An 83,999-nucleotide genomic window follows, 5' to 3' on the forward strand; every position below is an offset into this window, starting at 1 on the left:
CGGCGACGGTTGCCGCCGTGGGGGGCCACGATGCGTCCTGGGTGCGGGTCGGTTGTGGCTGGTCGCGCAGTTCCCCGCGCCCCGTAGGGGGCGCCCCCTTGCGGGGCTCCGCCCTCTACGGGGCGTCCCCGCCCAGTGTCTGGTTGATGTGGGCGGCCGTCTCGGCCAACCGGGCCCTGATCTCGGCCAGTTGGCCGGGGGTCACCCCGTGGTCCCGGGCCGTGTCGCGGATTTCGTCGCGGAACCGGTCCAGGAGGCGGTCCAGGTCTCGGGCGGGGTTCTTGGAGAAGGCGTCGTCGGCGGTGGCCCACTCGGGGGTGGGCGGGTGCTCGCGGGCCGGGCCCCGGGTCTGGCCGGCCAGTGAACCCAGCTCGCGGGCCAGGGCGTTGACGCCCTCGGCGAGGCCGGAGGGCCAGTCGCCCTTGCGGGTGTGCTCGCGGACCTGCTCCTGCACCCGCTCCTTGATGCGCAGCACCTCCTCGCGGGCGTGGTCCTGGGCCTCGCGGGCCTGGCGGCGGGCCCGCTGGGCGTCCTGGCGGGCGCGGCGGCTCTCCTCCTTGGCTCGGCGGGCCTGTTCCCGCCACTCTTCCTTGGCCCGGCGCCACTCCTCCCTGGCGCCGGCGAGGTAGTCGCCGGAGCGCTCGGCGGCGGTGGCCTCGCGGGCCTCGCGCATCGCCTCGCGCATCTCACGGCGCAGATCGCCGGCCGCGCCACGGACGTCCTCGCGGATGTCGGCGGCGAGGGCGGAGACGGAGTCCTGGATCTCCAGCTCCAGTTCGGCCAGTTCGCCCTGGCGGTCGGCCAGTTCGGCCCGGCCGGCCGGGGTGATGGAGTAGACCTTGCGGCCGCCCTCGGTGGTGTGGGTGACCAGGCCCTCGGCCTCCAGCTTGGCCAGCCGGGGGTAGACGGTGCCGGCGGAGGGCGCGTACAGCCCCTGGAAGCGCTCCTCCAGCTGCCGGATGATCTCGTAGCCGTGCCGGGGCGCCTCGTCGAGCAGCTTGAGCAGGTACAGCCGCAGCCGGCCGTGGGCGAAGACGGGGGGCATCAGAGAACCTTTCCTTCCACGGGGGCGTCGGCGGGCTCCTCGGGCGAGGGCGGCCGGCGCAGCAGGGCGACGGTGCCGGAGGCGGTGGTGGCCTTGAGCCGGCCGCCGCCGGTGCCCAGCCGCCCGGTGATCCGCTTGGCGCCCCACTGGCCGGTGACCCGCAGGTCCTCGAAGGCGCAGGAGGCCCCGCCGGTGGCGGTGCTGGCCTCCACCTCGGCGTCGACCGGGTGTGGCAGGCGGATGGCGATGTCGCCGGAGACGGTGGTCAGCTCCAGTGAGAGGTCACCGCCGGTGGCGGACAGGTCAACCAGGACGCTGCCGCTCACCGTCTTGGCCCGTACCGAGCCCCGGGTGCCCTCCACCAGGGTCAGATCGCCGGAGACCGAGGAGTAGCGGAGGTCGCCGCCGAGCGCCTGGGCCTCCAGGGCGCCGGAGACCGTCTCGGCGTGGACCGGGCCGGCCAGGCCGACCAGGGTGGTGTCACCGGAGACGCCGCGCAGCTCGGTGGGGGCGGTGATGCCGGAGACCACGGCGGCGGCGCCCACCGTGCCGACCTCGACCCGGGTGCCGCAGGGCACGGTGAGGGTGACCTCCACGGCGCGCTGCCAGCCCTTGCGGTCGAGCCACTTCAGGATGCTCTGCCAGGACAGGTCGTCGTAGCCGACCCGGAGCTGTCCGTCCAGCAACTGCACGGACAGCGGCGGGCCCTGCAGGTCGGACAGCTCCAGCCGGGCCGGGCCGCCGTCGGAGCCCACGACATTGACCGTGCCATTGACGACGCTCACATTGAGGGCGGTGACCGGCTCCTCGAAGGTGAGCCTCTGCGGTGTGGTGAGCGACCACTGCGACCGGTCGGACATACGGACCTCCTATATCGCGTCTTCCGCTAAACACGATATATCGCGGCTCCGGGAAGTCAAGGGGCCTTCGGTTGGCATAGCGTTGACGCATGTCCGCGACTGATCACATCCCGGCGGCCGGTCTGCTGCTGCTCTGCCGGGCCGCCCCCGACCGCGTCCGACCCGCCGCGCAACTGCTGCGCCGCCCGCTGCTGCTGGCCCCGGCGGGGGAGGAGTGGAGCGTGCTGGTGCCCGCGGACGAGTCCTGGCGCGAGGACGGCGCCCACCTGGCGGCGGTGGCCGCGGACTGGGCCAACGCCCTGACCGCCACCGAGAGCTGGCCCGCGGTGGGCCTGTGGTGGGACGCGGACGGGGCCGGATTCGTGGTGGCCACCGGCTTCCGGCGGACGGCCGGCTACACCTGGCTGGCGGACGGCACCCCGCTCGGTGAGGCGGAGGCGCTGCGCACGGTGCGGGTGCGGCTGGGGCTGGACCCGGTGCTGGACGCCCAGGCGCTGGAGGCGCTGACCCGGACCGACTCGGACGCCGACGCCCGTGCCCGGCTGCTGGGACTGGTGGCGGTGCTGGGCCGGGCCGGGCTCCGCCTGGGCCCGGGCCTGGGGCCCGGCGCCGGCGAGCAGGAGCTGTGCGCGGCCGCGGCCGCGCTGCCCATGGCGGAGGCGGTCCAGTGGCCGGGATGGCGCGGCGGGCTGGAGTCCGGGGTACGCGCCTGGATGCGCGGGCCCCGGGCCCGGATGGTGGGCGCGGCCGAGGTGGGCACCGGCCTGGCCCTGCTGGCCTGGGCGGGCGGCCGCCGGCGCGGATGGGCGGCGCTGGGAGCGGCGCTGGCCGTCGACGGCGCGCTCACCCTGGCCTATGAGCGGTGGCGGCGGGCCTCCTGACCGAAGGCCGGGCGCCTACTCCTCGTCGTCCTCGTCGTCCAGGCGGGCCAGCCAGGTCGCCAGGCGCTCCACCGGCACCTCGAAGTCGGGGTTGAGGTCGACGAAGGTACGCAGCTGCTCGGCCACCCAGCCCAGGGTGACCTCTTCCTCGCCGCGCCGGTTCTCCAGTTCTTCGATGCCTCGGTCGGTGAAGTACAACGCTCTCTCCGTCAGGGTTGCGGCCGGACAATCCCGTCAAGGATAGGCCGCCCCCGGCCCGGCGCCCCTGGCCGTCACCTCTCGCGCCCGTCAGGGCAGAGGACTAGCCTGCTGCCACATTGCGGATGACGGGGGTGGCACGTGTCCGACGGGATCACTCAGGTGCGGCTGGACGACGGCACGGTCGTCTGGGCGCGGATCAGCGAGGCGCACCAGCTGTCCGGGCCGGGGGAGGGCGGCTACCGGGACTCCAGCGCGGTCAGCCGGGTCGCCGACCTGGCGGGCGGGCTCTCCGATGTGGTGCACGGGGTGGTGGGCTCGCTGCGCGCGGGGCTGGCCGCCGCCCGGCCGCAGGAGGTGGAGGTCGAGTTCGGCATAGAACTGTCCGCCAAGGCGGGCAAGGTGATCAGTCTGCTCGCCGACGGCGAGGGCCGGGCCTCGATCAAGGTGAGGCTCACCTGGTCCGAGGCGTCCGAAAACGAACGCGCGGCTCCGGCGCCCGGACCGGACAACTCCGCTTCCCTCGGTGCCTCTTGAGCTCCCTGGAAGGCGCCGTCCGCCGGTCCGTGGTGCGCATCTGCGCGGCCGGGGGCGGAAAGGAGCGCGATGGCGACCGGTTCTGGGGCAGCGGCTTCTTCATAGCGCCCGGGCTGGTCCTGACCTGTGCCCATGTGGTGGGGGTGGGGGGTGGCGGCGTGCTGGACGGCGGCACGGCCCTCGACATCACCGACTGGCGGGAACGCACCACCGAGGGGCGGGTGGTGTTCGCCCTGCCCCGCGTCCCGGACCCGGACCGCCCGCCGTACCCCTGGCCGCTGCCGGATCTGGCCCTGGTGGAGGTGGCCGGCGCCCAGGACGCCGAGTGCCTCTGGCTCAGCGACCGTTCGGCCGTGGTCCCGGCGCCGGTCAGTCTGCACGGCTGGTCCCGGGAGCTCGGGGAACTGGCCCTGCGCTTCGGCACCGGCACCGCCTCCGGCGGCGACGGCGACAGCGCCATGCTGCTGCGCGGCGAGATACCGGTGGAGGGCTGCTCCGGCGGGCCGGTGCTGGACACCGGCCGGGGCGCGGTGATCGGCGTCAGCAAGGGGCGCGGCCAGGACACCGCCGGCCTGGCGGTGCCCGTCACCGCGCTCCGCCGGATGGCCAACGACCTGCCCGGACGCGCCCGGCTGCACGCCATCGTCCGCGCCCACGACCGCCACCACCTCCAGCGCTACCGCGCCTTCGGCGCCACCGCCACCTGGACCGGCCTGCAGCGCGGCCTGCGCCCGCACGGCCAGGGCTTCACCCCGGTGCTGCGCACCCAGCTCTTCGCCCAGCTCGCCGAGTTGCCGCCGCCCGGCACCCCGGGCGAGGTGATGGCCCTGGTCGACGAGGTCAAGAGCCGGGTCATCCAGGACCCCTACCAGCCGGGCGTGGAGCATGACCCGCGCAGCTGGCGGGAGGGCGTGGGGCTGCTGTACGACCTGCGGGACGGCGGCGCGGGCAGCAAGGAGGACACCCCGGGAGCGACGCGAGACCTGGAGGTGGAGGCGGTCCTGCTGTACGCGGCCCATGTGGCGGCGGCGGTCAGCGCGCTGGGCCGGGCCGAGGACGAGCGGGCGCTGCGCGAGCTGGGCGGCTGGCTGACCCTGAACGCCGAGACGCTGGAGCTGCCGGACGTCATCCGCCAGGACATCCGCCGGATCCTGTACGGGGGTTCGGCCGGCTTCCGGGACGAGCCGCCGGACGCGCCCCAGGGTGCCGCCGGGGCCCGGGACGGCGCGGTGGTGCTCGATCCCCGGCCGACCCCCCGGGTGGACCCGCCGCGGCGCCCGGTGCGCGCCCGGGCCGATGTGATCGTGGAGGTCGACCCGCTGCTCTACGGCGACCACTACCCCTGGCGGATCAAGCTGTTGCGCGAGGACGACCTGGTCACCCCGCTGTACGGCGATGAACGCGGGGAGACCCGGGGGCAGTTGTGGCAGGCCCTGCGCGAGCCGGTCGCCGATGCGCTGCGCAAGGGCGATGTGGGCCAGCATCTGGCCGCCCTGCAGATGATCCTGCCGCGTGAGCTCTTCGACGAGCCGCTGGACGCCTGGCGGCTCACCCCGCCCGGTGGCGAGGGCGGCCCCATCGACCCGCACACCGTGCCGCTGGGCCAGCGCCGGGTGGTCTATCTGCGGGACCGGCGGCGCCGGGACGAGCCCGCCATCCCGGAGTGGATCAGCCGCTGGAAGGGTGCCGAGCGCGGCGGGCTGACCGCGGTGCCGCTGCGCAAGGAGGTGCCCTGGTGCGGCCACGGCGGCGGCCGCCGGGAAAGCGGATACGCGGCCTACGCACGGCTGTCGGAGGTTCCGGACACCGCGGTGCCGGTCTACTGCGGGCCGGTCGCCAGCGGGGAGGGGGCGCAGGCGATGGAGGCGGCGCTCGCCGCGGGACACGCGGTGGTGATCTGGCGGCGGTGCGCCAGTGAGCACAGCGACTGCGCCGACTTCCATGAACGCGTGGGGGAGTTGCTGCATTCGGTGGGCCGGTCCGGGGAACTCCACCGTACGATAAGGAGTTTGCGGCGACGCTGTGCCGATCCGGAGGCGGACCAGGATGTGCTGTGGGCCCGGTCGATAGCGGTCCTGTTCGACTCGCCGGAGCGGCCGCCGCTGCCGGATGCGCTGCGCGCCCCCGGGACGGTGAGATGACGCCAACCATGTGTACGGCACGTCAACTTCCTTGCCGGCTTGGCGTCAAAGGATTATCAGGCACTCGGCAGGCCGGTCGCCGGGAGGTAACGTCATTCCGGGGACGGGAAATCCGCGGGGCGGCAGGGCGAGCGGCACGGCGGGCCTGTTGAGGGTCACACCAGCGACGGAGGAGCCCAGGGTGAACGATTGGCGGATCTACCGGGGAGCGGGCCTGCCGCACGACGGTATACGGCGCCTGCCGCCGCCCCCGCCCTGGCGGGACTTCGCCGCCTCGGGACCGGACCAGGGGGCGGCCGCCGACCCCAGCGCGGCGCGCCGGCTGGGGGTGCTGCGCCGGCTGGTGGAGAACCACCATCCGCGTCCCGAGGAGGTGGAGGCGGTCAACGCCGCGCTCTATCTGCGCCGTCCGCTGCTGGTGACCGGCAGTCCCGGAACCGGAAAGTCCACACTGGCCCACGCGGTCGCCCATGAGCTGGGCCTGGGGCGGGTGTTGCGCTGGCCCATCGTCAGCCGCAGCACCCTGCGCGACGGGCTCTACCACTATGACGCCATCGCCCGGCTGCAGGATGTGCAGCTGGAACGGGCCGGCGGCGACGCCGGAACCCCGGGGACCCGGCACTCCATCGGCTCGTACATCCGGCTGGGCCCGCTGGGCACCGCCCTGCTGCCGGTGGAACAGCCCAGGGTGCTGCTGGTGGACGAGCTGGACAAGAGCGATCTCGACCTGCCCAACGACCTGTTGAACGCCCTGGAGGAGGGCGAGTTCCAGCTGCCCGAGCTGGAGCGGATCGCCGACCGGGAGCCGGAGGTGGAGGTCGGCACCGACGACGGCGGCCGCGCCCTGATCCGTGGCGGCCGGGTGCGCTGCACCACCTTCCCGCTGATCCTGCTCACCTCCAACGGCGAACGGGACTTCCCCGCCGCCCTGTTGCGGCGCTGCATCCAGCTGGATCTCAAACCGCCCGGCGAGGAACAGCTGACCGCCATGGTCCGCGCCCATCTCGGGGACGACGCGGTCACCGGGGGCGAGGAGCTGATCCAGCGGTTCCTGGACCGCGAGCCCGGTGAGGTGATCGCCGCCGACCAGCTGCTCAACGCGCTCTTCCTCACCCAGCACGCGCCGCGCACCGAACCGGTCACCCGGGAGCGGCTGGCCGACATGCTGATGCAACCGCTGGACCGCCCGAGGTGATGAGGGATGACGGCGCCCCCCGAGCCGCGACTGCACCAGCTCATCGCCCGGCTGAGGGCGGCCGCTCTGGACCTCACCGCTGAACAGATCGCCGACGCGGTCTGGCTGGCCCGGTGGATGACCGCACGGGAGGAGCCCCGGTGCCCGGCCGGCCCCGGGCCGGCCGCGGCCGGCCCGGCGTCCGGCCCGCGGCAGCCGGAGCTCGCCACCGGCGCCCCGCCGGCCCCGTCGGCAGCCCCGGCGGCGCCCGCCGCCACCCGCCGGGCCGAGCGGACCGCCCCCGTCTCGCTCTATGCCGAGGGGCGCGCCGAGGCGCCCGCACGCCCCCGTGAGCGCCCCGAGGTGTTCCCCGTCCGGGTGCCCGCCGCCGGGGCGCTGCCCGGACTGCTCGGCCTGCAGCGGTCGCTGCGCCCGCTGCGCGGCTACCGCTCGCTGGCCGCGCCGCTGCCCGGCCCGCTGGACGAACAGGCCACCGCGGACCGGGGCGCGCGCACCGGCGTGCTGCAGCCGGTCTACCGCCCCGGCGCCCGGCAGGCTGCCGGCATGCAACTGCTGATGGACACCTCCTCGTCCATGGTCGTCTGGGAGCGGATGCTGGAGGAACTCCAGCAGACCTGCGCCCAGTTGGGCGTCTTCCGGGATGTCCAGGTGCGCTATCTGCACCGCGGCCCGGACGGCACCCCGCTGATCGGCACCACCGCCGCGCCCCGCGGCGAGCCGGAACTGGGGCTGCGCCCGGCCGATCAGTTCCGGGACCCCACCGGGCGCCGGCTCACCCTGGTCATCAGCGACTGCGTGGGGCCGCTGTGGCGCCAGGGACGGGCCCAGCGGCTGCTGCATCACTGGTCGCGCACCTCACCGGTGGCCATCGTCCAGCCCCTGCCGCCCCGGCTGTGGTCCCGTACCGCGCTGTCCGCCCAACCCGGGCTGCTGGTCCGCGACCCGCTGGCGGGCGGCCGCCTGGGCTTTGAACCGGACGGCTTCCGGCGCCCCGCCCGGCCGGGCGCGCTGCCGGTGCCGGTGCTGCTGCCGGTGCGCGAGGCGCTGGGCGCCTGGGCCCGGCTGCTGTCCGGTCCCGGCCGCAGCCAGGTCCGCGGGGCCGCCGCCTGGCTGCTGCCCGGCCACCCCGCGCTGCCCGAGCCGGCCGAGGACGGGGACGGGCGCGGCGCCGACGAACGGCTGCGCTCCTTCCGGGCCGGCGCCTCCTCGGGAGCGCTGCGGCTGGCCGTGCACCTGGCCGCGGTGCCGCTGACACTGCCGGTGATGCAGCTGGTCCAGCGGGCCATGCTGCCCGACACCGGCCCCATGGAGCTGGCCGAGGTGCTGCTGAGCGGCCTGCTGTGGCGGCTGCCGGACCACGGCGAGCAGCAGGGCACCGGACCCTGGTACGAATTCGCCGACGGGGTCCGGGAGTTGCTGCTCCAGTCGCTGGAGCAGGGCGAGGCCGCCCTGGTGCTCAAACACTGCTCGGACTATGTGGAGCGCCAGTTCGGCAAGAGCGCCCGCAACTTCTCCGCCCTGGCGGTCGCCCAGCTCACCGGAGAGGCGGCGGCCGGCGGCGAGTCCGGCACCCCGGAACCGGAGCTGTTCGCCCGGGTGCCCGCCCGGGTGGTCCGCTGGTACCGGCGGGTGCCCGCGGAGACCGGGCCGCTGGCCGAGGCCGAGGCGCTGCTGGCGCTCTGGCACGCCCAGGGCGACCCGGAGCTGCTGCACCGGGCCCGCGGCCTGGCCGAACCCGCCCTGGGGCAGGACGTGGACGCGGTACGGGCCCATCTGGTGCTCGGCAAGGTGCTGCGCGCGCTGGCCGGCACCGAGGACATCCGCCGGGAGCCCGCCGCCCGCCGGGAGACCCTTCAGCGGGCGGCCGCCGTGCTGGCCGAGGCACACCGGCGCACCGAGGCCGGCAGCCGGTGGCACACCGAGGCCGGGCTGGAGCTGGCCGCGGTCCGGCACGCCGCCTGGCAGACGGACGGCGAGGAGGAGCAACTGCACGAGGCCGAGCGGGTGCTGCGCGCACTGCCCCCCGGCAGCCGGCGCCACCTCCGGCTGGGCCGGGTGCTGCTGGACCTGGCCCGTACCGGCCCCGAACCGCCGGCGCGCGCCACCGAAGCCGCCGCCGAACTGCGGGCCGGCTGCGCCCTGCTGGACGCCGAGGACGCGCCGGCCGTGCGCCGCTGCGCGGCCCGGCTGGACCTGGCCCGGGCGCTGCGGCTGGCCGGCGCCCCCGCCCCGGAGGTGCTGGCCGCGCTGGCCCAGGCCGAGTCGGCCGCCGTGGACGACCCACAACGCCTGCACTGCCGCACCGAGTCGGCCCGTACCCATGCGGCCCGCCGGGACTGGCCCCCCGCCGACGCCGCCTACCAGGCCGCGGTCTCGCTCACCGGCCGGGACGACCCCCGGCGCAGCGAACTGCTCGCGGAGTGGGGCGAGTTGCTGCTGGGGCGGGCGGAGCACGGGGACGATGAGACGGTCTCCCGGGCCGAGGCGGTGCTGCGGGAGGCGTTCGCGGTGGTGCCCGGCCGCTCGCCGCTGCGCTCCGGGCTGCAACTGCTGCTGGGGCGGGCCCTGGTGCTACGCGCCGCCCGGCTGGGCTATCTGCCCGACCTCTATGAGAGCTGCCATCTGCTGGAGCAGGCCGCCCGGCGCGCCCCGGACGGCGCGGTGCGCGCCGAGGCCTGGCTGGCGCTGGGCACCGCCCGGCTGGCGCTGCGCGAGCACACGGCCGCGGTGCCGCTGGCCGACGCGGCTGCCGCGTTCGCCGCCGCGGCCGAGGAGGCCGGCCGTCAGTCGGCGGAGCCCGGCTCGGTGACCGCCGCCCGGGCCTGGCACCGCTATGGCCAGGCCCTGGAGCGGATGGGGCTGCACCGGCAGGCGCTGGCCGCCTACCGGGACGCCGCCCGGCAGTGGCGGGACCTGACGGCCCGGCTGGCCGAGGTCCCTTGGGACGAGGTGCAGGAGACCCGGGAGAGTGTGGCGCGGCTGTCCGGTGGTTGACCACAGCTGTTCCGAACGGGTTTCCGGATTACGGTGGTTGGGAAGAACCGAGCAACCGTGTCAGCCGCCCCCGGCGGACGGCGGCAGGGAGGGAGACGAGGGTGCCGAAGCAGAGGAACGCCGCTACGGCCGACCCGAAGGACAGCGCGCCCCCCGCGCCGCTGCCCGACCTCACCGGCGTCGGCCTGCGGAGTCTGCGCACAATGGCCGATCCGGAGCTGACGGCCGCGGTGGAGAGCGCGCTGCGGCACCCGGCGGAGTTCGGGGAGACCTGGTACTCCAGCGGGGGAACCGTGGGGAAGCGGATGCGCGCGGGGCGCGGGACCGGCAGGTGACGCGCGGAGAACCGGACAGCCGCCGGCCGGTATCCGGTCAGAGTTCCCGGGCGGCCGGACCGGCCCGGACGGTGCCCGCCGCCGCACTGGCCCGGCTGGCCCGTACCCGGTCCACCGCGGAGGACCGCACCCTGCTGCACAACGCCCTGCACAGCCGGCGGCTGGTCCTGCTCAAGTCCCTGCTCACCCGGCTGGAACGGCAGCCCCGGGCACTGGACGGGCGGGCGCGGCGGCGCTTCGAGGAGCACTGGCGGTTACTGGAGCGCGCCGAGGAACGCCATCCGCGCTCGGCGCGCGACACCCTGGACTACCCGGCCGTGGGCAACTGGCTGGCCAGCGCCCTGGCGGCGCCGGACGGCCCGGAGTTCACCCGGGCCGTGGAACACCTGGGCGCCACCGCCACCGCCGCCGCACTGCTCTCCGGCACCTCCTTCACCACCGAACTCGCCACCCCCGAGGGCCTGCTGGCGCTCCCCGGCATAGGGCTGGCGGAGACCGGCGCCCCCGTGGTCCGGCTCACCGCCCGCTCCCGCACCGCCCGGCTGACCACCGACGGGCACCGCACCGGCCCGGTCCTGCTGCGCACCGCCGGCCGGGTGGCCGGGGCGGGCAGCGGCTGGCACGCCCTGCGGCGGCTGCCCGGCTCGGACATCCTGCTGGACGACCTCGACCCCTACCGGGCGCCCGCCCAGGGCGTGGGCCGGGCCGCGCTGCCCGCCGCCGCCCGCACCCTGACCGGCCCCGAGCCCTGGACCCGCCGCTGGCGGGCGGCCCAGGCGCTGCTGCGGGCCACCGACCCGGAGCGGGCCAGGGAGACGGCGGAGCTGCTGCGCTGCCTGGTACCCCTGGCCACGGCGCCCGGCAGCACGGTCAGCGCCACCTTCCGGGCCGCCCCGGGCGCGGTGCTCACCACCCTGCCGGACAGCCCCACCGGCCTGGCCGAGGTGCTGGTCCATGAGACCCAGCACAGCAAACTGGCCGTGCTGCACGACCTGTTGCCGCTGCACCGGGCGAGCCCGCTGGCCGTCCACAAGGTCGCCTGGCGGCGTGACCCACGGCCCCTGGAAGGGGTGCTCCAGGGCTGCTACGCCCATCTGGCGCTGGCCGACTTCTGGGCCCGGGCGGCCGGCCGGGACGGGCTGTCGCCCGGGGCGCGGCAAACGGCCCGCGCACGCAGTGATTCCTACCGCCAACAGGTCGCGGAAGCCCTGCCCATCCTGCTTGAATCCAGTGAACTCACACCTGCCGGACGGGAGTTCACCACCGGCATGGCCCAGCTGCTGGCCGCCCTGGAGCGGACCGGACGGGTGGCCATGACCATCGGCGGTCCGTCATGGGACGGTGACGTACGGTAATCTTGCCGCCGCGTCGGACGGCCGGGCCGGACCCGGTCACACCGCGGTGCGAAGGAACGAGGGACGTGCATGAACACGCAGCGGCAACCGGCTTCCGCCGGTGCGCAGGATCAGGTCAGTGAGCTCTTCGTCGTCGTCTTCGCCGGCTACTACCGGCCCTGGGCCACCTGGATCCAGCACCGGCTGGAGAGCCATGGCCACCGGGTGGTGCTGCAGCGCTGGGACCCGCCCCGGGAGATCTCGCTGGAGAGCGCGCTCGGCGATCTGCTGCTGGCCAGGGGACGGATCCTGCTGGTGCTCAGTGACTGGTTCTTCGAACTCGGCCCGCGCCAGGAGGGCGAGTGGACCCAGGCGCTGCGCGGCATCGTGGCCGCCAACGCCGAGCGGTTCGCGGCGGTCAACCTCACCAACCGGGCGCTGCTGCCCGCCACCGCGGTGCTGGAGCCGGTGGACCTGTGGGGCATCGGCGGCCCGGAGGCCGAACGCCGGCTGCTGAGCCGGCTGGGGCTGCCGGAGGGCCCGCCCCGGCGCGAACTGCCCACCGGCTCCCGCTACCCCAACGACCCGCCGGCGGTCTGGGGCGAGGTCCCGCGCCGCAACCGCCGCTTCACCGGCCGCGATGAACTGCTCAACCGGCTCCAGCAGCAGCTCACCGAGGCCGAACAGGGCACCGCCACGGTCGCGTTGCTGGGCATGAGCGGCATCGGCAAGACCCAGATGGCCGCCGAGTACGCGCACCGCTTCAGCTCCGACTACGACATCGTCTGGTGGGTGAACTCCGACACCCGGGGCACCCAGCGCGAACGCTGGGCCGAACTCGCCCCGGAACTGGGCCTGTCGGTGGGTTCCGAGCCCGGTGAGCGCATCCGCGCGGTCCGCGAGGCGCTGCGCCGCGGCCGGCCCCATGGCCGCTGGCTGGTGATCTTCGACGGCTGGGACGACCTGGAGGGCGCCGAGGACCTGCTGCCCGCCGGCCCCGGCCATGTGCTGATCACCTCGCGCAACCGGGGCTGGGCCGACGCGGGAGCCACCGTGCTGGACATCCCCGGCTTCCTGCGCGCCGAGAGCACCGCCTATCTGATGCGCCGCGCGCCCCGGCTGGCCGCGGCGGAGGCGGACGAGGTGGCCGCCGAACTCGGCGACATCCCGCTGGCGTTGGTGCAGGCCGCCTCCTGGCTGGGGGAGTCGGACATGGAGGTCGCCGAGTACCTGCGCATGGTGCGCGACGGGGAGATGGCCCAGATGGTCAACCCCAGCGGCCTGGACGGGGTGCCCCGCTCCTCGCTGACCTCCTGGTCAATACTGATCAACCGGCTCCGTGAGTCCCAGTCGCACGCGGTGGAACTGCTCAGCCTGTGCACCGCCTTCGCGCCCGGCCGGATTCCCGTCGGCCTGGTCCGGCTGCTGCCGCCCGGCCAGCTGCCGGACCATCTCGGCTGGCTGGTCAGTGACTTGCCCAGCTGGAGCCGGGCCCTGGACACCCTGGTCAACTACTCGGTGTTCACCCGGCGCGATGTCCGCTCCACCGGCGATTCCACCATGGAGCCGGGCCCGGAGCAGGAGGCCGTGCATATGCACCGGCTGGTGCATGACATCGTCACCCGGCTCACCTCCCCCGAGGAGCGGCAGTCCCACCGCCGGATCGTCCGCCGGATGCTGGCCGCCGCCGACCCCGGCAACCCCCAGGACTCCAGGCTCTGGCCGCGCTACGCCGAACTGCTGCCGCACCTGGAGCCGTCCGGGGCGCTGGAGAGCCATGACTACCGGGTCCAGGAGACGGTGCTCAACCTGCTGCGCTACTGCCTGTACAGCGGGGAGTACCAGGTCGGTGCCGAACTCGGCGAGAAGATCCGCGAACAGTGGTCGGAGATCTTCCCGCCCGAGCACCCCAGGATGCTCGACCTCACCACCCAGCAGGGCAACATCCTGCGGGCGTACGGGCAGTTCCGGTCCGCCTATGAGCTGGACCGGGAGACCCTGGAGCGGCTGCGGGTCCTGCCGGAGGCCGACGCCGCCAGTCTGCTGATCGCCGCCGGATGCCTGGCCGCCGACCAGCGCTATCTGGGCCAGTACCCGGAGGCGCTGGAGCGGCAGCAGGAAGTGCTGGACACCGCACGGGAGTTGCTGGGCGCCGATGACTTCATCACCCTCCAGGCCCAGCACCATCTGGGAGTGGGGCTGCGGCTGCTGGGCCGCTACGCGGACGCCTATGACATCGACCTGAAGACCCTGCGCCGGCGGGAGACCCTGCTGCGCGCCCGCCACCCCGCCACCCTGATGTCCGGCATCGCCTGCGCCCGCGACCTGCGGCTGCTGGGCCGCTACGGGGACGCTCTGGCCCGCCAGGAGCTGGGCATGCGGCTGCACCTGCAGGTGCTCGGCCCACAGCACCCCAACACCCTCAGGGCCCGGCACAACCTGCTGCTGTGCGAACGCCGGGCCGGCGCCCACCAGGACCTGGGCGGGGCGATGGCCAGCCTGCTGGAACAGATGGAACAGGTCCATGGCCGCCGGCACTACGCCACCATCGGGCTGGTGGTGGACTACGGCAACTACGCCCGGGAGCATGGCGATCTGCGCCAGGCGCGGGACCTGATCGAGGAGGGCGAGAGCGTTTTCCGTACGCTGCTGGGCCCGGCGCATCCGGTCAGCACCGGGATGCTGGCCAACACCGGACTGGTGCTCCAGGCGGCCGGGGAGCGGGCCGACGCGCTCACCATGTTCGAATCCGCCTATGCGGGACTGACGGCCGCCCTGGGGCCGGACCACCCCTGGGCGCTGGGCTGTGCGCTCAACGCGGCCGCCGGACGGAACCTCAACGGACGGCTGGACAGCGCCAAGGAGCTCAGCCGGGACACCCTGCGCAGGGCCCGTCATGTGCTGGGCCAGGACCACCCCTTCACCCTGTCCTGTGAGGTGGCGCTGGCCGCCGACCTGCGGGCGCTGCGCGAGCACGAGGAGGCCGGCAAGGTCGAGGAGGACGCCCTGCAGCGGCTGGCCCGTACGCTGGGCGCCCAGCACCCGCACACCCAGTCGGCCCGCCAACGGGTGCGCCCCTACTGGGACTTCGAGCCCTATCTGGGCTGACCGCAGACGGCGGAAGGCCCGCACCGAATCGGTGCGGGCCTTCCGCCGGCCAAGGACCAAGCCCTTACGCGTCGAAGACCTCCGCGACGAGCTGAGCCTGCTCGGCCTGGTGCCGCTTCGCGGAACCCACCGCCGGCGAGGAGGAGTGCGGCCGGGAGATCCGGCGCAGCCGCTCCGCGGCCGGGACATCGGCGCCCACCGCCAGGTCCAGGTGGTCGATCAGGTTGAGCGCGATAAACGGCCAGGGACCCTGGTTCGCCGGCTCCTCCTGTGCCCAGAGGTACTTCTCCGCGTTGGCGAACTTGGCGATCTCCGCCTGGAGTTCGGCACCCGGCAGCGGGTAGAGCCGCTCCAGGCGGATCAGCGCGGTGTCCGTGATGCCGCGCTTCTTCCGCTCGGCGTCCAGGTCGTAGTAGATCTTGCCGGAGCAGAACACGACCTTGCGGACGTCCGCCGGGTTGACGGTCTCGTCACCGATGACCGGACGGAAGCCGCCCGAGGTGAACTCCTCCACCTTGGACGCCGCCGCCTTCAGACGCAGCATCGACTTCGGGGTGAAGACGATCAGCGGCTTGTGGTGCGGGTTGTGCACCTGCCAGCGCAGCAGGTGGAAGTAGTTCGACGGCAGCGTCGGCATGGCGACCGTCATGTTGTTCTGCGCGCACAGCTGGAGGAAGCGCTCGATGCGGGCCGAGGAGTGGTCCGGGCCCTGGCCCTCGTAGCCGTGCGGCAGCAGCAGGGTGACGCCGGAGGTCTGGCCCCACTTCTGCTCGGAGGAGGAGATGAACTCGTCCGTGATGCTCTGGGCACCGTTGACGAAGTCACCGAACTGGGCCTCCCACAGCACCAGAGCGTCCGGGCGGGCCAGCGAGTAGCCGTACTCGAAGCCCATCGCCGCGTACTCGCTGAGCAGCGAGTCATAGACGTTGTACCGCGCCTGGTCCTCGGAGAGGTACATCAGCGGGGTGTAGTCCTCGCCGGTCTCCCGGTCCACCAGCACCGCGTGGCGCTGGCCGAAGGTGCCGCGGCGGGAGTCCTGGCCGGCCAGCCGGACCGGGGTGCCCTCCATCAGCAGCGAACCGAAGGCCAGGGTCTCGCCCATGCCCCAGTCGATGGTGCCGTCCTCGATGCTGGCCGCGCGGCGCTGCAGCTGGGGCAGCAGACGCGGGTGCACCGTGACGGTGTCGGGGATGCTGACCTGGGACTCGGCGATCCGCTTGATGACCTCCTGGGAGACCGCGGTCTGCACCGGCACCGGGAACTCGGCCTGCGGGACCGGGACCTCGGCCGGAGCCTGGGCGGTGTCGGCCTCGCGGACCTCGATGAAGACCTTCTCCAGCTGGCCCTGGTAGTCCTGCAGCGCCTGCTCGGCCTCTTCCAGGGTGATGTCGCCCCGGCCGATGAGGGACTCGGTGTAGAGCTTGCGCACCGAGCGCTTCTTGTCGATCAGGTCGTACATCAGCGGCTGGGTGAAGCCCGGGTTGTCGGACTCGTTGTGGCCGCGGCGGCGGTAGCAGATCAGGTCGATGACCACGTCCTTGTTGAACGCCTGGCGGAACTCGAACGCCAGCCGCGCCACGCGGACCACGGCCTCCGGGTCGTCGCCGTTGACGTGGAAGATCGGGGCCTCGATCATCCGGGCCACGTCGGTGCAGTACATCGACGAGCGCGAGGACTCCGGCGGGGCGGTGAAGCCGACCTGGTTGTTGATGACGATGTGCACGGTGCCGCCGGTGCGGTAGCCGCGCAGCTGCGACATGTTGAGGGTCTCGGCCACCACGCCCTGGCCGGCGAAGGCCGCGTCACCGTGCAGCTGGATGGGCAGCACGGTGAAGTCGGTGCCGGCCTTGCCGATGATGTCCTGCTTGGCGCGGGCGATGCCCTCCACCACCGGGTCGACGGTCTCCAGGTGGGAAGGGTTGGCGGCCAGCGAGACCTTGATCTGCTCGCCGTCCAGGCCGGTGAAGACGCCCTCGGCACCCAGGTGGTACTTCACATCGCCGGAGCCGTGCATCGACTTCGGGTCGAGGTTGCCCTCGAACTCGCGGAAGATCTGGGCGTAGGACTTGCCGACGATGTTGGCCAGCACATTCAGCCGGCCGCGGTGGGCCATGCCGATGACGGCCTCGTCCAGACGGGCCTCGGCGGCCGCGTCCAGCACCGAGTCCAGCAGCGGGATGACGGACTCGCCGCCCTCCAGCGAGAAGCGCTTCTGGCCCACGTACTTGGTCTGCAGGAAGGTCTCGAACGCCTCGGCCGCGTTGAGCCGGCGCAGGATGCGCAGCTGCTCCTCGCGCTCCGGCTTGGCGTGCGGGCGCTCCACCCGGTCCTGGATCCACTTGCGCTGCTTGGGGTCCTGGATGTGCATGTACTCGATGCCGGTGGTGCGGCAGTACGAGTCGCGCAGCACGCCCAGGATGTCGCGCAGCTTCATCATGGACTTGCCGGCGAAGCCGCCGACCGCGAACTCCCGCTCCAGGTCCCACAGGGTGAGGCCGTGCTCGGTGATGTCCAGGTCGGGGTGCTTGCGCTGACGGTACTCCAGCGGGTCGGTGTCGGCCATGACATGGCCGCGCACCCGGTAGGAGTGGATCAGCTCGAAGACCCGGGCGGCCTTGGTGACATCGTCGTCGTGCGAGGCGTCGATGTCCCGCATCCAGCGCACCGGCTCGTAGGGGATGCGCAGGGCCTCGAAGATCTCGTCGTAGAAGCCGTTCTCGCCCAGCAGCAGCTGGTGCATGATGCGCAGGAACTCGCCGGAGGCGGCACCCTGGATCACCCGGTGGTCATAGGTCGAGGTCAGGGTCATGACCTTCGAGACACCCATCTTGTTCAGGGTGTCCTGGGAGGTGCCCTGGAACTCGGCCGGGTAGTCCATCGCGCCCACGCCGATGATCAGGCCCTGGCCGGGCATCAGACGCGGCACGGAGTGCACGGTGCCGATGCCGCCCGGGTTGGTCAGCGAGGCGGTGACGCCGGTGAAGTCGTCCATCGTCAGCTTGCCCACCCGGGCGCGCTTGACGATGTCCTCGTAGGCCTGCCAGAACTCGAAGAAGTTGAGGGTCTCGGCCTTCTTGATGGCCGCGACCACCAGCTGACGGTCACCGCTGGGCTTCACCAGGTCGATGGCCAGGCCCAGGTTGACGTGCTCCGGCTTGACCAGGGTGGGCTTGCCGTCCTTCTCCGTGAAGGAGTGGTTCATCGACGGCATCAGCTTCAGCGCCTGCACCATGGCGTAGCCGATCAGGTGCGTGAAGGAGACCTTGCCACCGCGGGCGCGCTTGAGGTGGTTGTTGATGACAATGCGCTGGTCGAACAGCAGCTTCACCGGGACCGCGCGGACCGAGGTGGCGGTCGGCAGCTCCAGGGAGGCGTTCATGTTCTTGGCGACCGCGGCGGACGGGCCGCGCAGCGTCACAAACTCCGGGCCGGCCGGGGCCTCGGCCGCCGGCTGGGCGGGGGCCTTGGGCCGGGCGGCCGGGGTGACCGGCTTCGCCGGTGCCGGTGCCGGAGCCGGGGCGGCAGCGGCGGGGGCCGGCTGGGCCTGCGCCACGGCGGGGGCCGGTGCGGCCGGCTGGGCGGCGGGCTGCGCGGGAGCCGGGGCGGCGGGTGCCGGTGCGGCAGCGGGCGGCGCGGCGGGGGCCGTGCCCGTTGCCGCGGCCTGCGGCGGATTCGCGCCCGGCTTGTAGTCGGCAAAGAAGTCCCACCAGGCTCGGTCGACCGAGTTCGGGTCCTGGAGGTACTGCTGGTAGATCTCGTCGACGAGCCACTCATTGGGACCGAACACGTCAGCAGGGCTCTTGCCCTGCCCGTCTTGGTCGGTCGAGATGCTCGATGAGTTCGGGGACTGTGGCGACACGGCGGCAACCGCCCTCTTCCGCTTCCTAAGGTGGTGGACAGCGGGAATAAAGGCTACGCCTGTCAGGGGCTCCGATGCAGGCCACCGGGGCCAGTCGTCGCCTAAGTCACACTCTCCACCGGGTTTCGTGGCATGACGGGACGGGAAACACACGGGGTTCTGCGCCTCCTGGCGGATTCCGGGTTCGCCGAAGCTCGCCCCACATCCCTCGGAATGTGTGCTTCCGCCATCGACCCTACGTCAACTCTGATCACGAAGGTCCTCCTGGAAGAGTGACCTTGATACGACAGCCACGCGGTGACTCGGCCACTCCTATGCTCCCCCCGTGCAGGTCGACCGCCCAGCGGGCGATCGCCAGCCCCAGGCCGGTGCCGCCGTCGCCGCCCGGCCCCTGGTGGTCCGCGCCGCCCCGGTTGAACCGCTCGAAGACCCGGTGCCGCTCCGCCTCCGGGATGCCCGGCCCCTCGTCCAGCACCTCCAGCGCCAGCGACCCGGCGCCCTCGGAGCCCTCGCCCCGGCGCGCCCGGATGGTGACCCGGCCGTGCGGCGGGCTGTGCCGCACCGCGTTCTCCACCAGGTTGGCCACCACCTGGTGCAGCCGCTCGGCGTCCGCGTGCGCGGTCAGCTCCGGCGGCTGGACGTCCAGATGCAGATGGACGTCCTTGCGGGCGCGCGCCGAGCGGCCGGTGCCGCAGACATTGCCGGCGATGCTGGCCTCCTTGAGCACCCCGGCCAGATACGGCCACACCTCGAAGCGGCGGGCGCGCAGCGGCACCACCCCGTTGTCCAGCCGGGACAGGTCCAGCAGCTGCTCCACCAGCCGCCCCAGCCGCTCGGTCTGCTGCAGGGCGGTGCGCATGGTCTCCGGATCGGCCGCCGAGACCCCGTCCACCACGTTCTCCAGCACCGCCCGCAGCCCCGCGATGGGGGTGCGCAGCTCATGGGAGACATTGGCGACCAGTTCCTTGCGGTGGGTGTCCACCGCCTCCAGGTCGGCGGCCATCCGGTTGAAGGCGGTGGCCAGCGCGCCGAACTCGTCCCGCCGCCCGTCGCTCACCCGGCGGGTGTAGTCGCCGTGCGCCATGGCCCGGGTGACCTCGGTCATCTCGTCCAGCGGCGCGGTCAGGCCATGCGCCACGAACTGGGTGATCAGCAGCGAGGCGATGATCGAGAAGATGGTGATCACCCGGAGCTCGGTGGCCGAGTGGACCGCCAGGAAGACCAGCAAGGTGGTGATCACCACCGAGCCGATCACCAGCGCGCCCAGCGCGGCCTTGACCGACCGGAACGGGTCCAGCGGCCGCAGCGCCTCCCAGGTCCGCGCCCACAGCCCCGGGCGCTCCGGCCGGTCGTCCCTCACGCCGCCGGGGTCTCCAGCGCGTACCCCACCCCGTGCACGGTGCGGATCCGCTCCGCGCCGATCTTGCGGCGCAGCGCCTTGATGTGGCTGTCCACGGTGCGGGTGCCGGAGGCGTCCGCCCAGTCCCACACCTCGGCCAGCAGCTGCTCCCGGGAGAGCACCGCGCGCGGTGTATTGGCCAGACAGACCAGCAGGTCGAACTCGGTGGGCGTCAGATGGACGTCCGTGCCGCGCACCCGCACCCGCCGCTGGGCGTGGTCGATCTCCAGCTCGCCGAGGCGCAGGATGCCGCTGCGCGGGGTGTGCGCGGCCAGCGTGGCCCGCTCCACCCGGCGCAGCAGTACGTGCACCCGGGCCGCCAGCTCCCGCATGGAGAACGGCTTGGTCATATAGTCGTCGGCGCCCACGCCCAGGCCGACCAGCATGTCCGTCTCGTCGTCCCGCGCGGTGAGCATCAGCACCGGCACCGGCCGCTGCGCCTGCACCCGCCGGCAGACCTCCAGTCCGTCATAGCCGGGCAGCATCACGTCCAGCACCAGCAGATCGGGCTGCCATGCCTCGGTGGTGTCCACGGCGGCCGGCCCGTCGCCGGCGGTCCGTACCTGAAAACCCTCGGCGCGCAGCCGTGCCGCGATGGCCTCGGCGATGGTCCGGTCGTCCTCGACGATCAGCACCCGCCGCTGTGCCCCGGCGGAGACCGCCGCGCCGCCCGGGCCGATGTGTGTCTGCTCCATGCGCCCGCCCCCAGCGTTTTTAGTGCCCGCGCGTTTCTGTGCCCGCCACCCTCCAGGTGTGGCAAGCAGGGTACGGGCAGGTGACGGGGGACGGCTACGCGGCGCGAAGCGCCAGGTGGACAACGTCCGGGACGCCTCGGGCAACGGCGATCTCTTCGGTGGTTACCTCGGCGAATCCGGCATTCCGGAGCGCTTTTTCGAACTTCTCGGACGGCTGTGCGGACCAGACGGCCAGTACTCCGCCGGGCGTCAGCCGCCGCCGGCAGGCGGCCAGCCCGGCGGGGGAGTACAGGCCCTCGTTGTTCTCGGTGACGGTCCAGCCGGGGCCGTTGTCGATGTCCAGGCAGAGCGCGTCAAAGCTCCGGTCACCCTGGCGCAGGAAGGCCACCAGGTCCGCCCGGACGATCTCGGTGCGCGGGTCGGCCAGCGCCCGGGCGGTGAAGACCCCCAGCGGGCCGGTGCGATGCCAGTCGATCACCGCCGGCTCGCGTTCGACCACGGTGATCCGGCCCCAGCGGGGCTCCTCGGCGGCCCTGGCCAGCGAGAAGCCCACCCCCAGGCCGCCGATCAGCACGGCCGGCGCCCGACGCTCCGGAGGCAGCGCGGCCAGCGCGGCGTCCACCAGCCGCCGCTCCGAGCGGCCGTCGGAGCTGTCCATCAGAAAGCACCCATTGGCGATGATCTCGTAGGTGCCCGGCCCCTCGCCCCGGTGGCGCAGCACCACCTCGCCATGCGGGCCGTCCCGGCGGTCCAGGGTGACGGGCGGGGTGACGGGATCGTGCGGGGCGTGGAAAGCGCTCATGCCGGGCCTCCGTCGGGTCTCGGGTCCAGAGTCGGGACGTCCACTGTCAGGACGACGACAAAGCCGTGCCCGATCCTCGCAAGGAGTTGATGTGCCCGGGGGCGGTGCACCTTAATGTTCATAGCGAGCGGCCGGTCCAGGTCGCCGGAAAGGGGCCTGGCCGAGTGACCGCGGTTGACCCCGCCGGGGCGATACGGCGCCGGGGCCGTCTGCTGCTCCGGCTGATACCCACCCCCCGGGCCACCCCGTTCACCTTCTGCTACGGGCTGGTACTGCTGGCCACCGCGCTCTACGCGGAACTGGGCGACGAGGCCACCGTCAACCGCCTGCTGCGCGACTCCAGCACCGACGCCGCGCACCTGGCCGACCGACCGGTGCTGGTGATGGTGGCCAGCGCGCTGTGGATAGCGGGCGGCCTGGTCTCCTTCTACGGCCTGGCCTTCGCCCCGGTGCTGGGCGCCCTGGAGCGCCGGGTCGGCGCGCTGCGCACCGCCGGGGTGTTCGTCCTCGGCCATGTGCTGGCCACCCTGGCCACCGAGCTGCCGGTGGCGGGCGCGGTGGCGGCGGGCAGGCTGCCGGCTGCCTCGCTGCACCGGCTGGACTACGGCATCAGCTTTGGCTTTATGTCCTGTCTGGGGGCGCTCGCCGGGCTGCTGTCACCGGCCTGGAAGTGGACCGTGCTGGGCGGCGCCGGGCTGCTGTGCGCCCAGGACCTGGTCGAGTACGCCGATCCGCTGGCCAGCTGGGGCCACCCGATAGCGCTGCTGATCGGGGTCGCCTGCCAGGTGCTGCTGCGCCACGAGGCCCGCCTGGCGCACCGTGCCGTCCCACTGCCACTCGCCGAGCCGGGGGCGGCCGGGCAGGGCGGTGCGTCCGGTGGCCCACAGCAGGGTGCGGCCGGGGTGCTCCCCGGGGTCCGTGCCGGGGAACAGCCGGCCGAGGGCGGGGGCGGCCAGGTCCGGTGGCGGAGTGAAGTCCAGGCCGAGCCCGGCGGCGATGTCATGGGTGTGGACCAGGGTCTCCACCACGCCCATGGCGGCGAAGCCGGGGCCGTCGGAGTGCCCCCAGGGGTGCCAGGCCCGGTCGGCGGGGCGGCTGCCGCGGACGGTCACGGCGAGCAGCGACGCCGCGATGCGGATGCCCTCCAGTCGCGTTGAGACGGGAGCCTGCTGGTCCAGCGAGGCGAACAGGGTGATGTAGCGGTCGCGCGGCTTGGCGGTGAGCAGTCCCGCATAGCCGACCAGGCCCAGGGCCAGGTGGTCCAGGGTGTGGTGGCAGGACCATTCCAGCCCTCCGGCGGGCCGGGACCAGTCGGCCCCGGCAACCCTTTCCAGCGCGCCGGTGGCCCGGTGCGCGGCCTCGGTGACCAGGCGGGCCCAGTCGTCGGTGTTCACGCCTGCTCCTCGGTGCTCAGGAACTCCACCAGGCGGGCCCAGCCGTCCTTGCCGTGGCCGGCCGCCACCGCCCGCCCGACCAGGTCCTGGAAGACGGCCGGCAGCCCGGAGTCGATGCCGCGGGCGGCGCCGGCGCTCACCAGGTGGCCGATCGCGGCCAGATGAACGTCCAGGGTGGCGTCGTCACCCGGGTACGCCCCGGCGTCCACCTGCGGGGCGTAGGCGGCGGCGAAGCCGCTGACGGCTCCCAGCCACCGGTTGGCCACCTCGGTGAAGGCCACCGCGCTGGTTCCGGCCCCGCCGTCGGCGCCCACCAGGGCGACGCCATGCAGCCAGCCGGTGAGCGCGGACCACATCACACCCAGCAGCGCGGTGTCGTAGAGCGAGGCCAGGCCGGCCTCGGGGCCCAGGTACAGCGGGTCGCCCAGGGCGGCCAGGGCGTCCCGGCCGGCCTCGAAGGCGGACCGCGGGCCGCTGTAGAGCAGCATGGCGGTGGGGTCGCCGATGCCCGGCGGGGTGGTCATGATTGCGCCGTCCAGGTAGCCAGCCCCGTGCCGCCCGGCCCAGGCCGCCATCTCCCGGGCCTCCTCCGGGGTGCCCGAGGTCAGGTTGACCAGGGTGCGGCCGGCCAGGTGCACGGCCACCGGGCCCAGCACCCGGTGGACGGTCTCATAGGTGGCCAGGCAGACCACCACCAGCTCACCGGCCCGCACCGCCTCGGCGGGGGTGGCGGCCGGCTCCGCGCCCCGTCCGGCCAGGGCCTCCGCCCTGCCGGGCGTCCGGTTCCAGACGGTGGTGCGGTGGCCGCCGGCCAGGAAGGCCCCGGCCAGGGCGCTGCCCATGGACCCCAGTCCCATCACGGTCACATTCATCGTCGTCGAACTCCTTGTGCGTCCCGGAAGTTGATCAAGCGAGGACCACGCTCGCAGCGCCCGGCGCCGCCCGACAGTGGCAGGACTGACGTACTGCGCAAAATTCCTGCCACTAGGCTGGGCGGTCATGAGCGCCGGTTCCGTGGCCGTGGTGGTGATCGACCAGGACGTCCCCTTCTGGGACCTGTATGAACTGGGGGTGGTCTGCACGGTCTTCGGCATCCCGCAGCCCGATCTGGCCGACCCCTGGTACGACCTGCGGCTGTGCACCGTGCGGCCGGAACAGCCGCCGCCGCCCGGCCCGCCGGGCTTCACCCTGCGCGCGCCCTGGGGTCTGGAGGGGCTGGAGGGGGCGGACACGGTGATCGTCCCCTCGGTGCCGGAGGCATGCGTGGACGGGGAACGCGAGCTGCCCGCCGAGCTGCTGGCGGCGCTGCGCGCGGCCGCCGACCGGGGCGCCCGGCTGGCTTCCCTGTGCGCCGGGGCGTTCGCGCTGGCCGCCGCCGGGCTGCTGGACGGCCGCCGGGCCACCGCGCACTGGATGCACACCGAGGCGCTGGCCCGCCGCCACCCCCGCGTCACGGTGGACGACTCCGTGCTCTATGTGGACGACGGCCAGGTGCTCACCAGTGCCGGGGTGACCGCGGGCCTGGACCTGTGCCTGCACCTGGTCCGCCGCGACCTGGGCGCCCATGTGGCCAACCAGCTGGCCCGCCGGCTGGTGGTCCCCGCCCACCGGCCGGGCGGCCAGGCGCAGTTTGTGGAGGTGGCCGTACCGGCCGCCGACGACCGGGGCCTGGCGCCGGTCCTGCAGTGGGCCACCGAGCGCCTGGACCGGCCGCTGACCGTGGACGAGCTGGCCGCCCGGGCCGGGATGAGCGCGCGCACCTTCCACCGCAGGGTGCAGGCCACCACCGGCACCACCCCGCTGCGCTGGCTGCTCGCCCAGCGCCTGGCCCGGGCCCAGAGCCTGCTGGAGACCACCGCCCTGCCGGTGGAGCGGATCGGCGAGCTGTGCGGCCTGGGCACCGCCGCCAACCTGCGGCGGCACTTCACCCTGCACTTCGGGGTCACCCCGACGGACTACCGCCGCTCGTTCCCGGGCCCCGTCTGATCGTCCACAACTGATCACCCACCCCTGATCGCCCGCATCTGATCGCTCACAGCGAACAACAGCCCGGGAACAACCGGGCTCTCTCCTGCATTGAGTCGGCATAGCTCAACTTGCCTGCCGAAGGGGAGATCATGGCTTCGACGTCCGCACCGCTCACCCTGCCTGTCCTGCCGCTCGACGACGAGGTCGTGCTGCCCGGCATGGTGGTCCCGCTGGACCTGTCCGACACCGAGGTCCGCGCCGCCGTCGAGGCCGCCCAGGCCGCCGCCCAGCGTGGGGCCAAGCCGCGGGTGCTGCTGGTGCCCCGGGTGGACGGCACCTACGCCGGGGTCGGCGCCCTGGGCAGCGTCGAGCAGGTCGGCCGGCTCTCCGACGGCGACCCGGGCGCGCTGATCCGCGGCCTGCGCCGGGTGCGCATCGGCGCCGGGACGACGGGCCCGGGCGCCGCGCTCTGGGTGGAGGGCACGGTGATCGAGGAGATCACCCCCGACCCGCTGCCCGGCGCGGTCACCGAGCTGATGAAGGAGTACAAGGCGCTGGCCACCAGCTGGCTGCGCAAGCGCGGCGCCTGGCAGGTGGTGGACCGGGTCCAGCAGATCGACGACCTCTCCCAGCTCGCCGACAACTCCGGCTACTCGCCCTTCCTGACCGTCGGCCAGCGGGTGGAGCTGCTGGAGACCGCCGACCCGGTGGCCCGGCTGAAGCTGGCCGTGAAGTGGCTGAGCGAGCACCTGGCCGAGCAGGATGTCGCCGAGTCCATCGCCAAGGACGTCCAGGAGGGCGTGGACAAGCAGCAGCGCGAGTTCCTGCTCCGCCGCCAGCTGGAGGCGGTCCGCAAGGAACTGGCCGAGCTCAACGGGGACCCGGAGAACGAGTCCGAGGACTACCGGGCCCGGGTGGAGGCCGCCGACCTGCCGGAGAAGGTCCGCGAGGCGGCCCTGAAGGAGGTCGAGAAGCTGGAGCGGGCCTCCGACCAGAGCCCCGAGGGCGGCTGGATCCGCACCTGGCTGGACACCGTCCTGGAACTGCCCTGGAACGAGCGCACCGAGGACTCCTACGACATCCCGGGCGCGCGGGCGGTGCTGGACGCGGACCACGCCGGGCTGGACGACGTCAAGGAACGGATCACCGAATACCTGGCGGTGCGCAAGCGGCGTGCCGACCGGGGCCTGGGGGTCGTCGACGGGCGGCGCGGGGGTGCGGTGCTCGCGCTCGTCGGCCCCCCAGGCGTGGGCAAGACCAGCCTGGGCGAATCCGTGGCCCGGGCCATGGGCCGTAAGTTCGTCCGGGTCGCCCTGGGCGGCGTCCGCGACGAGGCGGAGATCCGCGGCCACCGGCGCACCTATGTCGGCGCGCTCCCCGGCCGGATCGTGCGCGCCGTCAAGGAGGCCGGCTCCATGAACCCGGTGGTCCTGCTCGACGAGATCGACAAGGTGGGCTCCGACTTCCGCGGCGACCCGGCCGCGGCCCTGCTGGAGGTCCTGGACCCGGCCCAGAACCACACCTTCCGCGACCACTACCTGGAGGTCGAACTCGACCTGTCCGACGTGGTGTTCCTGGCCACCGCCAATGTCCTGGAGGCCATCCCGGAGGCGCTGCTGGACCGGATGGACCTGGTCCGGCTGGACGGCTACACCGAGGACGAGAAGGTCGTCATCACCCGCGACCATCTGCTGCCCCGCCAGCTGGAACGGGCCGGGCTGGACGGCGGCGAGGTTGCCGTCGAGGACGCCGCGCTGCGCAAGCTGGCCGGCGAGTACACCCGCGAGGCCGGGGTGCGCACCCTGGAGCGCCTGATCGCCCGGCTGCTGCGCAAGGTGACCGCCCAGCATGAACTTGGCGAGCGGGAGCTGCCGTTCACCATCGGGGTGGAGCAGCTGCGGCCGCTGATCGGCCGCCCGCACCACACCCCGGAGTCGGCCCAGGACCCGGCCGAGCGGCGCACCGCGGTGCCCGGTGTGGCCACCGGGCTGGCGGTCACCGGCGCCGGCGGCGATGTGCTGTTCGTGGAGGCCTCGCTGGCCGACCCGGAGACCGGCGGCGCCGGCCTGACCCTCACCGGCCAGCTCGGCGATGTCATGAAGGAGTCCGCCCAGATCGCGCTGTCCTTCCTTCGCTCGCACGGCGCCGAACTGGAGCTGCCGGTGGGCGACTTCAAGGAACGCGGCGTCCATCTGCACGTCCCCGCGGGCGCGGTGCCCAAGGACGGCCCCAGCGCCGGCATCACCATGACCACCGCGCTGGCCTCGCTGCTCTCCGGCCGCCAGGTTCGCCCGGAGGTCGCGATGACCGGTGAGGTCTCGCTCACCGGGCGGGTGCTGCCGATCGGCGGCGTCAAGCAGAAGCTGCTGGCCGCGCACCGCGCCGGAATCACCACCGTGATCATTCCCAAGCGCAATGAGCCGGACCTGGACGATGTCCCGGCCGAGGTGCTCCAGAAGCTGGAGGTCCACCCGGTCTCCGATGTCCGTCAGGTGCTGGAGCTGGCCCTCACCCCGGCCGCGGCGGAGGTCGTCATGGCCGCCTGAGCGCTCCGCTGCGGGTGGTCGTGCCCGGTCGCGCGGTTCCCCGCGCCCCCTACGGGCGGCTGAGGACCCGTGGCGAAGATCCGCCGGACAGTCCTTAGCCTGGGGGCATGCAGTTCTCGATCTTGGGTTCGGTGTCGGCGGGCGAGGCCGGGCGGCAGGTGCCGCTCGGCGGCTCGCGGGTACGCGCCCTGCTGGGGCTGCTCGCCCTGGAGCCCGGCCGCACCGTTCCGGTGGAGCGGCTGGTCGACGGGCTATGGGGGGACGAACCGCCCGCCAAACCGCGAAACGCGCTGGCCTCGCTGGTCAAACGGCTGCGCGCGGCTCTGGGCGACGCACGGCTGGTGGCCGGCGGGACCGTCGGCTACACGCTGGCGGTGGAGCCGGCGGCGGTGGACGCGGAGCGCTTCACCCGGCTCGCCGAGCGCGGCGCCGCCGCGGCCGCCGCCGGCGACCAGGAGGGCGCCACCGGGCTGCTGACCCAGGCGCTGGCGCTGTGGCAGGGCCCCGTCGCCCTGGCCGGCCTGGCCGAAACCGCGCCCTACGCGGCCCCGGCCGCCGCCCGGCTGACGGAACGCCGGCTGCGGGCGGTGGAGGACCTGGCCGCCGCCCACCTGGCCGCCGGGCGGTACGCCCAGGCCCTGGACGCGCTGGCGGCGGACCGTCAGGCGCACCCGCTGCGCGAGAGCCTGGCGGCCCTGGCCGTCCGGGCCCTGGCCGGCGCCGGCCGGCAGTCCGATGCGCTCGCCCAGTACGAGCAGACCCGCGGCCTGCTCGCCGATGAGCTCGGCATCGACCCGTCCCCGGACCTCGCCGCCGCCCAGCTGGCCGTGCTGCGCGGCGAACTCCCGCCGGCGGCGGCCGCGTCACCGGCACGGGAAGCGTCCGGGCCGGCAGACGTACCGGCGGACGTACCGGCGGACGTACCGGCGGGGGCGGCCGCCCCCGTACCACCGGCGGCGCTCGCCCCCGCCAACGCCATCCGCCTCCCCCTCACCGGCTTCATCGGCCGTGAGGACGAACTCGCCCGGCTGACCGGCATGCTGGACGAGGCCCGGCTGGTCTGTCTGGTCGGCCCCGGCGGGGCGGGAAAGACCCGGATCGCCCTGGAATGCGCGTCCCGGATACGGGAGTCGACCGTCCGGCTGGTGGAACTGGCCGCGGTCACCGACCCGTCCCAGGTGCCCTATGCCGTACTGGCCGCGCTGGACGTCCGGGACACCGTGCTGCAGCGCGACGAGAACCCGGCCGCCGACCCGCTGGACCGGCTGGCCACCGCGCTCGCCGGACGGCCGACGCTGCTGGTGCTGGACAACTGTGAGCAGGTGATCGAGGCGGCGGCCGAGCTGGCGGACCGGATCCTGGCCCGCTGCCCCGGTCTGCGGGTGCTGGCCACCAGCCGGGAACCGCTGGGCATCACCGGCGAACAGCTCTGCCCCGTACCGCCGTTGGGGCTGCCGCCGGCCGGGGCCGGCTGGCAGCACATTGCCGAGGCTCCCGCGGTGCGGCTGTTCGCCCAGCGTGCGGCCGCCGTGCGCCCCGGCTTCGCCGTGGACGAGGACAACGCGGCCGCCGTGGGCGCCCTCTGCGCCCGCCTGGACGGCATGCCGCTGGCCATCGAACTGGCCGCCGCCAAGGCCCGGATGCTCACCCCCGGTCAGATAGCCGACCGGCTGGACGACCGGTTCCGGCTGCTCACCGGAGGCAGCCGCACCGCCCTGCCCCGCCAGCAGACCCTGCGCGCCGTGGTCGCCTGGAGCTGGGACCTGATGACCGGGGAAGAGGCCCAAGCGGCCCGCCGCTTCTCGGTGTTCGCCGGCGCGGCCACCGTCGAGGACGCCGAGCGGGTGTGCGGCGAGGACGCCCTGGACGCCCTGTTCTCGCTGGCCGGCAAGTCCATCCTGACCGCCGACGGCGACGGCCGGCTGCGGATGCTGGAGACCATCCGCGCCTATGCCGCCGAGCGCCTGGACGAGGCGGGGGAGACCGCCGAATGGCGGCTGCGGCACGCCCGCCGGTTCACCGAACTGGCCGAGGAGGCCGAGCCCGAGCTGCGCACCCGGGCCCAACTGGCCTGGATCGGCCGCCTGGTGACCGAGCACGACAACTGCCTCACCGCGCTGCGCGCCGCTCTGGAACTCGGCGACACCACGCTGGCCCTGCGGCTGTGCGCCGCCCTGGGCTGGCTGTGGTGGCTGCGCGGCCAGCGCGCCGAGGCCGCCCGCTGGGCGGGCCTGGTCCTGACGGCGGCCGGCCCCACCCCGCCCGCGGGAGCCGTCCGCGCGCACGCCGGCTGTCTGCTCACCTCGCGGATCGGCGACTTCGCCCACCCCACCGACTTCACCGCCGCCGCCGGGTCCGGCGCCTGGCCGGTGGAGTTCGCCGCCGGCTTCGACGAGCTGGTGGCCGGGGCGGCCGCCGAGGGCCCGGTGCATCCACTGCTGCTGATCTCCGGCGCCTCCCTGACGGCCGTCGCCGGCCGGGGCGAGCGGGCCCTCCAACTCCTGGACGGCTACGCCGAGTCGGCCGACCCCTGGCTGGCCGCCGCCGCCCGCCTGGTGCGCGGCAGCCTGCGGATGCACGAGCGGCGGCCCGACCTGGCCGACCCCGATCTGGCGGCCGCCGCCGACGCCTTCCGCCGGCTCGGCGAACGCTGGGGCCTCAGCCAGGCGCTGATGCTGCTCATCCGGCACCGGGCGCTGCGCGGCGGCGGACTGGCCGCGGCCGGTGCGCTGATGACCGAGGCGGACGGCCTGATCGCCGACTGGCTGGGCGCGGACGAGATCGTGGCGACCCTGCTGCGCCACGCCTATCTGCGGCTGCGCGAGGACGATCTGGACGGCGCGGCGGCGGATGTGGCCCGGGCCGCCGGGGCCGCCCCGGGCGCCCGGGCGGACTCCGCGCTCCAGGTCCGGCTGGCCCGGGCCGCGGTGGACGCCCGCCGGGGGGACTTCGACGCCGCGCTGCCCGCCTTCGAAAGCGGCCTGGCCGAGTTGGAGGCCGGCGGTGCCACCGCCTACGACACCGCGTTCCACCGCATCAACCACGGCCGGGCGCTGAGCGCCCACGGCGACCACCGCGCCGCCGTGGACCGGTTCCGGGCCGCCCTGCGCGGCGTGGAGCAGGTGCCCTACACCCCGCTGCGGATCATGGCCCTGCTGGCCTTCGCGGGTACGGCGGTGGCCGCCGGGGAGAGTGAGACGGCGGCGGTGGTCTTCGGCGGCTGCGCCAGGGTTTTCGGGGTGGGCCAGGGTTCCCCGGATACCGTGCGCTCTCGGGAGCGGGCCCGCGCGGCGCTCGGTGAGGCGGCGTACGAGGCGGCGTTCGCGCGGGGCGGGGAGCTGGATTTGGCGGCGCTCCTGGAGTTCGTCGCGACGACCGCTCTCTGAGTTCCCCGTGTCCCTGAAGGGCCGCACCTGGCGCGTCTGCCGACGACCCCTGTCGTTTGGCCGCGGGCCGTGGGTGGCTGGTCGCGCAGTTCCCCGCGCCTCTGATGGGTACCCGGCGACGTAGTGGCGTCTGCCGACGGCCCCCGGCCGCTAGCGGGGCCCGAGCAGCAGGCGGGACGGGCGGGCGTCGTCGTGGTGGACGCGGTAGACCGCGGGGGCGTCCAGGGGCGGGGCATCCGTCCCGTAGCGCGGGCGGCCCAGGCCGGAGAGTTCCAGGCGGATGCGGTGGGCGGGGGCGAACTCCAGGCCGTCGACGGTCAGTTGGACGCGGAGTTCACGGGCGGCGGCCGGACCGGTGCACACGGCCTCCGCGGCGGCCAGGGCCGTCACCCGGCCGTCGGGGCGGACCGAGGTCAGGGCGACCAGGAGGCGTCCCTCCGCCACGGGGACTCTCAGGTGCAGCACGGCCTCGGCGCCGGCCGCCGGGACCGGGGCGGCCAGCGGCCCGGAGGTCCAGCACAGAACATCCTCGCGCAACTGGACGGGGCGGCGGTCGGCGCCGGGGGCCAGCGCCGGCACCGGGCTGTACGGGTCGTGGTACAGCACATCCGACGGCTGGCGGCCGGGACGGGTCGCGCTCAACCGCCCGTCCCCGGCGGCGCTCTGGGCGGCGCCGCCACTGCTCAGGTACCAGGTCTCAGTTCGCACGGGCACCCCTGCGGTAGGCCACCAGCGCGAAGGCGGCGGCGGCCACCAGCCAGCCGGCCAGCACCAGCGGGGCGGCGGCGTGCGGGGCCCGGCCGTGGGCCGCGTCCAGCGCCAGCTCCGCGTAGCGGTTGGCCGGAGTCAGCGTGGAGACATGCTGCAGCCAGCGCGGCAGCTTGTCGGCCGGCGCCCACAGGCCGCCCACCACCGACAGCAGCACATACCCGGCCACCGAGACCGCCTGGGCGAGCTGCGGGCGCAGCAGATAGCCGACGCCCAGCGCCAGCAGCGCCATCGGGGCCACCCCCAGCCACAGCACCAACACCGTCGCCGCCCACTGTGCGGGCGAGTGGTGCACCCCGTACCCCAGCGCACCGGTCAGCTGGACGGCCAGCACCGGCGGGATCGCGCCCAGCATCCCGGTCAGGGCGCGCATCCCCACCACCCGGGCCGGGTGCACCGGCATCAGCCGCAGCTGGCGCAGCCAGCCGCCGGCCCGGTCCTCGGCGATGCCGCTGCCGCTGTTGAGCACCGCGCCCATGGCGCCGAAGGCGGCCATGGTGACGGTGGCGAAGGACAGGGCCTTGGTGTCCTGGGCGCCCTTGGCGTTGTTCGCCAGGACCACATACATCACCAGCGGCGTGACCAGGGAGACCATCAGAAAGCTGACATTGCGCAGCAGTCGGGTCGTTTCCAGGCGCAGGTAGCCGACGGTCATGTCCATGTTGGGGTTCCTTCGGTATCGGTGGGGTGCGGGCGGAGCGGGTGCGGTCAGCGGCGGGTGAGGGCGACAAAGGCGTCCTCCAGCGCGGCGCCGGTCACCTCCAGATCGCGGACGGGGCCCAGCGCGGAGAGGGTGGCATCGGCGTCCGTGCTGTGCAGCCGGATCCGGCCGCCCTGCGCCTCGACGTCCGATACGCCGGGCAGCATGGCCAGTTGGGCGGGCGGGATGCCAAGGTCGGTGAAGCCGATGACGCGGCCGGCCGCCGCCTGCTTGAGCTCGGCGCTGGTGCCGTCGGCCACCGGGCGGCCGCGGTCGATCACCACCACCCGGTCGGCGTTGGCGTCCGCCTCCTCCAGGTAGTGGGTGGAGAAGACGATGGTCCGGCCCCGCGCGGCATACCGCCGCAGCGCCGCCCACAGCTCCCGGCGCGACTCCACGTCCAGCGCCGCGGTCGGCTCGTCCAGCACCAGCAGGTCGGGGTCCCCGGCCAGCGCCATGGCGAACCGCACCCGCTGCGCCTGGCCGCCGGAGAGCCGGTCCACCCGCTTGCGGACCAGCCCGCCCAGATCGGCGGCACGCAGGATCTCCGTCATCGGCAGCGGCCGGGGGTACGCGCGGCGGACAAAGCCGATCAGCTCGCCCACGGTGACCCGGGAGACCAGCCCGCCCTCCTGCATCATCGCGCTGACCCGCCCGGCCCGGACCGCCTCCGGCGCGGTGGTGCCGAACAGTTCGACCCGGCCGGCGTCCGGCTCCAGCAGGCCCAGCATCATCGCCACCGTGGTCGACTTGCCGGCCCCGTTGCGGCCGAGCAGGGCCACGATCTCGCCCTGCCGGATCGTCAGATCCAGACCGTCCACCGCCACGGTGGCGCCGCCCTGGTAGGTCTTGCGCAGTCCCGACAGCCGGACCGCCGCCGTCTGACCGATCTTCATCGTGCTGTTCCCTTGCCCTCGCCGGTGCTTGATGACCTCACTGTGGAGGGCGGCGATGGCAGGCCGATGGCGGTGCGATGGCAGCGGCGGTGGCAGCGCGATGGCAGGCGGTCCCACCGGACGGATCAGCGCACGGTACGCGCCAGAAACAGCCCCGTGGTCGTGGTCAGCCGGAGCCGCCCGCCATGCGCGTCCACCGCGTGCGCCACTTCGGCCAGCAGGGCGGTCCGGGTCGCCTCCGGAAGGCGCCGGTAGAACGACAGCGAGGTGAGCAGATCGACCGTTCCCCCGGTCGACCGCTCATGCTCGGTCACATATTGATGATGCGTCAGATCGGTGAAGCCCGGGTCGTTTCCCAGCTCCTCGCCCACCCAGCTGTCGGCGCCCATCACCGACTCCCTGGGCCGCCCGTCCAGAATGGAGTGCGGGGGCAGCTCGTCCAGATACCGCCGGTGCAGCGCGGTCACCTCGTCCCGCAGCGCGTCCTCCGCCAAGTACCAGTCGTTCCAGAACAGCGCGACGGCCCCGCCCGGCACCAGCGCCGCCCTGGCCAGCTCCCCGCGCACCGCCGGATCGACCCAGTGCCAGGCCTGCGCCGACAGCAGCAGCCCGAACCGGCGCTCCGCCGGCCGCGCCCAGCTCTCGAACTCGCCGTTGACGACCGTGACCCGGCCGAGCCCCGCGCATTTGCGCTCCAGCACGGCGGCCATCCGCGCATCCGGCTCCACGCAGGTCAGCGCCACCCCACGGGCCGCGAACGCCACCGTCGCCTTGCCCGTCCCGGCCCCGACCTCCAGCGCGTCCCGGCCCGCCGGTCCGGCGAACGCCAGGACATCATCGACGAGTTGCCCGGGATACCCCGGCCGGGCCGCCTCGTACTGGTCGGCCACCTCGCCGAAGACCTTGCGCCGTGCCCGGTCGGGCCGGCCCTGCTCGTCGCTCATGGGGCCACTTTAGAAGTCAAAGCGGAGTTCGGCCCCGGAAGTTGACGTACCTACCGCGTCAAGCCGCGTCCAGGCCGCTCCTGAGCCGGTCCAGTTCCGTCTCCCCGAGCTCGATCCCGAACTGCTCCGCCAGCACCCGCCCCAGCTCCGCCGGCTCGATCTTCCGCTGCTCCAGCAGGGCTTCGGGCCCGAAGACATCCAGCGTGGTGGCGTCCAGCCGGCGGTGCTCGGTGGCGCTGAACCACTGGGCGAAGGGGCGCTTGACGAACGGGGAGCGCTGGTGGGTGGAGACATAGTGGTTGGCCACCACATAGTCGATCGCGTACTGCGGGCGCAGGGTGAAGGTGTGCCGGTCCACCCAGCCGTCCGCCCCGTACTGGTGCAGCCACCACTCGTCCACGCCCAGCACGCCGTCCCGCCGCTCGATGCGGAACCGCCAGCCGTCGAAGTCCGCTTCCGCGCCGTCGGCGATCTCCACCGGACCCAGCGGGCCCCGCCCGAAGCCCACATCGCACAGCCACAGCCGCTCGTCGTCGGAGGCCGTCACGGCCAGCAGCGCGTGCGTGGTGGGCCGCGCCTTCTCCGCACCGAGCGTCACTCCGCCGATCACCGCGGTGAAGGTGAAGCCGAACCGCTCCAGCACGGCCGCGAACAGCACCGCGTGCTCAAAGCAGTAGCCACCGCGACGCCGCCGGACCAGCTTGTCCTGCACCGCCGCCAGGTCCAGCTCGATCGGTATCCCCAGCACCGCGTCGAAGTTCTCGAACGGTATGGAGGTCACATGCGCCCGCTGCAGCCGCCGCAGCACCTCAAGCGTCGGCGTCCGGTCGCCCTGGTACCCGGTGCGCTCCAGATACGCGTCCAGGTCCAGCCGGTCGCCGTCCCAGCGCCGGGAGGAATCCGCCGAGGAGTCCGCCGAGGAATCCGTCTGAGTCATGGTCCCAACTCTCCCGGATCCCGCGATCCGTGAACCTGAGGAAAATCATTGCTCGTTGAACTGTAAGCGCCTGGGGCGGGGGCCACCTCTGTCGTGAGACGGGGCCGGGGTCGACTCCTGGGCCTAGGGCTGAGGATGGAGACCCGGGCTGCTCCGGTGCCGGAGGCCGAAAGTTGACCGTGGGCATTCAGGCCCCATTGATGGGGTAACGCATCACCGCTTGCATTGCCCTGCCCAAAGATGTTCCGGCGCAGGCACGGAGGGGATTCCTTGCGTAAGCCCAGAGCACAGAGCGATGGCAGGAGCAACAGGAGCGGTCTGGCGGGGGCGGTGGCGCTGGCCGGGGCCGCCGCGCTGGTGGTGAGCGGGGCACCGGCCCTGGCCGCCACCATGCGTCCCGGCCCGGGACCGGTGGAGGTGATTCCGGGCAAGGGTACGGCGACTCCCGCGCTGGTGTCCGGCTTCAGGGAGGCGGTGACCGCCAACGGCAGCGCGGCCGACGCGGCCCGCGGACACCTGGCGCGGAAGCGGGACCGCTACCGGATCGCCGACCCGGAGCACAATCTCACGCCCGTACGGACCCTGAGCCAGGACGGCACCGAGACCGTACGGCTGCAGCAGCGCTACCGGGGCGTGGAGGTCCTCGGTGGCCAGTACGTCGTACGGATGGAGAACAAGGACGGCAAGCGGGTCGTCACCGGCACCTCGGGCCGGTACTTCACCGCCCTGAAGACCGCCGTCAGGCCCGAGGTCGGCGCGGAACTGGCGGTGCGGCGGGCGGTGGCCGCGGTCGCCGGGCAGCTCGGCGGGCAGACGGTCGGGAAGAAGGACGTGGCGCCGGGCAAGGGGCAACCCAGCCCGTCCGCCGCCGCGTTGAGCGGCACCGCGCGTGGCCTGGTGGTGCTGCCCAAGGGCGCCGGGGTGCTCACCCAGCACATCACGGTGCGCGGCAAGAACCCGGCCACCGGTGAACCGGTGCTGCGCGAGGTGTACATAGACGCCCGGGCCGGGTGGCCGGTGCTCCAGTACAGCGGGATCAAGACGTTCGCCGGCCCCCGCACCGGCGGTGCCCCGGCGACCCGGCCTGCCGGGCGGACCGCGCGGCATGCCGACGGCGCGCCCGTCACCACCGGTTCCGGGGTGAAGTACGACGGGCAGACCGTTGAGCTGGGCGTGGAGCTGGACCCGGCGCGCAAGGAGTATGTGCTGCGTGACCGCGCCCGGATGGCGGAGACCTCCAAGAATGTGATCGCCACCTGGGACGCCCGGGGCAAGGACGTGTCCGAGGTCAACGGCCGCTGGCCGGACGGCGTCAAGGAGTTCGGCTCGCCCACCCCGGAGTTCGGCAAGGACGCCACCGAGTCCGGCGCGGTGGACGCGCACTGGGCCGCCGGCCAGGTCTATGACTACTACCGGTCCGTCCACCAGCGGGACAGCCTGGACGGCCAGGGCATGACCCTCAACTCCCTGGTGGGCGTGGACTACTTCGGCGGCAGCTATGTCAACGCCTTCTGGGACGGCACCAAGATGGTGTACGGCGGCGGCGACCAGGAGTACCGGACCCTCTCCGCGGGCCTGGATGTGGTGGGCCATGAGATGACGCACGGGGTGGTGGAGAACTCCGCCAACCTGGTCTACGCGGGCCAGTCCGGCGCCCTCAATGAGGCGCTGGCCGACTACTTCGGCAGTGCCATCCGGATGAACACCTACGGGATCGCCATGGACGACCCCGACTCCGGACTGCTGGGCGGGTCGCTGTGCCGGACCAAGTCACCCCGCCAGTGCGCCTTCCGGGACCTCAACGACGGCCGGACCACCAGCAAGAGCTTCCTGGGCGTGGGCTTCGCCACGGACAACGGCGGAGTGCACCTCAACTCCACCATCTTCTCCGGCGCCTTGTGGGACATGCGCAAGGACCTCGGCCCCACCCTGGCCGACAAGATCGTCTACCGGGCGCTCACCCGCTATATGACCCCGCTGGACGGCTTCACCGAGGGCCGTGACGCGGTGGTGGCCGCTGCCCGGGAGATGCGGGTCTCGGCCCGGGCGCTGAAGGCCGTGGAGCGGGACTTCAACGCCCATGGCATTGTGCCCGGCTGGGAACTGGCGCTGGGCGTGGACTCCGACCAGCTGCTGGCCAAGGTGAACACCTCCGACAGCACGGTGGGCGCGGGCGGCGGCTACTGGGCCGCGGCCAAGTCCAATGACGACGGCTCCGAGGCGTACTCGGTGTGGGCCGGCCGCACCGACGGCACCGGCGCGCCCCGGCTGATGAGCCCCAACGACGGCCGCTACCACGTCAGTCCGGCGACCGACGGCAAGACGGTGGCCTGGGCGGCCTATGGCCCCAAGGGCGTGGATGTGCTCTCCCGCCCGCTGGCCGGCGGCCCGGTGCGCAAGCTGTACTCGACCAGCGGCAGCGTCACCCATGTCCGGGTCTCGGACACCGCCGTGGTCTTCGAGGTCGCCGAGCCCTTCGGCGCGCGCCATGTGGCCTATGTGCGCACCGGGGAGAAGCGCGCCTCCTTTGTGGACGACGGGCGCTCCGAGCAGTCCACCGGACTGCCGTCCATCAGTGGCTACAAGGTCGCCTACGCCCGGGCCTACCCGGAGGGCGACTCCTACCGGTACGGCACCGAGGTGCTGGACCTGAAGACCGGCACCAGGACGCTGATGACCCAGCTGGGCACCCCGGCGGAGATCGGGCAGACCGGTATCAACCACCAGAATGTCTTCTGGCTGGTGCGCGACGGCCAGGGCCAGGGGCAGACCGTGGTGCGCCGGGCGGGCCTGGACGGCAAGGAGCCGGTGGACTTCGCCCGGGGCAAGGGCGCCGAGGCGGGATACGCCTTCGACCTGACCGTCTCGGAGAGCGCGGTGACGGTCAACTCCCAGGTGCCCGCCGAGGATTACCGCAATGAGACCATGGCCAAGCTCTGGCAGTTCGGCACCGATGGCACCGTCAAGGGCCGGATGTCCTGCAACCGGGGCGAGCAGCTCTCCGGTTCGGCGGTCAGCGGCCGTCAGGTGGTCTGGCTGGACGGCACCACCGGCTGGACCGACCTGGTCACCCGCAGCCGCCCGGCGGGCAACTGCGGCTGAATAACGGATGGTTGTGACCGTGCCCCCGGCGCCGATGTGCCGGGGGCACGGCGATCCGGGGGCTCAGCCGTTGGCCAGGGCCTTGAGCCGGGAGTAGGAGCCGTTGAAGCGGTCGTGGTCCCCCACGGTGGGGCCGCTGTCGGTGTACTGCCACACGGTGTGGAAGCCCCAGCCGGCCGGCAGGGCGCCGGGGGAGGAGCCATAGCGCGCCGTCCACAGCGGGTTGGCCGAGCCGAAGCCGGTGTAGTCGCCGGTGCAGCGGTGCCACCAGCCGGTGGTGGTGTAGATGACCGCGTCCCGGCCGGTGCGGGCCCGGTAGGCGGCGAAGAAGTCGGCCATCCAGTGGGTGAGCTGGCCGGCGTTCATGCCGTAGCAGACGTTCCCGTAGGGGTTGTACTCCATGTCCAGCACACCGGGCAGCGTCCGCCCGTCCGCCGACCAGCCGCCGCCATGGGTGGCGAAGTAGGCCGCCTGCGCCGCGCCGGAGGAGTTGTCCGGCAGGGCGAAGTGGTAGGCGCCGCGGATCATTCCGGCCCGGTAGGGGCCGTCGTACTGCTGGGTGAAGTAGGGGTTGGTGTAGCTGGTGCCCTCGGTCGCCTTGGCCCAGGAGAACCGGACCCCCGAGGAGTACAGGGCGGACCAGGGGACGTTGCCGTTGTGGCTGCTGACGTCCACCCCCTCCACCGAGGCGAGCGGCGCGGGCGCCGGCCCGCCCCGGCCGCCGCCCTCATGGGCCCGGACGGTCGAGCCCATCCAGTCCCGCCCGGGATGGGCCGGTCCGGGGTGGGCCGGTCCGGTGGCGGGGGTCACGGCCCGGGCGGTGGCGGGCAGGGCGAACAGCAGCGCCAGCACGGTGAGCAGCGTGGTGAGGGCGGCGGGAAGGGTGCGGAGAACGGGGCCGGCGGGGCCGGGACGGTGGTGCGCGGGCATGGTGCCTCCGGGAGCTCGGTGGGGGAGTCTCGGTGGGAGGTGAGGGGTGGGGGAGTGGGAGTCCTGATGCGGGAGCCCATGGCCATTGGTGTGGCCATGTCATGTCTTTGAGTCAGTGATACCCCGGCATGGGGCCCGGGATGCTGCCATTGGTCCGATCCTGGGAAATACTGGCCCGGCCGCGGCGCGAGGCCGCGGCGGAGAACTGTCCGGCGGCGGGAAAGCGAAGAGGGCGCGAGGTGCGGGAGATCGGCGAAGGCGGGGAGCAGGAGTTCCTGGCCCTGGAGCGGGAGTTGGCGGTCCTGCTGCGGCGGGCCCGGGCGTCCTCCGGGGAGATGGCCCGCGAGGTCCACCCCGAACTGGAGCCCGCCGCCTATGGGCTGCTGGTGCGGCTGGCCGAGACGGGCCGGCAGCGGGCCACCGACCTGGCCGCCTACTTCGGGGTGGGCAAGGCCACCATGAGCCGGCAGCTGCGGGCGCTGGACGAGCTGGGCCTGATCATCCGCACCCCGGACCCGGCGGACGGACGGGCCTCCCTGGTGGAGCTGACCGAGGAGGGCGGCGCCCGGTTCAGCCGGGTCCGGGACGCCCGGCGGGCCCAGTACGTCCGCAAGCTGGTGGACTGGGACCGGGAGGAGATCGCGGAACTGGCCCGGCTGCTGAACCAGCTGAACACCAGCATGGGCGGGTAGCGGCCGCGCCACCCGGGCCTGGGGTCACAGCTCCGCGCCCGGAGTAACAGCCCAGGGTCACAGCTCCGCGTAGACCGCCGAGGCGTCATCGTGCCGCTTGCCGGGGACGGCCGGGGCGGCGTGCTCCAGCTCCCGGACCCGGTCGATCAGCGTCCGTGGCCCGCCCTTGGCGAGCAGGGCCGCGCAGTCGGCCCAGCCGCCCTCGTGGAAGACCTCCACCCACCGCGCGGCGCCATCGCTGAGCGCGGCCAGGGCCCGTACCCCGGCCCGGGGCAGGGTGCCGGTGACCGCGCGCCGCACCACCGAGGGGTCGGCGGCCGCGGTGAAGAAGCCGTCCTCCGCGTTGCGTTGGGCGTCGGTGACCGGGCCCAGCGCGGCCAGGGCGGCGATCCGGCTGTCCAGCACCGGGGTCACCTCGCCGTCCGCCCCCTCGACCAGCAACACCGAGTCGGACAGCACCAGATACTCCACCCGCTCCTCGTCCCAGCGGGCCACCACCACCGTGGCCTGCGGGGTGCGCCGGTGGCCGAGGTCGCACAGGTCCCGGTGGGCCTCCGCGGTACGGGCGACGGCCGAAGCCAGACAGCCCTGGAGCGTCAAGTCCCGCCGGGAAACCGCCCGTTCGAGCAGGGCGCCGCCAAGCCGGGCCGCGTACCAGGAAACCCCGTGGGTACAGCCGGTGTCGCCGGAGGGCGGCGGGGTCACCCCGTCCAGCAGCACCAGCGCCCCGCCGAGGCCCAGCGCCGGCAGCACCGCCGACACAAAGTCCTCGTTGGGGCGGCCGGGATCACCCGGGCGAGTGGCGAGTTCGATGCGCATGGGGCCAGTGTGCACCAGCCGTGATTTCAGCGGGTGTTGGCGCGCATCCTTCCGGCGGGCGCGGCGGTTTACCGGGTGGCGGTCGCCGGGGGGAGGACTCCGGGGGAGGACGCGTACGCACCGTGCGCGCGGGTCATCTCCCGGTGCGGAGCCACTCCTTCGGGTGGCACGGCGCATGATCGGCGGCCGCTGCGCAGAGGTGCTGAAAAGGTCACTTCGGCACCTGGGGTGGGTACGGATGAGAGCAGATGGTGAGCACCGGTGCGGAAGAAGCGGCTTCGGGGCGGGCGGCGCGAGCAGGCGACCACGGCGGTGCCGGAGCGCACCGCCCGGGTACGCAACCGGCTTGTCGCCGCCGTGTTGATCACCTCGCTCACGGTGCTCGGTGCCGGCGCGCTCGGCCTCGCCGACGCCCTGCGTGACGCGGGGGACTCCCAGCGCGCGGTCCCGCTGGGCCGGACCGCCGCCGACGCGGTCCAGCTGGCCCATGCGCTCGCCGATGAGCGGGACGCCATGACCGAGTATGTGGCCGCCGGGCGCGGGCCGGTGCCGGCCGCGCTCACCGCGCAGCGGGCCCAAGTGGACCGTAGGATAAGGCGGTTCGCCGCCGCCCCGGAGGTGCGTGCCGCCCTGCCGTCCGCCGTGCGCGGCCGGCTGGACAAGCTGGCCGAGGTACGGCGCCGGGCGCTGGCCGGCCCGGGTGAGCCGCTGGCCGCGTTCACCGCCTACACCGCCACCGTGCAGGCGTTGCACGGGGTGGCCGGGACGCTGGCGGTACGGCTGCCGCCGGGCAGCGGGGCGGCCGACGCCTCCGCGGTGGCGCTGCTCGGCCGCGCGGTCGAGGAGGCGTCCGCCACCCGGGGCCTCTCCCTCGGCGCGCTGGCCGCCCATGGCGCCCACCCCGAACTGGAGGCCGCCGCCCAGCAGACCGCCTGCCGTGAGCAGGCGGCGCTCGCCGACTTCGCCCAGCTCGCCCCGGCCAAGGCCCGTGACGCCTACGCGGCCACCGTGGCCGGCCCCGAGGTCACCGCCGCCGAGGCCCGGCTGGCCCGGATCACCGAGGGCCGGTCGGCGGCGGAGACCGAACGGGCGCCGGAGACGGAGCAGGTGCGCAAGCTCCTCACCGCCCGGCTGAACCTGATGCGCGGCGTGGAGTCCGCCCTGGCCGGCGCGGAGGCGGCTCATCTGGGCCGGGTGCACGGCAGGGATGTCACCGCGCTGCAGGCGCGCGGCGCGCTGGCCGGCTGCTGTCTGCTGCTGGTGCTGCTGGCCGGGTTCCAGTCCGCCCGCTCCATCACCCGCCCGCTGGCCGCGCTGCGGCTGGGCGCCCGCCGGGTGTGCGCCGACCCGGTGGCCAGGGAACCGGTCTCCTTCAAGGGCCGGGACGACGAGTTCGCCGAGGTGGCCCGGTCGGTCAATGTGCTGCACGGCACCGTGGTGCGCCAGCGGGAGCGGATCGGCCTGCTGGAGGGCGAGCGCGCCCGGCTGGACGCGGCCCGGCAGGACCTGGCCGACGAACGGGACGTGCTGCGGGTACGCGACCGCGAACTCAACGACCGGCTGGCCGGGTTGACCGAGTTCGCCTACGGCCGGGCCCATGCCACCTGCGCCGGCCTCGCCCAGCGCACCCTGCTGCTGGTGGAGCGGCAGCTGTCGGTGATCGAGGCGCTGGAGGCGCACGAGGCCGACCCGGACCGGCTGGAAGTGCTGTTCAAACTGGACCACTTGGCCACCCGGATGCGCCGGCACAGCGAGAACCTGCTGGTCCTCTCCGGTGTCGAGGCGGGCGGCGGGCACGCCGGGCCGGTGCCGCTGCTGGATGTGCTGCGGGCCGCGGTCAGCGAGATCGACCGCTATGAACGGGTGCGCATCCACTCGCTGCCCGCCCGGGCGCAGCTCGCCGGGTTCGCGGCGGACGACATCAGCCACCTGGTGGCCGAACTGCTGGAGAACGCCACCGGGTTCTCCCCCGAGGATGTCCAGGTCCAGGTCTCCGGCTGGCTGCTGGAGAACGGCGAGGTGATGCTCTCCATCCAGGACGAGGGCATCGGCATGGCCCCGGACCGCCTGGACGAGCTCAACTCCCTGCTGGCCCAGCCCGATCCGGAACCCCGGCTGGCCCTGCCGGGCTCCGACCGGGGGCCGGAGGACGCGGTGATGGGCCTGGGCCTGTACGCGGTGGCCCGGCTGGCCGGCCGGCACGGTGTGCGGGTGCAGCTGCGGGAGCAGCGGCCCGGGGGCATCACGGCGGTGGTGGTCCTGCCGGCGCCCCTGCTGTCCCAGGGCGTACCCGAGGGCGACGGTGGCGCGGTGTCGGGCCGGTCCACCCGCCGTACCTCCAGCATCGGCCCGCGGCCCGCGCCCCCGGATCTGCCGCCGGACGACGCGACCCTGGAACTCGCCCTGCCGCTGGTCGAACGCCCCGCCATGGGCCGCCACGCCCGGCCGGCGTCCGGTCCGGCCCATCCGTCCACTCCGTCCACTCCGTCCACGGAAGCGGCGGGGCGGGGTTCCGGCGCCATGCGGGGCTTGGCGGACGTGCCGCATCAGGGTTCCGGGGGCATGCCGGGGCCGGGCGACGGGACCCGTCCGGGCTCCGGGCACGGGGCCCGTGCCGGGTACGGCCCGGAGCCGGTTCCCGGACACGGTTGGGCGCCCGCACCGAACGTGGCACCCGCACCGAACACGGCGCACGCACCGGGGCTCGCGGCGCACGCGCCCGGCGCGGAATTCGCACCCCCGCAAGGGAGTTCACCGGCCGCGCCCGGCGGCACCGTCACCGGCACCGGGCTGCCCAAGCGCACGCCCAGGCCGCTGGCGCAGAAGCCACCGCAGCAGAGCATGCGCCGGGGCGTGGACGCCGAGGCGCTGCGCCGCAAGCTGGCCGGTTTCCAGCAGGGGGCCCGCGACGGGCGGCGGGACGCGGCGGCGGAACTGGCCGGACAGGAGCAACCAGGGTGGGCTGGGCGGGAGGAATCCGGCCGGGCTGGGCGGGGGGAGCGCAGCCGGGCGGGGGAGCTGGACGAGGGCGGCAATGTCGAGGAGGCACGCGGTTGACTGCAATTCCCCGGGGGGCGACCCCCGTCACCCCCGGCATGGTGAACCGTGCCGGTTATGGACTGAGTCATGAAGCACGCAGCCTGCGCTGGCTGTTGACGGATGTGGTCGACGAGGTGCCCGGAGTGCGCTCGGTGGCCGTGGTCTCCTCCGACGGGCTGCTGCTGCTCTCCTCCGAGCCGGAGCGCGACCCGGCGGTCGGCCCCGCACCGGAGGGCCCTCGCGAGTCCACCGCCGATCTGGCCACCATCGTCGCCGGCCTGGGCAGCCTGACCACCGGCGCCGCGGCGCTGATGGACGGCGGCATCGTCAAACAGACGATGGTCGCCATGGAGGAGGGCAGCCTGTTTGTGATGACCATCAGCGATGGCTCACTGCTGGGCGTGCACGCCGCCCCCGACTGCGATATGAGCGTGGTCGCCTACCATATGGCGCTCTTCGTCGGCCGGGCCGGACATGTGCTGACGCCCGAACTCCGCAGGGAACTGCGGCAGTCGGTGGAGGTGGTCAGGTGAGGATGTTCTCCGTCGCGGGCGAAGCCGACCGCTGGGCCCGGGCCCGTCGCACCGCCCGGGTGCGCCCCTACTCGCTCACCGGCGGGCGCACCCACTGCGGACATGTCCTGCTGGTGGAGAGCTTCGTCGGAGCGCTGGACGCGGCCGTCGAAGCGGAGGCCACCCCGCCGCTGGGCGTCCCCACCACCAGGGTGCAGCCGGAGTCACGGGCCATCGTCGGGCTGTGCCGCCGGCTGCGCTCGGTCGCCGAGGTGTCGGCCCTGCTGAGGATGCCGCTCGGCGTGGTGCGGGTGCTGCTCAGCGACCTGGCCGACCAGGGAAGGATCCGCGTCTACGGCACCGGTCACGGCACCGGACAGCCGGACCGCGCGCTGCTCGAAAGGGTGCAGTGTGGACTTCGCAGGCTCTGAGACGTTATCGCCAGGCCCGGCCGGCCGGGACCGGCCGCAGAGCTGGGAGACCGACCGGACTCGCGCCCCCTCCGCCACCAAGATCGTCATCGCCGGGGGCTTCGGGGTGGGCAAGACCACCTTTGTGGGGTCGGTCTCCGAGATCACCCCGCTGCGCACCGAAGCGGTGATGACCGTGGCCGGTGAGGAGGTGGATGACCTCACGGCCGTGCCGGAGAAGGAACTGACCACGGTGGCGATGGACTTCGGGCGCATCACCCTCGAAACCGACCTGGTCCTCTATCTGTTCGGCACGCCCGGCCAGAAACGGTTCTGGTTTATGTGGGACGACCTGGTGCGCGGGGCGATCGGCGCGGTGGTGCTGGTGGACACCCGGCGGCTGGAGGAGTGCTTCCCGGCTCTGGACTACTTCGAGAGCAGCGGGCTGCCGTACATCGTCTCGGTCAACCACTTCGAGGGAACGGCCCGTTATGAACCGGAGGAGGTCCGGGAGGCGCTCTCGCTGACCGACCAGGTACCGGTTCTGGTGATGGACGCCCGGAAACGGATCAGTGTGGTGGAGTCCCTGCTCACCCTGGTCGGCCGGGCGCTGGACATCACCCCGGACCGGAGGTGACCGCGACCGGTGGCCGCTACTGCCCGGTGTGCTCCAGCCGCCGGAGCTCGGCGAGTTCGGTGCGGCTGACCCCGGCCAGCCGGCGCTCCACCTCGGCGAGCTGGCGGCGTGCCGTGTCCCGCTGCCGCTTGCGGACGGTGGCCAGCGACAGCTGGGCATTGAGCGCCTCCCGGGCCCGCCGGGCCTCGGCGGCCGTGTGCCGCTCGTCCTCGGCGAGACCGTTGACGGCCGCCAGCCGCCGGTCGGCCGCGGACTGGTAGGCGCGCCACCGCTCGTACGCCGGTACATCCCCGCCCAGCAGGAAGGCCAGGGTCCGGGAGAGCGTACCGGCGCCGGAGCGGTACTGCTCGCGGGCCACGGCGCCCACCGCGTCCCGGCCGTTGGCCAGGTTGACGCGCGCCCTGGCCAGGGACTCGTCCAGCCGGGTGGCCGTGGCCCGCTGCCGTCGCAGTTCGGCGTCGGCGCCGCGGTACCCGGTGTTCGCCGCCTCGGCCCGCCGGTACAGCGAGCGCAGCCGGCTCAGCAGCACATTCACCGGCTGCCCGGGCGGCTGCGCCTGCGGCCGCGCGGCCGCGCCCGGCACCGGGGTCAGCACCACGCCCACCAGCAGCGTCAGGGTGCACAGCGAGCGCGCCAGCCGTCCGGACACGGGTCCACCTCCTAGGCAGGGAGGATGACCGGCCCGGTAGTACTCATCCCGCCCGGCCGGGGGGAAATCACCCGCGCGGGCGCGACCAGGGCCAGCGAAGGCCCTGGGCGGGCCCGCCCTCGGGGTCGAAGGTGTACTTCCAGCCCCTGGGCAGGCCCAGCCGGCGTGTGGTGCCGGCGGTTTCCCGGCGGTAGACATAGACCGTCGGCGGCCCGCCGGCGTCATCGGGCACCGGCACCCGGTAGATCTTCGGCGGCTGGCCGGTCGCGCCCAGCAGTACCGGCAGCACCCGGCCGTCCAGCGGCCCGCCCACAAAGGGCACATCCTCGCTTCTCACGGGGACCAGTCTCCGTCAGGTCCGGCCCCTTCCGGAATTACCCCTTCCGGATCTTTCCGTTGGGGCAGCGCCTCGTCCGGTGGCCCCGCTCCCGGCAGCGCCTCTTTCGGAACCAGGTGCTCCGCCTGGGCCAGTACCGGCAGCACCCGGCCGGCCAGCCGGGCCACCGGCCCGTCGCCGGGCTCCTGGGCCAGCACCGCCCGGACCACCCGGGCCGCCTGCTCGTCCCCGGCGGCCGTGGTCACCAGCAGGGAGACAAAGTGGTCCACCAGCCAGTCCCGCAGCTCCCCGGGCGGCGGGTTCTTGCGCTCGTCCAGCCAGATCAGCGAGGCGCCCTCCACCGCGGTGATCCAGGTGCGCACCATCATCCGCAGCCGTATCCCCGGCTCGGGCACCTGCAGATGCGCCAGGATGTGCGCCGCGGCCGCCCGGCGCACCTCGTCCACGATGGCGCCGGTGCGCGAGGTCTCCACCACGCTGCCGCCCTGCAACAGGGCGGCGAAGCCGGTGTCATGTTCGTCCACAAAGGCCAGATAGCGGTCCAGGGCAGCGGTCAGCCGCCCGCTGAGCGGACCGGACTGCGGCTCGGCGAAGCACAGTTGGAGATCGTCGGCGGCGCTGCGCAGCGCGGCCTCGTACAACTGCGGCTTGCCGCCGGGGAAGTAGCGGTAGACCAGCGGACGGGAGACATCCGCCGCGGCCGCCACATCGTCCAGCGAGACCTCCTCCGGCGGGCGGTGCGCGAACAGGGCCAGCGCGGCACCGATCAGCTGGGCGCGCCGCTCGGCGACACCGAGCCTGCGGTAGGAGGCGGTTGGGCTGCCGGTCATGCCCGCAGGGTATCCGGCGCGCGGGGTCGCGGTCCGGGGCAGGCCATGGCCCCGGGCCCGGGAGCCCGCCGCAGGCGGCGCGCGGCGGCAGGCGCGAGCGGCGCGGGACGTCGCCCCGCACGGCGCGCGCGCCTCGGAGCGCGCGAACTTGGGACGGCCGCCCCCGTGCGTGGGACGCGCGAACCCAGGCCGCCGCCCCGGTCCGCGGGACGCGCGAACCCAGGCCGCCGCCCCGGTCCGCGGGACGCGCCCGCTCAGGCCAGCAGGCCCGAACTGCGCCACAGCCGGCGGCCGGTGCCCCGCAGCACGCCTATCTCGTCCAGGAAGCCGGTCAGCCGCTTCGCCCCGGCCCGCATCACCTCGCGGCGGTGGTCGCTGGCCCTGACCTGGGCGACGGCCTCCCGGCGGTCCAGGCCGACGTTGGTGTAGACGGCCGGGTTGACGAAGGCGATGGAGAAGACCCGGGCCGCCTCGCCGGAGCTGAGCCGGGTCAGCCGGGCCTCCCAGGGCGGGCAGGTGGCCATCTGACGGCGCAGCTCCTCCCGGGCGTAGCGGACGTGCCGCGCCTCCTCCACCACATGGATCCGGGTGACGCCGCGCACCAGCGGCTGCACCCGCTCGTCGGGGAAGGTCAGGCGCTGCATATAGTCCAGGATCTCCTCGCCGAGCAGGGTGCAGGCGAAGGAACCGGGCGTGGTGGAGACGGTCTTCAGCACCCGGGCGAAGTTGTGGTGCAGCCGGGAGACCGGGTACGCGGGAGCGCCGCCGTGCCGGATCATCCGGGCGAACATCTTGGAGTGGCGGCACTCATCGGCGATCTCGGTCAGCGCATAGCTGACATGGGCGCTGGTCACGGGCTTGTCGTAGATGTGCCGGACCAGCAGCTGCATCAGGATGATCTCGAACCAGATGCCCAGCGAGGCAAGCGCCGCGGCCTCATGGCGGGCCAGCTCCATGCGCTGCTCCTCGGGCATCCGGCGCCAGAGCGGGGTGTCGTAGAGGGAGACCAGCTCCGGCGGCCAGAACCACTTGCCCGCCACCGGCGGGGCGTCCCAGTCCAGTTCGGCGTCCGGGTCGAAGGAGTGTCCGGCGGAGGACTCCAGCAGTCGCTCGGCCACCTGCTCGCGGTCCCTGAGCGGGCCGAGCGCGTCGCGGAGCCCCTGGGTCGCGGTCGCTCTGTCGGCCATGGCGGTTCCCATCTCGTTTTCCAGGACTGATCCCGTTTCCAGGACTGAGGTACCTCGGTACCGGGGTACACCTGCTTATGAGACTGCTTGTCAGCAAGCGCGTCAATCCCCAAGCGCCGGTGCGACACGAGTTGCTGACGGCTCATTGACCCGGGGGTAACCGCGTGTGAGCCTGCCAAGCAGCGGTGCGGTGTGATGAACGGAGGCATCGATGACGACCCGGCAGCTCTACGCCAAGCCGACAGAGCCAGGGTGGGAGGTGCCGGCCACCGGTGCGGCCCGCTTCGGCTGGGAGTACGAGGACGGCCGGGAGCGGCTCCTCGCGCTGTACCAGAAGGGCAAGGACAAGCAGTGGGACGCCAACAAGCGGCTGGACTGGGACCTTGAGGTCGATCCCGATGACCCGCTGGGCGTGCCCGACGAGAACCTCACGGTGTACGGAACCCGTTACTGGGACCTGATGACCGACGCCGACAAGCGCGAGCTGCGCCGGCACTTCGCCTCCTGGCAGTTCAGCCAGTTCCTGCACGGAGAACAGGGCGCGCTGGTGTGCGCCAGCCGCATCGTGGAGTCGGTGCCGGATGTGGACGCCAAGTTCTACTCGGCGACCCAGGCCATGGACGAGGCCCGGCATGTGGAGATCTACAGCCGCTTTCTGCACGACAAGATCGGCCTGCTCTACCCGATAAACGACAATCTGCGGGCGCTGCTGGGCGACACCCTGCGCGACTCCCGCTGGGACATGCCCTATCTGGGCATGCAGGTGCTGATCGAGGGCCTGGCGCTGGCCGCCTTCGGCATGCTGCGGGACACCACCGACAAGCCGCTGCCCAAGCAGATCCTCACTTATGTGATGCAGGACGAGGCCCGCCATGTCGCCTTCGGCCGCCTGGCACTGCGCGACTACTACCGGCAGCTGACCGACGCCGAACTGCGCGAGCGCGAGGAGTTCGTCATCGAGGGCTGCTATCTGATGCGGGACCGGCTGCGGGGCGAGGAGGTGCTCACCAACTTCGGGATCCCGGCGGCCGAGGCCGGCGAACTGAGCGAGCGCTCGCAATTCCTCCAGGTTTTCCGGAAGTTGCTGTTCAGCCGTATCGTGCCCTGTGTGAAGGACATTGGTCTGTGGGGCGAACGGCTCCAGCAGGCCTATGTGGACATGGGGGTGTTCGAACTGGGCGACGCCAGCCTCGACCTGCTGATGGCCCAGGACGAGGAATTGGCCGAACAGTTGGACGCCGAACGCTTCCGCGCGGAGGAGGCGGCCCGGACCGCCGAGGTGGCCCGGACCATCGCCGAAGGGGAGGCGGGCGAAGCGGAAGAGTGAGGAACCCGGGATAACTGCGGAGCATTTAAGGACTTTTCACGCAGTTGGCGCCTGCTTTGTCACCGTTTTGTGAGCTGTGGCGCATAACGGAACGCCTTGCGGTACAAGGACGTCTTCGCGGGGAGAACAAGGACAGGCAGGCGCGAGGGAGTGGATCGTTCATGGCTGAACTTCACGGGCGGAGGCGGCACATCGCGGTGGCGGCGGGGGCCGCGCTGGCGCTCGCCGCGGTGATAGGGGGTTCCGTGGCCATGGCGACCCAGGACTCCGACGAAGGCTCCCAGGGCCGGGTGGCGGTCGGCGCACCGGGCAAGGCCCCCCGCGAGCGGGGCAAGGCCGCCGACCCGGAGGCGCCCGCCAACGCGGGCCCGGTCTCGGACGAGATCTCCCACGACAGCGAGACCGAGGGCAAGGTCGTCAACATCACCATTGACGACGGCCCCGACCCGGTCTGGACGCCCAAGGTCCTGGAACTGCTCAGGAAGAACGGCGCCAAGGCGACCTTCTGCATGATAGGGCCGCGGGCCAAGGAGTATCCGGACCTGGTCAAGAAGGTGGTCGCCGAGGGCCACCGGCTGTGCGACCACTCCGTGGACCACAACACCGCGATGGACAAGCGACCCGAGGACTACCAGAAGCACCAGGTCCTGGACGCCCTGAAGATGATTCAGGACGCGGCCGGGGACGGTGCCCGGGTGCAGTACTACCGGGCGCCGGGCGGTGCCTTCACCCCCTACAGCCGCAAGCTGGCCGCCGAGCACGGCATGCGGCCGCTGGGCTGGCAGGTGGACTCCAATGACTGGCGGCGCCCGGGAGTCGCGCGTATCGAGTCCAACGTCAAGCGCGAACTGCACAACGGCCCCACCATCCTCTTCCACGACGGCGGCGGAAACCGCTCGCAGACCATGGCCGCGCTTGACGAAACGCTTCCCTGGCTGAAGCAGCAGGGCTATGGCTTCAGCTTCCCCAAGATCTGATCTCCCGTTCCACCCCCACTACTTGCGCCCCACGCCCCCGTACATGGCCACGTCCGGCTCACCCGCCTCGGCCGCCCCCACCCGCCAGCGCGCACACGACACCACACCGGGCTCCAGCAACCGCAGTCCGTCGAAGAAGCGCTCGACCGCGGCGGGGGTGCGCTGGGTGAGCCTGGGGGTGCCGTTCTCGTTCCAGAAGGCCACCGCCGCGTCCACATCGTCCATCCCCGGAGCGGTGATGGTGTGCGAGAGCACCAGATGGCTGCCCGGCGCCAGCGCGTCCAGCAGCCGGCGCACCACGCCGTACGCCTCCGCGTCCTCCTCCACGAAAATCACCACGCCCAGCAGCATCAGCGCCACCGGCCGGCTCAAGTCCAGCGTCCTGGCGGCATGGTGGAGGATGTGGTCCACATCCCGCAGATCGGCGTCCAGGTAATCGGTCATCCCCTGGGGCGTACTGGTCAGCAGGGCCCGGGCGTGCGCCAGCACCAGCGGATCGTTGTCCACGTACACCACCCGGGACTCCGGGGCCACCCGCTGGGCGACCTCATGGGTGTTGTCCGCGGTGGGCAGCCCGGTCCCGATGTCCAGGAACTGCCGGATCCCCACCTCCCCCGCCAGGTACCGCACCGCCCGCCCCAGGAACGCCCGGTCGGCCCGGGCGTACTCCCCGATCCCCGGGTGCAGTTGCCGTATCCCCTCACCGGCGGCGGCATCCACCGGATAGTTGTCCTTACCGCCCAGCCAGTAGTTCCAGATGCGGGCCGTGTGCGCCCGGCTGGTGTCGATACGGCTGCCGATCCGCTCGGCGGCGTCATGGGTGGCTTCGAAGTCGGTCACGGGGGCAACTTAACGGGTGGCCATACCAGTTGTTGCTCCGGGGGCGGCCCCGGTCCATAACCCTCGGCCCACGCACCGGACTTAGTCCCCCCGCCGGACTGCTCACCGACGTCGCGTCAACTCCCGGCAGGCAAACCGGATTGCCACCAAAGGGACGGCGAACACCAGGAACACGGCGATCAGCGCCATGGGATTCGCCACCCCCATGGTGGCGCCCACCGCTCCGCCGCTCTTTCTCTCCGTCTCGAAGAACAGCGCTCCGAACAGTGCCTCCCGCCGGACCACCTGGTCACCGCCCGTCGAGAACATCAGGCACAGCAGCGTCGCCACCACGGTCCCCAGAGTCAGCAGGACGGCCCCGGCGATGGACTTCCCGACCGGGAATTCCTTGGCCATTCCTTCCCCCTGGCGCTCGCTCGCCCCCATGCCCCGCACCTCCGCATTCATGTACCAGGTGAACGGGGCGGCCAGTCACCCTATGCGCGGCCGGAAGCGGTTGGCCAGGGCTTGGTGGCCCATTGGCGTTAAACCGACGCCGGAGACCGGGCAGAGCGGAACCGGCGGGCGGCGGCGAATTGTGCGCGCTTCGCATGGCATGTGCGCTCAAGCGGAGCCGCGGAAGGCCGTGTTGGGAGTGACCGAAAAGCCGGAGGCCCTGTCGATTGCTCGACAGGGCCTCCGGCTGGTGGTGCGCTCGGCAGGATTCGAACCTGCAACCTCTTGATCCGTAGTCAAGTGCTCTATCCGTTAAGCTACGAGCGCCTGGCTTACCGGCAGGAATTTCTCCCGGCCGCTCAGCACGGGAACAAGCTTACACGCTTCGCTGACCTGCACTGACCACGTCCTGATCGGGCCGGGCCGGACAGTGATCGAAAGGGCCCCGATGCGTCTGTCCCCGCAAGGCCCGCAGGGCCGGTGATCTTCCGCGGTCACTCGGTGCGGTGAGTCGGACCTCACGTGGAGAGTGCGGGGCGCGCGCCCCGCTGCAGGTGACATATCGAATCGCCGGGCGACCGGAACGGACATTAGGTTTCGGCCCATGTCCTGGCTTCCCGAAGACTTCGCTCACCCCACCCATGTGCCGCTGCCCGGCGGCGGCTACCACCTGCGCCCGGTCACCGGAGGCGATGCCCACCTCGACTACCGGGCCGTGATGGGATCCCGGCAGCGCCTGTGGTCCCTCTATGGCGAGGACTGGGGGTGGCCGAGGGAGACCATGACGTTCGAGGAGAACCAGAAGGACCTGATCCGCCACGAACGAGAGATCGCCGCGCACCTCTCCTTCAACTACGCGCTTCTCGATGACGGGGGCACGGCCCTTCTCGGCTGCGTCTACATCGACCCCGCCGGCAAGACCGGCGCTGACGCCGAGATCTCGTGGTGGGTCGTGGACGACCGCGTGGGCAGCAGCCTGAACGAGGCCCTGGACGCACTCGTTCCGTCATGGATCGCGGAGGAGTGGCCGTTCAGGCAACCGCGGTACATCGGTCACGACATCTCGTGGCAGGAATGGCGGACCTTGCCCAACCGGGCCTGACCCATGAGCGTCCATGGCCGCCGGGGGTAGGGGCCGGATGGCCGCGGCCTGCTCCTGCATACGCAAAGACCCCGCACTCAGCGATCTCGCTGATGGCGGGGTCTTCCGGCACTTCAATCGAAGTGCCCCCGGCAGGATTCGAACCTGCGCACACGGCTCCGGAGGCCGTTGCTCTATCCCCTGAGCTACGGGGGCGTCTCGTCCGCGTTCTGCGTTGTTCCCGCGGCGACGAGATGAACACTACCAGCTCCGGGTGGGTGATCAGAAACGAGTACCGGGGGCCGGCTCGCTCGGGTGGGGTGGAAGTGGGGAAACGCCGGACGCGGTGCGGCGGGCGCGCCTACTCTCGGGTTGTGCCTGGGTTGTCCGGCCGGGTGCTGGTTGTCGATGACAACCGGGTCATCCGGCAGTTGATCAGGGTCAACCTCGAGCTCGAGGGCTTTGAGGTGGTGACCGCGGCCGATGGTGCCGAGTGCCTGGAGATCGTCCACCGGGTCCGTCCCGATGTGGTGACGCTGGACTTCGTCATGCCCCGGCTCGACGGACTGCGCACGGCCGCGCGGCTGCGGGCCGATGCGCGGACGCGGGAGATACCGATCGCCATCATCAGTGCCTGCACCCAGCTGGAGCTGGACGGCGGTCGTGCGTCGGGGGTGGATGCCTTTCTGGCCAAGCCCTTCGAGCCGGCGGAGATGGTCCGGCTGGTGCGGAGACTGATGCGGCGTCCCGGGGGAGAGGGGGAGGAGACGTCCGCCGCGGGGGATGCGGAGCCGGTGGTGCGGCCCACCGGATAGCGGGGGCGTGGCCCGGGGGAAACCTGTTCACGGGCTGCTCATCTTTCTCCCCTAGGCTTGGGCTCGTGACCCCCGCCGATCTCTCCCGCACCGTGTTGCACACCGTGCGGTGCGCCGTCGAGGCCGATGAGCTGAGCGCCGCCGTGCCGGACCGGGCCGGAGTGCGGGTTCCGCCGCACGAGGGGTGCGGTCACTACGCCACCAATGTGGCGCTGCGGCTGGCCAAGGAGAGCGGACGCCCGGCGCTGGAGGTCGCCGAGCTGCTGCGGCGCCGGCTGGTCGCGCAGCCGGGCATCGCCGTGGTGGAGATCGCCGGGCCGGGGTTCCTGAACATCACATTGGACGGGCCGTCGCACGGCCGGCTGGTACGGGAACTGCTGGCGGCGGACGAGCGGACGGAACCGTTCCCGCTGCGGCCGGCGGCGGAGTCGGTACGGCGGCTGGGGGAGGACGCGGCCCGCTGGAGCCTGGTCACCCCGCCGGGGGCGGACCGCGGGCTGCTGCTGGTGCAGCGGGAGAGCAACCCCCTGTTCCGGGTGCGCTATGCGCACGCGCGCTGCCGGGCCCTGCTGCGCAATGCCGGGGACCTGGGCTTCGGGCCCCAAGTGGCCGAGGGGGACGAGGACTTCGGGGAGGGCGGTGCCGGACTGCTCGCCGAACTCACCGAACACCGAAGGATCGCCGGCGCCCGGGACCCCGACCGGCTCGCCCGGCACCTGGAACGGCTCGCCGAAGCCTTTCTGCGCTGGCAGGCGAGCTGTCCCACGCTGCCCCGCGGGGACGAGAAACCCTCGGCCGTCCACCGCGCCCGACTGGCCCTCGCCGAGGCCACGGGCAAGGTGCTGGCCGACGGCCTGACCCAGCTCGGCATCACCGCACCCGCACACCTCTGAGGAGATCAGAGTCATGAGCCGCTCCGCCCACCCCGCCGGGCCCCGTTACGCCGATGTACTGCCGGAGGGCGGCTACTCGGCCCCGCCCGCCGACCTCAACTCCCTTGACCCGCGCGTCTGGTCGCGCACCGTCGGGCGCAACGCCGACGGCGTGGCCACCGTCGCCGGGATCGACGTCAAGCGGCTGGCCGAGGAGTTCGGCACGCCCGCCTACTTCCTGGACGAGGACGACTTCCGCGCCCGCTGCCGCGCCTGGAAGACGGCCTTCGGCGAGGACGCCGACGTCTTCTACGCGGGCAAGGCGTTCCTGTCCCGGGCCATCGTGCGCTGGCTCGCCGAGGAGGGACTCAACCTGGATGTCTGCTCCGGCGGTGAGCTGGCCACCGCACTGGACGCCGGCATGCCCGCCGAGCGGATCGCGCTGCACGGCAACAACAAGTCCACCGAGGAGATCACCCGGGCCGTCACGGCCGGCGTCGGCCGGATCGTGGTGGACTCCTTCCAGGAGATCGTGCGGGTGGCACACATCGCCGAGCGGCTGGGCAAGCGGCAGCGGGTGCAGATCCGGGTGACGGTGGGCGTCGAGGCGCACACCCATGAGTTCATCGCCACCGCCCACGAGGACCAGAAGTTCGGGCTCCCGCTGGCCGGCGGCCAGGCCGCGGAGGCGGTGCGGCGGGCACTGAAGCTGGACGGCCTGGAACTGGTCGGCATCCACTCGCACATCGGCTCCCAGATCTTCGACACCTCCGGCTTCGAGGTGGCGGCGCACCGGGTGGTGGGGCTGCTGAAGCAGGTGCGCGACGAGCATGGTGTGGAGCTTCCCGAGATCGACCTGGGCGGCGGCCTGGGCATCGCGTACACCTCGGACGACGACCCGCGCGAGCCCGCCGAGATCGCCCGGGCGCTGCGCGAGATCGTCGGGCGGGAGTGCGGGGCGGCGGGGCTGGCCGTGCCCCGGCTGTCGGTGGAGCCCGGGCGGGCCATCGTGGGCCCGACCGCCTTCACCCTCTACGAGGTGGGCACCGTCAAGGAACTGCCGGGCCTGCGCACCTATGTGAGCGTGGACGGCGGCATGTCGGACAACATCCGCACCGCCCTCTATGACGCCGAGTACTCGGTGGCCCTGGTCTCCCGCACCTCCACCGCCGAGCCGATGCTCTCCCGGGTGGTCGGCAAGCACTGCGAGTCCGGCGACATCGTGGTGCGGGACGCCTATCTGCCCGCCGACCTGGCGCCGGGCGACCTGCTGGCAGTGCCCGCCACCGGCGCCTACTGCCGCTCCATGGCGAGCAATTACAACCATGCGCTGCGCCCGCCGGTGGTGGCGGTCAAGGACGGCGCGGCCCGGGTGATCGTCCGCCGGGAGACCGAGGAGGACCTGTTCCGGCTGGATGTCGGCTGACGGCGGCCACCGCGCGAAACATGAAAAATCCCATCTCGGATGCTGGACGGCGGGGGGAAACCCCCGTCCGGTGAGTGAGACTGGTGTGGACCAACAATGTGCAAAGGAATCGAGGTCGGATGATGCGTGAGCGTCCGCTGAAGGTGGCGCTGCTGGGCTGTGGAGTGGTCGGCTCCGAGGTGGCGCGCATCATGACGACGCATGCGGACGACCTCACGGCGCGGATCGGCGCTCCGGTGGAGCTGGCCGGCATCGCCGTGCGCCGGCCGGGCCGGGTACGCGCCGGGGTGCCCCAGGAACTGATCACCACCGACGCCACCGAGCTGGTCAAACGCGGGGACATCGATGTGGTGGTGGAGGTGATCGGCGGTGTGGAGCCCGCCCGGACGCTGATCACCACCGCCTTTGAGCATGGCGCCGGCGTGGTCTCCGCCAACAAGGCGCTGCTGGCCCAGGACGGCGCCGCGCTGCACGCGGCCGCCGAGGCCAAGGGCGTGGACCTCTACTACGAGGCCGCGGTGGCCGGCGCCATCCCGCTGATCCGGCCGCTGCGCGAGTCGCTGGCCGGGGACAAGGTCAACCGGGTGCTGGGCATTGTCAACGGCACCACCAACTTCATCCTGGACCGGATGGACTCCAGCGGCGCGGGCTACTCGGAGGCGCTGGACGAGGCCACCGCGCTGGGCTACGCCGAGGCCGACCCGACCGCCGATGTGGAGGGCTTCGACGCGGCCGCCAAGGCCGCCATCCTGGCCGGAATCGCCTTCCACACCCGGGTACGGCTGGATGACGTCCATCGCGAGGGCATGACGGAGGTCACCGCGGCCGACTTCGCGTCCGCGAAGCAGATGGGCTGCACCATCAAGCTGCTGGCCATCTGCGAGCGGGCCGCCGACGGCAAGTCGGTCACCGCCCGGGTGCACCCGGCGATGATCCCGCTCAGCCATCCGCTGGCCTCGGTGCGCGAGGCGTACAACGCGGTGTTCGTGGAGGCGGAGGCCGCCGGCCGGCTGATGTTCTACGGCCCAGGCGCCGGTGGCTCGCCGACCGCCTCGGCGGTGCTCGGCGACCTGGTGGCGGTCTGCCGCAACAAGCTCGCGGAGTCCACCGGCCCCGGTGAGTCGGCGTACACCCGGCTGCCGGTGAGCCCGATGGGCGAGGTGGTCACCCGCTACCACATCAGCCTGGATGTGGCCGACAAACCGGGCGTACTGGCCCAGGTGGCCATGGTCTTCGCCGAGCATGGGGTGTCCATCGACACCGTTCGCCAGCAGGGCAAGGACAGTGAGGGGGGCGGCGACGAAGTCGCCTCCGGCAAGGGTGGTGGTGGGCGACGGGCGGGCGCCTCGCTGGTGGTGGTCACCCACCGGGCCACCGACGCCGCGCTGTCCGCCACGGTGGCGGCGCTGCGCCGGCTGGACACGGTGCGCGGAGTGGCGAGCATGATGCGGGTCGAGGGCGAGTAGGGGAGTGAGGGAAGGCATGTCTGCGAGCAAGACCACCCGTCAGTGGCGCGGCATCATCGAGGAGTACCGCGACCGGCTGCCCGTGAAGGACACCACCGAGGTGGTCACCCTGCGCGAGGGCGGCACCCCGCTGGTGCCCGCCCAGGTGCTCTCCGAGCGCACCGGTTGTGAGGTGCACCTCAAGGTGGAGGGCGCCAACCCCACCGGTTCCTTCAAGGACCGCGGGATGACCATGGCCATCACCCGGGCCAAGGAGGAGGGTGCCAAGGCGGTCATCTGCGCCTCCACCGGCAACACCTCGGCCTCCGCGGCGGCCTATGCGGTGCGCGCCGGGATGGTCTGCGCGGTGCTGGTGCCCGAGGGCAAGATCGCGCTGGGCAAGATGGGCCAGGCGCTGGTGCACGGCGCCCGCATCCTCCAGGTGGACGGCAACTTCGACGACTGTCTGACGCTGGCCCGTTCGCTGTCCGATAACTACCCGGTGGCGCTGGTCAATTCGGTCAACCCGGTACGTATCGAGGGCCAGAAGACCGCCGCCTTCGAGATTGTGGACGCCCTCGGCGACGCCCCCGACATCCATGTGCTGCCGGTGGGCAACGCGGGGAACATCACGGCCTATTGGAAGGGCTACCGGGAGTACGCCGCCGATGGCATCGCCGCCCGTACCCCCCGGATGTGGGGCTACCAGGCATCCGGCTCGGCGCCCATTGTGCGCGGTGAGCCGGTGAAGGACCCGCACACCATCGCCACCGCCATTCGCATCGGCAACCCCGCCTCCTGGCGGTTCGCCGAGCAGGCGCGGGACGAATCGGGCGGACACATCGATGAGGTGACGGATCGCCAGATCCTGGCCGCCTACCGGCTGTTGGCCGCACAGGAGGGCGTCTTTGTGGAGCCCGCCTCGGCCGCCAGTGTGGCCGGCCTGCTCAAGGCCGCCGAGGAGGGCAAGGTCGACCCGGGCCAGCGGATCGTCTGCACGGTCACCGGCAATGGCCTCAAGGACCCGGACTGGGCGGTGGCGGGCGCTCCGCAGCCGGTGACGGTGCCGGTGGACGCGGCGGTGGCCGCCCAACGGCTCGGCCTGGTCTGATTCCGTAGCCCTACGGGCCCGCACCGGCGCGGGCCCGCACCGGGACAAGTCCCGGGCAATACGCCGGAACTCGGGTCAAATCCACAGTGGAAGCACAGGTTGGCGTGCGACACGCATCGCGCGCCTCCTGTGCGCCCTATGTCGCCACAGAACCTTCCTTCGATAGGCTGTCCTCACTCCGCCCCGTCGCTGACCGAGCCGCACTCCACGCGGCCTTGCCGTCGCGGCCCTTGCGGATGTCGCACGTCCTGCCAAGGCAACACCAAGGAGAGTCATCGAACGATGGCCGGTCCCGCCTTCCGCGCCGCCGCCGTCCGAGTGCGCACCCCTGCCACCAGCGCCAACCTCGGTCCCGGCTTCGACGCCCTCGGTCTGTCCCTGGGCCTTTACGACGATGTCGTGGTCCGGGTCGCCGAGTCCGGCCTGCACATCGACATCGCCGGTGAGGGTGCCGACACCCTGCCGCGCGACGAGACGCATCTGCTCGTACGGTCCCTGCGCACCACCTTCGACCTGCTGGGCGGGCAGCCGCGCGGGCTGGAGCTGGTGTGTGCCAACCGCATTCCGCACGGCCGGGGCCTGGGCTCCTCGGCGGCCGCGATCTGCGCCGGGATCATGGCGGCCCGGGCGGTGACCATAGGCGGCGCCGAGCGGCTCGACGACACGGCGATGCTGGAGCTGGCCACCGAGATCGAGGGCCATCCGGACAACGTCGCGGCGTGTCTGCTCGGTGGTTTCACGCTGGCCTGGATGGACGCGGGGGCGGCCCGGGCCATTCGGATGGACCCGGCCGATTCCATCGTTCCGGTGGTCTTCGTTCCGTCCCGGCCGGTGTCCACCGAGACCGCCCGGGGGCTGTTGCCGCGCACCGTCCCCCATGTGGACGCGGCGGTCAACGCCGGACGGGCGGCGCTGCTGGTGGAGGCCATGACCAGGCGTCCCGAGCTGCTGCTGGCGGCCACCGAGGACCGGCTCCACCAGGAGTACCGCACTCCGGCCATGCCGGAGAGCCTGGCCCTGATGCAGCGACTGCGCGCGGACGGTATCGCCGCGGTCGTATCCGGCGCGGGCCCCACGGTGCTCGCGCTGGTCGAGGACAGTGCGGCCGACAAGGTCGCACGGCTGGCGGGCGAGGGGTGGGCGGCCAACCGGCTGGCCCTCGACGCCGGGGGGACGAGCGTGCTGCCGCTCGCCTGACAACGGGCGGCCGGGGGCCACACCCCGGACCCGCGAAAACGCGGTTGCCGGTCTTTGAGAGGGGGAATGTTTGTGGGATCCGGTAGTGTTAACCTCAAGTCTGCACCCGAAGCCACATCGGCTCGGTGCTCCGTGTCCCGATCAGGGACCGCTTTTCTTCCGGGAGCCTCCCAGACTGCCTGAGCAGATTCGAGCACGCTCCGGAATCGGCGTGAGCGACATGAGTGAAGCGACGCGTCTTGTCTTTCACTGATTCCTTTACGTCGGCACCAATGCACTGATTTCTTCCGCCGTGATGACCGCGGCGGACCACCGCCCCGGCCGGTCGCGCACAGGACCGCAGCCGGACAGCACAACCGGTCGCCGAGCCAGACAGGCCGACGCCCGCTCCAGGGAAGGACCCCTTCGTGAGCGACACCACCGATCTGATGGGCGTGAACGCCACCGGCACCTCCGATGCCGCCGCGCCCGCCACGGACGCTCCCGCCGCGCCTGCCACCGGTGCTTCCACCGCCCCCAGGCGGCGACGCTCGGGTACGGGCCTCGACGCCATGGTCCTGGCCGAGCTCCAGCAGCTCGCCTCCAGCCTTGGCATCAAGGGCACCGCGCGGATGCGCAAAGGCCAGCTGATCGAGGTCATCAAGGAGAGGCAGACGGCCGGCTCCGGCTCGTCCGCCAAGGCCGCCGCCGCGCCGGCCGAGGCCGCCGAGGCCAAGCCCAAGCGGCGGGCCACCTCCCGGACCCGGCTGGCGGAGTCCGCGGCGGACACCGCCAAGGCGGCCGCCGAGCCGGCGCCCGCCCAGCAGCAGATCGAGATTCCGGGCCAGCCCGGCGGGGACGAGGCCTCGGCCGGTGGCGAGCGCCGCCGTCGCCGGGCCACCGCGCCCAGCGGCAGCCCCGAGCCCTCCCCCAAGCTCTCGGCTTCGCTCGAGCAGGGAGGTGCCCCCTCCGCCGAGGCGCGCGGTGAGGCCCGTACCGAGGTGCTGACCTCGGAGAAGCCGGCCGAGGCCGCGGCGGACGCCGCCGAGGGCCGCGGCGCCAAGGGCGAGCGCCAGGAGCGCGGCGAGCGGGCGCAGAAGGGCGAGCGCCGTGAGCGCGGCCAGCGCGACCGTGACGGCCGTGGCGGGCGTGGCCGTGGTGAGGACGGTGCCCAGCAGGGCGGCCGTCAGCAGCGCCCCCAGGGCGGTCCGCAGGACGAGTTCGACGACGACGGCAGCGGCCGCCGTGGCCGTCGCGGCCGTTACCGCGACCGCCGGGGCCGCCGGGGCCGTGAGGAGTTCGCCGGCGAGCCGCAGGTGTCCGAGGACGACGTCCTGATCCCGGTCGCCGGCATCCTGGACATCCTCGACAACTACGCCTTCATCCGGACCTCCGGCTACCTGCCGGGCCCCAACGACGTCTATGTCTCGCTGGCCCAGGTCCGCAAGAACGGCCTGCGCAAGGGTGACCACGTCACCGGCGCGGTGCGGCAGCCCAAGGACGGCGAGCGGCGCGAGAAGTTCAACGCCCTTGTCCGGCTTGACTCGGTGAACGGCATGGCGCCCGAAACCGGCCGCGGCCGCCCGGAGTTCAACAAGCTCACCCCGCTCTACCCGCAGGACAGGCTGCGGTTGGAGACCGACCCGGGCGTGCTGACGACCCGGATCATCGATCTGGTCGCCCCCATCGGCAAGGGCCAGCGCGGTCTGATCGTGGCCCCGCCGAAGACCGGCAAGACCATGATCATGCAGGCGATCGCCAACTCGATCACCGTCAACAACCCCGAGTGCCACCTGATGGTCGTCCTGGTCGACGAGCGTCCGGAAGAGGTCACCGACATGCAGCGGTCGGTCAAGGGCGAGGTCATCTCCTCGACCTTCGACCGCCCGGCCGAGGACCACACCACCGTCGCCGAGCTGGCCATCGAGCGCGCCAAGCGCCTGGTGGAGCTGGGCCACGACGTGGTCGTCCTGCTGGACTCCATCACCCGCCTGGGCCGCGCCTACAACCTGGCCGCCCCGGCCTCCGGGCGCATCCTGTCCGGTGGTGTGGACTCCACCGCGCTCTACCCGCCGAAGAAGTTCTTCGGTGCGGCGCGCAACATCGAGGACGGCGGCTCGCTGACCATCCTGGCCACCGCGCTGGTCGAGACCGGCTCGCGGATGGACGAGGTGATCTTCGAGGAGTTCAAGGGCACCGGCAACATGGAGCTCAAGCTCGACCGGAAGCTCTCGGACAAGCGCATCTTCCCGGCCGTGGATGTGGATGCCTCCAGCACCCGCAAGGAGGAGATCCTGCTGGGCAGCGAGGAGCTGTCCATCGTCTGGAAGCTCCGCCGGGTGCTGCACGCCCTGGACCAGCAGCAGGCCATCGAGCTGCTGCTGGACAAGATGAAGCAGACCAAGTCCAACGCCGAGTTCCTGATGCAGATCGCCAAGACGGCGCCCGCACCGGGCAACGGCAACGACTGACGCCGATCCGGCTCCGGAACCTCCCCTTCGCCACTGGTGAAGGGGAGGTTCCGCGTTTTCCCGGCTCCGTTTGTGATCTTGCCGAGTCCTCCCCGTGACCTCCTGAGACTTCCGCCACAGCATCCACACCCGGTACCGTCCGCCGCACATCCTGTCGATTGCGGAGAAATCGCAGGTGGCAGGGGGTGCGGTCGGCCGGGGAGGCCGTCGGGGCGCGGGCCGTTCTTAAGAAAGTCCTCACCTTCCGCTGTGCAACCCTGTCGCAGACCCCGCCGTCTGAGCTGGCGAACATCCGCCCGAATGACCGAGGCGGCAGGGGGCAGCAGCAAATCAGCGGAGGACTGAAGAGCGTATGGCTGACGACAGCAGGAGCACGCGGGCCGACTCGCGCCGTCGGGCCGGCCGGTCTCGCGGCCGCAGGCGCAAGCCCCCGGTCCGCCGCAAGGGCTGGCGAATAACCCTGTGGACGGCCGCCGCGCTGGTCGTCCTGGGCGGAGGCGGACTCGGCTTCGTCTACTTCAAGCTCAACGGCAACATCCATGGCGTGGACATCAATGCCGCGCTGGGCACCGACCGGCCGGAGAACGTCGACAACGGCTCGGAGGACATCCTGGTCCTCGGCTCCGACTCCCGGGCCGGCGCCAATGACGAGTACGGGGCCGACGAGGGCAGCGCCCGCTCCGACACCGCGATGATCGTCCACGTCTACGCGGGTCACAAGCAGGCCAGCGTGGTCAGCATCCCGCGGGACACCATGGTTCCCCGCCCCGAGTGCAAGGGCCCCGGCGGCAAGGTCGTCCCGGCCACCAGGCGGGCCCAGTTCAACGACGCCTACTCGGTGGGCGGCGCGGTCTGCGCGGTCAAGACGGTCGAGTCGATGACCGGTATCCGCATGGACCACTACCTGGAAGTGGACTTCACCGGCTTCAAGAAGCTCATCGACAAGCTGGGCGGCGTACCGGTGACCACCACCAAGGCCATCCACGACAACAAGAGCCACCTGGACCTGGCGGCCGGCACCCACACCCTCGACGGCGAGCAGTCGCTGGGCCTGGTGCGCACCCGGCACGGCGTGGGCGACGGCAGCGACCTGGGCCGGATCAAGCTCCAGCAGGCGTTCATCAAGGCCCTGATCGAGCGGGTGAAGTCGGTGGGCCTGTTCACCAGCCCCACCAAGCTCTACGGCCTCGCCGACACCGCCACCAGCGCCCTGACCACCGACTCCGACCTGGCCTCGGTGAACAAGCTGCTGGGCTTCGCCAACGGGCTCAAGGGCATCGGCAGCAGCGATATGCACATGGTGACGCTGCCGGTGGCCGCCGACCCCATCGACCCCAACCGGGTCGCCCCCATCCCGTCCGCCGCCAAGCAGGTCTGGCAGGCGCTGCACGACGACAAGCCCATTCCGGACGCCGCGCTCAAGGACGGCGCGGGCACCAAGACGGAAGCGGACGGCGTGGTGAAGTAGCCGGAACCGGCCGGGAGCACCGCCGGGAATACCGGCGGGCCACCCCCCGTTTTGGGGGACGCGGCCAGTACTGGCAAACTGGTACGTCGGCCCCGGTTCACGTCCGGCAATCCCGCTGTACGACCCGGAGCCCTCCCGAACCTAGGAGAATCCCTTGAAGCGCGACATCCACCCGGAGTACGTCGAGACCCAGGTCAGCTGCACCTGTGGCGCCTCGTTCACCACCCGTAGCACGATCTCCGGCGGCACCGTCCGCGCCGAAATCTGCTCCGAGTGCCACCCGTTCTACACGGGCAAGCAGAAGATCCTCGACACCGGTGGCCGTGTGGCGCGGTTCGAGGCCCGCTTCGGCAAGAACGCCGGGTCGGCCAAGAAGTAGCGACCCGCAGGCGCCGGTCGGCCGCCCCTCGTGCAACGGGAGGTGGCCGGACCGGCGCTTTGTCGTCCAGCAGGTCCGTCCAGTCCTTTCGCTTAGGGAATCTTGATGTTCGAGGCAGTCGAGGAACTCACCGGTGAGCACGCCGACCTCGAGAAGCGGCTCGCCGACCCCGCCGTGCACGCGGACCAGGCCAATGCCCGCAAGCTCAACAAGCGCTATGCGGAGCTGACCCCGATCGTCTCCGTCTACCGGTCCTGGAAGCGGACCGGCGACGACATCGAGACCGCCCGCGAGTTCGCCGCCGCCGACCCGGACTTCGCCGCCGAGGTCAAGGAGCTGGAGAAGCAGCGCGAGGAACTCACCGAGCGACTGCGCCTGCTGCTGGTCCCGCGCGACCCCAGCGACGACAAGGACGTCATCCTGGAGGTCAAGGCCGGCGCGGGCGGCGACGAGTCCGCTCTGTTCGCCGGCGACCTGCTGCGGATGTATCTGCGCTACGCCGAGCGGGTCGGCTGGAAGACCGAGATCATCGACGCCACCGAGTCCGAGCTGGGCGGCTACAAGGACGTCCAGGTCGCGGTGAAGACCAAGGGCGGCAACGGCGCCACCGAGCCCGGCCAGGGCGTCTGGGCCCGGCTGAAGTACGAGGGCGGGGTGCACCGCGTCCAGCGGGTGCCCGCCACCGAGTCCCAGGGCCGCATCCACACCTCCGCGGCCGGTGTGCTGGTCACGCCGGAGGCCGAGGAGATCGACGTCGAGATCAACCCCAACGACCTGCGGATCGACGTCTACCGCTCGTCCGGCCCCGGCGGCCAGTCGGTCAACACCACCGACTCCGCGGTGCGCATCACCCACCTGCCCACCGGGGTGGTCGCGTCCTGCCAGAACGAGAAGAGCCAGCTGCAGAACAAGGAGCAGGCGATGCGCATCCTGCGCTCCCGGCTGCTGGCCGCCGCGCAGGAGAAGGCCGAGGCCGAGGCCGCCGACGCGCGCCGCAGCCAGGTCCGTACCGTGGACCGCTCCGAGAAGATCCGGACGTACAACTTCCCGGAAAACCGGATCTCGGACCACCGGGTGGGCTTCAAGGCGTACAACTTGGACCAGGTGCTCGACGGCGACCTGGACGCGGTGATCCAGGCGTGCGTGGACGCCGACTCGGCGGCCAAGCTCGCGGCCGCCCAGTAACGCCCGCACGTTGGTCATGGAGCGCAACAGGAGGAAGGCCCAGTGAACCTGCTGCTCGCCGAGGTGGCACAGGCCACCCAGCGGCTGGCCGACGCCGGCGTACCCTCCCCGCGCTTCGACGCGGAGGAGCTCGCCGCCTGGGTGCACGGCGTCAAACGCGGTGCACTGCACCAGGTGGCGGACGCCGACTTCGACGCCCGCTACTGGGAGGTCATCGCCCGCCGCGAGGCCCGCGAACCCCTTCAGCACATCACCGGCCGGGCGTTCTTCCGCTACCTGGAGCTCCAGGTGGGCCCGGGAGTGTTCGTGCCCCGGCCGGAAACCGAGTCGGTGGTCGGCTGGGCCATAGACGCGGTACGCGCCATGGACGTGGTGGAGCCGCTGATCGTCGACCTGTGCACCGGCTCCGGCGCCATCGCCCTGGCCCTGGCCCAGGAGGTGCCCCGGTCCCGGGTGCACGCCGTGGAGCTGGACGAGGGGGCGCTGGCCTGGGCGCGCAAGAACATCGAGGGCTCCCGGGTGCAGCTGCACCACCAGGACGCCCTCCAGGCGCTCCCCGAGCTGGACGGACAGGTCGACCTGGTCATCAGCAACCCCCCGTACATCCCGCTCACCGAGTGGGAGTACGTCGCCCCCGAGGCCCGCGACCACGACCCGGAGCTGGCGCTGTTCTCCGGCGAGGACGGCCTGGACACCATCCGGGGCCTGGAGCGCACCGCCCACCGCCTGCTGCGCCCCGGCGGCGTGGTGGTCATCGAGCACGCCGACACCCAGGGCGGCCAGGTGCCGTGGATCTTCACCGAGGAGCGCGGCTGGGCCGACGCGGCCGACCACCCGGACCTGAACAACCGGCCCCGGTTCGCGACCGCGCGAAAGGCGATGCCGTGAGAACGGCAGCGGCAGCACAGACATTCATCCCGTACGAGGAGGTTGGCTAGAGATGGCACGGCGTTACGACTGCAGCGACGCGACCGACCGCAAGACCGGTCTGCGCGAAGCGGCCGCCGCGGTCCGCCGCGGCGAGCTGGTCGTGCTGCCCACCGACACCGTGTACGGCATCGGTGCGGACGCCTTCAGCCGCGAGGCCGTGGGCGACCTGCTGCAGGCCAAGGGCCGGGGCCGGGGTATGCCCTCGCCGGTCCTGGTCGGCTCCCCCAACACCCTGCACGGCCTGGTCACCGACTTCTCCGAGCAGGCCTGGGAACTGGTGGACGCCTTCTGGCCGGGCGCGCTCACCCTGGTCGCCAACCACCAGCCCTCGCTGACCTGGGACCTGGGCGAGACCCGGGGCACCGTGGCGGTGCGGATGCCGCTGCACCCGGTCGCCATCGAACTGCTCACCGAGTTCGGGCCGATGGCCGTCTCCAGCGCCAACCTCACCGGCCACCCGGCCCCGCAGACCTGTGACGCCGCCCAGGAGATGCTGGGCGACTCGGTCTCCGTCTACCTGGACGGCGGCGCCACCCCGGCCGATGTGCCGTCCTCCATCGTGGACGTCACCGGCAAGGTGCCCGTTCTGCTGCGCGCCGGCGCCATCAGCGCCGAGCAGCTCCGCGAGGTGGTACCCGAGCTCGAGGTGGCCAGTTGATCGCCCCGCAGGGGCGTGGCATAGCGGGACCGGAGCAGACCACCGACACCTTCCGCATCCTCCACGTCAGCACCGGCAACGTCTGCCGCTCGCCGATCACCGAGCGGCTGACCCGCCATGCCCTCAGCGAGCGCCTGGGCGACCCCCTGGCCGGCGGCCTGCTGGTGGAGAGTGCCGGGACCTGGGGGCATGAGGGAGCGCCCATGGAGGCGCACGCGGCCACCGTGCTGGCCGACTTCGGCGCCGACGCCCATGGCTTCACCGGCCGGGAGCTGCTGGACGAGCACGTCATCCGGGCCGACCTGGTGCTCACCGCCACCCGCGACCACCGCGCCCAGGTCATCTCCATGGGGCACTCGGCGGGCCTGCGCACCTTCACCCTCAAGGAGTTCACCCGGCTGGTACGGGCCATCGACCCGGCCACCCTGCCCGACCCGGAACACCCGGGCGGGATGGTCGAGCGCGCCCGGGCCCTGGTGCAGGCGGCCGCCGCGCTGCGCGGCTGGCTGCTGGCCCCGGACGCGGAGGCCGACGAGGTGCACGACCCCTATGGCGCCCCGATCACCTTCTTCCGCTCCATCGGCGATGAGATCAACCAGGCGCTGGACCCGGTGGTGACGGCGCTCACCGGCGTCCCCGCTCCGGCGTAGGCGCTGCATACGCCCGGCCACGGGCCTACATTGGGTGGTGAACACCCCTTTTGACGCGCCGACGCATCGGAGCCCACGATGCCCGTCACTCCCGCTCCGGTCAGGGCCGCCACCGCGGCCGACGTCTCCGTCACGGTTCCCGGCCGGGGGCCGGGCTTCGAGGCACTGGTCAGACAGGACCCCGAGGTCGCTGATGTGCTGCTCGGCGAGGAGGCCCGGCAGTCCTCCGGCCTCCAGCTGATCGCCGCCGAGAACTTCACCTCCCCCGCGGTGCTGGCCGCCCTGGGGTCCCCGCTGGCCAACAAGTACGCCGAGGGCTATCCCGGCCACCGCCACCACGGCGGCTGCGAGGTGGTCGACCAGGCCGAGCGCATCGCGGTGGAGCGGGCCAGGGCCCTGTTCGGCGCCGAACACGCCAATGTCCAGCCGCACTCCGGCTCCGCCGCGGTGCTGGCCGCCTATGCCGCGCTGCTCCGGCCCGGGGACCGGGTGCTGGCCATGGGACTGCGGGAGGGCGGGCACCTCACCCATGGCTCGCCCGCCAACTTCTCCGGCCGCTGGTTCCAGTTCACCGGCTACGGGGTGGACCGGCACACCGGCCTGATCGACTACGACCGGCTGCGCGCCCTGGCCCGTGAACAGCGGCCCCGGGCCATTGTCTGCGGCTCGATCTCCTACCCCCGGCACCTGGACTACGCCCTCTTCCGGGAGATCGCCGACGAGGTGGACGCCCGGCTGATCGTGGACGCCGCGCACCCCATCGGCCTGGTCGCCGGGGGAGCGGCGCCCAATCCGGTGCCCTACGCCGACGTGGTGTGCGCCACCACCCACAAGGTGCTGCGCGGGCCGCGCGGCGGGATGCTGCTGTGCGGGCAGCGGCTGGCGGAGCGGATCGACCGGGCGGTCTTCCCGTTCACCCAGGGCGGCGCCCAGATGCACACGGTGGCCGCCAAGGCGGTGGCCTTCGGCGAGGCCGCCACCCCGGCCTTCGCCGGCTATGCGCACCAGGTGGTGCGCAACGCCCGGACACTGGCCGCCGCGCTGGCCGAGCAGGGCCTGGCCATCGCCACCGGCGGCACCGACACCCATCTGATCACCGCCGATGTGGCCCCGCTGGGCCTGGAGGCCACCGCCGCCCGCGGCCGGCTGGCCGCCGCGGGCATCGTGCTGGACACCTGTGGCCTGGCCGCCCACGGGGCCACCAGGGGGCTGCGGCTGGGCACCGCGGCCATCACCACCCAGGGCATGGGCGAGCCCGAGATGGCCCGGGTGGCGGCGCTGCTGGGGGCCGCGCTGCGCGGCACCGAGGGGGTCCGTGCGGAGGTGGCGGAGCTGGTGCGACGCTTTCCGCCGCACCCTGTACGGTCCTGACCGGACGCAACCGCCGGGGGGTGGTGAACGTCGTTATCCGCATTCACGTGATACCGGTGTGCGCGCTTATGGTGGTGGGCTGTGATGTCCAGCGAGAACCCTGGGGCGGCCCGTGCGTGAATACCTGCTGACGCTGTGTGTCACCGCGGCGGTCACCTACCTGCTGACCGGCCCGGTTCGGAAGTTCGCGATCGTGGCCGGTGCCATGCCGGAGATCCGTGCGCGTGATGTGCACCGCGAACCCACCCCACGGCTCGGCGGCATCGCGATGTTCGGCGGGCTGTGCGCGGGACTGCTGGTGGCCGCGCACCTCTCCAGCCTCAAGCCGGTCTTCCAGTCCTCCAATGAGCCGCGGGCCCTGCTCTCCGGCGCCGGGCTGATCTGGCTGCTGGGTGTGCTGGACGACAAGTGGGGCGTGGACGCCCTGGTGAAGCTGGGCGGCCAGATGATCGCCGCGGGTGTGATGGTGCTCCAGGGCCTGACCATCCTGTGGCTGCCGCTGCCCGGGGTGGGCACGGTGGCGCTGACCCCGATGCAGGGCACCCTGCTGACCGTCGCCCTGGTGGTCATCACCATCAACGCGGTGAATTTCGTGGACGGCCTGGACGGCCTGGCCTCGGGCATGGTGTGCATCGCCGCGGCCGCGTTCTTCCTGTACGCCTACCGCCTCTGGTACGGCCACAACGTGGAGTCGGCCGCCCCGGCCGCGCTGTTCGCCATTGTGCTGATGGGCATGTGCCTGGGCTTCCTGCCACACAACATGCATCCCGCACGTATCTTTATGGGCGACTCGGGCTCGATGCTCATCGGGCTGGTGATGGCGGCGGGCGCCATCTCCATCACCGGCCAGCTGGACCCGGACGCGATAAGCCTGTTCACCGGCTCCGAGCGGGCCACCACCCAGAGCATGGTGCCGGTCTACATCCCGCTGCTGCTGCCGCTGACGGTGATCGCGGTGCCGGCCGCCGACCTGGTGCTGGCGGTGGTGCGGCGCACCTGGAACGGCCAGTCCCCGTTCGCGGCGGACCGCGGGCATCTGCATCACCGGCTGCTGCAGATCGGGCACTCGCACAGCCGCGCGGTGCTGATCATGTACTTCTGGTCGGCGCTGATCGCCTTTGGCACGGTGGCCTACTCGGTCCACTCGGGCAGCGGGTGGCTGTTGCTGCTGGTGGTGGCCTTCAGCGCGGTGGGCCTGGTGCTGCTGCTGATGCCCCGGTTCACCCCCCGGGTGCCCATCTGGGCGCAGTGGGCGGTCCCGCCGCGCTACCGCCGCAGGGCGCCCCAGGAGCACACCCCGTCCGAGCCGACGCCGGCCGACGAGGCCGCCACCGAGATGGGGCTGCACGGCTGCACCGCGGTGGGGGAGCGGCAGCGCTTCGCCTCGGTGCGCAAGGCCGACGGGTAGCCCGCGCCGGGGCTCGTACCAGAGGCTGGGCCGCCCGTCAGGCCAAGGTCGGGTGGCTTCACTCTTGCGTGTGATGGGCGGCACACGATATAGGTAAAGACCTCATCAAATAGTTTGTGATACCGTTCACTAAACCCGGTGGCTGAACGAAGGACCGTAGTGCGACGGCCCTTCGGTCACGAGTCCCTTCGTGCGCCCGGGATACCCTCGTCCCCGACGAATCGTTGCTTCCAACTCCGCCGGAGAGACCCTTCATGCAGGCCAACGACGCCCGAATGCCGGTTCAGTGCGCCGTGCCGACAGCTGCTGTCGGCGTTGTCGCCATTGCCGTAGGTTTCGCACTCGCCGGAGGCAAGGGGGCCATCGGTTCCGCCGTAGGCCTCCTGCTGACCCTCCTGGTGATGGGCGGGGGGCTGCTCGGCCTGCAGCGGTCGGCCAAGCAGTTCCCGCAGCTCTTCCAGGCCATGGGTCTGCTGCTGTACATGACCCAGTTCCTGTTTGTCGCGGTGTTCCTGATGGTGTTCAAGGGCACCACGCTCTTCAACTCCAAGGCCTTCGCCTTCTCGTTGCTGGCCGCGACGCTGACCTGGATCGCCGCTCAGGCACGCGCCTGGATGAAGGCGAAGATCTTCTACGTGGACCCGCAGTCCGCGGACGCCAAGAAGCCCACGCCCAGCGGCTCCCCCTCATGAGGGGTAGGGCCGAGATAAATGGGCGCGTGCTCACCTGCTATCGTCCGGTGCCATCTGAGGTGCAGCGGACGCGGATGACCGGATCCCCGATTTTTACGGACGAGAGCCGGACGTCGGCGCAGCTGATGCCCGTGATGCCTTTCGGCCACCGGCCGACCTGCCGCACCCCCATCCGTAAGACCAGTCCAGTGCCGTTCCGTGGCTGCATGCCGCGCCGACACAACGAGGTTGCCGTACCTATGCGCCACGCTGAAGGAGCTCGCGGTGAGTGCTGACCAGATGCTCGCCTTCGAGACCGATTGCCACATCTTCAACGGGTGCGGCTTCCCGGCCCCAGGGCTCCACTCGTTTGTCTTCGACCCGCTGTTCACCATCGGCGGGGTCGAGTTCAACAAGCCCATGCTGCTGGCTCTGTTGGGCTCTCTGGTGGTCGTCGGCTTCTTCTGGGCGGCCTTCGGCCGGGCCAAGGTGGTGCCGGGCAAGCTGCAGATGGTCGGTGAAGCCGGTTACGACTTCGTGCGCCGCGGCATCGTCTACGAGGCGCTCGGCAAGCGAGTGGGCGAGAAGTACGTCCCCTTCATGGTCTCGCTGTTCTTCTTCGTCTGGATCATGAACCTCTGGTCGATCATTCCGGTCGCCCAGTTCCCCGTGACGTCGATCATCGCCTACCCCGCCGGCCTGGCCGCGATCGTCTACATCATGTGGGTCAGCCTGACCTTCCGGAAGCACGGCTTCGTCGGTGGCTGGAAGAACATCACCGGCTACAACAAGGAGCTGGGCTGGGTTCTGCCGCTCATCGTGGTGATCGAGGCCCTGTCGAACCTGATCATCCGGCCCTTCACTCACGCGGTCCGGCTCTTCGCCAACATGTTCGCCGGCCACCTGCTGATCGTGATGTTCACCATCGCCAGCTGGTACCTGCTGAACGGCATCGGCATCGCCTACGCGGGCGCGTCGTTCCTGATGACGATCGCGATGACCGCCTTCGAGCTCTTCATCCAGGCCGTCCAGGCGTACATCTTCGTCCTCCTGGCCACCAGCTACATCCAGGGCGCGCTCTCCGAGCACCACTGAGCACCCCCGTCCCGCCCCAGTTCAACCCCTAACGTCCGGTGGCCAACCCCCATCGGTCCGTGAAAGAGAAGGAAGTAACGGCATGTCCGCTGCTCTCGACATGGTCAACCTCGCCTCCGACAAGGCCTTCACCGGCAGCGCCAGCGCCATCGGCTACGGCCTCGCCGCCATCGGCCCCGGCGTCGGCGTCGGCATCATCTTCGGCAACGGCACCCAGGCCCTGGCCCGTCAGCCCGAGGCGGCCGGTCTGATCCGCACCAACCAGATCATGGGCTTCGCCTTCTGTGAGGCGCTCGCCCTGATCGGCATCGTCATGGGCTTCGTCTTCAAGTAAGCCCATCGACCACCCTTTTCGACGAAAGGCACTGATGTGAACGCCCTGGTCATCCGGGCGGCCGAGGAAGCGGAGAACCCGCTCCTCCCGCCGATCCCAGAGCTTGTCATCGGCCTTATCGCCTTCCTCATCGTCTTCCTGTTCCTCGGCAAGAAGCTCCTCCCGAACCTCAACCGGGTTCTGGACGAGCGCCGGGCGGCCATCGAGGGCGGCATGGAGAAGGCCAAGGCAGCCCAGGACGAGGCTCAGCAGGCGCTCGAGGACTACCGGGCCCAGCTCGCCGACGCCCGCCACGAGGCCGCGCGGCTGCGCCAGGAGGCGCAGGAGCAGGGCGTCGCGCTGATCGCCGAGATGCGGGCCGAGGGCCAGCGGCAGCGTGAGGAGATCATCGCTGCCGGTCATGCCCAGATCGAGGCCGACCGCCAGGTCGCCGCGGCCACGCTCCGTCAGGACGTCGGCCAGCTGGCGATGGACCTGGCCGGCCGGATCGTCGGCGAGTCCGTCACGGACTCCGCCGTGCAGGGTCGCACCATCGACCGCTTCCTGGACGCCCTGGAGTCCAAGGCGGCCGAGCAGAAGACGGAGGCCGGCCGGTGAACGGAGCGAGCCGCGAAGCCCTGGCTTCCGCACGCGAGAGCTTCAACGCGCTGGCGGACAACACCGCCGTCGACGCCGAGAAGCTCGCCCAGGACCTTGCCGCCGTCACCGCGCTGCTCGACCGCGAGGTGTCGCTGCGCCGGGTCCTCACCGACCCGGCGCAGGCCGGCGAGGCCAAGGCCCAGCTGGCCACCCGCCTGCTGAGCGGTCAGGTCGGCGAGGAGTGCGCCGAGCTGGTGTCCGGTCTGGTCCGGTCCCGCTGGTCCTCCTCGCGCGACCTGGTGGACGCGCTGGAGGAACTGGCCGCGAGCGCCGAGCTGGTGGCCGCACAGCGGGCCGGTGCCCTGGACGACGTCGAGGACGAGCTGTTCCGCTTCAGCCGGATCGTCGGCTCGGACTCCGCCCTGCGTGCCGCGCTGACCGACAAGGTGGCCGCCCGGGCCGCCAAGGCGCAGCTGCTGCACAGCCTGCTGGGCGGCAAGGCGCACCCGGTCACCGAGCGCCTGGTCGTCCGACTGGTCACCGCCCCGCGAGGCCGTAGCCTGGAAGCGGGCCTCACCGCCCTCTCCAAGCTGGCGGCGGAGCGCCGGGACCGGATGGTCGCGGTGGTCACCTCGGCGGTGCCGCTGAGCGACGTCCAGAAGCAGCGCCTCGGCGACGCCCTGGCCGGGCTCTACGGACGCCGCGTCCACCTCAACCTGGACGTGGACCCCGAGATCCTCGGTGGTGTCCAGGTGCGGATCGGCGACGAGGTCATCAACGGTGCCATCGCCGAACGGCTCGCCGAAGCGGGCCGGCGGATGGCCGGCTGACCAGCCACCAACTCAAGAGCAGTACTGACGGCCCGAGTTGGGCCGTCCTGCGGGTCACGCGGCGCCAGCCGCTGATGGGACACAGTGCCCCGCAGGCAAGAAATACTTCGGGCCCAACAAGGAGAGCAGGGAACCCAGATGGCGGAGCTCACGATCCGGCCGGAGGAGATCCGGGACGCGCTGGAGAACTTTGTCCAGGCGTACAAGCCGGACGCGGCCTCGCGCGAGGAGGTCGGTACGGTCAGCGTTGCCGGCGACGGCATCGCGAAGGTCGAGGGCCTTCCCTCGGCCATGGCGAACGAACTGCTGAAGTTCGAGGACGGCACCCTCGGCCTCGCCCTCAACCTCGAGGAGCGCGAGATCGGTGCGGTCGTCCTCGGTGAGTTCAGCGGCATCGAGGAGGGCCAGCCGGTGCAGCGCACCGGTGAGGTGCTCTCCGTCGGTGTGGGCGAGGGCTACCTCGGCCGCGTCGTCGACCCGCTGGGCAACCCGATCGACGGCCTCGGCGAGATCAAGACCGAGGGCCGCCGCGCCCTCGAACTGCAGGCGCCCGGCGTCATGGTCCGCAAGTCGGTCCACGAGCCGATGGAGACGGGCTACAAGGCCGTCGACGCGATGACCCCGATCGGCCGTGGCCAGCGTCAGCTGATCATCGGCGACCGCCAGACCGGCAAGACCGCCCTGGCGATCGACACGATCATCAACCAGCGTGCCAACTGGCGCACCGGCGACCCCAACAAGCAGGTCCGCTGCATCTACGTCGCCATCGGCCAGAAGGGCTCCACCATCGCCGCGGTCCGCGGCGCCCTGGAGGAGGCCGGCGCCCTGGAGTACACGACCATCGTCGCGGCTCCGGCGTCCGACCCGGCGGGCTTCAAGTACCTGGCCCCCTACACCGGTTCCGCCATCGGCCAGCACTGGATGTACCAGGGCAAGCACGTCCTGATCGTCTTCGACGACCTGTCCAAGCAGGCCGACGCCTACCGTGCCGTCTCGCTGCTGCTGCGCCGTCCGCCGGGCCGTGAGGCCTACCCGGGCGACGTCTTCTACCTGCACTCCCGTCTGCTGGAGCGCTGCGCCAAGCTCTCCGACGAGATGGGCGCCGGTTCCATGACCGGTCTGCCGATCGTCGAGACCAAGGCCAACGACGTCTCGGCGTTCATCCCGACCAACGTCATCTCCATCACCGACGGCCAGTGCTTCCTGGAGTCCGACCTGTTCAACGCGGGCCAGCGCCCGGCGCTGAACGTCGGTATCTCGGTGTCCCGAGTCGGTGGCTCCGCCCAGCACAAGGCCATGCGCCAGGTCTCCGGCCGACTGCGTGTGGACCTCGCCCAGTTCCGTGAGCTGGAGGCGTTCGCCGCCTTCGGTTCCGACCTGGACGCGGCCTCCAAGGCGGCCCTGGAGCGCGGCAAGCGCATGGTCGAGCTGCTGAAGCAGACCCAGTACGCCCCGTACGCCACCGAGGACCAGGTCGTCTCCATCTGGGCCGGCACCACCGGCAAGATGGACGACGTTCCGGTCGAGGACATCCGTCGCTTCGAGCGTGAGCTGCTCGACTTCCTGCACCAGAGCCACAAGGGCCTGATGACCAGCATCGTCGAGGGCGGCAAGATGTCCGACGACACGCTGCAGGCCCTGGGCGACGCGGTGGAGTCCTTCAAGCAGCGGTTCGAGACGTCGGGCGGCAAGCTGCTGGGCGAGGGCTGAGCATGGGTGCCCAGCTCCGGGTCTACAAGAGGCGGATCAAGTCCGTCTCCGCGACCAAGAAGATCACCAAGGCGATGGAGATGATCGCCGCCTCGCGCATCGTCAAGGCACAGCGCCAGGTGGCCGCGTCCACTCCGTACGCCAGTGAGCTCACCCGGGCAGTGACCGCGGTTGCCACCGGGTCGAACACCAAGCACCCGCTGACGACCGAGGCGGAGAACCCGGTCCGGGCCGCGGTCCTGCTCGTCACGAGCGACCGTGGTCTGGCCGGCGGCTACTCCTCCAACGCCATCAAGGCGGCGGACAAGCTCACCGAGCGGCTGCGCGCGGAGGGCAAGGAGGTCGTCCACTACATCATCGGCCGCAAGGGCGTGTCGTACTACGGGTTCCGTGAGCGTCCGGTGGTGGACAGCTGGACCGGCTTCACGGACAGCCCGACCTACGCCGATGCCAAGAAGGTGGCCGACCCGCTGATCCAGGCCGTCCTGACGGACACGGCCGAGGGCGGCGTGGACGAACTGCACATCGTCTTCACGGAGTTTGTGTCGATGATGACGCAGAACCCGGTCGAGAAGCGGCTGCTGCCGCTCAGCCTGGAGGCGACGGAGGAAGAGACCGAGACGGCGAAGGACAAGATCCTTCCGCTGTTCGACTTCGAGCCGTCGGACGAGGGCGTGCTCGACGCGCTGCTGCCGCGCTATGTCGAGTCCCGGGTCTACAACGCGCTGCTGCAGGCCGCGGCTTCCGAGCACGCGGCCCGCCGCCGGGCGATGAAGTCCGCGACCGACAACGCGGAAGAGCTCATCAAGTCGCTCAAGCGGCTTGCCAACGCGGCCCGACAGGCCGACATCACCCAGGAAATCAGCGAGATCGTCGGTGGCGCGAGTGCCCTGGCCGACGCGACCGCGGGGAGTGACCGATAAATGACCACCACTGTTGAGACGGCTGCTGCGGCGGGCCGCGTCGCACGGGTCATCGGCCCCGTCGTCGACGTGGAGTTCCCCGTCGACGCGATGCCGGAGATCTACAACGCGCTGACCGTCGAGGTCTCCGACCCGGCCGAGGCCGGCAAGAAGAAGACCCTGACCCTGGAGGTCGCGCAGCACCTGGGCGAGGGCCTGGTGCGCGCCATCTCCATGGAGCCCACCGACGGCCTGGTCCGCCAGGCCGCGGTGACCGACACCGGTGAGGGCATCACCGTGCCGGTCGGCGATGTCACCAAGGGCCGGGTGTTCAACACCCTGGGCCGCATCCTCAATGACCCCGAGGCCGAGGCCGAGGTCACCGAGCGCTGGTCCATCCACCGCAAGGCCCCGGCGTTCGACCAGCTCGAGTCCAAGACCGAGATGTTCGAGACCGGTCTGAAGGTCGTCGACCTGCTCACCCCGTATGTCAAGGGTGGAAAGATCGGTCTGTTCGGTGGTGCCGGTGTCGGCAAGACCGTGCTGATCCAGGAAATGATCATGCGTGTGGCGAAGCTGCACGAAGGTGTTTCCGTGTTCGCCGGCGTCGGTGAGCGCACCCGTGAGGGCAACGACCTCATCCAGGAAATGGAAGAGTCGGGCGTTCTGGACAAGACCGCGCTGGTCTTCGGTCAGATGGACGAGCCCCCGGGCACCCGTCTGCGCGTGGCCCTGGCCGGTCTGACCATGGCGGAGTACTTCCGCGATGTGCAGAAGCAGGACGTGCTGTTCTTCATCGACAACATCTTCCGCTTCACCCAGGCCGGTTCCGAGGTGTCGACCCTGCTCGGCCGGATGCCCTCCGCGGTGGGCTACCAGCCGAACCTGGCCGACGAGATGGGTCTCCTCCAGGAGCGCATCACCTCGACCCGTGGTCACTCGATCACCTCGATGCAGGCGATCTACGTCCCCGCGGACGACCTGACCGACCCGGCTCCGGCGACCACCTTCGCCCACCTGGACGCCACCACGGTGCTCTCCCGTCCGATCTCGGAGAAGGGCATCTACCCGGCGGTGGACCCGCTGGACTCCACCTCCCGCATCCTGGACCCGCGTTACATCGCGCAGGACCACTACGAGGCCGCTCGCCGCGTCATCGGGATCCTGCAGAAGTACAAGGACCTCCAGGACATCATCGCCATCCTCGGCATCGACGAGCTCGGCGAAGAGGACAAGCTGGTCGTGCACCGTGCCCGCCGGGTGGAGCGCTTCCTGTCGCAGAACACCCACGCGGCGAAGCAGTTCACCGGTGTCGACGGTTCGGACGTCCCGCTGGACGAGTCCATCGCGGCGTTCAACGCCATCTGCGACGGTGAGTTCGACCACTTCCCGGAGCAGGCGTTCTTCATGTGCGGTGGTCTTGAGGACCTGAAGAACAACGCCAAGGAGCTGGGCGTCTCCTGAGCCTTGTGCTCTGACGGCCGGGGGCGGGGCGGCCCCGCCCCCGGTCCGTACGTCCCCTATTCTTTGACCCAACGCCTGCCTGCCCGGCAGGTGTCCAACCCGAGGAGCCACGTTGGCTGCTGAGCTGCACGTCGAGCTGGTCGCGGCGGACCGGAGCGTCTGGTCCGGCAAGGCCACCCTGGTCATCGCGCGTACCACATCGGGTGACATCGGCGTCATGCCCGGCCACCAGCCGCTGCTCGGTGTGCTGGAGTCCGGCCCGGTGACCATCCGGACCACGGACGGCGGCGCCGTCGTCGCCGCGGTGCACGGCGGGTTCATCTCCTTCGCGGACGACAAGCTCTCGCTGCTCGCGGAGGTCGCGGAGCTGGCGGACGAGATCGACGTCCAGCGCGCGGAGCGGGCGCTGGACCGTGCCAAGTCGGATGCCGACGCGGCCGCCGAGCGACGCGCGTCCGTCCGGCTGCGTGCGGTCACGGGCGTTCACTAGCCCGGGACTGGACCAAGAACATCCCTCAGCCGCGGGCCGCCTGGAACAATCCAGAGCGGTCCGCGGCTGAGGCAATACAGGTGCGGTTGCTCTGGATCATGCGAGGAGGTCGGTGGTGATGGTCCTCGCTCTGCTGGTGAGCGGCATCGTCGTGCTGCTGGTTCTGCTGGGTCTGTTTGTCTTCGGCCTGCGCCGGCGGCTCATCCAGCGGTCGGGCGGCACCTTCGACTGCAGCCTGCGCTGGAACGTTCCCGAGGAGCCGGCCGATCCGGCGGGCAAGGGCTGGGTGTACGGCGTCGCCCGCTACAACGGTGACCGGATCGAGTGGTTCCGGGTGTTCTCCTACGCCCCCCGGCCGCGCCGGGTACTGGAACGCGCCTGTATCGAGGTGCGGGAGCGGCGGATGCCGCATGGCGAGGAGGAACTGGCGCTGCTGTCCGACGCGGTGGTGCTGGTCTGTCTGCACCGCGGCACGCGCCTGGAGCTGGCGATGAGCGAGGACGCGCTCACCGGCTTCCTGGCCTGGCTGGAGGCGGCGCCGCCCGGGCAGCGAGTGAACGTGGCGTAGGGGCCCGGGGCCTGGCCCCGGACCCCAGGTGGTGACTACCGCAGTCCGTTGTCCAGCGCGGTCATCAGCGTGCCGCTGTCCCCGGACATCTCCCAGATCATCGCCCCGCCCAGGCCCTTGGACTTCAGCCAGGCGGTCTTCTTGGCGATGGACCAGGCGTCGTCGAAGGTCCACCACTGGCCGTTGTCACCGGTGAACCCATAGGTGGCGACCGCCTGTTCATCGTGGTAGACGGTCAGGTCCGGGACGGAAGCGATCAGGTTGTCATAGCCCCGGGTCCCGGACTCCTCCGGGAACTGCCCCGGTGCGGCCCCATTGGCCTGCTGCCAGGCGCCATGCGCGCCGCCGTCCGCCACCTGCTGCCAGCCCCGGCCGTAGAAGGCCAGCCCCAGAGCCAGCTTCCGGGGGTCGACCCCGGCGTCCAGATAGGTCTGGACGGTGTTCGCCACACTGAACTTGGTGGTACCGGGGTCCTTGGGGTCCTGGTAGAGGTTCCCCTGGTGCCCGGTGCGCTTGGGCTCCCAGCTGTTGTCGCTGCCGGAGCCATGGAAGTCATAGCCCTGGACATTGGCGTAGTCCATGGAGTCGAAGACATTGGGCTTGCCGGCGGTGATCTCCCAGCCGGCCGCGAGCTTCGCCGGGTCGGCCGGAGTGAAGGCCGACAGCAGGTACTTCTTGCCGGTGGTGGCGCTCAGCGCGTCCAGCTGCTTGCGGAACTCGGCGAACAGCAGGGTGTTGTTGGCCTTGTCGTCCTTGGAGACATGGTTGCCGGGGTGGCCGTCCGAGCCGGGCCACTCCCAGTCGATGTCAAAGCCGTCGAACACCCCGGCCGCGGTCCCGTCGCCGCCGCGGCCGTTGCTGACCGGCAGATTGCCCTTGATGTACATGTCGATACAGGACTTCACAAACTTCTGCCGGGAGGCGTCGGTCCTGGCGACATCGGAGAAGTACTTGCTGTAGGTCCAGCCGCCGATCGAGATCAGCGTCCGGAGCCGGGGGTACTTGGCCTTGAGCTTCTTCAGCTGGTTGAAGTTGCCGGCCAGCGGCTGGTCCCAGGTGTCGGCCACGCCGTCCACCGCATCACCGGCGCCGAAGCCCTTCTCGTAGTCCGCCCAGGAATCCCCGGCGCCATCACCCTGGCTGGGGTCCTCCGGGTTGGAGCTGGTGGCCTTGGTGACGCCATTGAGACAGGTGAGGTTGTTGGGATCGATATTGGAGAAGGCGTAGTTGAGCTGGGTGAGCTTGGCCGCCGCGCCCGTGGTGTCCAGGGACTTCACCGTGTATCCCCGGCCGTAGATGCCCCACTGGACAAAGTAGCCGATCTTGGAGAATCCGCCCGGCTGCCCCTGGCCGCCGGTGGTCCGTACCGTCAGCGCGGCGCTGGCCGGGCCGGTCTGGCCGGCGTTGTCCCGGGCCAGCACGGTGTAGGTGTAGTCGGTGCCGGGGGTCAACCCGGTGTCGTTATAGGTGGTTTGGGCGGTGGTGCCCACCTTGGTGGTGCCCCGGTAGATGTCGTAGTTCTTGATGCCCTTGTCCGCGGATGCGGCCGTCCAGCCGAGAGTTATCGAGGTGTCGGTGACGGCGGTGGCCTGTGGGGTGCCGGGTGTGGAGGGCGGCTGGTCGGAACCGCTCCTGGTGGTGCGGAAGGCGGCCGCCGGGCTCGCCGGTCCGGTCCGGTCGTCGAGATCGCGGGCCACCACCGTATAGCTGTACTCGGTGTCCGGGGTCAGCCCGCTGTCGGTGTAGGCGAGTTCGGCCACCGTGGCGACCTTGATGGTGCCCCGGTAGACGTCGTAGTCCTTGATTCCCTTGGTGTCGGTGGCCGCCGCCCACTTCAGCGAGATGCTGGTGGCGCTGATCGCGGTGGACTCCGGCCGGCCCGGGGCGCTGGGCGGGGTGCCGGTGGAAGAGCCGTCGCAGGAGCCGCCGTTGAGCTTGCAGCCGGACGGGGCGCCGGCACCCGAGGCGACAAAGCCGAAGCTGACGCTGGCGCCGGGCGCCAGAGTGCCGTTGTACTCACGGTTCTTGGCGCTGTAGTGCGAGCCGGAACCGGTGACCAGGGCGTCCCAGTAGGCGCCCACGGTGGTGGTGGCGGGCAGATCCCACTCCACCGTCCAGCCGTTGAGGGTGGTGCTGCCGGTGTTCTTGACCGTCCACTGCCCCTGGTAACCGGTGCCCCAGTCGGAGGTCCTGGCGAAGGTGGCGGTGGCGGCCGGGCCGTCCTTGAGGCGGGGCGGGCCGCTTTGGCCATGGGCCGGCGCGGCGAGGCCGACAAGCGCCGCGGCGGGCAGCAGGAACGCGGCGAAAGCCGCGGGGATTCTGAGGTTCAAGGGTGCTCCTTGAAGAGGTCCGGATGGTGGGGAGTAGGTGGGGGTTCCGTGACCTGTGCGCCGCCGGTTGAGCGAGTGGATGCCGGGGGGTGCGGGTTCAACCATGCGGTGAAGGGAGCGTAAAAAGGTCTGTACCAACGGTCAAGAGGTCTGGACCATACCCAACTCCTGGGCCAGCACCGCCGCTTGCACCCTGCTGCGCAGCCCGAGCTTGGGCAGCAGCCGGCTGACATGCGTCTTCACCGTGGCCTCGGCCATGCCCAGCCGTGCGCCGACCTCCGCGTTGGACAGTCCCTCGCCCAGTGCGGCCAGCACCTGGCGTTCCCGGGGCGTCAGCGCGTCCAGCACCGTGGCCCGGGCCGGGGGAGCCGGGGCGCGCCGGGCGAACTCGGCGATCAGCCGGCGGGTCACCGCGGGGGAGATCAGGCCCTCGCCGCGCGCCACCGTCCGTACCGCCGCCACCAGTTCGGCGGCCTCGGCGTTCTTCAGCAGAAAGCCGGCCGCGCCGGCCCGCAGCGCCCCGAAGACATACTCATCGAGGTCGAAGGTGGTCAGGACCAGCACGTCCGCCAGCTGCTCGGAGGTGATCACCCGGGTCGCCGAGACGCCGTCCAGCCGCGGCATCCGGACGTCCATCAGCACCAGATCGGGGCGCAGCCGCCGGGTGAGGCGGATGGCCTCCTCGCCGTCCGCGGCCTCACCGGCCACCTCGATGCCGGGGGCCGAGCGCAGGATCAGCACCAGTCCCGAGCGGACGGCCGCTTGGTCATCGGCTACCAGGACACGGATGTCGTTCATCGGGTCTCTCCTTCCACGACGCCCCACCGGGGGCGCGCTCCTCGCGGTCGCTGTACCGCCGGCGTGACACGGCGGGCGCCCTCACCCGCCCGGCAATCCCTCATCGGCCAGCGGCAGTTCCGCCTGGACCCGCCACCGGCCGCCGGCGGGTCCGGCCGTGAGCGAGCCGCCCACCAGGGCGACCCGCTCACGCATGCCGGTCAGCCCGGCACCGGCGCCCGGTGCCCGGGGTCCGTTCATGGCGCCCAGCGCACTGGTGACCCGGACGGTCAGCCGGCCGTCGCCGCCGAGGAGGGCCACCGTCACCGGGCCGGGCGCCGCGTGTTTGACCGCGTTGGTGAGCGACTCCTGGACGATGCGGTACGCGGCCAGCTCCACCGGCGCCGGCAGCGGGCCCGCTCCCCGCTCGTCCCGTAGGACGAAGCGGAACCGCCGGTCCACCACGGCGGCCCGGGCCCGGGCCAGCAGCGCGTCCAGGCCGTCCAGGGTGGGCCGGATGGCCGGCTCCTCGTCCCCGGGCTGCCGCAACACCCCGATCAGGCGCTTCATCTCGGCCAGCCCCCGCACACTGTTCTCCCGGATCACCCCCAGCGCCTCCCGGGAGGCTGCCGCCTCGCCGATGGACAGCGCCGCGGTGGAGTGCAGGGCGATGGCGGACAGATGGCCGGCGATCACATCATGCAGCTCGCGGGCCATCCGGGCGCGCTCCGCGCCCACCGCCTCGCGCCGGTCCAACTCGGCCAGCAGCGCGGTGCGTTCGGCCGCGAGCAGGGCCGCCTCGGCGGCGTCCCGGTGCCGCCGCACCCCCACCCCGGTCCAGGCGGGGACGGCGGTGAGCACCCCCAGCGTCACCCCGATCAGCACCGCCGGCGGCCGGCGGATCAGCGCGATGGCCACCAGCGTGCCCAGCACGGTGACCAGCTCGGCGAGGCGCGGGACGACCCGGCCGGCGGCCGGCGAACCGTAGAGCACCGCCGCGTAGACCAGGTCGGTGTACATCACCCAGGTGGCCAGCAGACCGCCGGTGGTCACATCGAGCGCCAGCACCGCCGTCCCCAGGGCGAGCGCGGCCAACGGGGCGCTCCGGCGCAGGACTTCGGCCCCGGCCATCACCAGCAGCCAGACCAGCGCCAGCCGCCGGGAGGTGCCCAGCGGCCCGCCGTTGACCAGCCCCAGCAGGTACAGCAGCAGCCCGCCGGCCAGTCCGGCGGCCGCGATCAGCAGGTCGGTGGCCCGGGGGCGACGCGGCAGACGGACGGGCATGGCTCCATCTCAGCACGTCACACGGGTGCGGCCGTACATCGAAGGATGCAGGCGGAAATCCTCTCGGCCGACGAGGACCGGCCCCGGATGACCGGCGAGCCTGGAGGAAGGCGACTGAGAGAGGGGCGGTGCCGTGATCGTCACGCTGATCGTGATCTGTGAGGCCGGCTTCTGGGTGCTGCTGGCCGCCGGTCTGAGCCTGCGCTATCTGGCCAGGAAGCCCCGGGCCGGGGCGGCGGTGCTGCTGCTGGAACCGGTGCTGGAACTGGTGCTGCTCATCGCCACCGCGGTCGATCTGCGCGGAGGCGCCACGGCCGACTGGAAGCACGGCCTGGCGGCGGTCTACATCGGCTACTCGGCCGGCCTGGGCCACGCCACCCTGACCTGGGTGGACCAGCGCTTCGCCCACCGCTTCGCGGGCGGCCCGCCGCCGGTGAAGCCACCGAGGTACGGGGCCGCGCGGACGGTGCACGAGTGGAAGGTGGCGGGTCAGTGGGTGCTGGCCGCCACCGTCGCGCTGGCCCTGCTCCAGGCGGCCGTCTGGTACGTGGGCGGCTCCGGGGACACCAGTTCGCTGCGGGCCTGGCAGGGGAAGATGCTGCTGGTGATCGGCATCAACCTGGTGATCGCGCTCAGCTACACCATCTGGCCCAGGCGGGCGAGGAACTGACCGACCGGCTGCTCAGCGGTTCTCGCCGGGCACCCACAGCACGTCCCCGAGCTCCTTGTTCGCCGTCCGCGCAAGGATGCTGCATTTTTCCGGGGGATAACCCCCGGACCCCCAGCCGGGCCGGGGCGCGCCGTAGGTCAGCGGTTCTCGCCGGGCACCCAGAGGACGTCCCCGAGCTCCTTGTTCGCCGTCCGCGCAAGGATG

71 protein-coding genes, 2 tRNA genes and 1 pseudogene are annotated in these 83,999 nt (G+C 72.2%); 47 read left to right on the forward strand and 27 right to left on the reverse strand.

Annotated elements, in window-relative coordinates:
• Positions 1–115: 115 nt before the first annotated feature.
• Together ACIHFE_RS06290 and ACIHFE_RS06295 are read right to left on the reverse strand one after the other, a co-directional pair.
• The gene (locus tag ACIHFE_RS06290) at positions 116–1,045 is read right to left on the reverse strand and encodes a helix-turn-helix transcriptional regulator (protein ID WP_400104640.1); all 930 of its coding nucleotides are present in this window, start codon (positions 1,043–1,045) and stop codon (positions 116–118) included.
• The gene (locus ACIHFE_RS06295; RefSeq protein ID WP_400104641.1) at positions 1,045–1,905 is read right to left on the reverse strand and encodes a DUF4097 family beta strand repeat-containing protein; all 861 of its coding nucleotides are present in this window, start codon (positions 1,903–1,905) and stop codon (positions 1,045–1,047) included. Before ACIHFE_RS06295 ends, ACIHFE_RS06290 begins: the two co-directional genes overlap by 1 nt.
• A gap of 89 nt (positions 1,906–1,994) precedes the next feature.
• Here ACIHFE_RS06295 and ACIHFE_RS06300 point away from each other — a divergent pair, with 89 nt between their 5' ends.
• On the forward strand, positions 1,995–2,786 hold the full coding sequence (locus ACIHFE_RS06300) for a hypothetical protein (RefSeq protein ID WP_400104642.1): 792 nt from the start codon (positions 1,995–1,997) through the stop codon (positions 2,784–2,786).
• Positions 2,787–2,801: 15 nt separating this feature from the next.
• On the opposite strand, the gene ACIHFE_RS06305 is transcribed toward ACIHFE_RS06300, so the two are convergent.
• Positions 2,802–2,984 carry a DUF6104 family protein gene (locus ACIHFE_RS06305; RefSeq protein WP_400104643.1) on the reverse strand — a complete coding sequence of 61 codons (183 nt, stop codon included), beginning with the start codon at positions 2,982–2,984 and terminating at the stop codon, positions 2,802–2,804.
• A gap of 141 nt (positions 2,985–3,125) precedes the next feature.
• Between ACIHFE_RS06305 and ACIHFE_RS06310 the strand changes: the two genes are divergently transcribed.
• From ACIHFE_RS06310 to fxsT, 7 genes are all read left to right on the forward strand, one after another.
• A complete protein-coding gene (locus ACIHFE_RS06310) occupies positions 3,126–3,521 on the forward strand; it encodes a CU044_2847 family protein (RefSeq protein ID WP_400104644.1) in 396 nt (131 codons plus the stop codon).
• Positions 3,518–5,662: a trypsin-like peptidase domain-containing protein gene (locus ACIHFE_RS06315; protein WP_400104645.1), complete on the forward strand. Its 2,145-nt coding sequence runs from the start codon at positions 3,518–3,520 to the stop codon at positions 5,660–5,662. The genes ACIHFE_RS06310 and ACIHFE_RS06315 overlap by 4 nt, the downstream gene beginning before the upstream one ends.
• 181 nt (positions 5,663–5,843) lie before the next feature.
• Positions 5,844–6,857: an AAA family ATPase gene (locus ACIHFE_RS06320; RefSeq protein ID WP_400104646.1), complete on the forward strand. Its 1,014-nt coding sequence runs from the start codon at positions 5,844–5,846 to the stop codon at positions 6,855–6,857.
• Between the two features lie 6 nt (positions 6,858–6,863).
• The gene (locus ACIHFE_RS06325) at positions 6,864–9,851 is read left to right on the forward strand and encodes an SAV_2336 N-terminal domain-related protein (protein WP_400104647.1); all 2,988 of its coding nucleotides are present in this window, start codon (positions 6,864–6,866) and stop codon (positions 9,849–9,851) included.
• A gap of 101 nt (positions 9,852–9,952) precedes the next feature.
• Positions 9,953–10,186, forward strand: coding sequence for a hypothetical protein (locus tag ACIHFE_RS06330; protein ID WP_400104648.1), 234 nt, complete (start codon positions 9,953–9,955; stop codon positions 10,184–10,186).
• Positions 10,183–11,541, forward strand: coding sequence for an aKG-HExxH-type peptide beta-hydroxylase (locus ACIHFE_RS06335; protein ID WP_400104649.1), 1,359 nt, complete (start codon positions 10,183–10,185; stop codon positions 11,539–11,541). The genes ACIHFE_RS06330 and ACIHFE_RS06335 overlap by 4 nt, the downstream gene beginning before the upstream one ends.
• Positions 11,542–11,610: 69 nt before the next feature.
• Positions 11,611–14,628 carry an FxSxx-COOH system tetratricopeptide repeat protein gene (fxsT, locus tag ACIHFE_RS06340; RefSeq protein ID WP_400104650.1) on the forward strand — a complete coding sequence of 1,006 codons (3,018 nt, stop codon included), beginning with the start codon at positions 11,611–11,613 and terminating at the stop codon, positions 14,626–14,628.
• Positions 14,629–14,692: 64 nt separating this feature from the next.
• Here the strand turns inward: fxsT and ACIHFE_RS06345 are convergent, their stop codons facing one another.
• The 4 genes from ACIHFE_RS06345 to ACIHFE_RS06360 all read right to left on the reverse strand — a co-directional run bounded on the left by ACIHFE_RS06345 (position 14,693) and on the right by ACIHFE_RS06360 (position 21,383).
• A complete protein-coding gene (locus tag ACIHFE_RS06345; protein ID WP_400104651.1) occupies positions 14,693–18,487 on the reverse strand; it encodes a multifunctional oxoglutarate decarboxylase/oxoglutarate dehydrogenase thiamine pyrophosphate-binding subunit/dihydrolipoyllysine-residue succinyltransferase subunit in 3,795 nt (1,264 codons plus the stop codon).
• A 250-nt stretch (positions 18,488–18,737) separates the two neighbouring features.
• Entirely contained in the window at positions 18,738–19,847 is a 1,110-nt protein-coding gene (locus ACIHFE_RS06350; protein ID WP_400104652.1) for an ATP-binding protein, read from the reverse strand.
• Positions 19,844–20,581, reverse strand: coding sequence for a response regulator transcription factor (locus tag ACIHFE_RS06355; RefSeq protein ID WP_400104653.1), 738 nt, complete (start codon positions 20,579–20,581; stop codon positions 19,844–19,846). The genes ACIHFE_RS06350 and ACIHFE_RS06355 overlap by 4 nt, the downstream gene beginning before the upstream one ends.
• Positions 20,582–20,675: 94 nt before the next feature.
• Positions 20,676–21,383, reverse strand: coding sequence for a spermidine synthase (locus tag ACIHFE_RS06360; protein WP_400104654.1), 708 nt, complete (start codon positions 21,381–21,383; stop codon positions 20,676–20,678).
• A gap of 89 nt (positions 21,384–21,472) precedes the next feature.
• On the opposite strand from ACIHFE_RS06360, the gene ACIHFE_RS06365 reads away from it, so the two are divergent.
• A complete protein-coding gene (locus tag ACIHFE_RS06365) occupies positions 21,473–22,540 on the forward strand; it encodes a rhomboid-like protein (RefSeq protein WP_400105022.1) in 1,068 nt (355 codons plus the stop codon).
• Here ACIHFE_RS06365 and ACIHFE_RS06370 read toward each other — a convergent pair.
• Positions 22,436–22,777: pseudogene (locus tag ACIHFE_RS06370) on the reverse strand (hypothetical protein); the annotation flags it as partial. The gene ACIHFE_RS06365 and the pseudogene ACIHFE_RS06370 overlap by 105 nt on opposite strands.
• Positions 22,774–23,649 carry an NAD(P)-dependent oxidoreductase gene (locus tag ACIHFE_RS06375; protein ID WP_400104655.1) on the reverse strand — a complete coding sequence of 292 codons (876 nt, stop codon included), beginning with the start codon at positions 23,647–23,649 and terminating at the stop codon, positions 22,774–22,776. The pseudogene ACIHFE_RS06370 and the gene ACIHFE_RS06375, both read right to left, overlap by 4 nt.
• Positions 23,650–23,776: 127 nt before the next feature.
• Between ACIHFE_RS06375 and ACIHFE_RS06380 the strand changes: the two genes are divergently transcribed.
• From ACIHFE_RS06380 to ACIHFE_RS06390, 3 genes are all read left to right on the forward strand, one after another.
• A complete protein-coding gene (locus ACIHFE_RS06380; RefSeq protein WP_400104656.1) occupies positions 23,777–24,763 on the forward strand; it encodes a helix-turn-helix domain-containing protein in 987 nt (328 codons plus the stop codon).
• A 131-nt stretch (positions 24,764–24,894) separates the two neighbouring features.
• A complete protein-coding gene (gene lon, locus ACIHFE_RS06385; protein WP_400104657.1) occupies positions 24,895–27,291 on the forward strand; it encodes an endopeptidase La in 2,397 nt (798 codons plus the stop codon).
• 107 nt (positions 27,292–27,398) lie between these two features.
• Positions 27,399–30,677, forward strand: a complete 3,279-nt coding sequence (locus ACIHFE_RS06390; RefSeq protein ID WP_400104658.1) for an AfsR/SARP family transcriptional regulator — start codon at positions 27,399–27,401, stop codon at positions 30,675–30,677.
• A 150-nt stretch (positions 30,678–30,827) separates the two neighbouring features.
• On the opposite strand, the gene ACIHFE_RS06395 is transcribed toward ACIHFE_RS06390, so the two are convergent.
• From ACIHFE_RS06395 to ACIHFE_RS06415, 5 genes are all read right to left on the reverse strand, one after another.
• Entirely contained in the window at positions 30,828–31,385 is a 558-nt protein-coding gene (locus ACIHFE_RS06395; protein WP_400104659.1) for a CocE/NonD family hydrolase C-terminal non-catalytic domain-containing protein, read from the reverse strand.
• Complete coding sequence (locus ACIHFE_RS06400; protein WP_400104660.1) at positions 31,375–32,106, reverse strand: ABC transporter permease; 732 nt, start codon at positions 32,104–32,106, stop codon at positions 31,375–31,377. The genes ACIHFE_RS06395 and ACIHFE_RS06400 overlap by 11 nt, the downstream gene beginning before the upstream one ends.
• A gap of 47 nt (positions 32,107–32,153) precedes the next feature.
• Complete coding sequence (locus ACIHFE_RS06405) at positions 32,154–33,041, reverse strand: ABC transporter ATP-binding protein (RefSeq protein WP_400104661.1); 888 nt, start codon at positions 33,039–33,041, stop codon at positions 32,154–32,156.
• Positions 33,042–33,166: 125 nt separating this feature from the next.
• Positions 33,167–33,985, reverse strand: coding sequence for a class I SAM-dependent methyltransferase (locus tag ACIHFE_RS06410; protein ID WP_400104662.1), 819 nt, complete (start codon positions 33,983–33,985; stop codon positions 33,167–33,169).
• Positions 33,986–34,043: 58 nt separating this feature from the next.
• On the reverse strand, positions 34,044–34,922 hold the full coding sequence (locus ACIHFE_RS06415; RefSeq protein ID WP_400104663.1) for an arylamine N-acetyltransferase: 879 nt from the start codon (positions 34,920–34,922) through the stop codon (positions 34,044–34,046).
• A 270-nt stretch (positions 34,923–35,192) separates the two neighbouring features.
• Here ACIHFE_RS06415 and ACIHFE_RS06420 point away from each other — a divergent pair, with 270 nt between their 5' ends.
• Complete coding sequence (locus ACIHFE_RS06420; RefSeq protein WP_400104664.1) at positions 35,193–38,024, forward strand: M4 family metallopeptidase; 2,832 nt, start codon at positions 35,193–35,195, stop codon at positions 38,022–38,024.
• 63 nt (positions 38,025–38,087) lie between these two features.
• On the opposite strand, the gene ACIHFE_RS06425 is transcribed toward ACIHFE_RS06420, so the two are convergent.
• Positions 38,088–38,954 (reverse strand): lysozyme, encoded by an 867-nt coding sequence (locus ACIHFE_RS06425; RefSeq protein WP_400104665.1) that lies wholly within the window; start codon positions 38,952–38,954, stop codon positions 38,088–38,090.
• A 140-nt stretch (positions 38,955–39,094) separates the two neighbouring features.
• Here ACIHFE_RS06425 and ACIHFE_RS06430 point away from each other — a divergent pair, with 140 nt between their 5' ends.
• Entirely contained in the window at positions 39,095–39,646 is a 552-nt protein-coding gene (locus tag ACIHFE_RS06430; RefSeq protein WP_400104666.1) for a MarR family winged helix-turn-helix transcriptional regulator, read from the forward strand.
• A 57-nt stretch (positions 39,647–39,703) separates the two neighbouring features.
• On the opposite strand, the gene ACIHFE_RS06435 is transcribed toward ACIHFE_RS06430, so the two are convergent.
• Entirely contained in the window at positions 39,704–40,465 is a 762-nt protein-coding gene (locus tag ACIHFE_RS06435) for a protein phosphatase 2C domain-containing protein (RefSeq protein WP_400104667.1), read from the reverse strand.
• A 261-nt stretch (positions 40,466–40,726) separates the two neighbouring features.
• On the opposite strand from ACIHFE_RS06435, the gene ACIHFE_RS06440 reads away from it, so the two are divergent.
• From ACIHFE_RS06440 to ACIHFE_RS06455, 4 genes are read left to right on the forward strand one after another with little or no spacing between them, the layout of a single operon-like run.
• Complete coding sequence (locus tag ACIHFE_RS06440; protein ID WP_400104668.1) at positions 40,727–43,522, forward strand: nitrate- and nitrite sensing domain-containing protein; 2,796 nt, start codon at positions 40,727–40,729, stop codon at positions 43,520–43,522.
• 38 nt (positions 43,523–43,560) lie between these two features.
• Positions 43,561–44,037, forward strand: a complete 477-nt coding sequence (locus ACIHFE_RS06445; RefSeq protein WP_400105023.1) for a roadblock/LC7 domain-containing protein — start codon at positions 43,561–43,563, stop codon at positions 44,035–44,037.
• Positions 44,038–44,039: 2 nt separating this feature from the next.
• Positions 44,040–44,447, forward strand: coding sequence for a DUF742 domain-containing protein (locus ACIHFE_RS06450; protein WP_400105024.1), 408 nt, complete (start codon positions 44,040–44,042; stop codon positions 44,445–44,447).
• A complete protein-coding gene (locus tag ACIHFE_RS06455) occupies positions 44,428–45,063 on the forward strand; it encodes a GTP-binding protein (protein ID WP_400104669.1) in 636 nt (211 codons plus the stop codon). Before ACIHFE_RS06450 ends, ACIHFE_RS06455 begins: the two co-directional genes overlap by 20 nt.
• A 16-nt stretch (positions 45,064–45,079) precedes the next feature.
• Here the strand turns inward: ACIHFE_RS06455 and ACIHFE_RS06460 are convergent, their stop codons facing one another.
• The 4 genes from ACIHFE_RS06460 to ACIHFE_RS06475 all read right to left on the reverse strand — a co-directional run bounded on the left by ACIHFE_RS06460 (position 45,080) and on the right by ACIHFE_RS06475 (position 48,066).
• Positions 45,080–45,712 (reverse strand): coiled-coil domain-containing protein, encoded by a 633-nt coding sequence (locus ACIHFE_RS06460; protein ID WP_400104670.1) that lies wholly within the window; start codon positions 45,710–45,712, stop codon positions 45,080–45,082.
• Between the two features lie 67 nt (positions 45,713–45,779).
• Positions 45,780–46,049: a hypothetical protein gene (locus tag ACIHFE_RS06465; RefSeq protein ID WP_400104671.1), complete on the reverse strand. Its 270-nt coding sequence runs from the start codon at positions 46,047–46,049 to the stop codon at positions 45,780–45,782.
• Positions 46,046–46,879: a TetR/AcrR family transcriptional regulator gene (locus ACIHFE_RS06470; RefSeq protein ID WP_400104672.1), complete on the reverse strand. Its 834-nt coding sequence runs from the start codon at positions 46,877–46,879 to the stop codon at positions 46,046–46,048. Before ACIHFE_RS06470 ends, ACIHFE_RS06465 begins: the two co-directional genes overlap by 4 nt.
• 254 nt (positions 46,880–47,133) lie before the next feature.
• Positions 47,134–48,066 (reverse strand): diiron oxygenase, encoded by a 933-nt coding sequence (locus tag ACIHFE_RS06475; protein ID WP_400104673.1) that lies wholly within the window; start codon positions 48,064–48,066, stop codon positions 47,134–47,136.
• 211 nt (positions 48,067–48,277) lie between these two features.
• Here ACIHFE_RS06475 and ACIHFE_RS06480 point away from each other — a divergent pair, with 211 nt between their 5' ends.
• Entirely contained in the window at positions 48,278–49,393 is a 1,116-nt protein-coding gene (locus ACIHFE_RS06480; RefSeq protein WP_400104674.1) for a ferritin-like domain-containing protein, read from the forward strand.
• 161 nt (positions 49,394–49,554) lie between these two features.
• The gene (locus tag ACIHFE_RS06485; protein ID WP_400104675.1) at positions 49,555–50,370 is read left to right on the forward strand and encodes a polysaccharide deacetylase family protein; all 816 of its coding nucleotides are present in this window, start codon (positions 49,555–49,557) and stop codon (positions 50,368–50,370) included.
• 18 nt (positions 50,371–50,388) lie between these two features.
• Here ACIHFE_RS06485 and ACIHFE_RS06490 read toward each other — a convergent pair whose 3' ends face one another.
• From ACIHFE_RS06490 to ACIHFE_RS06500, 3 genes are all read right to left on the reverse strand, one after another.
• On the reverse strand, positions 50,389–51,210 hold the full coding sequence (locus ACIHFE_RS06490) for an SAM-dependent methyltransferase (protein WP_400104676.1): 822 nt from the start codon (positions 51,208–51,210) through the stop codon (positions 50,389–50,391).
• Between the two features lie 102 nt (positions 51,211–51,312).
• Positions 51,313–51,636, reverse strand: coding sequence for a hypothetical protein (locus tag ACIHFE_RS06495; protein ID WP_400104677.1), 324 nt, complete (start codon positions 51,634–51,636; stop codon positions 51,313–51,315).
• A gap of 260 nt (positions 51,637–51,896) precedes the next feature.
• A tRNA-Arg gene (locus tag ACIHFE_RS06500) sits at positions 51,897–51,972 on the reverse strand.
• Between the two features lie 277 nt (positions 51,973–52,249).
• On the opposite strand from ACIHFE_RS06500, the gene ACIHFE_RS06505 reads away from it, so the two are divergent.
• On the forward strand, positions 52,250–52,747 hold the full coding sequence (locus tag ACIHFE_RS06505) for an N-acetyltransferase (RefSeq protein WP_400104678.1): 498 nt from the start codon (positions 52,250–52,252) through the stop codon (positions 52,745–52,747).
• Between the two features lie 123 nt (positions 52,748–52,870).
• Here ACIHFE_RS06505 and ACIHFE_RS06510 read toward each other — a convergent pair.
• Positions 52,871–52,942: transfer RNA gene (locus ACIHFE_RS06510), tRNA-Arg, on the reverse strand.
• 167 nt (positions 52,943–53,109) lie between these two features.
• On the opposite strand from ACIHFE_RS06510, the gene ACIHFE_RS06515 reads away from it, so the two are divergent.
• The 25 genes from ACIHFE_RS06515 to ACIHFE_RS06635 all read left to right on the forward strand — a co-directional run bounded on the left by ACIHFE_RS06515 (position 53,110) and on the right by ACIHFE_RS06635 (position 78,734).
• Complete coding sequence (locus ACIHFE_RS06515) at positions 53,110–53,541, forward strand: PleD family two-component system response regulator (RefSeq protein WP_400105025.1); 432 nt, start codon at positions 53,110–53,112, stop codon at positions 53,539–53,541.
• Between the two features lie 65 nt (positions 53,542–53,606).
• Complete coding sequence (gene nrtL, locus ACIHFE_RS06520) at positions 53,607–54,434, forward strand: ArgS-related anticodon-binding protein NrtL (protein ID WP_400104679.1); 828 nt, start codon at positions 53,607–53,609, stop codon at positions 54,432–54,434.
• Positions 54,435–54,447: 13 nt separating this feature from the next.
• Positions 54,448–55,839 (forward strand): diaminopimelate decarboxylase, encoded by a 1,392-nt coding sequence (lysA, locus tag ACIHFE_RS06525; RefSeq protein ID WP_400104680.1) that lies wholly within the window; start codon positions 54,448–54,450, stop codon positions 55,837–55,839.
• Positions 55,840–55,958: 119 nt separating this feature from the next.
• Positions 55,959–57,305, forward strand: coding sequence for a homoserine dehydrogenase (locus ACIHFE_RS06530; protein WP_400104681.1), 1,347 nt, complete (start codon positions 55,959–55,961; stop codon positions 57,303–57,305).
• A gap of 16 nt (positions 57,306–57,321) precedes the next feature.
• On the forward strand, positions 57,322–58,395 hold the full coding sequence (gene thrC / locus ACIHFE_RS06535) for a threonine synthase (RefSeq protein WP_400104682.1): 1,074 nt from the start codon (positions 57,322–57,324) through the stop codon (positions 58,393–58,395).
• Between the two features lie 282 nt (positions 58,396–58,677).
• On the forward strand, positions 58,678–59,592 hold the full coding sequence (gene thrB, locus ACIHFE_RS06540; protein ID WP_400104683.1) for a homoserine kinase: 915 nt from the start codon (positions 58,678–58,680) through the stop codon (positions 59,590–59,592).
• A 407-nt stretch (positions 59,593–59,999) separates the two neighbouring features.
• Positions 60,000–62,042 carry a transcription termination factor Rho gene (gene rho / locus ACIHFE_RS06545; RefSeq protein WP_400104684.1) on the forward strand — a complete coding sequence of 681 codons (2,043 nt, stop codon included), beginning with the start codon at positions 60,000–60,002 and terminating at the stop codon, positions 62,040–62,042.
• A gap of 352 nt (positions 62,043–62,394) precedes the next feature.
• Positions 62,395–63,510 carry an LCP family protein gene (locus tag ACIHFE_RS06550; RefSeq protein ID WP_400104685.1) on the forward strand — a complete coding sequence of 372 codons (1,116 nt, stop codon included), beginning with the start codon at positions 62,395–62,397 and terminating at the stop codon, positions 63,508–63,510.
• 154 nt (positions 63,511–63,664) lie between these two features.
• On the forward strand, positions 63,665–63,889 hold the full coding sequence (gene rpmE / locus ACIHFE_RS06555) for a 50S ribosomal protein L31 (RefSeq protein WP_400104686.1): 225 nt from the start codon (positions 63,665–63,667) through the stop codon (positions 63,887–63,889).
• 105 nt (positions 63,890–63,994) lie between these two features.
• A complete protein-coding gene (prfA, locus tag ACIHFE_RS06560; RefSeq protein ID WP_400104687.1) occupies positions 63,995–65,074 on the forward strand; it encodes a peptide chain release factor 1 in 1,080 nt (359 codons plus the stop codon).
• A 42-nt stretch (positions 65,075–65,116) separates the two neighbouring features.
• Positions 65,117–65,962: a peptide chain release factor N(5)-glutamine methyltransferase gene (gene prmC / locus ACIHFE_RS06565; protein WP_400104688.1), complete on the forward strand. Its 846-nt coding sequence runs from the start codon at positions 65,117–65,119 to the stop codon at positions 65,960–65,962.
• Positions 65,963–66,014: 52 nt separating this feature from the next.
• Positions 66,015–66,662: an L-threonylcarbamoyladenylate synthase gene (locus ACIHFE_RS06570; protein WP_400104689.1), complete on the forward strand. Its 648-nt coding sequence runs from the start codon at positions 66,015–66,017 to the stop codon at positions 66,660–66,662.
• The gene (locus ACIHFE_RS06575) at positions 66,659–67,312 is read left to right on the forward strand and encodes a protein-tyrosine-phosphatase (protein WP_400104690.1); all 654 of its coding nucleotides are present in this window, start codon (positions 66,659–66,661) and stop codon (positions 67,310–67,312) included. The genes ACIHFE_RS06570 and ACIHFE_RS06575 overlap by 4 nt, the downstream gene beginning before the upstream one ends.
• A 78-nt stretch (positions 67,313–67,390) precedes the next feature.
• Complete coding sequence (glyA, locus tag ACIHFE_RS06580) at positions 67,391–68,683, forward strand: serine hydroxymethyltransferase (RefSeq protein ID WP_400104691.1); 1,293 nt, start codon at positions 67,391–67,393, stop codon at positions 68,681–68,683.
• 112 nt (positions 68,684–68,795) lie between these two features.
• Positions 68,796–70,091: an MraY family glycosyltransferase gene (locus ACIHFE_RS06585; protein WP_400104692.1), complete on the forward strand. Its 1,296-nt coding sequence runs from the start codon at positions 68,796–68,798 to the stop codon at positions 70,089–70,091.
• Positions 70,092–70,345: 254 nt separating this feature from the next.
• Positions 70,346–70,783 carry a hypothetical protein gene (locus tag ACIHFE_RS06590; protein WP_400104693.1) on the forward strand — a complete coding sequence of 146 codons (438 nt, stop codon included), beginning with the start codon at positions 70,346–70,348 and terminating at the stop codon, positions 70,781–70,783.
• A 279-nt stretch (positions 70,784–71,062) separates the two neighbouring features.
• Positions 71,063–71,857 (forward strand): F0F1 ATP synthase subunit A, encoded by a 795-nt coding sequence (gene atpB / locus ACIHFE_RS06595; protein ID WP_400105026.1) that lies wholly within the window; start codon positions 71,063–71,065, stop codon positions 71,855–71,857.
• An 82-nt stretch (positions 71,858–71,939) separates the two neighbouring features.
• Positions 71,940–72,191, forward strand: coding sequence for an ATP synthase F0 subunit C (gene atpE / locus ACIHFE_RS06600; RefSeq protein ID WP_193553496.1), 252 nt, complete (start codon positions 71,940–71,942; stop codon positions 72,189–72,191).
• A 36-nt stretch (positions 72,192–72,227) separates the two neighbouring features.
• A complete protein-coding gene (locus ACIHFE_RS06605) occupies positions 72,228–72,788 on the forward strand; it encodes a F0F1 ATP synthase subunit B (RefSeq protein ID WP_400104694.1) in 561 nt (186 codons plus the stop codon).
• Entirely contained in the window at positions 72,785–73,600 is an 816-nt protein-coding gene (locus ACIHFE_RS06610) for a F0F1 ATP synthase subunit delta (protein ID WP_400104695.1), read from the forward strand. The genes ACIHFE_RS06605 and ACIHFE_RS06610 overlap by 4 nt, the downstream gene beginning before the upstream one ends.
• Before the next feature lie 138 nt (positions 73,601–73,738).
• Positions 73,739–75,310: a F0F1 ATP synthase subunit alpha gene (gene atpA, locus ACIHFE_RS06615; protein ID WP_400104696.1), complete on the forward strand. Its 1,572-nt coding sequence runs from the start codon at positions 73,739–73,741 to the stop codon at positions 75,308–75,310.
• Positions 75,311–75,312: 2 nt separating this feature from the next.
• Positions 75,313–76,233, forward strand: coding sequence for a F0F1 ATP synthase subunit gamma (locus ACIHFE_RS06620; RefSeq protein WP_400104697.1), 921 nt, complete (start codon positions 75,313–75,315; stop codon positions 76,231–76,233).
• Positions 76,234–77,676, forward strand: coding sequence for a F0F1 ATP synthase subunit beta (gene atpD, locus ACIHFE_RS06625; protein WP_400104698.1), 1,443 nt, complete (start codon positions 76,234–76,236; stop codon positions 77,674–77,676).
• A gap of 112 nt (positions 77,677–77,788) precedes the next feature.
• Positions 77,789–78,166 (forward strand): F0F1 ATP synthase subunit epsilon, encoded by a 378-nt coding sequence (locus tag ACIHFE_RS06630; protein WP_400104699.1) that lies wholly within the window; start codon positions 77,789–77,791, stop codon positions 78,164–78,166.
• 118 nt (positions 78,167–78,284) lie between these two features.
• Positions 78,285–78,734, forward strand: a complete 450-nt coding sequence (locus ACIHFE_RS06635; RefSeq protein WP_400104700.1) for a DUF2550 domain-containing protein — start codon at positions 78,285–78,287, stop codon at positions 78,732–78,734.
• Positions 78,735–78,769: 35 nt separating this feature from the next.
• Here the strand turns inward: ACIHFE_RS06635 and ACIHFE_RS06640 are convergent, their stop codons facing one another.
• The 3 genes from ACIHFE_RS06640 to ACIHFE_RS06650 all read right to left on the reverse strand — a co-directional run bounded on the left by ACIHFE_RS06640 (position 78,770) and on the right by ACIHFE_RS06650 (position 83,125).
• A complete protein-coding gene (locus ACIHFE_RS06640; protein WP_400104701.1) occupies positions 78,770–81,169 on the reverse strand; it encodes a glycosyl hydrolase family 18 protein in 2,400 nt (799 codons plus the stop codon).
• Between the two features lie 36 nt (positions 81,170–81,205).
• Positions 81,206–81,862 (reverse strand): response regulator, encoded by a 657-nt coding sequence (locus tag ACIHFE_RS06645; RefSeq protein ID WP_400104702.1) that lies wholly within the window; start codon positions 81,860–81,862, stop codon positions 81,206–81,208.
• Between the two features lie 81 nt (positions 81,863–81,943).
• Entirely contained in the window at positions 81,944–83,125 is a 1,182-nt protein-coding gene (locus tag ACIHFE_RS06650; RefSeq protein ID WP_400104703.1) for a sensor histidine kinase, read from the reverse strand.
• 133 nt (positions 83,126–83,258) lie between these two features.
• Between ACIHFE_RS06650 and ACIHFE_RS06655 the strand changes: the two genes are divergently transcribed.
• Positions 83,259–83,795 (forward strand): hypothetical protein, encoded by a 537-nt coding sequence (locus ACIHFE_RS06655; RefSeq protein ID WP_400104704.1) that lies wholly within the window; start codon positions 83,259–83,261, stop codon positions 83,793–83,795.
• Positions 83,796–83,999 lie beyond the last annotated feature (204 nt).

Source organism: Streptomyces sp. NPDC052396, assembly GCF_044593195.1.
In the GTDB taxonomy this organism is placed as follows: Bacteria; Actinomycetota; Actinomycetes; order Streptomycetales; family Streptomycetaceae; genus Streptomyces.

What these genes read in the sequence shown, in the direction of transcription:
- ACIHFE_RS06290 (WP_400104640.1), bottom strand. Translation starts at nt 1,045, where the DNA reads ATGCCCCCCGTCTTCGCCCACGGCCGGCTGCGGCTGTACCTGCTCAAG.
- ACIHFE_RS06295 (WP_400104641.1), bottom strand. Translation starts at nt 1,905, where the DNA reads ATGTCCGACCGGTCGCAGTGGTCGCTCACCACACCGCAGAGGCTCACC.
- ACIHFE_RS06300 (WP_400104642.1), top strand. Translation starts at nt 1,995, where the DNA reads ATGTCCGCGACTGATCACATCCCGGCGGCCGGTCTGCTGCTGCTCTGC.
- ACIHFE_RS06325 (WP_400104647.1), top strand. Translation starts at nt 6,864, where the DNA reads ATGACGGCGCCCCCCGAGCCGCGACTGCACCAGCTCATCGCCCGGCTG.
- fxsT (WP_400104650.1), top strand. Translation starts at nt 11,611, where the DNA reads ATGAACACGCAGCGGCAACCGGCTTCCGCCGGTGCGCAGGATCAGGTC.
- ACIHFE_RS06355 (WP_400104653.1), bottom strand. Translation starts at nt 20,581, where the DNA reads ATGGAGCAGACACACATCGGCCCGGGCGGCGCGGCGGTCTCCGCCGGG.
- ACIHFE_RS06360 (WP_400104654.1), bottom strand. Translation starts at nt 21,383, where the DNA reads ATGAGCGCTTTCCACGCCCCGCACGATCCCGTCACCCCGCCCGTCACC.
- ACIHFE_RS06365 (WP_400105022.1), top strand. Translation starts at nt 21,473, where the DNA reads ATGTGCCCGGGGGCGGTGCACCTTAATGTTCATAGCGAGCGGCCGGTC.
- ACIHFE_RS06375 (WP_400104655.1), bottom strand. Translation starts at nt 23,649, where the DNA reads ATGAATGTGACCGTGATGGGACTGGGGTCCATGGGCAGCGCCCTGGCC.
- ACIHFE_RS06380 (WP_400104656.1), top strand. Translation starts at nt 23,777, where the DNA reads ATGAGCGCCGGTTCCGTGGCCGTGGTGGTGATCGACCAGGACGTCCCC.
- lon (WP_400104657.1), top strand. Translation starts at nt 24,895, where the DNA reads ATGGCTTCGACGTCCGCACCGCTCACCCTGCCTGTCCTGCCGCTCGAC.
- ACIHFE_RS06390 (WP_400104658.1), top strand. Translation starts at nt 27,399, where the DNA reads ATGCAGTTCTCGATCTTGGGTTCGGTGTCGGCGGGCGAGGCCGGGCGG.
- ACIHFE_RS06400 (WP_400104660.1), bottom strand. Translation starts at nt 32,106, where the DNA reads ATGGACATGACCGTCGGCTACCTGCGCCTGGAAACGACCCGACTGCTG.
- ACIHFE_RS06405 (WP_400104661.1), bottom strand. Translation starts at nt 33,041, where the DNA reads ATGAAGATCGGTCAGACGGCGGCGGTCCGGCTGTCGGGACTGCGCAAG.
- ACIHFE_RS06410 (WP_400104662.1), bottom strand. Translation starts at nt 33,985, where the DNA reads ATGAGCGACGAGCAGGGCCGGCCCGACCGGGCACGGCGCAAGGTCTTC.
- ACIHFE_RS06415 (WP_400104663.1), bottom strand. Translation starts at nt 34,922, where the DNA reads ATGACTCAGACGGATTCCTCGGCGGACTCCTCGGCGGATTCCTCCCGG.
- ACIHFE_RS06425 (WP_400104665.1), bottom strand. Translation starts at nt 38,954, where the DNA reads ATGCCCGCGCACCACCGTCCCGGCCCCGCCGGCCCCGTTCTCCGCACC.
- ACIHFE_RS06430 (WP_400104666.1), top strand. Translation starts at nt 39,095, where the DNA reads ATGCTGCCATTGGTCCGATCCTGGGAAATACTGGCCCGGCCGCGGCGC.
- ACIHFE_RS06435 (WP_400104667.1), bottom strand. Translation starts at nt 40,465, where the DNA reads ATGCGCATCGAACTCGCCACTCGCCCGGGTGATCCCGGCCGCCCCAAC.
- ACIHFE_RS06445 (WP_400105023.1), top strand. Translation starts at nt 43,561, where the DNA reads ATGGTGAACCGTGCCGGTTATGGACTGAGTCATGAAGCACGCAGCCTG.
- ACIHFE_RS06450 (WP_400105024.1), top strand. Translation starts at nt 44,040, where the DNA reads ATGTTCTCCGTCGCGGGCGAAGCCGACCGCTGGGCCCGGGCCCGTCGC.
- ACIHFE_RS06470 (WP_400104672.1), bottom strand. Translation starts at nt 46,879, where the DNA reads ATGACCGGCAGCCCAACCGCCTCCTACCGCAGGCTCGGTGTCGCCGAG.
- ACIHFE_RS06475 (WP_400104673.1), bottom strand. Translation starts at nt 48,066, where the DNA reads ATGGCCGACAGAGCGACCGCGACCCAGGGGCTCCGCGACGCGCTCGGC.
- ACIHFE_RS06480 (WP_400104674.1), top strand. Translation starts at nt 48,278, where the DNA reads ATGACGACCCGGCAGCTCTACGCCAAGCCGACAGAGCCAGGGTGGGAG.
- ACIHFE_RS06485 (WP_400104675.1), top strand. Translation starts at nt 49,555, where the DNA reads ATGGCTGAACTTCACGGGCGGAGGCGGCACATCGCGGTGGCGGCGGGG.
- ACIHFE_RS06495 (WP_400104677.1), bottom strand. Translation starts at nt 51,636, where the DNA reads ATGGGGGCGAGCGAGCGCCAGGGGGAAGGAATGGCCAAGGAATTCCCG.
- ACIHFE_RS06505 (WP_400104678.1), top strand. Translation starts at nt 52,250, where the DNA reads ATGTCCTGGCTTCCCGAAGACTTCGCTCACCCCACCCATGTGCCGCTG.
- lysA (WP_400104680.1), top strand. Translation starts at nt 54,448, where the DNA reads ATGAGCCGCTCCGCCCACCCCGCCGGGCCCCGTTACGCCGATGTACTG.
- ACIHFE_RS06530 (WP_400104681.1), top strand. Translation starts at nt 55,959, where the DNA reads ATGATGCGTGAGCGTCCGCTGAAGGTGGCGCTGCTGGGCTGTGGAGTG.
- thrC (WP_400104682.1), top strand. Translation starts at nt 57,322, where the DNA reads ATGTCTGCGAGCAAGACCACCCGTCAGTGGCGCGGCATCATCGAGGAG.
- thrB (WP_400104683.1), top strand. Translation starts at nt 58,678, where the DNA reads ATGGCCGGTCCCGCCTTCCGCGCCGCCGCCGTCCGAGTGCGCACCCCT.
- ACIHFE_RS06550 (WP_400104685.1), top strand. Translation starts at nt 62,395, where the DNA reads ATGGCTGACGACAGCAGGAGCACGCGGGCCGACTCGCGCCGTCGGGCC.
- prfA (WP_400104687.1), top strand. Translation starts at nt 63,995, where the DNA reads ATGTTCGAGGCAGTCGAGGAACTCACCGGTGAGCACGCCGACCTCGAG.
- ACIHFE_RS06570 (WP_400104689.1), top strand. Translation starts at nt 66,015, where the DNA reads ATGGCACGGCGTTACGACTGCAGCGACGCGACCGACCGCAAGACCGGT.
- glyA (WP_400104691.1), top strand. Translation starts at nt 67,391, where the DNA reads ATGCCCGTCACTCCCGCTCCGGTCAGGGCCGCCACCGCGGCCGACGTC.
- ACIHFE_RS06590 (WP_400104693.1), top strand. Translation starts at nt 70,346, where the DNA reads ATGCAGGCCAACGACGCCCGAATGCCGGTTCAGTGCGCCGTGCCGACA.
- atpB (WP_400105026.1), top strand. Translation starts at nt 71,063, where the DNA reads ATGCTCGCCTTCGAGACCGATTGCCACATCTTCAACGGGTGCGGCTTC.
- atpE (WP_193553496.1), top strand. Translation starts at nt 71,940, where the DNA reads ATGTCCGCTGCTCTCGACATGGTCAACCTCGCCTCCGACAAGGCCTTC.
- atpA (WP_400104696.1), top strand. Translation starts at nt 73,739, where the DNA reads ATGGCGGAGCTCACGATCCGGCCGGAGGAGATCCGGGACGCGCTGGAG.
- ACIHFE_RS06620 (WP_400104697.1), top strand. Translation starts at nt 75,313, where the DNA reads ATGGGTGCCCAGCTCCGGGTCTACAAGAGGCGGATCAAGTCCGTCTCC.
- atpD (WP_400104698.1), top strand. Translation starts at nt 76,234, where the DNA reads ATGACCACCACTGTTGAGACGGCTGCTGCGGCGGGCCGCGTCGCACGG.
- ACIHFE_RS06635 (WP_400104700.1), top strand. Translation starts at nt 78,285, where the DNA reads ATGGTCCTCGCTCTGCTGGTGAGCGGCATCGTCGTGCTGCTGGTTCTG.
- ACIHFE_RS06640 (WP_400104701.1), bottom strand. Translation starts at nt 81,169, where the DNA reads ATGGTTGAACCCGCACCCCCCGGCATCCACTCGCTCAACCGGCGGCGC.
- ACIHFE_RS06645 (WP_400104702.1), bottom strand. Translation starts at nt 81,862, where the DNA reads ATGAACGACATCCGTGTCCTGGTAGCCGATGACCAAGCGGCCGTCCGC.
- ACIHFE_RS06650 (WP_400104703.1), bottom strand. Translation starts at nt 83,125, where the DNA reads ATGCCCGTCCGTCTGCCGCGTCGCCCCCGGGCCACCGACCTGCTGATC.